Source organism: Microbacterium psychrotolerans, from assembly GCF_031085295.1.
GTDB classification, from domain to species: domain Bacteria; phylum Actinomycetota; class Actinomycetes; order Actinomycetales; family Microbacteriaceae; genus Microbacterium; species Microbacterium psychrotolerans.
Window position 1 is genome coordinate 225,739 of record NZ_JAVFWO010000005.1, and the last position, 110,754, is coordinate 336,492.

Below are 110,754 nucleotides of genomic sequence, written 5' to 3' on the forward strand. Positions count from 1 at the left end.
GGAACCGGAACACGCCCCGTCGTGCGCTCAGGCGGCTGATCGCCGGGCCAGACGCCAGCCGCCGACGAACGCGAGCGTGATGAGCCCGAGGCTCAACGCCGCGAACCCGAAGATCGTGACGCGGGAGACGAAGACGAAGTCCCCGCCCGGGGTGAAGGCGACATCGGCGAGCGGCTGGTATGCGAACCAGCCGAACGATGCCGGCGTCGAAGCCCCGATGACGATCGCGACCGCTCCCGCGAGGACGAGAAGTCCCGCGGTCATCCACCCCGCCAGTTCCTTGCCGCTCGGCTGCGCCATCTCCCGACCCTATCGACCGTCAGCCCGCCGGCGTCAGCAGGTCGAGAAGCTCCGGCGACGCGGTTCGAGGCCGGAAAGCCGGGTCCACCAGCCGCCGGCAGCCGTCGAGTTCGACGGTGAACGGCTGTGATCGCCCGCTCACGAGGCTCGGGTGCACGACGACCCACCTCGTAGCCGCGTCCGTGCACGAGGAGGTCTCGGGAGCCAGCCGAGCGTCCGCGAGCACGGCTTGCGCCTCGGCGGCGGCCAGTTCGCGCAAACCGGCGAACACATTCGGTTCGCCCGCAACCGCCGGCGAGCTCGTCGACCCCACTCCGGCGACGTAGTCGCACAGCCGCGCTCCGTCGACCGTGGCGACCTCTGGCCATGCCGGAGGCTCATAGGGGATGACCGCGTCCTCGCCGATCACCTGGTCGTCGGGCAGGCCGGTCTCGGCGAGAAGACCGCTCCCCTCATCGAGGCCGGCGATGACGAGCATGCTCGCCTGCGTGGCGCATCCCGCAGTCGTCGCCGCCGCGGACTCGACCAGCGAGTCGGGCGTGAAGGTCTCGTCCACCACCGTGAGGGCAGCGAGCGCTTCGTCCAAGCCGACGGGCTTCGGCGCCCCGCACCCGTCGGACGGGACTGCCACGCGTACGACGCGCCCCTGGGCGTCCTCCACCCACAGCTCTGGGGAGAGGAAGCCGATCGCGGTGCACGGCCCCAGGGAACGCGCGTCGCTGGGAGACGCCAGAGCCGCGAGCACGGGTTCCAGCTCTCCCTCGAGGCGTTCGAGAAGCGCCCCGGACCAGACGCCGTCGGCATCCTCCCGAGACGCGTACGGATCGCACCGCAGGACCGCGACCGCTGGGAAATCCGACGGCACCAGTCCCGCCTCGGCGTGCCCTTCCTCGAAGGTCTGCGGGCATGCCACCGTCGCAACGGGCGTCGCCTCGACGCGCGGGTCGGTGCCGAGTCCGGGAATCACCCCGCAGCCGGCGAGCATCAGGCTCACGGCGAGAGCCGCGACCGCCGTCAGACGTCGCATCGTGTGCACCTCCGCTACCGACGCTAAGAGGCGCCGGAGCGACGCTGCACAACGACCCTGTAACGATGCCCCGCACGCAAGAGGATGATGGACCCATGCCCGCTGCCCACCGTCCCGGCCTCCGGGTGGGCTCCGGGCTCACCATTCCCGAGTCCGAGCTGACCTGGCGGTTCTCCCGGTCATCCGGACCGGGCGGGCAGGGGGTGAACACCGCCGACTCGCGGGTGGAGCTGCTCTGGGATGCGTCACGCTCGGCCGTGCTGTCGCCGCATCAGCGCGAGAGGCTGCTCGCGAGGCTGAGCGGTCGCCTCGTCGACGGGGTGCTGACGATCGCGGCATCCGAGCATCGCGCGCAACTGCGCAACCGGGATGCCGCACGCGCACGGCTTGCCGCCGTCGTCGCCGACGCGCTGCGGCCGCCTTCGCCGTCGCGACGACCCACGCGTCCGACCCGGAGCGCCAAGGAGCGGCGCCTGAACGAGAAGAAGCGGCGCACCGACGTCAAGCGGCTGCGCCGCCCACCCGCCGACTGACGCGTCTGCGTGCGCGGCCTCGACGGCGGGGAATCTCGAGTGCTACGAGCGGCGCCGGGTGAGGTGGACGTCCACCGAGTCGCCGTCGGTCTTGCCGATCGCCTTTCTGACGTCGGCGTTGATCGGGAGCTTGTGCGTCCCGTCGCCCAGCGCCATGAAGGCGCCTTCGAAGGGGTGGCCATCCACGGTGCCCGCCACCTTGACGAGTCCGCGGGTGCCGAAGATCGCGGCGGAGTCAGGCAGCTTCACGCAGGTCCAGGTGTCTCCTGGCTGAGCCTTGCCCAGGGTGGCGGTGAAGCGGATGTCCAGGGTCCCCGTCTTGTCCGACATGATGGCTCCGATCTCGGCCGCCGCAGCTGTGAAGAGTATGGCCCGGGCGGTGGCCGCTCACTGGGATGACGATCGAACGTCGTCCCGATCGACAGCCTCTGCCGAGCTTCAATCGGGAACGATGACCACGCTCCGGATCAGGCCGTCGCGCAGGGTGAAGCGGAACGGGCTGGTGCCGTTGAACCCGTTGCCGGTCACCGCGAGGTGCACGAGGTACGTCTCGGGCGGCGCCTCCGCAGCGATGTCGACGAGCTCGAAGTGCGACTGCTTGCCGATGTTGTCGGTGCGATCCCACTCTCGGATGCCCGCGTGCCCATGCGCCACGCGGCCCCAGTCGTCGAGCGAGCCGTCCTCGGCGAAGGCGGCGACGAAGGCATCGGAGTCGCCGGCGTTCGTGGCGTCGATGAAGGCCGAGATGGGAGCGGGAATGAGTGCCATGCTCCGATCTTCCACCCGTATCGGCCGCGTGGCCCGCCCAGGATCAGCGGATCCAGAAGTCCTCGGCGCGCGCACCCGGGCGGAACCCGAAGTGCTCGAGCATCGCCGTCGCCTCCGGGAAGTGCGCGGCGAGCATGTCGGGTCCGTGGGCGTCGCTGCCGAACGTGACCGCGCGGCCCCCCTCCTCCGCCCACCACTGCGGGATCCACGGCCAGAGCCGCCGGGTGTTCATCTCGAGGGCGCGGTCCGCCTCCGCGATCGCGCGCATCGCGGCTCGGAACCCGCCTTCGAACCTGCGAGGGTCGAAGGGGCCGGCGGTCGCGACCGGCCACGAGCGCACGGCGTAGTCGATGTGCGTGAATACTGCGAAGGCGTCCGACCCGGCCACCATGCGCGGAATCTCCTCGAGATAGCTCCACATCACATCGTCCGCCGGCCGATGGCGGTACAACGTGGTCGGCTCGGCACGATCGACACCGTCGAGGGGGAGCATGTGCAGCGACCCGTTGACCCGATCGATCGCCCCGCCGGCGAGCAGATCGGCGGCGTGCTCGCCGCGCAGGTGCGGTTGTCCGAATTCGACGCCCGTGAGGATGCGCAGTTCGGGGAAGTCGTGACGACACCGTTCGATCGCTGTCAGATAGCCCTCGACGTCGAACGGGGGCAGCCGCACATGCCCGCTCTCGTCGACGTACTTCTGCGCGTGCTCCCCGATGTCGCCGTCGTCGACTCTCCAGTCGCGCTCGAAGTCGAGGTGCTCGGTGAACACGATCGCTGCGAGTCCGATCCGGACCGCACGTTCGCAGGTGCGGACCATCGAGCCGTGCGAGGCCGGATCCGAGCCGCAGTCCCACGACCATTCGCTGTGCACGTGGGCATCGGCGGGAAGAGTCGCCGTCATCTCGCCGAGAGTACTCCCGGTCGCCGGTGCCCCCATGACGCCGTGACACACGCGCGGCTGCGTGGACGTTCGGGCGTCGCGGGTGGTGGCTTCGCCGCCGCCGGCGTTGCGGCGTGTCGTGACCCCGGAGCATGGGTGTGGACGTTCGGGTGTCACGAGTTGTGGCTTCCACGCCGGGGTAGCGGCGTGTCGTGACGCCCGAGCGCTGGGGGATGCCGGCGCGGCGATGGGGCGGCGGGGTCGAGCGCCGGTGCTCGCCGCGGTTCCGCCGCGAAGTGCTCGATGCCGAAGCGCATCGGGCGCCGATACGGACTCGATTTCCGCACGTGCGGCGAAGAGCGCGTCGAAGACCCGCAACCGCGGTGATAGCGTGACGATATGGCGAGCTACAAGATCTCCGAGGCGGCGCGGCTGCTCGCGGTCAGCGACGACACCGTCCGCCGGTGGATCGATGCGGGCACGCTGCCGACGACCGGGGCGTCGCCCGTCGAGATCCCCGGCGACGCGCTCGCCGCACGCGCCGTCGAGCTGGCCGCTGCGCCCGGTGATCCGGCCGACGTGCTCTCGAGTGCGCGCAATCGGTTCGTCGGTCTCGTCACGCGCGTACAGCTCGACGGCGTGATGGCGCAGGTCGACATCCAGTCCGGTCCGCACCGCGTGGTGTCGCTCATGTCGTCCGAGGCGGTGCGCGAGCTGGGGCTCGAACCCGGCTCGCTCGCCGTCGCCGTGGTCAAGGCGACCACGGTGATCGTCGAGACCCCGAGGGCCTGACGTGCGCCACGGGGCAACCATTCGCGCCGCAGCAGTCCTCGCCGCCCTGGTGCTCGGACTCGCCGGCTGCGCCGCCGCCGTCGACCGGGATCCGGGCGCGACATCTCCCGAGGGGACGTCGGCAGAGCTCGAGCTGTCCGGAGAACTCACGGTCTACGCGGCCGCGTCGCTGCGGGCGGCGTTCGACGAGTTGGCGACGCAGTTCGAGCAGCGGCATCCGTCGCTCCACGTGCAGCCCCTCACGTACGACGGCTCGTCCACGCTGGCGACGCAGATCATCGAGGGCGCCCCGGCCGATGTCTTCGCCCCGGCGGACGAGCCGAACATGCAGAAGATCGTCGACGCGGGCCTCGCGAGCGATCCAGAGCTGTTCGCGACCAACACGCTGACGCTCGTCGTTCCCGCGGGCGACCCTGGCGGGATCGAAGGCCTCGATGACCTGTCGGATGCTGATCGGACCGTGGTGCTGTGCGCCGCCGAGGTGCCGTGCGGAGCGGCATCCGCGACGCTTCTCGCGAACGCGGGCGTCGAGGCGAGCGTCGACAGCTACGAGCAGAACGTCACCGCCGTCCTCACCAAGGTCGCAGCCGGAGAGGCCGACGCGGGGCTGGTCTACGTGACGGATTCCTCGGCCACGAGTGCTGTCGACGCGATCGAGGTTCCGGGGGCCGACGACGTCGTGAACCGGTATCCGATCGCCGCGCTGAACGATGGCGCGAACCCCGAAGCGGCTGACGCCTTCGTCGCATTCGTGCTCGGCGACGAGGGCCGACGGGTCCTCTCGGCGCTCGGGTTCGGAGCGCCGTGACCGTCACCGCGGCGCGCGACGTGCGCGCGCACGAGGAGCGCGCCGGCTTCGTGCCCCGCGTCCTCGCGGTGCCGGCGGTGATCGGGCTGGCTCTGCTGGTGCTGCCGCTCGCGGCACTCGTGCTGCGGGTGGAGTGGTCGACGTTGTGGTCCGACGTCACCTCGCCGCAGGCGCTGTCGGCGCTCGGGCTCTCGCTCGCCACCGGCGCCGTCGCCACGACGGTCTGCGTCGTCCTCGGCGTGCCGCTCGCGCTCCTCATCGCTCGGAGCACCGTGCGGACGGCTGCCGTGCTGCGGGCCTTCGTGACGGTGCCGCTCGTGCTGCCGCCGATGGTCGGCGGCGTCGCGATGCTGTTCCTGTTCGGCCGCACGAGCTGGCTGGGCGGGATCCTCGCCGAGTGGGGTATCCGCATACCGTTCACCACCACCGCCGTCGTCCTCGCGCAGACCTTCGTCGCTCTGCCGTTTCTCGTGCTCGCCCTCGAAGGGGCGCTGCGCTCCACCGGCACCGGCTTCGAGCAGGCGGCGGCCGGACTGGGCGCGGGGCGCTGGACGATCCTCGCCCGCGTGACCCTCCCGCTCGCGGCGCCCGGCCTCGTCGCGGGCATCGTGCTGTGCTTCGCGCGCGCGATCGGCGAGTTCGGTGCGACGGCCCTCTTCGCCGGGAACGCTCCGGGAGTGACGCAGACCATGCCGCTCGCGATCTACACGGCGTTCAACGGCGCCGGCGTCTCGCAGGGCACCGCGGTGGCGCTCTCGCTGCTGCTGCTCGTCACGGCCGTCGGCGTGCTGCTGCTCGTGCGGGCGTGGCGCGCGGAGGCCCCGCGATGAGCGGCGCGGTTCGCGGGGGCGCGCGATGAGCGGCGCGGCGGCCGAGGATGCCGCCACCGGCGCCGGCGAGGGACTCGAGGCCCGCGTCCGCGTGGATCGCGGCGGGTTCGCGCTCGACGTCACCCTCAGCGTGCGGGCGGGCGAGGTCGTGGCCCTCATGGGTCCGAGTGGCGCGGGGAAGTCGACGCTGCTCGGCGTCCTCGCCGGATTGACGGGGTTCGGCGAGGGGGAGGTCCGGCTGCACGGCCGTCTGCTCGACCGGCGCGCCGCCGACGGCTCGGCCCCTCGCCGCACGGCGCCGGCGGCGCGCGGGGTCGTGCTGCTCGGACAGGATCCGCGCCTGTTCCCGCATCTCAGCGCGCACGCCAACGTCGCGTTCGGGCTGCGGGTGCACGGCGCGGCGAAGGCCGCCGCGGCGGCCGGAGCCGACGGCTGGCTTCGACGCGTGGGACTGGCGGGTCTCGGCGAACGCCGTCCCGCGCAGCTGTCGGGCGGACAACAGCAGCGCGTCGCGCTGGCGCGGGCGCTCGCGACGTCGCCCGCCGCGATCCTGCTCGACGAGCCGCTCACGTCGCTCGACACCGAGACCGCCGGTGACGTGCGCGCCCTGCTGCACCAGCAGCTCGCCGCGACCCGCACGACGGCGGTCGTCGCGACCCACGATGCGGTCGACGCGGTCGCGCTCGCGAGCCGTCTCGTGGTGCTCGAAGGCGGCCGCGTCACGCAGACCGGCCCGGTGCGCGAGGTGCTCGCGTCTCCGGCGACACGGTTCGCCGCGGCAGTGGCGGGACTCAACCGCGTCATCGGAACGGCGGAGCCCGCGCGCGGGCCGGGCGATGAACGGCGCTCCGAAGCGCCCGCGTCCGCGACTTGGCGCGCGGGCGGCCTGGTGCTGCCCTGCCCGGCGCAACCGCCCGGCCAGACCGCCGCGGTCTTCCGGCCGGGCGACGTGCAGATCATCGACGGACCGCCGCGCGAGCCGGGGGAGTGGACCGCCCGCATCGTTCGACTGGAGCAGACGCCCGCCGGCGTTCGCGTGCGCACCGCCGATCCGGATGTCGCCGTCGATGTCGCGGCGGACCGGGCGGCAGGCCTGGCTGCGAACGATACGGTCGCGCTGCGACTGGATCCCGCCGACGTGCGCTTCGTCGCCGCGAGCGAGGACGTTTCTCATAGACTCGCCCGGTGACGCGAATCCGCCCCTTCCGCCCCGGTGACGAACCCGCTCTGGTCGACATCTGCCTGAGGACAGCGGATGCCGGAGCCGACGCGACCGGCATCCTCGACGACGACGATCTCTGGGCCGAGATCTTCGTCCTCCCCTACGCGGCGCATCACCCCGAGTTCGCGTTCGTGGTCGAGACGGACGACGGCCGCGTCGTCGGCTACATCGTCGGCGCCCCCGACTCCGCGGCGTTCGAGGAGTGGTTCGCGACGGAGTGGTGGCCGCGGCACGCCGAGCGCTGGCCGCGACCCCAGGGCGAGCCGACGGCCACCGACTCGCGCCAGGACGGCATCCTCCGCTACGCGTATGCCCGCGCCGGCGGTGCCCAGCCCTTCGGTGACGAGTACCCGGCACACCTGCACATCGACCTGCTGCCCGAGACGCAGGGTCAGGGCCTCGGCCGCCGGCTCATCGAGACGCTCGAAGCGGCTCTCCGCGAGGCGGGGGTGCCCGGTCTCCACCTGGTGGCTTCGGCTGACAACACCGGCGCCATCGCCTTCTATCCCCGGGTCGGCTTCGAGCCGCTCCCGTCGCCCGAGGGCACGCAGGTCTTCGCGACGCGCCTCTGACCTACGCGACGGCCGGCCCCGCGTCAACCCGCCCGGGTGCGGAGCATGCCCGCGTAGTCTGCCCCCGTGGACGATGTCTCTGCGCCGACCGGTCGTGAGCCGGCACTCCTGGCGCTGCCTCGCCCCGACGGCACCCCGCCCCGTGCGCTGGTGCTGGGGGCGACGGGGTATATCGGCGGGCGGCTGGTTCCGCGCCTGCTGAACGCCGGCTACCGGGTCCGCGTACTGGCGCGCGACCCCGCGAGAGCGGCGGCGTTTCCGTGGGGCGATCGCGTCGAGATCCTCCGTGGCGATGCCGCCGACGAGGACGCTGTCGGCGAGGCCGTGCGCGACGTCGACGTCGTCTTCTACCTCGTCCACTCGATGTCGGGCGGCAAGCGGTTCGCCGACACCGACCGGCGTGCCGCCGAGACGGTCGCGAACGCGGCGGCCGCGGCATCCGTCGGGCGCATCGTGTATCTCGGCGGGCTGCACCCGACCGGGGTGACGCTCTCGCCGCACCTGCAGTCGCGCGTCGAGGTGGGGCGGACCTTCCTCGAGAGCGGCGTGCCGACGATCGTGCTCCAGGCGGGCGTGGTGATCGGGTCGGGGTCGGCCTCGTTCGAGATGGTGCGCCATCTCACGGAGGTGCTGCCGTACATGCCCGCGCCGAGGTGGGTGCGCAACCGCATCCAGCCCATCGCCGTGCGCGACGTACTGCATTACCTGCTGGGCGCCGCACGACTGCCGGCCGACGTGAACCGCGCCGTCGACATCGGCGGCCCCGATGTGCTGCGCTACGGGCAGATGATGAACGGCTACGCCGTCGAGGCCGGGTTGCGCCAGCGTGCGATCGCCGCGCTCCCGGTGCTGACGCCACGACTGGCCTCGTACTGGGTCAATCTCGTGACCCCCATCCCGCGCGCGATCGCGCGGCCCCTGGTCGAGTCGCTCCAGAACGAGTGCATCGTGAAGGACCACGGGATCGACGAGCTCATCCCGCTGCCGGAGGGCGGTCTCACCTCGTACCGCACCGCGGTGCGGCTGGCGCTCGGCAAGCTCGAGACCGATGCGATCGAGACCAGCTGGCAGGACGCCGGGGTGCTCGACGCCCCGAGCGATCCGCTGCCGAACGATCCTGACTGGGCGGGTCGTGTGGTGTTCAGCGACGTGCGCACGGCCCATACGCCGGCGTCGCCCGACGCGCTGTGGCGCGTCATCGTGGGGATCGGCGGCGAGAACGGCTGGTATTCGTCACCGCTGCTGTGGGCCGTGCGCGGCTGGATGGATCGACTTGTCGGGGGCATCGGGCTCGCCCGAGGGCGGCGCAGCCGTGATCGGCTGGCCGTGGGGGATGCGCTCGACTTCTGGCGGGTCGAGGCACTGGAGCCGGGACGGATGCTGCGCCTGCGGGCCGAGATGAAGGTGCCGGGTCTCGCGTGGCTCGAGCTGCGCGCCTCGGCAGACGAGGCTCGCGGCGGCTCACGCTACGACCAGCGCGCCGTGTTCTTCCCGCGAGGACTGGCGGGACGACTGTACTGGCTCGCCGTCCTGCCGTTCCACGGGTTCATCTTCGCGGGGATGGCACGGCGCATCACGGCGACCGCCGCCGGCGGGGGTGCCGACAAGGGCTGATCCCCGCGGCGGCGCGGACAAGCTGACCCGCGCGGCGCCGCGGCGGCCCGGCGGCCCGGCGCCGCGGCGGCGCGTCCGGCCGCATCACGCCGTGGGGACGGCCGGGGCCGCCACATCGTGAGGACGGTGTCGCACGTCACGCCGTGAGGATCGGGTGGCGCGACACCAGTCGGTCCAGCACCGAGCCCGGCGGCACTGCGTCGTACTTGTAGCTGAGCTTCTGCACGATCGATGCGCCTGCGACGAACCGCATCGCGTCGGGTTCCCACGGCTGCATCATGCCCAGCTGCAGCAGGTGACTGGCGGCGCTCGACAGCGTGGGCGCGGCTTCCCACTGTCCGTGGAACTCGGGCACGAGATCGAGGAGGACCTCGAAGATGCGGTGGTAGAGGAAGTAATCCGGGATGCCGCCGCCCGACTCCCACCAGGCCTCGAGCGCGAGCCGCTGCAAGCGGATCAGCGGAGTCGCCGGCACGGCGGCGATGAACCAGTTGCCGATCTGGCGGCGGGTCCAGCGCGGATACAGGGCACCGGCGGTGAGCAGAGGTGCGACCGCCTGGGGGAGCGGGGCGGGTGCCCAGCAGGTGGCGTCGACCCAGATGCCGCCGAGGCGATCGAGCACGCTGATGCGGACGAAGTCCGAGAAGTGCGCGGGGTGATCCTTCTCGAGCGCGTCGGCGACGGCATCCGGGATCTCCACCAGTTCGCGCGCCGACGTGCCGTCGAGCACGGTCAGCGGCGTCGGGAGGTCGTCGTGCAGGCGGGACATCTCGCCGACGCAGGCCTGGACCAGCGGCGGCGCGACGTCGAGCGGCGAGTTCCAGAACGTGTAGAGGTTCAGCGCCGACGGATCGACGCGTCCGCCGTCGCGGCGCGCGAGGATCCTGCCGTCCCTGCGGGGGCCGGTCTGCTCCGGCAGGCCGGCGGCGATCCGAAGCTCGGGCAGGCGAGGGCGGAGGAATTCGGCGAACGTGCGGTAGGCGGCGATCGCGGCCACCGGGTCGACGCTGTCACGGAACCGGTCGGCACGTCGCAGCTGCGCCTCGAGACCCTCGAAGGGGTTCGGGATGCCGTCGCTCACGATCAGAGCCTAGGCCGTGGTCCGCTGGACCACCTGGATCAGGTGGCCGTCGGGATCCTGCACCCACGCGATGAGCAGCGTCTCGAGCCAAGGCTCGGGCGGCTTCACCGGCGTGGCTCCGAGCCCGATCAGGTGCGCGTACCCGGCGGGTGTGTCGTCGGTCCAGAGGACGACGGCAGCACGCTGACCCTCGACGACCGGGTCGAGGCCGTGATCTCCGCGCGTGGACTCCTCGGTCGCGAGGCCGATCCGATAGCCGTCGAGGGCGAGATCGACGTGGATCGGCGTGCCCGTCGCCGGCGTGCGGAACACCTCGTCGAACCCTGCCGTGGAGTAGAACGCCGTGGCACGTTCGATGTCGCGCGTGAACAGGACGATCTGCGGCGTGCGAAAAACCGTCATGCCCGCCAGCCTCGCACGGCGGCGGTCGCGGCGGCATCCGTCACACCGCGATGCGGCCGTCCTCGAGGCGCACCACGCGGTCGACGAGCCCGTCGGGGACGGCGACGTGCGAGATCAGCACCACCGCCTGGTCGTCGCGCACGGCGCTCAGCAGGTCGACGAGCAGTCGATCGGATGCCTCGGGGTCGACGCCGGCCGTCGGCTCGTCGAGCACCAGCACGGGGAATCCGCGGAGCAGCGCCCGGGCCAGCGAGATGCGCTGCGCCTGACCGCCCGACACGAGGGCGCCTCGTTCACCGACGCGGGCGTCGAGTCCGCCCCGCTCGCGCAGCCATGCGTCGAGCCCGACCCGGGCGAGCGCCGCCTCGAGCTCGGCATCCGTCGCCGTATCGCGCGCGAACAGCAGGTTCTGCCGGATGTCCTCGTCGAAGAGCATCGGATGCTGCTCGCACAGCCCGACGGTCAGCCGCACGTCGTCGGGGGAGAGGTCGTGGACGGAACGGCGTCCGATGTCGTAGCCGCCGTCGGTGTCGAGGAACCGCACCAGCGCGTGGGCGAGGGTGCTCTTTCCCGCACCGCTCGCCCCCATCACCAGCACGCGCTCGCCGGGACGGATCACGAAGTCGATGTCGTGCAGCGAGGCCTGGGCCGCGCCCGGCCAGCGCACCTCTGCGGCGCGCAGCCGGATGCCGTCGCCGAGCGGGGGAGCGTCGCCGGTGGGCGCGACCGTCTCGGGCGCGAGTTCCGCGGGCGGCCTCGCGGGCACCGCGTCCGCGACGCGCTCGGCCGAAGCCCGCACCTGCCGCCACGCCGAAGCGGCCATGGGAACGGCGGCGAACACCTCGAAGACCGCCATCGGCACCAGCACGACCACGGCGAGCGACGGGCCGGGAAGAGCGCCGGATGCCGCACCCGGCGCGGCCGCGAGCACCGCCGCGATCGAGGCGGTGCCGGCCAGGAGCGAGACGACGGCAGCCGTGCCGGCCTGTGCACCCGAGCGGCGGACCACCGCGCGGCGGAGGCGGGCGTCGGCGCGGGCGATGCGCTCCCGGCTCTGCGCCTCGGCACCGAAGGCGGCGAGCACCTCGAGGCTGCCGATGTGGTCGAGCACGGCGTCCGCGAGGGCCGCTCGCAACGGTGCGATGTCGCGCTCGGCGCGGGCGCCCGACATCCATCCCCACAGCGTCGCGACAGCCGCCGCGACGACGAGGCAGGCGAGCAGGGTCAGCGCCGCCGGCCACCACACGAACGCCACGAGCACGACCGCGCCGAGCGCCACGAGCGCTGACGACACGAGCGGCTGCACGACCCGCAGCGGGAGGTTCTGCAGCTCGTCGACGTCGTCCACGAGCGCCCCGAGCACCGAGCCGCGGCGGGTGCGCGTCAGCCCGTCGGGGGCCAGCGGCACCAGGCGCCGCACCAGGTCGGCGCGGGTCGATGCGAGCTGCCGCAGCGCGGCGTCGTGGCCGGTGAGGCGCTCGAGGTAGCGGAACGCGGCGCGTGCGATCGCGAAGAACCGCACTCCGACCACCGCCGCCGACAGGTAGAGCACAGGGGGCTGCTCGCTTGCGCGCACGATGAGCCACGCGCTCACCGCGAGCAGCGCCACCGCGGAGGCCTCGGAGGCGAAGCCGGCCGCCAGAGCCCACCAGAACCTCCGCGCCGGGGGCATCGCCCCGCGCAGCACCGCCCCCGGCGTCCCCGCCCCGCCGGGCGTGGTCATGCGAGGACCTCGATCGGCTGGAGGCGGACGACGGCATCCGCGATCTGGCGGGCGGACGTGCGGTGAGAGATCAGAAGCACGGTGGCGCCCCGGTCGGCGAGGTGACGAAGGCTGCGCCAGAGCCGCCCCTCCGTCTCGGGATCGAGCGCCGAGCTCGGCTCGTCGAGCGCGATCACCGGCGCCTTCCCGCGCAGGTGCCGGTACAGCGCGCGGGCGACGGCCACGCGCTGGGCCTGCCCGCCCGAGAGGCCGGCGCCCTGGACGCCGAGTTCGAGAGCGGGGTCGAGGGCTCCGGCGCACGCGAGGTCGAGTGCGCGCCGCACGATCTCGCCATCCGGCGCCGGGTCGCCGAGGGTGACGTTGTCGGCGATCGTGCCGGCGAGCAGACCGGGCCGCTGGCCCGCCCACGCGAGCCACCCCGCCGGAGCGAGGTCGCGGACGTCGAGGCCGTTCCACTCCGCTGAGCCGTCGAACGCGGCCGCGCCGCGCAGGGCGGCGAAGAGGCTGGACTTGCCGGCGCCGCTCGGCCCCTCGATGAGGGTGACGGTCGCCGGGGTCGCCGTCAGATCGACGGGCTGCAGAAGCCGTTCTCCGCGTCGCACGCGCACGCCGTCCAGGACGAGCACGCCGTCGCCGGAGGCGCCCGGCCGCTCCACGAACGCCTTTTCGCGCGCGACGCCGTCGCCGGAGGCGCCCGACCGGTCGTCGTCCGCCGCACCGCGGGCAGTCCCGCCTGCGCTTCGCGCACGCTCCCGCGCCGCGTCGAGCACGTCGAACACGTCGTCGGTGGCGGCGATGCCCTCGGCCGCCGCGTGGAACTGCACGCCGACCTGCCGGAGCGGCAGATACGCCTCGGGTGCCAGCAGCAGCACGAACAGGCCGACGGCCAGGGTGAGCGACCCGTCGATGAGTCGGAATCCGATCGACACGGCGACGATCGCGACGGAGATCGACGCCAGGAACTCCAGCGCGAAGCCCGACAGGAACGACACGCGCAGCACGCGCATCGTCTCGCGACGATAGTCGTCGGTGACGCGCTCGATGGACGCCGCCGCGCGATGCTGACGGCCGAAGACCTTGAGCGTCGACAGTCCCTGCACGGTGTCGGCGAACCGCGACGCGAGACGCTGCAGCGTCTGCCACTGCCGCTGCTGCACGGAGCGCGTCGCGAGACCGATGAGCACCATGAAGATCGGGATGAGGGGGAGGGTGAGCAGCACCGTCAGGCCGGAGATCCAGTCCTGCCACCACATCACCGCGACGATCAGCGGCGTCGCCACCACCGTCTGCACGAGCTGCGGCAGGTAGCGGCCGAAGTAGGCCTCGAGGGCGTCGAGGCCGCGCCCGGCGGTGATCGCCAGCGCGGCGGAGTTGCGGACCCCGAGCCACTCGGGCCCCAATGCCCCGATCGCCGCGACGAGCGCCGTGCGCAGCTGGGTCTGCACCCTCGCGGCGGCGCGCGCGGCGACGGCCTCGCGCGTCCACAGCAGCAAGGCGCGCATGGCGACCATGAGCGCGAGGGCGCCGAGCGTCGCCACGAGCTCGGCGGGCGGCATCCCGTCGATCGCTCCGGTGACGGCGCGGGTCAGCAACCAGGCGAACGCCACGATCACGGCCGTCTGCGCCAGCGCGATCGCCCCGATCGCCGCGAAGAACCACCGCGACGCGCTCGCGTACTTCAGCAGCCGCGGGTCGACGGGCTTGCCCGACATCGCGGCCGGGCCGTCGCCGTTGTTCTCGTCCATCGCTCCTTCGACCCTACCGATGCGCCCCGCACTCCCTCTGTTCAAGTGAACTGCCACTGCGGGCAACGGGTGCCGCGGACCGTGGCATACGCGCGGGTCAGTGGGCGGGCGCTGCCGCGGCCGCCTCGATCCGCGAGCGGGTGATGCGCTTGCGGAAGATCCAGTACGTCCAGCCCTGGTAGGCGAGCACGAGCGGAAGGAAGACGAGCGCCGCCCACGACATGATCGTCAGCGTGTAGTCGGTGCTCGAGGCGTTCTCGATCGTGAGCGAGCCGGCAGGGTCGCCGGTCGACGGCATGACGTACGGGAACAGCGCGAACCAGACGGCGAGCACGGCGCTGACGATCGTGAAGGCGCCGAAGCCGAAGGCCCAGCCCTCGCGACCGCGGGCGTTGGAGATCCACGACGCGATGAGCAGCACCGCGGCGACCGCCGAGAGGATCGCGGTCATCAGGGCGAGCTCTCGGCCCTCGCCGAACGCCATGCTCACCGTCCACACCAGGAAGAGGGCGGCGACGATGATCGTCAGGAGGCCGGCGCGGCCCGCCAGCCGGCGCGCATCGGCGGCGACCTGACCGTCGGTCTTCAGCGCGACGAAGTACACGCCGTGCGTGAAGAACAGCAGCAGCGTCGTGAGACCGCCGAGCAGGCCATAGGGGTTCAAGAGGGTCAGGAACGACCCGATGAACTCGTGGTCGGCGTCGAGCGGCACGCCCTGCACGATGTTGGCGACTGCGACGCCCCAGAGCAGCGCCGGGACCGCGGAGCCCACGACGATCATCGTGTCGAAGCCCTTCTTCCACCGCAGCGAGTCGCGCTGGTGGCGGTACTCGAACGAGACGCCGCGCAGGATGAGCGCCAGCAGGATCAGCAGCAGCGCCAGGTAGAACCCGCTGAACAGCGTCGCGTACCACTCGGGGAACGCGGCGAACAGGCAGGCGCCGGCGACGATGACCCACGTCTCGTTGAGATCCCACACGGGACCGATGGTGTTGATGACCTGACGCCGGCTGACATCGTTCTTGCCGAGGAATGGCAGCGACATGCCGACACCGAAGTCGAACCCGTCGAGCACGAAGTAGCCGACGAAGAGGAATCCGACGATCCAGAACCAGAGGTAGGCGAGATCCATGACGTGCTCCTGAAGCTCCTAGTAGACCGTCGTCGGGGTGTCTTCGACCGCCAGGGCGCGCTGATCCGGCGCGCCCGGCTCGGGGAGGGGCTCGGGGCCCTTCTTGGCCGTCTTCACGATGAGTCCGAACTCGACGACCGCGAGCGCCGCATAGATGAGGGTGAACGCGGTCAGCGAGATGAGGACCGTCCAGCCCGGCACCGAGGGCGAGACCCCGTCCTCGGTCAGCATGAGACTGAACACGATCCAGGGCTGACGGCCCATCTCCGTGAAGATCCAGCCCACCAGGATCGCGAGCAGGGATGCCGGCCACGCCCAGATCGCGAGCCGCCAGGCCCACGCCGGCACCTCGCGCGTCGCCTTCTTGCGAGTGAGCCAGAGGCCGACGACCGCGACGAGCGCGGCGACGCCGCCCAGGCCGATCATCCAGCGGAACGCCCAGTAGGTGACCCAGAGGATAGGGGCGAAGTTGCCGTCGACCTGGTCGGCGAACTGCGGGAACATCTCGGTCGTGTACTGCACGTTCAGGTCGTTGATGCCCTCGACGCAGCCGTCGAGCGAGTGGGTCGACAGCAGCGCGAGAAGGTAAGGGACGCGGATCGAGAACAGCTCGCTGCTGCCGTCCGGCGTGCCGAGGGTGAAGATCGAGAATGAGGCATCAGCGCCGCACGCGCTGTCGAACATCGCCTCTGCGGCGGCCATCTTCATGGGCTGGGTGGCGACCATCACGAGACTCAGCTGGTCGCCCGAGATCGCGACGCCCGCGAACGCGGCGATGAGACCCCACAAACCGAACTTCAGCGACGACCGCATCATGTCGACGTTCTGCTTGCGCAGCAGATGCCAGGCAGAGATCGACACGATGACGCCCGCGGTCATCATGAACGCCGCGAACAGGGTGTGCGGCAGGGCCGCCAGAGCGACGGGGTTCGTCAGCACGGCGAGGAAGTCGGTCATCTCGGCGCGCGAGCCGTCTTCGGCCATCTTGAAGCCGACGGGGTTCTGCATGAACGCGTTCGCCGCCAGGATGAAGTAGGCCGAGAACCATGCGCCGATCGTCGCGATCCAGATGCTCGCGAGGTGCAGCGCCTTGGGCAGCTTGTCCCAGCCGAAGATCCACAGGCCGATGAAGGTCGCCTCGAAGAAGAAGGCCATCAGGCCTTCGAAGGCGAGCGGCGCCCCGAACACATCGCCGACGAACCGCGAGTAGGACGACCAGTTCATGCCGAACTGGAACTCCTGGACGATGCCGGTGACGACGCCCATCGCGAAGTTGATGAGGAAGATCTTCCCGAAGAACCTCGTCAGGTGAAGCCACTTCACGTTGCCGGTGCGGAACCACGCGGTCTGGAAGATCGCGACCGTCAGCGCCATGCCGAGCGTGAGCGGCACGAACAGGAAGTGGTACAGCGTCGTGAGGCCGAACTGCCAGCGCGCCAGCAGCAGAGGGTCCAGCAGATCCATGTTGCGCTTCCGATCGTCGGACTGACTGTATGGTCTGACCACACAGTAGCATGTGGTCAGACCACACGGGAGCCGATCTTCGCGATCGTCTCGCGGTCCCACATTCCCAGCAATGGGCGCGTGGCGCGAGCGTGGCGGCCGTGAATAATCCGTCGCACCGGAGCCGTGTGCGCCACCGCGCGACTACCCTCGAAGCATGGCGATCCGGGCAGAGCGATCGGAACCGGGCGCGTGAGTGCGATCCCGGTCACGATCGGGCGTCGGATGCCGCTGGCAGCGGCATCCGAGCGACTCGACGCCTCGGCGCAGGGCGCCGGATCAGCCTCTGGCCGCCCGGTGATCGGGGATGCGCTGGTCGACACGCACGGGCGGGTGCACCGCGATCTGCGGATCTCGCTCACGGACCGCTGCTCGCTGCGGTGCACGTACTGCATGCCCGAGCAGGGCAACGAGTGGCTCGCCAAGACGAGCATCCTGACGCTCGACGAGATCGAGCGCATCGCGCGCGTCGCCGCGGCCGACGGCATCACCACCTTCCGGCTCACGGGAGGCGAGCCGCTGCTGCGCACCGACATCGTCGAGGTGGTGCGCCGCCTCGCCGCCATCACGGGGCCGACCGGCGCTCCGGTCGAGATCGCGATGACGACGAACGGCATCCGCCTTCCGGAACTGCTGCCCGGCCTCATCGAAGCCGGCCTGAACCGCCTGAACATCTCGATCGACACGCTGCGGCGCGACCGCTTCCACGAGCTCACCCGCCGGGACCGGCTCGACGACGTGCTCGAGGGGATCGCGGCGGCCGGGGCCTCGGATCTGCGCCCGCTGAAGCTCAACGCGGTGGCGATGCGCGATGTCAACGACGACGAGCTGGTCGAGCTCGTGGAGTTCGCGATCGCCCACGACGCGCAGATGCGGTTCATCGAGCAGATGCCGCTCGACGCCGGCCACACGTGGGACCGCTCGCGCATGGTCACGCAGGACGAGATCCTGCAGGCGCTCTCCCGGCGCTGGACCCTCGCCCCCGTGCCCGGCAGGGGCGGCGCTCCGGCCGCACGCTGGACGCTCGACGGCGGTCCGCACTCGGTGGGCGTGATCGCATCGGTCACCGCGCCGTTCTGTGGCGACTGCGATCGACTGCGCCTGACCGCCGACGGCCAGCTGCGCAACTGCCTGTTCTCGACGACCGAGTACGACGTCCTGCCGATCCTGCGCGACGGCCGCCCGGCCGACACGGTGGATGCCGGCGTCGACGGGATGCTGCGCTCCTGCGTCCACGGCAAGCTGCCCGGTCATGCGATCAACGATCCTGCGTTCCTGCAGCCCGCGCGCGGGATGAACGCGATCGGCGGCTGACATGGGCCGCCTCACGACGCGCACCCCGGTCACCCGGATCACGCTGAACGACGACGACTCCGCGGTTCGGCGCCGCGCCGACACCCTCGTGGTGGAGGAGCCCCTCGAGATCCGCATCGTCGGCGAGGCGCTGACCGTCACCATGCGCACGCCCGGGCACGACCTCGAGCTCGCCGCCGGTTTCCTGGTGTCGGAGGGCGTCATCGCTGCGAGCGGAGACCTCCGCTCGGCGATCCACTGCGGCGGCCCCGGCACCGGCCCAGCAGCGGCGACGCCGCTGCTGACGATCGGTCCGGCGGCGGTCGGCACACCGGCATCGACGGAGAACACATACAACGTCCTCGACATCGCGCTCGCGCCGGGCCTGGAGCCGCTGATCACCGACATCGCCCGCAACTTCTACACGACCAGCTCGTGCGGAGTGTGCGGCACGGCGTCGATCGAGGCCATCGAGAAGCAGTCCCGCTACGACGTGGCGACGGATGCCGCGGCCGTCGATGCGGCGGTGATCACCACCCTTCCCGACACGCTGCGGGCCGGGCAGGCGGTGTTCGAGAAGACCGGCGGCCTGCACGCCGCGGCACTGTTCGACGCCGCCTCGGGGGAGCTTCTCGTACTCCGCGAGGACGTCGGTCGCCACAACGCCGTCGACAAGGTCGTCGGGTGGGCGGTGCTCGAAGACCGGCTCCCGCTGACCGGGACGGTGCTGCAGGTGTCGGGTCGGGCGAGCTTCGAGCTCGTGCAGAAGGCCGTGATGGCCGGCATCCCGATCCTGTCCGCGGTCTCGGCGCCATCCTCGCTCGCGGTGGAGCTCGCCACAGCCTCGGGGCTCACCCTCGTCGGCTTCGTGCGCGGATCGTCGATGAACGTGTACTCGCGACCCGACCGGGTCCGGGTGCCGGCGCCCTCCCGGCTCTGAGCCGACTCAGCCGCGCACGGCCGCGAGCTGCACAACGCACTGCGTGGGATCGCACGACGGCGCGATGCCCTCGACGCGCAGGGGACCGCCGGCCTGCGCCAGCACGCTCTCCATGAGGCCCACGTGCACGTGACACAGGGTGCCGCGGTGCTCGGCCGCGGGCGCGTGCGGGCAGGGCGTCAGATCGACGGTGAGCGCGTGCTCATCGACGAGCGGATCGAAGCCGGCATCGCCCAGGTCCTCTACGAGCGCGTCGAGCTGATGGAGGGCATCCGCGCCGAGCTCGGCATCCGTGTCGGATCCGTACATGCGGCGCAGCAGGTCTCCGCGCCGCGCGGCAGCCTCGGCCCGGCGGATCGCCACCGGGCTCGACGCCTCGCCGTCGCCGGTCGCCGCCGAGTAGAGCACGCGCGGTCGGCCGCGCGTGGTGCGGCGCTCGGTCTCGGCGATCACGTAGCCGGCGTCCATGAGGCGCTGCACGTGCTCGCGCACCGTGTTGGCGTGCAGGCCCGTCGCCGTGACCAGCTCCGCGACCGTCCGGTGCGGGCGCCCCTGCAGCAGATGCATGATCTCGACGCGGGAGTAGCTCGAGATGGCGCTGTACCCGGCCGTCATGCACCCATTATCGCGGGATGCCGCGACGGATCGGGATCGCGCCGACGCATCCGCGTCGGATCAGAAGAGCTGGCCGAAGATGAGGATCGCGATGAAGAAGAGGGCGAGGATGGCGACGATGATCCCCAGTGTCCGGCCCGACAGCTTCGCGACACCCCACCCGATGAGCACCGGCACGGCGAACAGGAAGATCGCGACGATCCACCAGAACGTCGAGTAGCCCGCGTTGCTGGCCTCTTCGAGGCGGCCGCCGAAGAGCTCCTGCGTCGCGGGGTGGGTGGCGAAGCGCACGGCGATAGAGATGGGGACCGCCACGAACACGAACACGACGAGTCCGATGAGCCAGCCCCAGAGGACGGGGCTGCCGTTGCCCGCGAGGACCCCGCCGTGCAGTTCGGGTTCGGGCTGGTGCTGGTGCTGCTTGCCTGATGCCATGGGCATGACTCTAGTGGCGCGCCGCCTGCGTCGGTCGGAGGTTCCGCCCGGACGTGGCGCTGCCCGCCGGTCCTTTGGGGGAGGAGGCGGGCAGCGTCGGGGCGCCTAGGGTCACCGCCTGGGGGTGCGGTTCTCCGCGCTCACCATCCACGAGAGCTGCTCAACACGCTCGAGGATGGCGTGGAGGACGTCTGCACTCGTGGGGTCTTCTTCGTCGACGGCGTCGTGCACGTCGCGGCAGGTCGCGGCCACGTCGTCCAGTCGTTCCGTCATGAGATCGACGACCTCGTTCGTCGCGATCTCGCCCTGCGGGAACTCCGGCAGGGTGGTGGTCTGCGCGACCACGTCGCTGCGCCCGTCGGGCAGGGCGTGCAGCGACCGCATCCGCTCGGCGACCGTGTCGGCGAAATCGCGGGCTGCCTCGATGATCTCGTCGAGCTGGAGGTGCGTGTCGCGGAAGTTCCGGCCGACCACGTTCCAATGCGCCTGCTTGCCCTGCAGCGAGAGCTCGATGAGGTCGACGAGCACCTTCTGCAGGTTCTCGCTCAGCGTCTCGGACGCCGTGAATCCGCGCTCGGCGTTCTGCTCCGGGGTGAGCGCCGCGCCCACCCCGCCCCGCGCCGTACGGCGACGGCTCTTGGCCGTCGCGTTCGCGCCGCTCTGCGAGGTGCTCTTCTTCGCGGTCGTCGTCGCCACTGTCGCTCCGTTCATGGGGGTGCTCGCTCACGGAACGGCCATCATGGCTCGCCGTTGGGGCACCGGCGTGGGGTCAACCCGCTCTGCGGGTCGCCTCGACATTAACCGCACTCCGTGCAGAAAGCTCGGGGCTTGCTCTTCTCGTCGCTGAGTGCTACTCGTCTCCGGCCGTCTCGCGTGGTGGGATGGGAGCGCCATGACCTCGCCTCACCCCGCCCCCGCGTCCGCGGCCGAGATCGCCGCGGCCGTCCGTGCGGGCGACGTCTCGGCGATCGAGATCGTCCAGGCGCACCTCGAGCGCATCTCCCGCGTCGACCCTGGCCTGAACGCGCTCACCGTCGTCTTCGCCGACCGGTCGCGGGAGGCTGCCGCCGAGGTGGATGCGGCGCTCGCCGCCGGCCGTGACCCGGGGCCGCTCGCGGGCGTGCCGGTCTCGGTGAAGGAGAACATCGACCTCATCTGGTCGGCGACCACGAACGGCTGGCGCGGATTGGCCGGTGCGGTGCCCGCGCGCGACGCGTCGATCGTGAGACGCCTGCGCGAAGCCGGAGCGGTTCCCGTCGGGCGCGGCAACATGCCCGACTTCGGCATGCGGTGGGACACCGACAACGACCTGTTCGGCCGTACCGCGAACCCCTGGAACCGCGAGCGCAGTGCCGGCGGCTCGAGTGGCGGCGACGCCGTTGCCGTCGCGACGGGCATGAGCGCCCTCGGCGTCGGCAACGACTTCGGCGGATCCCTGCGCCTGCCGGCGTACGCCGCCGGCGTGGTGGGGCTTCGTCCCAGCCAGGGCCGGGTGCCGCGTGCGGCCGTGAACGGGCGGCCGGTAGCGCTCACGCTCCAGCAGTTCTCGGTGAACGGACCCCTCGCACGAACGGTCGGTGACGTGGCCCTCGCTCTCGGCGTGATGGAGGGATGGGATGCCGACGACCCGATGTCGTCGACCGCGCCGCCGCTTGCCGACCGCGCGCCGCAGCGCGTCGGAATGGTCCAGCACGCGGCGGGGACCGAGGTGGATCCCGAGGCGGCCGCCGGCGTCGACCGTGCCGCGGCGTCCCTCCGCCGCGCCGGCTGGGACGTCGTCGCCGTCGAGGCCCCGCACCTCGAGGAGGCGGCCGTGCTGTGGCGGCGGTTGTCGTGCACGGACATGCTGATCTCTCTCGACCCCGACGCGCTGGGGGAGCCGCTCGGCCGCTCGGCCACCGCGTTCCTGCGTGACAGCACCGCCGCAGCGCGCCCCTACGAGTCCGCACGCGAGTACGCCGAGGCCTGGGCGCGGCGCGCGGCGATCGCGGCCGATTGGCGCCGCCTGCAGGTCGAGGTTCCCCTCCTGCTCGGCCCCGTCTCGGCGTCGCGCATGCGCGCGCCGGATTACGACCTTGGCGGACGTGAACCGGCCGATCGCGCATGGCGCGACCTGTGGCTCACCGTGGCCGCGAACTTCCTCGGGCTGCCCGCGCTGGCAGTGCCGACGGGCCTCGGCGCCGACGGCATGCCGACCGGTGTGCAGCTCATCGGTCCGTCGTGGGGCGAGCACATCGTCCTCGAGGCGGGCCGTGCGGTCGAGGCGGGGGCCCCGCGGCTGCCGTCGCTCTTCTAGCGCGCCGCGGGTCGGCGCACCAGGATGGGCGAGGCGGGCGGGTCGGTGTGTGCGGCTGTATCAGCACCGCCGAGTCTTCCTCCTCGCAGACGGAGGCGAACGGAGAGCCCATGTCCCGCATGCGCGCGTCACAGGTCGCGCTGCCGGACCTGCGCGGCCGGACGGCACTCGTGACCGGCGCGAGCGACGGCGTCGGGGTCGAGATCGCCCGTGGTCTCGCTGCCGCGGGCGCCGATGTGGTGCTTCCGGTGCGCAATCGCGACAAGGGTGCGCGGGTGATCGACCTGATCCGCACCGACTCGCCAGGCGCCCGCGTGGGTCTTCGCGATCTCGACCTGGCGCGCCTGGCTTCCGTGGACGCGCTCGCCGCTGCGATCCGCACCGAGCGGGCACCGCTGGATATCGTCGTTCTCAACGCGGGCATCGTGCTGCTCGGCGATCCGCAACGCCACGTGAGCGTCGACGGGTTCGAGCTGCATTTCCAGACGAACTTCCTCGGGCACTTCGCACTGACGGCGGCGCTGCTGCCCCTGCTGCGCGAGCGGGGCACACGGATCGTCGTGCAGCTGAGCCTCGCGGCCGCCATCGCCCGGCCGGACTGGAACGACCTCCAGAGCGAGCGCCGCTACTCGCCGCTACGCGCTTACGGTGCGTCGAAGGCGGCGCTCGGGCTGTTCGCGTACGAGCTCGCCCGTCGCTCAGCCGCGGGGAGCTGGGGTATCTCGGTGCAGCTCAGCCACCCGGGCGTCGTGCCCGACACCGGGATCGCGCCGGCCCTGCGTGCACGTCAGCGCAGCGGTGGTGCGCGCCAACTCGCGCAGCGACTGGGCAACACCCCTGCGCGAGCGGCGCAGCCGGCGCTGCTGGCGGCGGTGACGGATGCCGTCGCGCCCGCCGCTGACGCGTCGCGCGGACCCTACGGCCGCCCTGGTCACGCGGCCTCCCCGGGGTTCTTCGGCCCGTCGGGACTGCTGCATCTCGGTGGACCGGCGGACGCGTTGCGCCCGTACCGGAGGCTCGCCGACCCGGTGGCCGGCGCGCGCATGTGGGCGGTCGCCGAGAAGCTGCTGCGCGATCGGACCGACGCCGTGAGCGCCTGAACGGCTGCCGCACCGGCACGCCGGGCGCTCCGGAGGGCAGACGACGACTGCGTCCGTGGCTTACGGAATCGGCGACTCCGGCGCCTCAGGGGTCTGCGGGAAGGGAGGCTCCTCGGGATGCGGAGCAAGGGGCTCCTCGGGCCAGGGCGCCGCGGGCTCACTCGGCGGCTCCGGCGAGGGGAAGTCCGGGCTCGGCGCGCCGGGGCCGCCGGGCGCCTCGCCCGGTGGCGTCTGGCCGGGCAGCGGCTCCGGGATCGTGGGGTCGGTCATGGCTCCTCCAGCGAGGTGTGAGGGCGGTCTGGTGCGTTCCGTCCAGAGTCCCTCGTCGAGGCGCACGCCGCGAGGCCCTTGACGCCGCACCGGCACGGGGGTAGCCGTGTGCAGCGCGGCGGGGGAGCATCCGTAGGCTGGAGGGGTGGCTTCCGTTCTGAACGTCTCGGCGTATCTGTTCACGCACATCGCTGACGCTCCCGAGCTGCGGCCGACGCTGCGCGAGCGCGCCGTCGCCGCGGAGCTGAAGGGCACCATCCTCCTGGCCGAGGAGGGTATCAACCTCTTCCTGGCGGGGGACGCCGTCGCCCTGCGAGGCTTCATCGCCGACCTTCGGGCGGACCCGCGTTTCACCGCACTGACGACGAAGGAGAGCTGGTCGGCGGCGCAGCCTTTCGGCAGGATGCTGGTCAAGGTCAAGCGCGAGATCATCCGCATGGATCACCCCACGATCCGCCCCGAGGCCGGGCGAGCGCCGGCGGTCGCCCCCGAGACGCTGCGCCGCTGGCTCGACCGCGGTCGCGACGATGAGGGACGCGAGGTGGTGCTGCTCGACACCCGCAACGCCTTCGAGGTCGATTACGGCGCGTTCGAGGGCGCCGTCGACTGGCGCCTCGAGCGGTTCACCCAGTTCCCGGATGCCGCAGCCGCCGCGGCGGCGGACCTCGACGGCAAGACCGTCGTGAGCTACTGCACCGGCGGCATCCGCTGCGAGAAGGCGGCGATCTATCTGCGTGAGGCCGGTGTGGAGGCGTATCAGCTGGACGGCGGGATCCTCGGCTACTTCGAGCAGGTCGGCGGCGATCACTGGACCGGGGAGTGCTTCGTGTTCGACGAGCGTGAAGCACTCACGCCGGCTCTGACGCCGCGACCGCCGGTGCCGGCATGACCGCCGCCGGGTCGACGGCACCCGCGGACGAGCGCCCTGCCGGCCGTACGGTGCTGATCGCCGCCGCGATGGACGTGGTGCTGGTCGTCGCCTTCACCGCGATCGGCCGCGCCAGCCACGACTCCGACGTCTGGACGGGCCTCTGGCAGACGGCGTGGCCGTTCCTCGCCGGCCTCGCGGCCGGTTGGCTCATCACCCTCGCCTGGCGGGCGCCGGCCGCGCCGGTGCGAACCGGTCTCGGCGTCTGGGCGGTCACCGTGGGAGGAGGGATGCTGCTGCGCGCGGCATCCGATCAGGGAACCGCGCTCCCGTTCATCATCGTGGCCACAGTGACCCTGTTCGTCGCCCTCGTCGGGTGGCGTGTCATCGCCTTCGCCGTACGCCGAGCGCGCCGGCGCTGAACCGGCCTCAGCCGGTCTTGCGGAGGCCCGTCTCGATGACGATGCGGTTGCCCTCGATCACGCCCGGCCCGTCGCCGGGCACGGGGGCGGGAGCGGGAGTGATCTGCTCGGCGTCCCACACCGCCCGGGCGTTCTCGGCGGTCGGGTAGAAGAACTCCTCGACCCCCAGCAGTCCTCCCGAGGAGTGCGACGGCGCTTCGCCGCGGCTCCGCCGCCGATGCGTGTCGACCGCGAACCAGAGGAAGTACACCGGCAGGGCGACCGCGGCGGTGACGAAGCCCCACACCATGATCTCGCCCGTCTCCATGACGACAGGGTACGTCGCTGTCACCGGTGCGCGAACGCCTCCAGGGTCGCGCCGGGCGGGACCTCGTCGAACCAGGCATCGAAGGGCACGGGGGTGCCGTCGCCCGGAACCGCGTCCAGATAGGTGCTGGTCGCCGCGGCGATGGTGCCGTCGGCAGCCCGAGCGAGCACTGCGACAGCAACGTACTGCTGGTCGTCGGCGAAGTGCGCGCTCACCGTTCCGGACACCTCGGCGGGTCCGTCGGGACTGATCGAGCCGGTGACCTCCCCGACGACGAAAGAGCCCGTCTCGGCGGCAGGCGAGAGCGTCGCCTCCGAGGCTTCGGGCAGGTTGACGCCGACACTGGCGATCTGTGCATCCTCCAGATCGAAGAAGTAGCCGACCATCGCCGTGCGCCCGGCGAGCAGCATCGTGTAGCCGGGCGCCGACGTGATCGTAGACCCGTCGGCATCGTACGCGACCACCTCGACATACGAGTCGAACACGTAATCCGCGTTCGGGTTGTCGATCACCACGGCGTACCACCACACGTCCTCGTAGTCGTGACCGAACGCCGTCTCGGCAACGGTCGCCTGCACAGGCGGCGCGAACTGTGCCCCGGGGTCGGGCTGCCCGTCCGTTCCCGGTGCGGTAATGCCGGGGACGACATACTCCTCGTAGTCGTCGTCCCCATAGGGTCCGTTGTCGACGCCGGAGGTGCCGGCGAACGATCCCAGGATCGCCGCGACCGCGAGCACCACGGTGAGGATGCCGCCCACGATCGAGGTCAGGAGTGCGGTGACGCCGAAGCCCGTGCCACCCTGCTTCCTGCTGATCAGGGCGATCAGCGAGAGGACGAAGGCGACGAACAGCAGCAGCGGCGACAGCGATCCCGCTCCCCATGAGCCGGCGACCGCAGCGACGAGGGCGAGGAGGATTCCGGCGCCCGCCATGACCAGCGCGATGATCGCGAGCGCCTTCGGGCGGGTGTCGATGCCGCCCGGCGCGCCGGCGCCGAGCGCGGCGGTGAAGGCCGGCGTTCCGGGGTAGGTCGGCGGCGGGGCCGCAGGGGTGCGGGCGTAGGGCGGGAGGGCGTAGGCCGCGGTGGTGGTGCCGGAGGCGGTACCCTGCTGCGCTCCAGCGGATGCCGACTGCGGGCTGACCCACGGGGGCGCGACGGCCGGCGGGGCGTGGGTGGCAGCGGGGTCGGCGTACGCCGGAGTGACGTACGCGTGGGCGAGCGGCGGAGCGGGCGGCTGCGCCGACGCCGCGTCGTCCGTCGACGGTGTCGACGGGGCGGGGATGGCGTAGGCGGGGATCGCGTACTGCGGGGCGTCGAGGGCGCGCGCCGTGTACGGTCGCGCCGGTGCGGACGCCGCCGTCGGATCGGCTGGCGTCGCGGTCTCCCGTTCCGGCGCCGGCTCGGAGTCCGACGGGCCGTCGTGCGGAAGCGTCGGATCCACACTGCGCCCGGGCGGGGGCGCAGCGGCGGAGTCTGTGATGTCGTCGTCGCCCACTGGCTGCGGCGGGTGGGGGTCGGACATGCGGCTCCTGTTCTCGCTCTCCTGCGTCTGCCCCAACCTAGCGAAAAGACCTCCGCGTCCTCAGATCCGCCGGCCGCAAGACGACGGCGCCTCCCGCCATGCCACAGCGGCAGGGCAGGAGGCGCCGTCTCTCGGTCGGTGCGAGGTCAGTCCAGGCCGTTCTCGGCGAGCCAGTCCGCAGCGATGTCCTCGGGCGAGCGCTCGTCCTCCGTGGACTCCACGTTGAGCGCGACGAGTCCCTCCGGCGTGAGGGCGGCGCTCACCGCGTTGATGACGTCGGCGATCTCGTCGGCGATGTCGGCGTTGACCACGGGGACGACATTCGAGGCGAGGAAGAGGCCCTTCGGGTCTTCCAGCGTCACGAGGTCCTGGGTCGAGATGCGCGGGTCGGCGCTGTAGACGTTGGCGACCTGGATGTTGCCGGCCACCAGCTCGTCGACGGTGGTGTCTGCGGTCGCCTGGAACGATACGGTCACGCCGTAGACCTCCTGGAGGCCGGTCGGCCCGTACGGACGCTCCTCCAGCTCGGGCGCGCCACCGAGCACCAGGCCGTCGATGCCGGCGAGATCGGCGATCGAGGTGAGTCCGTTCTCCTCCGCGAACGCGGCGGTGACGTTGTACGAGTCCTGGTCGGTCGCCGACGACTGGTCAAGCACCGTCAAGCCGTCGGGCAGAGCGTCCTGCAGAGCGGCGTAGACGTCCTCCGACGTGGTCGCCGTGGTGTCGGGCTCGAAGTACTGCAGCAGGTTGCCGGTGTACTCGGGGAACAGGTCGATCTCGCCGTCCTCGAGGGCCGGCATGTAGGCATCCCGCTGGCCGATGTTGAAGTTGCGCTCGACCGTGAAGCCGCCGGCTTCGAGAGCCTGCGCGTAGATCTCGGCGATGATCTCGTTGGAGTAGTAGGCCTGCGAGCCGATGACGATGGTCGACGAGTCGCCGTTGTCGCCGGTGTCGGTGCTGTCGCCGCTCAGCGGGTCGCTGGAGGCGCAGCCGGCGAGGGCGAGCGCCGCGATGGCGGTCCCGGCGAGCGCCGCGGTCAGGCGCGTGCGTGCTGTGGACATTCGTTACCTCCGGTGTGGTGGGTGGGGATATCAGCGGGAGAACTGCGGGGCGCGGGCGAGAGCGGGTGTGCTCGCCGCCGAACGGACGCGGGGACCGTCTGTCCGTGGGACGGCGAAGCGGGCGAGCAGGGCGAAGAGCCCGTCGAGGACGAGAGCGAGTGCGACCACCACGATGGAGGCGCCGAGGATCTCGGCGAAGTCGCGCAGGGCGATGCCTTGCAGGATGTAGTAGCCGAGACCGCCCACGCCGATGTAGGCGCCGATCGTCACCGTGGCGACCACCTGCAGCGTGGCCGAACGGAAACCGCCGATGAGGAGTGAGAGTCCGAGTGGCATCTCGATCCGGAACAGGATCTGCCACTCGGTCATTCCCATCGCGCGGCCGGCGTCGATCACGGTCCGATCGATCGCCTCGATCCCCGCGTATGCGCCGGCGAGGATCGAGGGGATGGCGAGGACGACGAACGCCGCCACCGCGGCCTCGGTCTTGAAGGCCACGCCGAAGACGAGCCAGAGCAGAACCACGAGCCCGAGCGCGGGAAGTGCGCGGGCTGCGCCCGAGAGGAACACGGCGAGCTCACGGCCCCGCCCCGTATGGCCGATCAGCCAGCCGACGGGGGTTGCGATCACCGCAGCGATCGCGACGGATCCGAACGTGAACGCCAGGTGCTGCGCGATGGCGGTCGGGAGCGGGAGCGAACCCGTCAGCCGTTGCGGGGAGAAGATCCAGGCGAAGGCCTCGGCAAGCAGGTTCATGCGGTCACCGCCCGGAGCCGCGCCTGTCGTGGTGGCGTGACTCGCCTCGTCCACGGCATGAGGGCGCGGCCGGCCAGGATCAGAAGCCCGTCGATGATCAGTGCGATGACCACCACTGCAACCACGCCCGCGAGGACCTCCGCGATGATTCGGCGCTGCGATCCGTTCGTGAAGAGGTAGCCGAGATTCTCGACCCCGATGAGGGCCCCGACCGTCGCGAGGGAGATCGTCGACATCGCCGTCACCCGCAGGCCTGCCAGCACGACCGGCCCGGAGAGAGGGAAGTCGACCGTCCAGAACCGTCGCCAGGCGCCGAAGCCGACAGCGACCGCGGCGGAGCGCGTCACAGGGTCGACGGATGCCAGCCCGTCGGTGACGGAGCGCGTCATGATCGCGACCGCGTAGATGGTCAACGCGATGACGAGGTTCATCTCGGACAGGTAGGGCACGCCGAACAGCGTCAGCAGAGCGAACAGGGCGAACGAGGGAATCGTGTACAGCAGCCCGACCACCGTGAGCACGGTGCCGCGGAGCCTGGTGTAGCGGAACGCCAGCCAGCCCAGAGGAACCGAGAGGACGAACCCGGCGACGATCGCGATGGCACTCTGACGCAGGTGGTCGACGGTCAGGGCGCCGATCAGGTCGAGGTTGTCGAGCACCCAGTTCACGGCTCGTCCTCCACGAGCACGCCCTGCGTGCGCCCCGCCGTGTCGACGAGAACCGTGCCGCGCGCGGTCCGCTTGGCGCGCAGCGCCCGAGCGCCGCGCTCGACGCCGATGAAGTCGGCGACGAAGTCGCTCGCCGGGTTCTCGATGATCTCGCTCGGGGTGCCGATCTGCGCGACGTGGGCGCCCTTCTCGAGGATCACCACCTGGTCGCCGAGGAGGAACGCCTCGTCGATGTCGTGGGTCACGAAGACGATCGTCTTGTCGAGCTCGCCCTGCAGTCGCAGCGTCTCGGTCTGCAGCTCTCGGCGGACGATCGGGTCGACCGCACCGAACGGCTCGTCCATCAGCAGGATGTTGGGGTCGACCGCGAGGGCCCGTGCGACGCCGACGCGTTGCTGCTGGCCGCCCGAGAGCTGGCTCGGGTAACGCTTCGCGAGCCCGCGCTCGAGCCCGACGACATCCATCAGCTCGAGCGCGTCGGCGCGCGCCTTGGCCCGCGAGACGCCGCTCAGCACGGGAACCGTCGCGATGTTGTCCACGACCGAGAAGTGCGGGAGGAGGCCCGCGTTCTGCAGCACGTATCCGATGCCGCGGCGGAGCGTCACCGGGTCGCGTTCCGAGATCGGCTCGTCGTCGATCGTGATGACGCCGCTCGTGGGCTCGACCAGCCGGTTGATCATGCGCAGCAGTGTGGTCTTGCCGCTCCCCGACGAACCGACCAGCACCGTCGTCTTGTGCGCGGGGATGAGCAGGCTGAAGTCGTCGACGGCGAAGGTGCCATCCGGGTAACGCTTCGAGACCCCGCGGAATTCGATCGCCATGCTGCCCTTTCGGCCGGGGTTCCCACATAACCACACGCCGCCGACATGATGACGAAGGCCCACAGACGCCGTGATCTCCGGTATCCTCGCCCGCCGCGACAGCGACGGCAACCGTGTCGCCCCTGTGGCCGAGCGCCGCTACGTTGGGGCGCATGACTTCTCGCGAATACGACCTCATCGTGATCGGAGCCGGCCCCGTCGGCGAGAACGTCGCCGACAGGGCGACGCAGGGCGGCCTGTCGGTCGTCGTCGTGGAGAGCGAGCTGGTCGGCGGCGAATGCTCCTACTGGGCGTGCATCCCGTCGAAGGCGATGCTGCGCGCGGGTGCGGCGCTGAACGCAGCGCGCCGGGTGAAGGGGGCCGCCGCCGCCGTGACGGGCACCGTCGACGTCGCCGCCACCCTGGTGCGCCGCGACGAGCTCGTGCACCACTGGGACGACACGTCGCAGGTCGACTGGCTCCGCGGCGCGGGCATCGATCTGGTCCGCGGGCACGGGCGGCTCACCGGTGAGCGCGAAGTCACGGTCACCGACGCCGATGGCGCGAAGACCGTCCTGACCGCCCGCGCCGCGGTCGCCGTCTCGACCGGATCCGCGGCGCTGCTCCCCGACATCCCGGGCCTCCGCGACGTCCAGCCGTGGACGAGCCGCGAAGCCACCGGCGTGCACGACGTTCCGTCATCGCTGGCCGTGCTCGGCGGAGGCGTCGTCGGCAGCGAGATGGCCACGCTCTTCACCTCGTTCGGCACCACGGTCACCGTCATCGCGCGGTCGGGCCTGCTGCGCGGCGTGGAGCCCTTCGCCGGCGAGGCGGTCGCGAAGGCGCTGACCGATGCCGGCGCGGCGGTGCGCACCGGCGTCGAGGTCGAGAAGGTCTCGCGCGACGGTGACGGGGATGTCGTGCTGTCGCTGTCGGACGGCTCCGAGGTGCGGGCGGCCGAGGTGCTCGTCGCCACGGGCCGGGTGCCCCGCACGTCGGACCTCGGACTCGAGACCGTCGGACTCGAGCCCGGCGCCTGGCTCGACGTCGACGACACGCTGCGCGTCCGCGGGGTCGACTGGCTGTACGCCGTCGGCGACGTCAATCACCGCGCCCTCCTCACCCACCAGGGCAAGTACCAGGCCCGCGCCGCCGGCGATGTCATCGCCGCGCGTGCGCGCGCGCGGGAAGTCGACGACGCGCCTTGGGGCTCGCACGTCGCGACCGCCGATCATGCCGCCGTCCCCCAGGTGATCTTCACCGATCCCGAGGTGGCGGCGATCGGCCACACCGAGGAGTCGGCACGCGCGGCGGGCCTCGGCGTCCGCGTCATCGACTACGACCTCTCGTGGCTCGCGGGCTCCAGTGAGCTGGCCGACGACTACCAGGGGCGCGCGCGGGCGATCGTCGACGAGAAGCGGCGCGTGCTCGTGGGGGCGACGTTCGTCGGGCAGGACGTGGGCGAGATGCTCCACGCGGCGACGATCGCCATCGTGGGCGAGGTGCCGCTCGAGCGCCTCTGGCACGCCGTGCCGTCCTACCCGACGATCAGCGAGGTGTGGCTGCGCTGGCTCGAGGAGTACGGGCGCTGAGCTCAGCGCCGCCGGATCGCGCCCGGTCTCGCCGTCACTGGGGAGGCGCCGGGTACGGACGCTCCTGCAGGAGCTTCGCGAGGTGCGCGGCGTTGCGGGCGAGGGTCGCCGTCGTCGACGTGACCTTCTCGGGGGTCTCGGGCAGGTCCTTGTAGTCCGTGGTCTGCATCGCTTCGCCGTTCCAATAGACCCCGCCCTGCGAGGGGATCGTGAACCCGACGTCGCCCAGCGCCTGATAGAGGTCGGCGGTGATGGCGTGGGCGCCGTCCTCGTTGCCGACCACGACCGTCACGGCGACCTTGCCCGCGAGGATCGCGCGCCCTTCGTCGTCGGTCTCCGACAGCTCGGCATCGAGACGTTCGAGCACGCGCTGCGCCACGCTGGACAGGTGTCCCATCCACGTCGGCGTGGCGAAGACGAGGATGTCACTCGCCAGCACCTTCTCTCGGATCCGCGGCCACTGGTCGCCGTCACCCATGTCGGTCTCCACGCCAGGCCGTACGTCGAAATCGACGACCCGGACCTGTTCGCCGGTGACGTCATGCTCAGCGAGCGCGTCGAGCACCTGCTGGGCGAGGAGCTCTCCGCTGGAGTCATCGGGGGAGGGCTTGAGGGTGCAGTTCAGTGCGAGTGCGCGCAGCATGTCGATTCCTTTCCCGTCGCCTGCACGCTACGGAACCCGCCGCGATCCCCGCGAGGGCTTGACAGAGCTCGAGACGCCGTGGGGGAGTGTCGCGCGAGGTACCCTGGGCGCTCATCGTCGCTCCCCAGGAGGTGGCACATGAGGCCGGACCCATCACCGGTCTCGCTCGGGTGGTGACCTCCGCGAGCAGTGCCGCATACGATCGGTGTCCACCCGCGGATCTGACAGCGAATGCCCAGCCTGCTCCCTTGCTGGGCGATATATCGCTAGGTATCGTCGGCATATCGGCACACACTCGTTCAGGAGGTCATCATGAGCGGTTCGTTCCAGGGATTCGGTTCGCGTCCGGGAGGTCAGGGCTCGGGTCTGCCCGGCAGCCTGTGGGATGCGATGGATCAGTTGAAGGATGCCTTCGAGCGCGGGTTCTCACCGCGCGTCGGGCGCGGTGATGTGCGGGCAGCGGTGCTCGCGATCCTCGCCGAGAAGCCCATGCACGGCTATCAGATCATCCAGGAGATCGAGACGCGCAGCGACGGCGCGTGGAAGCCCAGCCCCGGCTCGGTCTACCCGACGCTGCAGCTGCTCGCCGACGAGGGTCTCGTCGCGGCAGAGGAGTCGGGCGGCAAGAAGACGTACTCGCTGACCGAGGCAGGTCGCGCGGAGGCGGCGGCCGCCGACGGCCAGTCCGCACCGTGGGAGTCCTTCGGCTCCCGCGACACCGGGCGCACCAGCGCCCTGCCGAAGGCGGGCGCGAAGCTGGCGCAGGCGGCCGCGCAGGTCGGTCGCGGGGGCACGCCCGAGCAGGTGGCGCAGGCGGTCGAGGTGCTCGACGAGGCGCGGCGTAAGCTCTACTCGATCCTCGCTCAGGACTGACGGGCCGGCCGGCTGCCGGCGCGCGACGCCGACCGCGCGCACGGGGTCGGCGGGATCCTGCGATTCCGGACGACCGGGATCGCAGGACTCCCTGATCACCTGATGTGCACCGCCGAGGAGCTTGGATGGCCGACGTCGGGAACGCGCGCGCCCGGTATCGCCGGATCCTGCGGTTCGCTGGGCGGTACATGGTCCAGGCGTGGTGGTTCGAGCTCGTCCTGCCGCGGTTCGGGCTCGGCGCGCTCGCCGCGCGTGGGCGCACGCGCCGGCTGCGCACCATCGCGCGGCGGTTCCACGTCCTCGCCGTGCAGTACGGCGGCCTGATGATCAAGGTGGGCCAGTTCCTGTCGTCGCGCCTCGACGTGCTGCCGCCCGAGATCACCAAAGAGCTCGAGGGCCTGCAGGACGAGGTGCCCCCGGTCGCCTTCCCCGCGATCCGCGAACTCGCCGAGGCCGAGCTCGGCGTGCCGCTGAGCCGCGCGTTCGAGTGGGTCGATGAGACGCCGGTCGCTGCGGCATCCCTCGGTCAGGCCCACCGTGCCCGGCTGACTCCCGCCGACGCCGTCGAGACCGGGTTCGCCGACGTCGTCGTCAAGGTGCAGCGGCCGGGCATCGAGGAGATCGTCGACGTCGACCTCGCCGCGCTGCGGCGGGTGGCCGGCTGGCTCAGCCGGGTGAAGGTCGTGCGCGACCACGTCGACCTCCCGCAGCTCGTCGAGGAGTTCGCGCACACCAGCCGCGAGGAGATCGACTACCTCCACGAGGCGCAGAACGCGGAGCGGTTCGCCGCCGACGTGACGGGTGACGCCCGCGTCGCGGCCCCCGAGATCGCCTGGGAGCGCACCACGCGTCGCGTGCTGACGCTCCAAGACGTCACGGCCATCAAGATCAACGACGTCGAGGGCCTGCGGGCCGCGGGTATCGATCCGGCCGCGGTGGCCGTCGAGTTCGCCAACGTGATGTTCGACCAGCTCTTCCTGCGGGGCTTCTTCCACGCCGACCCGCATCCGGGCAACATCTTCGTGACGCCGGTCACGCGTTCCGCCGGCGACACCCGGCATCCTTGGACGCTCACATTCATCGACTTCGGCATGATGGGCGAGGTGCCCGACACGCTGCGGCACAGCCTGCAGCAGCTGGTGATCGCGGTCGCCTCGCGCAACAGCGGGCAGATGATCGACAGCATCCGCGCGGTCGGTGTGCTGCTCCCGTCCGCGGACACCATCGAGCTCGAGCGGGCCATGACCGCGCTGTTCGCCCGCTTCGGAGGCATGGGGTTCGCGGAGCTGCAGAAGGTCGACCCGCGCGAGTTCCGCGATTTCGCCAAGGAGTTCGGCGACGTCGTCCGGTCCCTGCCGTTCCAGCTGCCCGAGAACTTCCTGCTGATCATCCGCGCGGTCTCGCTCACGAGCGGGATGTGCAGCTCGCTGGACCCCTCGTTCAACGTCTGGGGTGCCGTCGAGCCGTACGCAGATCGCCTGCTGCGCGACGAGCGGGGCAACATGGGCAGAGCCGTCGTCCGGGAGGCGACGTCGATGGCCGGTGTCGTCGCACGGCTGCCGCGACGGCTCGACGACATGGTCACGCGCATCGAGGACGGACGGCTCGTCGCCGATGTGCCGAAACTCGACAGGTGGCTGAAGAGACTCGAGCGCATGGGCCGTCGGGTCGTCTCGGCCGTGCTGTTCGCCGGCCTGCTGATCAGCGGTTCGGTGCTGCGTGCAGAGGACCTCACCATCGGCACCGTGCTGATGATCGCCTCGCTGCTCCCGCTGCTGCACGCCCTGTTCGCGGGCTTCTCCGGCCGGCGCGGCCCGCACGAGTGAATCCGGCGCGCGTGCCACGCGTCGGATGCCGCGCCCCGCGTAACGAATCTCTCCCGCGCGCGCAACCCCGCGACGTGCGCAGCACGGTCTGCCTACCGTGACGGCATGGCTACCGACAAGCGCGACCAGTACACGTTCACCAATCCCGCTGAGATGTATGCCGGCTTCGATTCGAAGAAGCAGCATCAGCCGGAGCCCGGCCTCGATGCCGAGCTCGAGCCCAAGGCCGACGTCGGCGAGGAGACGTATCGAGGGTCAGGACGCCTGGCGGGGCGCAAGGCGCTCATCACCGGCGCCGCCTCCGGCATCGGCGCGGCGACCGCGATCGCGTTCGCGCGAGAGGGCGCCGATGTGGCGATGTCGTATCTGCCCGAAGAAGAGGAGGACGCGCAGCGCATCGCCGGTCTCGTTCAGGATGCCGGGGTCGCCGTCCTCACGCTGCCCGGCGATCTGCGGGATCCGGGGTACTGCCGCGATCTCGTCGCCCGGGCCGTCGACGGGCTCGGCGGGCTCGACATCGTCGTGAACAACGGCGGCAAGCAGATCTTCAACGAAGACCTGACCACGCTCGACGACGAGCAGTTCGACGACACCTTCAAGACGAACGTCTACGCGATGTTCTGGATCACCAAGGCCGCGCTGCCGCACCTGAAGCCCGGCTCCACAATCATCAACACGACCTCGATCCAGGCCTACCAGCCGTCCGAGATCCTCGTCGACTACGCCTCGACGAAGGCGACGATCAACGCCTTCACCAAGGCGCTCGCTCAGCAGCTCGCTCCGAAGGGGATCCGCGTGAACGCCGTCGCACCGGGACCCATCTGGACCCCGCTGCAGGTGACGGACGGACAGCCGCAGGAGAAGATCGAGAGCTTCGGCGAGCAGACGCCGCTCGGGCGTGCGGGGCAGCCGGCCGAGCTGGCTCCGGCCTACGTGTTCCTCGCATCCGCGGAATCCAGCTACGTCGCCGGCGAGACGCTCGCCGTGACGGGCGGTTCGCCGACGCCCTGACCGGCTCGACCGACGCCGCGGTGGCGGCGTCCCTCCTCTCGCGGGACCGCGGGGTGCGGCGGCCGATCCGTCGCAGCTGCTCTCTAGACTGCGAGGACGGGTGGTGGAGCGAGACCCGACAGACGAGCGGAGGAGCGAGATGCAGCTGGGAATGGTGGGCCTCGGCCGGATGGGCGGCAACATCGTCCGGCGGCTGATGCGGGACGGGCACGAGTGCGTCGTGTACGACGTGAGCGCGGATGCCGTCGCCGGCCTCGTGGCGGAGGGCGCCGTGGGCGCCGGCAGCCTCGGCGAACTCGTGTCGCAGCTCGACGCGCCACGCGCGATCTGGCTGATGATCCCCGCCGGGCTGACCGGAAGGGTCGTCGACGAGGTGGCCGCGCTGCTGGAGCCGGGCGACACCATCATCGACGGCGGCAACTCGAACTATCGCGACGACGTCCGCCGCGCCGCGGCCTTGAAGGACAGCGGCATCCACTACGTCGACGTGGGCACGAGCGGCGGCGTGTTCGGTCTGGAGCGCGGATACTGCCTGATGGTGGGCGGGCCGGACGAAGCCTTCCAGCGGATCGAGCCGATCCTTCAGACGATCGCGCCCGGAAGCGGGGAGGCCGGGCGCACGCCCGGACGCACCGGCGACTTCGCGCCCGAAGAGCTCGGCTATCTCCACTGCGGGCCCTCCGGCGCGGGCCACTTCGTGAAGATGGTCCACAACGGCATCGAGTACGGGGTCATGGCGGCGCTCGCCGAGGGCCTGAACATCCTCGAGCACGCGGATGCCGGGATCCAGCAGGCGGAGCACTCGGCCGAGGTCGCTCCGCTCGAGGAGCCGGAGTTCTACCAGTTCACGATCGACACGCCCAAGGTCGCGGAGCTGTGGCGGCGAGGATCCGTGATCTCGTCGTGGCTGCTGGATCTGACCGCCGCAGCGCTCCAGGGCAATCCGACGCTCGAGGGCCTCGCCGGGCGCGTGTCGGACTCCGGGGAAGGCCGCTGGACGGTCAAGGCCGCCGTCGATACGGGCGTTCCGGTTCCGGTGCTCGCGGCATCCCTGTTCGAGCGGTTCGCATCGCGGGACGAGGACCGCTTCGCCAATCAGGTGCTGTCGGCGATGCGGCTGCAGTTCGGCGGCCACCAGGAGCTGCCGGCAGGCGACGTGCTCGAGGCCGGCGGGCGCAAGTCCGAGTCCTCGAGCGGCGGGTCCGGGTCCGTCGACGGCGCGTCGTGAGCAAGGTCGACCTCAAGAAGTCGATCGCGGCCTACAAGGCTCCTCGCGGGTCGTTCGAGATCATCGACGTGCCGGCGATGCGGTACCTCATGGTCGACGGTCACGGCGACCCGAACACGTCGGAGGTGTACGGGGAGGCGGTCGCAGCGGTGTTCTCCGTCGCCTACACGCTGAAGTTCCTGAGCAAGACCGACCTCGGTCGGGACTACGTGGTGATGCCGCTCGAGGGACTGTGGTGGTCCGACGACATGGCGACGTTCACCACGGCTCGCGACAAGTCGCGCTGGAGCTGGACGATGATGAGTCTCGTCCCGGAATGGATCGACACCGCCCATTTCGAGCGGGCCCGCGACGCGGCGGCCGCGAAGGGCGGCTCACCCGCCATCGATCGGCTGCGGATGACGGAGCTGGCGGAGGGCACGTGCGTGCAGACGCTCCACCTGGGCTCGTACGACGACGAGGCGCCGGTGCTCGACGAGATGCACAGCCGGTTCATCCCGGATGCGGGCCTGCGCATGCGCGGGCTGCACCACGAGATCTACCTGACCGATCCGCGGCGCTCGGCACCCGAGCGACTGCGGACGATCCTGCGTCAGCCGGTCGAGCAGGCGAGGCCCGCCGATCCGGCTGGGTGAGGGCAGGACGATCGTCGGCAGTCAGCCGGGGCCGAAGTGATCGGCCCCGGCTGACGACAGATCAAAGCGGCCGGATGTTGGCGGCCTGCATGCCCTTCGGGCCACGCTCGGCGTCGAATTCGACCTTCTGGTCCTCGCGGAGCTCCTTGAAGCCCTCGCCGGTGATCGCGCTGAAGTGCGCGAAGAGGTCGGCCGAACCGTCGTCGGGGGCGATGAAGCCGTAGCCCTTCTCCGAGTTGAACCATTTCACGGTGCCAGTGGCCATCGTGTCTTTCCTTCTTTTTCGTGGGCCGTGTGAACGGCCGCGGGTGCCACTCGCGCGAGCGCGCAGTGGACGTGTGTGGCGCGCGTGTTGCGCGGGTGCGACGGTGTGCGAGGCGAACGACGCGGCGACGGCCGCGGACGCCTGGGGGTGCGTGGGGTGCACGCCGAGGGGGGATCCGAGGGCGCTCTGCGCCTCGAAGCCGTGGGAGCCGACGGCGACGAATCCCGCGTACTCGCCGGCGGCGGTCGCGACGAAGACGTCGGCGTCGGCCTGGTGCCAGTCGAGCACGAGATGTGCCGGTGCTGTGGAAGTGACGGAGGTCAAAGGAACTTTCAGGAGGTGCGCGTCCGCGAGGCGGATGGGGCACGGAAATCGATGGGAGTGAAACCGCACTCGGCGGTGGACGTCGGAAGCTCTGCATTCCTCGTTGATGGCAGAGGATGTCGACAAAACAGCCCGATCGGGCGCTCCAGGTTAGCACGCTCCCGTGTGCGAAAGCCCGTGTGTCGCGCCGCGACCCGCCGAAGCGGCGGATGTCGTGCCGGAATCCGGCTATTTCCCGCGCGAACCGGTCGTACCGGCGTCGGGGGCGGCGTCCGACCCGACGTCTTCAGGTCGACGTGAGATCAGGTTGGTCGCCCAGCGCTCGTTGAATCCCGCGAGGAAACCCACCGAGCCCCAGAAGAACCAGCTCTCGACCCGCCCCTCCGGGATCACGAACACCACGGAGAGGAGTCCGCTCTTGAGCAGGAAGACGACCGCGGCGGCGAAGAACCACCCGAGGACGATGCGGTACCTCGCCGCGCCGCCGTCGGCGACCTCGATCGGCAGGTTGCCCATCTTGTGCATCCGCAGCAGCACGCTGACGCACGCTCCGGCAGCACCCGCGCCCACCGCGACCAGGACGTCCCGCAGCGCGTCGGCCTGATCGGGCGGCATGGGACCTCCTCGCCAGAGCGTGATCACCGCCGCACCGACACCCCCGATCACGGCGAGGGCGACAGCGGTGAGGATGACACCGCCGAGGAGGCCCCGCGCATACTTCCGGCGCGCGATCTCACCCTCCCGCCGCTTGAGGAAGTCGTCCGCGTACCGCAGCCGGGCCTCGAGCGCCGCCACATCGGAGGAGCGCGGACCGGAGGCGGCGAAGCCCTCGGCAGCGATGCGCACGGCTTCCCGGACGAGTTCGTCGAGGGTCGAGATGTCGTCCCCGCGCAGCACGAACCGCCCGCGCAGGAGCACCTCGTCGAGGCGGCCGAACTGCCGGGGTGCGGACGTGGCGACTCTCATCGCCGCCGCATGGAAGCCGGGCTCGTCGCCGCTCAGCAGACCGGCGGGCTGCTCGTGGATCGACTCCCGCTCCCGTTCGGCCGCGCGCGAGCGGGCGGCGTTGGGAACCCGGGCGAGCTGGATCCTCAGCCAGGTGACCCAGGACGCGTCGCCGATCAGTCCCGTGCCGAGCCGGGACTGCGCTGCTTCGGTCATGATCGCTCCACTCCCTCCGCCGCGCACGCGCGGCGCATGCTCGGAAGAGAGCGTGAGACCGGGCGCAGATACACGGATGCCGCGACCCGGCCGGGTCGCGGCATCCGTTCTCGTCTCGTGGTGGGCTGCTCGCTCACCCCCGAGAGATGGTCGTCACGCAGTGGCGTCCGCGCGCTTGGGCAGCACCCATCCGGCACGCGGGAAGTGGCACGTGTAGCCGTTCGGGATGCGCAGCAGGTAGTCCTGATGCTCCGGCTCGGCCTCCCAGAACGGGCCCGCGGGCTCGATCGTGGTGACGGCCTTGCCCGGCCAGAGCCCCGACGCGTCGACGTCGGCGATGGTCTCGCGCGCGACCTGCTCCTGCTCGGGGGAGAGCGGGAAGATCGCCGAGCGGTAGCTGGAGCCGATGTCGTTGCCCTGGCGGTTCAGGGTCGACGGGTCGTGGATCTGGAAGAAGAACGCCAGGATGTCGCGGTACGTCGTCTTCGTGGGATCGAAGACGATCTCGACGGCCTCCGCGTGTCCGGGATGCTTGCGATAGGTGGCGTGCGCGTTCTCGCCGCCCGTGTAGCCGACACGGGTGCCGAGCACGCCGGGCTGGCGGCGGATCAGGTCCTCCATTCCCCAGAAACAGCCGCCGGCGAGGACTGCCGTCTCGCTGCCGGGGGTGCGGGTGATCTCGCCGGTGTCGAAGGGACCGCTGGTCATGATGCGTGCTCCTGGTTCTCGGTGGTGAAGAGGTGTCGGTAGGCGCCGTAGCCCTCGTCCTCGAGCGACGAGGCGGGCACGAAGCGCAGTGCGGCCGAGTTCATGCAGTATCTCAGGCCGCCGGCCTGCCGGGGGCCGTCGGGGAAGACGTGACCGAGATGGCTGTCGGCGCCCGACGAGCGCACCTCGGTGCGCGGCAGGAGCAGCTTCCAGTCCTTCTTGGTCGAGACGGCGTCGGGCGCGATCGGCTTGGTGAAGCTCGGCCATCCGGTTCCGCTGTCGTACTTGTCCGTCGACGAGAACAGCGGCTGGCCCGAGACGACGTCGACGTAGATGCCGGGCTCGTGGTTGTTCCAGTACTCGTTGCGGAAGGCCGGCTCGGTGCCGTCCTCCTGGGTAACCCGGTACTGGGCGTCGGTGAGGCGGCCGAGCGCCTCGGGGGTCTTGCGGTAGTCGTTGCTCACGATTCCTCCTGGGGTGGCGTCGCTGGCTGCGGCGTCATAGATGGAGAACGGATGCCGCATCCCTTTTGGTCCCGCGAACCTGGGAGCCAGCTTCGAATTCCGAGGGGCTGACGGCGGGCAGAATCGGGTGATGGCGACACGGTTGCTGCTGATCTCCGACACGCACATCCCCGGGCGCGCACGGCGGCTCCCGGATGCGGTGCTCCACGCCGCCGACGCGGCGGACCTCGTAATCCACGCAGGCGACTGGGTCGCGGCATCCGTGCTCGATGAACTGGTGCAGCACGCCGACGTGCTGGGCGTGTGGGGCAACAACGACGGTGCCGAGCTGCGCTCCCGCCTGCCCGAGATCGCGCACCTCACCCTCGAGGGAGTGCGATTCGCTGTCGTGCACGAGACGGGCGAGTCCAGACGGCGCGGGGAGCGGATGGACGCCGCGTTCCCCGACACCGATGTGCTGGTCTTCGGCCACAGCCACATCCCGTGGGACACCGTGACGCCCCGTGGGCTGCGGCTGCTGAATCCGGGATCGCCGACGGACCGCCGCCGTCAGCCGGCGCACACGATGATGACGGCCACCGTCGATGCCGGCGAGCTGCGTGACGTGCGGCTCGTCGATGTCAGTCCTGGTCGAGCAGCCTGACTCGGGCGACGACGATTCCGGCGACGAGGCCGCCGAGCCCACCCGCGGCCATGTCGCCGATCGTGTCCTGATAGCTCACGAAGATGCTGGGATCGACGAAGGTCTTGCCCATCCACTCCGCCATCTCCCACACCGCGCTCAGCCCGAGCCCCAAGCTCGTGACGAGCACGATCGGCGTCGCCCGCCGAGTGGCGGGGTCGAGGGGAAGCGGCACGATCGCCAGCCTCGCCAGCAGGAGGTAGGCCATTGCGGCGAGAGTGCCGGTGCAGGCGAAGTGCACGACCAGGTCCCACGGTGGCACCGTCTCGTAGAGGTGCAGCACGTTGCTCCAGGCGGCGACGAGCACCGTGATGCAGAAGACGACGTCGAACGCGGGCCGCGCCCCGGCGAACCGGGGGAGGACGAGCGCCGGCAGCGACAGCGCGAGGATGCCCGCGTCCGGCGGGTCCCACCAGACGAATGCCGCCGCGACGCTGAGCGGGCCGAGCAGTCGCACGGCGTCGGCCACCCACTCCGCGACGCTGTGCGGCGGCCTGAGGAATCGCGCCTTCACGCCTGTCCCCGCCCGACAGGGATCGTCATGACCGCCTGGACGGGCAGGTGGTCGGACGGCCATACGCCCGCGTGGCGGAAGGTGTTGATCCCGGCGCTCGCGACCTTCACCTCCGGTGTGACGACGATCCAGTCGATGCGGGCGCGCGAGGGACGCGGCCGCCGATACCCGGCGAATGTGCCGACGGGTGCCGTCAGCCGGCGTGCCGCGGCGGTCCAGGCATCCTGCAGCCCACCGTCATCGAGGAGCGCCCGTAGGGTCCGCGACCCCTCGCCCGCGTTCAGGTCGCCGGTGAGGATGCCGGGACCCCGACCCACCAGCGTCCGGAGCGCATCGACCGAGCGCACGCGCGAGCGCGGCGAGAACGGGTCCAGGTGCGTGTTGAGCACGGTGAACGCCGACCCGGTGCGGCGGTCGCGGAAGCGGGCCGTGACCGCGATGCGGGGGATGAGGTTGCCCCACGAGCGGGAGCCGGCTTCGCGCGGGTGATCCGACAGCGCCGTCTGATCCCAGTCCAGGAGTTCCAGCCGTTCGGCATCGAAGAAGATCGGGCAGCCCTCACCGCTGCCCCGGCGGCCATGCCCCCGGCCGACGAACCGGTATGCGGAGCCCAGCGCGGCGAGCACCGCGTCGGCTTGATCCGGCATCGCCTCCTGCACCCCGACGAATGTCGGCCGCTCCCGCTGCAGCAGCGCTCGGACGGCGGTGGCACGATGCCGCCACCGATCCGCCCGCCGCCAGGTGACCCCGTTCATGCGGCGCCGGATGTTGAACGTCATGATGTGCAGGGCGGGCGGCTCGACCGGGCCGACGAGCGGCCGACCCGACAGCTCCTCGAGCATCCCGTCTCGCCGCAGCATCCCTCACCGTACGCAGACGATGGTGCGCGCGGGCAAGGGCTTGCGCCGCGGCGGATTCTGCGTGAAGCAGGCACTCAGGGCGACCCGAGACCGCCGCTGAGCCGGCCGTGGAACGACGCCGAGGCGTCGCTCATGCCCTCGAGCTCGACGGTGGTGCCGCGCTGCTCGTACTTGGTGACGATGGCGTCGAGGGCGGCGACCGTCGAAGCGTCCCAGACACGTGTGCGGGACAGGTCGATCACGACGTGGGCGGGATCGGCGGCGTATTCGAACTGCGTGGTCAGATCGTTGCTCGAGGCGAAGAAGAGCTCGCCGTCCACGCGGTACCGCGCGGTGTCGCCGTCGACCGTGCGGCTCACGGTGGTGAAATGGGCGACCCGCCGGGCGAACAGCACCATGGCGGCGAGCACCCCGAGCACGACGCCGATCGCGAGGTTGTGGGTCCAGACCGTCGCCACGACGGTCACGAGCATCACGAGCGTCTCGCTCAGCGGCATCCGTCTCAGCGTCGACGGGCGGATGCTGTGCCAGTCGAAGGTCGAGACCGACACCAGGATCATCACTGCGACGAGCGCCGCCATCGGGATCAGCCCGACGATGTCGCCGAGCGCCACGACCAGGATCAGCACCCACACGCCGGCCAGGAACGTCGAGATGCGCGTACGGCCGCCCGAGGTCTTGACGTTGATCATCGTCTGGCCGATCATCGCGCAGCCGCCGGTGCCTCCGAAGAAGGCCGAGGCGAGGTTGGCGACGCCGAGGCCCCAGGCCTCCCGTGTCTTGCGCGAGCGCGTGTCGGTGATGTCGTCGACGAGTTTCGCCGTCATGAGCGACTCGAGAAGGCCGACCAGGGCGGCGGCGAAGGCGTAGGGCGCGACGATCTGCAGGGTCTCCCCTGTCAGCGGGACGTTCGGGATGAGCAGCCCGGGAAGGCTGCGCGGCAGCTCTCCCTGGTCCGCGACGTTCGGCACCGCCGAGAGTCCGAACACGACGACCGCGGCGGTCAGCAGCACGATCGCGATGAGCGGCGCCGGGACGGCGCGTGTGATCCGCGGCCACACGAAGAGGATGCCGAGTCCCGCAGCCACCAGCACGTACACCGCCCAGGGGACGTCGACGAGCTGAGGCACCTGCGAAAGGAAGATCAGGATCGCCAGGGCGTTCACGAACCCGACCATGACGCTGCGCGGGATGAACCGCATGAGCCGGGCGACACCGAGCGCGGCGAGCACGACCTGGATGACGCCCGCGAGGGCGATGGTGACGATGAGGTAGTCGGCCCCGTACTCGCGCGAGACGGGGGCGATGACGAGCGCGACCGCGCCCGCGGCTGCCGTGATCATCGCGGGGCCGCCGCCCGTGAACGCGATGACCACCGAGAGCACGAACGACGAGAAGAGGCCCACGCGAGGATCGACGCCGGCGACGACCGAGAACGCGATCGCCTCGGGGATGAGCGCGAGAGCCACGACCAGTCCAGCGAGGACCTCGCGCGTGAGCAGCCGGGGACGGCGCAGCGCCTGCAGCACGGTCGGCTCGATGCGGTAGCGATCAGCGGATTCGGCGACGGTGGACACGGGTGACGACTCTATCCGTGCGCGATTCCCGCGCACCTGTATCCAACACGGCAGCGGATCTCAAGGGCCTGCCCGAGACGCGGATCGCCCGGCAGAATCGCGGGATGGTGTACGAAGGCTTGTCCCCGTCCCGCGCGCAGCTCCTTCCGACCGATCGGCCCACTCTTCGGCGGGAGGCCCGATGAAGATCACCGATACCAGCGACCTCTGGTGGAAGAGCGCGATCATCTACTGCCTCGACGTCGAGACCTACCTGGATTCCGACGGCGACGGCGTCGGCGACATGCAGGGGCTCGCGCAGCGCATCGACTACCTCGCCCAGCTCGGCGTTACGTGCCTGTGGCTCATGCCGTTCTATCCGACGCCCGATCGCGACGACGGGTACGACATCACCGACTTCTACGGTGTGGATCCGCGGCTCGGCAATCACGGAGAGCTCGTGGAGATGATCCGCACGGCCCACGACCGGGGTATGCGGGTCATCGTCGACCTGGTCGTCAACCACACCTCGGATCGGCATCCGTGGTTCCAGAAGGCGAAGCGCAGCGTCAACTCCCCGTACCGGGAGTACTACATCTGGCGCGACGAGGCTCCGCCGAAGGGCCAGAAGAATCCGGTCTTCCCGGGCGAGGCGGACGGCGTCTGGTCGAAGGACGAGGCGTCGGGTCAGTGGTACCAGCACAGCTTCTACGAGCATCAGCCCGACCTGAACATCGCCAATCCGGCCGTGCGAGACGAACTCGCCCGCGTGATCGGGTTCTGGCTGCAGCTGGGCGTGTCGGGGTTCCGGGTGGACGCAGTGCCCTTCCTCCTGGAGATGCCGCCGGGCGCGGAGATCCCGGATCCGCACGAGCTCCTGCGCGACTTCCGGCGCTTCCTCCAGCGCCGCTCGAGCGAGGCCATCCTGCTCGGGGAGGTGAACCTGCCGTACGACCAGCAGGTCGCCTACTTCGGCGGCGGCGACGTGAGCGAGCTGTCGATGCAGTTCGACTTCGTCGGCATGCAGTCGTTCTACCTGTCGCTCGCACGGCAGGAACCCGCTCCGCTCATCGCGGCGCTGACCTCTCGACCGGTCCTTCCCGACGACGTGCAGTGGGCGAACTTCCTGCGCAATCACGACGAGCTGACCCTCGACAAGCTGACAGACGCGGAGCGGGAGGAGGTCTTCGAGGCGTTCGCCCCCGACGAGCGGCAGCGTGTCTTCGGCCGCGGCATCACGCGCCGGCTGCCCCCGATGCTCGGGGATCCGCGGCGCATCCGCATGGCCTACAGCCTCCTGTTCACGCTTCCGGGCACGCCGGTGCTGTTCTACGGCGAGGAGATCGGGATGGGGGAGAACATCGACATCCCCGGACGCAGCGCCGTCCGCACGCCGATGCAGTGGACGGCGGAGAAGAACGGCGGGTTCTCACAGGCCCCGCCGTCCCGGCTCATCGCGCAGCCGCCGGGCGACGGCTACGCGCCGCAGCACGTCAACGCGGCGGACCAGATCGAGGACCGCGAGTCGCTGCTGCACTTCTTCCGCGATCTCATCTCGCGGTACCGCATCTCGCCGGAGCTCGGGTGGGGCACGTTTGAGGTCCTCGAACAGCCCGTGGACCACCTCCTGGTGCACTCACTCCGGGCGGATGTCGGCCGCATGGTCGCGATCCACAACTTCGCCGACGTGCCGGCCACGACGAGCTTCTCGTTGAAGGACGAGCCCGACGGCACCCGCCTCGTCGATCTGCTGGACGCCGAGCGCATCCCTCTCGATGAGCGGGGAGGGGTGGAGCTGGAGGTCCCCGCGTACGGCTACCGCTGGCTGCGGGTCTCGCGCCCCGGCGACGGCCGCGTGTCGTAGCCGCCTTCCCGCGGCCTCAGCCGCGGCGGCAGCGTCATGATGTGCCCGGGCTGCGGGCGCGCGTGCCGCCGCGGCGGACGCGACGCACCGAGCCGGCGCAGTGCGTGCCGCGTCCAGCGCACCGGCGGGAAGTCGCGGGGAAAGTGCACGAGCACCGTGCGCAGGCCGCGGGCTGCGCGGCGCCCGAACGCGCGGCCGGGCGCGAACGGCCGCATCGACATCCCCATGCGGGCGGCCCGGAGGTGGCGGATGCGCCCGCGTTCGCCGAGGTGGAAGGAGAGGTCCATGTCGTCGTGCAGGGCGGCATCGAGATGCACGCGCGAGCGGATGCCGAGCCACGCCTGGCGACGCATACCCAGATTGGAGCCGAACAGCGGGAGGTGCCCGAGCGTGGGGATCATCACGGCGGCGTAGGCGCCGAGGTAGAGCGTCGCGAGCGGCACGCGCAACGCGCGCGGACCGTCGATGAAGCGGGCGCCCCCGGTGAACGCCGAGACATCGGGCCGGGAGGCGAACGCGTCCGCCATGGCCCGGATCCACGACGCATCCGGGACGCAGTCCGCGTCGAGCCGCAGGATGATGTCGCCGGTCGAGGCGTCGTACCCTGCCGCGCTCGCCGCGGGGATGCCGGGGGTCTCGCACCGGACCAGGCGGGCACCGAATGCGCGCGCGACGTCGGCGGAGGCATCCGTCGACCCGTTGTCGACGACGATGACCTCGTCGGCCGGCCGTGACTGCTGTGCGAGGGCGCGCAGGCACCGCGCGAGCTCGGTGTCGTCGTCCTTCACGGGGATGACCACCGAGATCCGTGGCGTGTCCGGCATGCTCCGATTCCACCTGCTCCGGCAGCGGGGCAGAAGGGACTTGACTCCGGCCGCCTGAATCGGGCGCGGGGGCGCCGCGTGGACGGGAGGCGGACCGGCGCCGTCGGTTAACAGGTCGGTGGCCGCCGTGTCAATGGGCACACCCCGATCGCTGCGCATGCCTAGGCTTGCAGAGCAATACAAAGCAGTGCCGTGCGAATCGGTCGAGTATCGGCGTTCGGGTCGCCGTGCAGACTCCCGTGAACGTGCTGACGGTCCCGGTGGGAGGGCTACCCACCGGGACCGTCGCTGCGTCGAGGGGTCGTCGACGCCGGTGCCGCAGCATCCCATCCCGATTACCCTGGCGACATGCACCGGATCTTCACGACGAGCTTCGCCTCGGTCTACCCGCTCTACGTGACGAAGGTCGAGCGCAAGGGCCGCACGAACGAGGAGCTCGACGAGGTCATCGAGTGGCTGACCGGCTTCGACGACGCTCAGCTGAAGCAGCACATCGATGAGCACACGACCTTCGAGGAGTTCTTCGCCGAGGCCGACCTCAACCCGAACGCCTCGCTCATCACCGGTGTGGTCTGCGGGATGCGGGTCGAGCAGATCGAGGATCCGCTGATGCAGAAGATCCGCTACCTCGACAAGCTCGTCGACGAACTGGCGCGCGGGAAGGCCATGGCGAAGATCCTCCGCAGCGCCTGATCGCGACGGACGCCTGTTCGCTGCCTGCTACGTTCGGAGCGGGTCGACCGAGGAGAGCAGCATGGAGCGCAGCAGCTGGGTGCTGGTGGACGGCGAGAACATCGACGCCACCCTCGGCGGATCGATCCTCGGCAGGCGCCCCCTGCCCGAGGAGCGCCCGCGGTGGGACCGCCTGCTGGCGTTCGTCTCCGACCGGTGGGGGCGGCCCGCGAAGGGGCTCTTCTTCCTGAACGCGAGCAGTCACCTGCCGATGCCGTTCGTGCAGGCGCTTCTCGCGCTCGGCTACCAGCCGGTTCCGCTCTCAGGACCCGCTGACGAGAAGATCGTCGACATCGCGATCCAGCGCACCCTGCGCGCGCTCGTCGACCGTGACGATGACGTCGCGCTCGTCAGCCACGACCGCGACTTCGCCGAGGACCTTGCACGCCTCGCCACCGACGGGCGCCGAGTGGGCGTCATCGCGTTTCACGAGTTCCGCAGCACGGAGTTCACCGGCATCCCCGGCGTCGAGTTCTTCGACATCGAGTACGACGCGGAGGCGTTCGACGCGCCGCTGCCGCGCGTGCGTGTCATCCCGATCGAGCAGTTCGACCCGTCCGACTTCCTGCGGTGAGTCAGTACCAGCCGGTCGACTGGGAGTGGCTCCAGGCGCCGCACGGGCTGCCGTAGCGACCTGAGATGTAGCCCAGGCCCCACGCGATCTGCGTCGCGGGGTTCGTCTGCCAGTCGGCGCCCGCGCTGCCCATCTTGCTGCCCGGGAGAGCCTGCGGGATTCCGTAGGCGCCGCTGCTGCGGTTGTACGCCTGGTAGTTCCAGCCCGACTCCTTCTGCCACAGCGACACGAGGCAGCCGAACTGGTCGTCGCCCCAGCCGTAGCCGCCGAGCATCGAGCGGGCCGTGGCCTGCGCGTCGGCCGGGCTGGTGCCGCCCACGGCACCGCCGGTCGCGTACACGGGGCGCGGTGCCGACGGCGTCGAGGACGCCTTCTTGGCGGCGGCCGCTTCGGCTTCGGCGGCGGCCTGGGCGGCGGCTGCCGCCTCCGCCTCCTTGCGCGCCTTCTCCTCGGCCTCCTGCTTCGCCTTGAGGGCGACGGCGGCGTCGAGCCGGCCGCGCAGTCCCTGCGCCTGCTCGCTGACCGATGCGGCCAGCGTGGTCACCGCCTCCGTGAAGTCGGTCGAGTACATCGCCGGCAGTGCCTGTGCGCGCTGCAGCTGCTCGACAGCGGTCTCCAGACCCGAAGTGTCGACCGTCGTGACGGGGGTGCCGACGTCGAGTCCCGACGCGGCGATGTCGGAGGCGACCGCGGTCGCCGCGGTCACGGCGGCGTTCGCGGCGGCGACGGCCTCGTCGGCGGCGGATGCCGACGGCACCTCCTCGGCGGCGACGGAGGGTGACGTCGAGTACGACGCCAGTGCGAAACCGGTGAGTGCTCCGGATGCCTCGGCCTGCGACGCGGGGGTCGCCGTGGTGAATCCCGCGGTGGCCAGCACGCCGATCGCGAGCGTCGCGGACAGCAGTACCGGGCGGCGGCGAAGGCGGCGTTCGGCGCGGCGGACAGTGCGGCGGGCGGGCAGGAGAGACGTGTGGTTGCGCATGAAAGACCGGGTTCCGTATCAGCGAAATGCGCCATCGGGCGGCGCCTCGTGCTCGTTCGGGCGGGCACAAGTCCCCGAGTCTCCCCGGCGTTTCTGGATGGTTCCAGTGCGTTACCTGAACGTTACATGTGAGCGGATTGCTCGAAAAGGCCAGATCAAGAGGCTGCATCCTGCGCCGCCGGCCGCCCGGGCGAGCCCCGCGAACTACGATCGGAGGACCCCTGCACCGCAATCGAGGAGGCTCGCCCGTGCCCTCAACCCCCGCCCCTGCCGCCACGGCGTCGCTGGCTCACGCCGGCGATCTCGCCGCCTTCGTCGCCGCGTCGCCGTCGAGCTTCCACGCCGCTGCGGAGGTCGCCAACCGCCTGGAGGGCGCGGGGTTCGTGCGGCTCGACGAGTCGGCCGGCTGGCCGTCTCCCGCGGGCGGAAAGTTCGTCGTGGTGCGTGACGGCGCGGCGATCGCGTGGGTCGTGCCGCCGTCCGCGACCGCCGCCACCGGGGTGCGCATCTTCGGCGCCCACAGCGATTCGCCGGGATTCAAGCTCAAGCCGAAGCCGACGACCGGAAAGCTCGGCTGGCTGCAGGCCGGCGTCGAGATCTACGGCGGACCGCTGCTGAACTCGTGGCTCGATCGAGAGCTCCGTCTTGCCGGGCGCCTCGTGCTCGACGACGGCACGAGCGCGCTGGCGTCGACCGGCGCGCTCCTGCGTCTGCCGCAGCTCGCGATCCACCTCGACCGCGAGGTCAACGACCACCTCGCCCTCGACAAGCAGTCGCAGACGCAGCCGGTCTGGGGGCTCGGCCCCGCCGACTCCGCCGACATCCTCGGCGAGCTTGCACGCGAGGCGGGCGTCGACGCCGCGCGCATCCGCGGGTACGACATCGTCACGGCCGACTCCGCCGCGGGCGCCGCGTTCGGACGCGACGACGTCTTCTTCGCCTCCGGGCGCCTCGACGACCTCGCGTCGGTGCACGCGGGGGTCGTCGCCCTGGAGCGGGCGGCCGAGGGCCACGATGCCGATCACATCGCGATGCTCGCGGTCTTCGACCACGAGGAGGTCGGATCCGGCACGCGTTCGGGTGCCGCCGGCCCCTTCCTCGCCGATGTGCTCGAGCGGCTGTGGCTGTCTCTCGGCGCGGACCGCGAGCAGCAGCTGCGCGCGCTGGCGGCATCGTGGTGCGTGTCGAGCGACGTCGGACACTCGGTGCACCCGAACTACGTGGACAAGCACGATCCCGTCGTGCAGCCCGTGCTCGGATCGGGCCCGATCCTCAAGATCAACGCCAACCAGCGCTATGCCACGGATGCCGCGGGCGCGGCGGCGTGGAACGGATGGTGTGCGGCGGCAGGTGTCACCAGCCAGGAGTTCGTCTCGAACAACACCGTCCCGTGCGGCTCGACGATCGGGCCGATCACCGCGACACGCCTCGGCATCCGCACCGTCGACGTCGGCATCCCGATCCTGTCGATGCACTCGGCGCGCGAGCTCGCCGGAGTCAGCGACCTGTGGGACCTCGCCCGCGTCGCCGAGACGTACTTCCGCGGCTGAGGCGGTGACCGGCGCACCGCACCTCTGACACTTCAGAGCGCCGAGCGCAACCCCCTGCGCTGATCGCCGCCCGCGCCGAGAGGGTGTCGTGAGAGACCCCAGGAGGAGCGCATGAAGGCGATGACGTACCGCGGACCGTACAAGCTGCGCGTCGAGAACAAGCCCGAGCCGAAGATCGAACACCCCAATGATGCGATCGTGCGCGTCGAGCTGGCCGCGATCTGCGGATCGGATCTGCATCTGTACCACGGCATGATGCCCGACACCCGCATCGGCCACACGTTCGGCCACGAGTTCATCGGGACCGTGGTGGAGGTCGGCGGATCGGTCGAGCGGCTCCGGGTCGGCGACCGGGTGATGGTGCCCTTCAACATCTACTGCGGCTCCTGCTACTTCTGTGCGCGGGGGCTGTTCTCGAACTGCCACAACGTCAACCCCAACGCGACGGCGATCGGCGGCATCTACGGCTACTCGCATTCGACCGGCGGCTACGACGGCGGGCAGGCCGAGATGGTGCGCGTGCCGTTCGCGGATGTCGGACCCTCGGTGATCCCCGACGACATCGCCGACGAAGATGCACTGCTGCTCACCGACGCGTTCTCGACCGGCTACTTCGGCGCCCAGTTGGCCGACATCGCCGAGGGCGACACCGCGGTCGTGTTCGGGGCGGGCCCCGTCGGGCTCGCCGCGGCGCGCTCGTGCTGGCTCATGGGCGCAGGACGCGTGATCGTCGTCGATCATCTGGACTACCGCCTGCAGAAGGCGCGTGACTTCGCGTACGCCGAGACGGTGGCGTTCGCCCAGGTCGGCGACATCGTGCGCGAGCTGAAGCGCATGACGGACGGACTGGGAGCGGATGTCGCGATCGACGCCGTCGGCGCGGAGGCCGACGGTCATGTCATCCAGCACGTGACCTCGGCGAAGCTGAAGATGCAGGGCGGTTCGCCGGTGGCCCTGAACTGGGCGATCGACACCGTCCGCAAGGGCGGCACCGTGTCGGTCATGGGCGCCTACGGACCGATGTTCAGCGCCGTGCGGTTCGGCGACGCGATGAACAAGGGTCTGACGCTGCGGATGAATCAGGCGCCCGTCAAGCGCCAGTGGCCCAGGCTCTTCGAGCACATCCGGGCCGGCTACCTCCGGCCCAGCGACCTCATCACGCACCGCATCCCGCTCGATCACATCGCCGAGGGGTACCACCTCTTCTCGGCGAAGCTCGACGACATCATCAAGCCGGTCATCGTCCCGGCGTCCTGACACTCGAATCGGAGCACGACATGCCGTACACCGCGAACAAGCCCGGTCCCGCGCCCGACCCCGATGAGCTGCGCGCCCGCATCCCCGGTTGGGGAGCCGACGCCGACCCCGCCGTCCGCCCGGCAGTGCCGCGTGAGCAGCCCGGCATCCAGACGGGTGCGCACTGGGAGGTGCCAGAGGATCAAGGCGGGCGCGGCGGGCGCGAGAAGTCCGTCGAGCACTCGCGGCTCACACCGGTGTTCGGAACGGCGCAGCCGTTGCACGGGCTCGCCGGCCGGGTGCGCCGCTACGCGTACGAGAGGTACAGCGAGGGCCAGACCGCCCACTGGCTGATTCTCATACTCGGCGACCGCATCGACTCGACGACCGCCCACCTGAAGTCGCTCTTCACGCGACGGCCCGATGATCCGATCACGCAGAGCGGCATCCTCGGTGAGCGAGGGCACCGGCCGATCTCGTCGCGCTTCGGCCGCGGCCGCGCCGACCTGAAGCACGCGTGGCTCGATCCCCTCCTCGTGCTCGGGCCGTGGGTGATCGCGGGCACGCTCGTCGTCATGCTCGGCCGCGCGATCGTGCGCCCGGCCGCCGGCCGGCGCAGCGCCGGGGATGATGACGGCCGGCGCCGCGCCTAGCGACCCAGCGCCAGATACTGGTGGGTGAAGGCGATGGCCATGCCGCCCTCGCCGACGCCGGCGACCACCCGCTTCACAGAGCCGGAGCGCACGTCGCCGACCGCGAAGACGCCCGGAGCGGTCGTTTCGAGGGCGAACGGACGCCGCGTCTCGGCCCATCTGCCCGACTCGAGGGCATCCGCGCCCGTGAGCACGAAGCCGCGCCCGTCCAGCGCGACATCCGGCGGCAGCCAGGCGGTCTCGGCATCCGCTCCGATCATCACGAAGAGCACGTCGACGTCGCGGCGGCGTACATCGCCGGTGCGCCGGTCGGCGATGTCGGCGGCCTGCAGGCTGTCGGCGCCGTGGAGCGCGACCACCTCGCTGCGGGTCTCCACCCGGATCGCCGGGATGGCCGAGATCTGATCGATGAGGTACCTCGACATTCCGGCCTCGAGCGACTCGCCTCGCACGAGCAGCGTGACCGAGCGTGCGTGGCGGCTGAAGAACAGCGCGGCCTGACCGGCGGAGTTGCCGGCGCCGATGATGCAGACGTCGGCGCCCTGCGCGACGGCGGAGTCGCTGCGGGCGGCGCCGTAATAGACGCCGCTGCCGAGGAATCTGCCGACGTCGCCGAGGGGGAGCGTGCGCCACACGACCCCGGTGGCGAGGATCACCACCTCGGCGCGCACGACATCGCCTCCGTCGAGGGTCAGCTCGTGCGTCGCCGGGTCCAGTGCCTCGACGGTGCGAGTGACCACCAGCTCCGCGCCCAGGCGCTTGGCCTGCTTGAACGCCCGGCTCGCCAGATCGTCCCCGGAGATGCCGAACGGGAAACCGGTGTAGTTCTCGATCCGCGTCGACGTGCCGGCCTGCCCGCCCGGCGCGAACGTCTCGACGACGAGCGTGCGGAGCCCTTCCGCCGCGGCGTTCACGGCGGCCGTGAGACCGGCGGGGCCTGCGCCGAGGATCACGACGTCGTAGTCGCGCGCCCCCGGCACCACGTCGAGTCCCACGGCTTCGGCGACCTCTCGCATGGTGGGGTTCTCGAGTCGTCGGCCGTCGGCCAGCTCGAGCACGGTGTCGGCCGCGTCAGCGGCGGCATCCGCTGTCACGCTCTCGAAGTCGACCTCGTTGCGGGTGAGGAAGCCGCTCACGCGATGGGCCCGTGCGCTGCGACCGTGGTGGATCAGTCGCACGCCGGGCTCGCGCTGCTCCGCGGCCATCGTCTGGAGGGAGTCGAGGTAGCGGCGTGCGAGGCCGGCCACCCGGTCGGGTACCGACGGCGCGAGCGCGGCGAGCGTGTAGTAGACGGCCGGCTCGAGCTTGATCACGCGTGTCGGTCCGGCGGCGCGGCCGCTGGCCGGGAACGGCGTGCTGAGCGTCATCGGCACCTCGCCGAAGAACCGGCCGGGCGCGCGCGTGCCGATGATGCGCTCGTCGCCGTTCACGACCTTGGTGATCTCGGCGAGTCCCTCGACCACGATGAAGAGCGACCGCTCGTCGCCCTCGTGCGCGAAGTACTCGCCGGGTACGAGCCGGATGTCCTCGACGGCGCCGGCGAGGTAGACGAGGCCCTCCTCGGGTACGCCGTCGAACACACGCATCGCGCGCAGACCGTCGACGGTGATCATGCGGCTCCCCAGCAGCCGGACGAGAGCGCAGTGCGCACCCGGTGACGCGAAGCGCCACGGGGCCGAAGTTACCGGGATCGCCGAGCATCGGTCAACCGGCGCTCGGCTCCCGGTCCGCGACGTCGGCGGATCGGCGTAGCCTGAACGGATGCCGCAGCCGACGACTCCGCAGGACGGCGAGGTGCTGCCCGACACGACGCTCGGCGCACGCGCGCAGCTTGCTGCGCTGGCCGCCGATCCGGGCGCCGCCCCGCTGATCGACCTGCCTGCGCAGGCGGATCCGCGTGCGGCGGCGGTGCTGATGCTGTTCGGCGTACTCGACACCCTGCCGAGCGACCATGATGCTCAGGCGCGAGCCGTCTCGCGTGACCTCGACGTCCTTCTCCTCGCCCGCGCGACCACGCTGCGCGCACATCCCGGGCAGGTCGCCTTCCCCGGCGGACGCCTGGACCCCGGTGACGATGGGCCGGTCGGCGCGGCACTGCGCGAAGCCCGCGAAGAGACCGGGCTCGACACCGAAGGCGTCGAGGTGCTCGGCGTGCTCGGCGACATCTCCCTCGCGTTCTCGCAGCACCTCGTGACGCCGGTGCTGGGCTGGTGGCGGCATCCGTCCCCGGTCCGCGTCGTCGACGAAGCCGAATCGGCAGCGGTGTTCCGGGCGCCCGTCGCCGACCTGCTGAACCCCGCCAACCGTGGCGTGACGGTGATCCGCCGCGACGGGCAGGAGTGGCGCGGTCCTGGATTCCTCGTGCGGCATACGACAGGGGAGCACCTCGTGTGGGGCTTCACCGGGATGGTGCTCGACGGGTTGTTCGATCGCCTCGGCTGGAGCGAGCCGTGGGACGACACCCGCGAGCTGCCGCTGGTGCTGCCCGACTGACGGCGGGACTCAGCGGTACCGGTAGTGCTGCGCGCTGGTGTTGACCCAGCCGACGAAGCGGCGTGCATCGGGGTCCTGGGCGGCGGCATAGGGCGCGACCCACACCTGGGCACCTGCGATCACCAGGTGCGGCGCCATCCGGCCGATCGCGCGGTTGATGCTGCGCGGGGTGATCGGCCCGGTGGGGCCGAACATGCGTCGCTCGACGGCCGCCCGCGTGAAGGCCGGGTGCCGCAGCAGCGCGTCTCCGGAGTCGACGGACGCCTCGACCTCGGCGACCGGCTGGCTGAGGTCGCCGAAGTGGATCCATCGCCCGTCGATGACGATGCCCGCGAAGTCCTGTTCCTGGCCGCTGTAGCGCACGTCGGCGGTCCACCGTCGCCCGTCCCACCACCGCGTGCGTCCGCGCTGGTCGTCGTACCAGCCGGGCAGTGCGGGGCCGGCGGCGGCGGGTCCGGCATCCGTCCGCAGTTCGATGTCGGGCGCGCGCAGGTCGATGTACTGCTCGGTCCAGTGAGTGCCGTCCCACCAGCGCTGCTTGCCCGAGCCGTCGTCGTACCACCCGGGTGCGGGTTGCGTCGCCATGCACCGAGGGTAGTTCGTGACACCGGAGGTCGGCGAGCGGCCTCTCCCGTCTGCCGGCCACGGCAGACTGGACGAATGCCTTCCGTCGACGACATCCTCCCCGCTGACCGACGCCATCTCCTCGAACTCCCGGTGTACGCGCACCTGGGAACGATCCGCCCCGACGACACCGTCCAGGTGAACCCGATGTGGTTCGAGTTCGACGGCGAGCGCGTGCGCTTCACCCACACGAACTACCGGCAGAAGTACCGCAACCTGCAGCACAACCCGTCGATGTCGCTGTCGATCCTCGACCCGGATCACCCGTTCCACTACCTGGAGGTCGCCGGCCGGCTCGTCGAGGTCGTCCCCGACCCCGAAGGCGCCTTCTACGTGCGGTTGCAGAACCGTTACGGCAACCCGAGCACCACGCCGCCCCGCGACAAGGCCGACCGGGTGATCCTCGTCATGTCGATCGAGCGCGCGACGAAGCAGTAGCCGCCCGGGGCTGGCAGCCGACCACCGCGCGGCGCATGCTGGAGCGATGAGCGACCCGCCCCGCAGGCCCGGCCCGCCACGACTCGCGGTACGGGTGACCGAGCCGGTCGCCCGCGCGCTGGCGGGCAAGCGATGGTTCCCGCTGTGGGCCGTGGTGCACCACCGCGGACGCCGCAGCGGCACCGCCTATGCGACCCCCGTCGCCGTGGTGCCGACCGCCGACCCCGACGCGATCCTCATCGGCCTGCCGTGGGGGGCCGACACGAACTGGGCGCGCAACGTCGTCGCGGCGGGCGGTGCGACCCTGCGGTGGCGAGGCGACGACGTGGCCGCCACCGCGCCGCGCATCGTGCCCGCCGCCGAGGCAGCCCGCTTGGCGAAGACTCCCTTCCGTGCCGTCGTGAGACGGATGCCGGCGGCCATCGTGCTGCGCCGGGCGCGGCCCGCGTGACCCTGTGCCGGGCGCGGCCCGCGTGACCCTGTGCCGAGCGCGGCCCGCGTGATTGTGCGAGCCGCGCCCTGTCCGGGGATCGGGTCAAGCGAACGCGCGCAGCCGCTCGAGCAGCGGCTCGGCGGCTTCGGCGAGGAACCGTTCCTGCTGCTCGTCGCCGATCTGCACGAGCGCGACGTCGGTGAAGCCGGCGTCGAGGTAGGGACGCACGCTCTCGGCGAGCTCGTCGAGATCCGGTCCGCACGGGATGGACGACGCGATGTCGTCCAGCCGCACGAAGCTGCTCGCGGCCTCGAAGCCGGCGGGCGTCGGCAGCTCCGCGTTGACCGGCCAGCCGCCGCCGAACCACCGGAACTGCTCGTGTGCGCGTTGGACGGCGGTGTCCTTGTCAGGATCCCACGAGATCGGGATCTGGCCGATCTTGCGGGACCCGCCGTCGGTGCCGGGTCCGGCATCCGTGCGGCGCGCATCGTCCCAGAGCTGCACCAGCTCGGGCTTCGGCTCCACGGCGATCATGTGGTCGGCCATCGGAGCGAACGATCCGATCGACTCCTCGCCCGACACGGCGACGCCGATCTCGACCCTCGTGTCGGGCACGTCCCAGATGCGCGCGGAGTCGACGCGGAAGTGCTCGCCCTGGTACGTCAGCAGCTCGCCCGAGTGCAGTTCTCGGATGATCTCGATGGCCTCGATCAGCCGATCCTGGCGGACGTCGACGTTCGGCCAGCCCTGCCCGACGACGTGCTCGTTCAGGTTCTCGCCGGATCCGAGCCCGAGGATGAACCGGCCCTCGCTGAGGATCTGCAGCGTGGCAGCCTTCTGCGCCACCACGGCGGGGTGATAGCGCATGGTCGGGCAGGTGACGTACGTCATCAGCTCGACGCGCGAGGTCGCCTGGGCCACGGCTCCCAGCACCGTCCAGGCGTACGGAGAGTGGCCCTGGCTCACGAGCCAGGGCGAGTAGTGGTCGCTGGACACCTCGAAGTCGAAGCCGGCGTCCTCCGCCGTCTGCGCGTAGCGCACCAGTTCTCGCGGGCCGCTCTGCTCGCCCATCAGCGTGTATCCGAATCGCACCATCGTCGCTCCTCCGCATCTGCGCCACGGGGCCACCGCGGATGGCGGCCGCCTTCGGCACGATACGAACGAACGGGCGAGGTCGCCCGGGGATTGCGACCCCGCGTTGCGGGTGCTAACGACGAGGTGGTCTCTCGTGCGCACCGCCGTCGCCGCGGGGGTTTCGGGCTGTCGGCGTCCGCGGCTAGCGTGGGGCCGCACGTGCCGCACACCCTGGAGGTCCGCATGTCAGCCGTCGTCGCCACGATGTCGATCACGCTCGACGGGTTCGGGTCCGGCATCCACCAGACCGAGGAACGGCCGTTCGGCGAGGTGCCCGAGAGCGCACTGCACCGGTGGATGGTCGAGACGCCCGACGAGAACCGCGCCGAGATCGACGCGATCGTCGATGCCGGCGCCTTCATCATGGGGCGCAACATGTACGGCCCTGTACGCGGGGAATGGGACCGCGACTGGCGGGGATGGTGGGGCCCGAACCCGCCGTACCACGCCCCGGTCTTCGTGCTCACGCACTATCCGCACGACCCGATCGAGATGGCCGGGGGAACGACCTTCCACTTCGTCACCGACGGCATCCACGCGGCGCTGGAGCGCGCACGAGACGCCGCCGGCGATCGAGACGTCCACGTCGCCGGCGGTCCGTCGACCACGAACGCCTACCTCGCGGCAGGGCTCATCGACGAACTGGCGCTGCAGATCTCGCCGAGCATCGTCGGGGGAGGGCTCCGGCTGTTCGAGGGGGTCGGGCCCCTGCGCCTCGAGCAGATCTCGGGGCGGCGGGCGTCGCTCGTCACGCACGTGCGATATCGCGTGCTCCCCGCGGAGACCGCGTGACGGCGCATCAGCTCACGCGGGACCAGGCTCGTCGCATCGTCGTGCGCGCGCAGCTGCTCGACGCGGACCGTCCCGGTGACGTCGTAGAGGTCGCCGAACAGCTCGGCTACATCAAGATCGATCCCACGGCGACGATCGCGCCCTGCGAGCACACGGTGCTGTGGTCGCGCATCGGCTGGTCGTACGAGCCGGGTCAGCTGCGCAAGGCGGTCGAGGACGACCGCCTGCTGTTCGAGTTCGACGGCGCCTTCCGGCCGATGAGCCTGCTGCCGCTGATGCTGCCTGGAATGCGCCGCTGGCCGCAACGCGAGAGCAGCAAGCAGTGGCTGGCGGCGAATGCGGGTTTCCGGGCCGACGTGCTCGCGCGACTGGGCGCGGAAGGTCCTCTGCTCGCGAGCGACATCCCCGACACCGCGCAGGTCAGCCGCGCGCCCGACGGCTGGTCGGGCACGAATCAGGTGCCCCACATGCTCGACTTCCTGTTGCGCCAGGGCGAGGTGGCCGTCACCGGGCGCGAGGGGCGTCATCGCCGCTGGGATCTCGCCGAGCGCGTCTACCCGCAGGACCTGCCGGAGTACGACGACGAGGAGGCCGCTACGCTGCTGGCCGCGCGGCGCCTGCAATCCGCGGGCATCGCGAAGCCGCACTGGTTCTGGACCGGTGTCGCGAAGGACAGCGGTGAGCCGGCGGTGGTCGAGGGCAGCTCCGTCACGTACCGCGTCGATCCCGAGGCGCTCGCCGCGCTCGAGGACGAGGACTCCGGCGGCCGCGTCGCATTCCTCAACCCGTACGACAGCATCCTGTTCGACCGCAGACGTCTCGAGGACCTGTTCGAGTTCACCTACGTGCTCGAGCAGTTCAAGCCGAAGGCGCAGCGCCGCTACGGCTTCTTCGCTCATCCGATCCTGATGGGCGACCGTTTCGTCGGGATGCTCGACGCCGAAGTCGACCGCGAACGCGAGGTGCTGAAGGTGACCGCCGTCCACGAGTTCCTCCCGTTCGAGCCTGAGGAGGCCGACATCGTGCGCGCCGAGATCGCCGACCTCGCCGAGTGGCTCGGCGTATCGGTGACCGGGCTTCCCTGAACGGGCGGATGCCGCGTACGCGGGTAAGCGCGTCGCACTCGCACAGCAGGACGAGGCGTGGAGATCATCGCGGTCTCGGTACGCTCGATCACGTGACTCCTCGTACGCTCGCCGGTGGCGCGATCCTTCGTGAGGCCCGGCGGGGTGACGAGGCCGGCATCCTCGCGTGCATCCAAGGGCTCGCGGTGTACGAACGCGAGCCCGATGCGGTCGAGAATACTGTCGACGCCCTCGAGGCGGCGCTGTTCGGCGACGAGCCGCGCGTCTTCGCCCACGTCGTCGAGCGGGACGGCGAGATCGTCGGCATCGCGATCTGGTTCGTCACGTACTCGACCTGGACCGGGCGGCACGGCGTCTGGCTCGAGGACCTCTTCGTCGATCACCGGCAGCGTGCGTTCGGCTACGGCAAGGCGCTGCTCGCGTCGCTGGCGGGCGTGTGCGTGGACCGCGGGTACTCGCGCTTCGAATGGACGGTTCTCGACTGGAACGAACCCGCGATCGGGTTCTACCGCTCGATCGGCGCCGAACCGATGGGCGAGTGGACGACGCAGCGCCTCACCGGCGAGGCCCTCGCCGCCCTCGCGGCAACGCTCGACGACTGACGGCGCCGGGCTGGCGCTCGACGCCTGACCCGCTCACGGGCACGCCCGACGGCGCGTCGGCTCGCGGAGGCCGCCGCTAGGGCACGCGGTTCGACACGGTCAGCAGCACGACCGAGTCCTCGAGCGCGGCGAGACTATGACGCTGCGGGGGAACGGTGAGGTGATCGCCGGACTCGCCTTCCCACGCATCGTCCGCCGCGATCAGGCGCACGCGGCCGCGGAGCACCTGGAGCGTCGCCTCGTGCGGGCTGTCGTGCTCGGAGAGCTCATGGCCGGCGAGCAGTGCGATGACGGTCTCCCGCAGGGCGTTCTCATGGCCGCCGCGGATGGTGCGTGCCGCGCGGCCGCTGGATGCCTCGCGCGCCTTCGCCATGAGGTCGTCGATCACGTCGGCCAGGTCCCTGCTGTCCATAGCATCGCCTCCATCGCCTCGGCTGGCGGGAGTCTACCGGTGCGGCTCGTGCCACTGACAGGGGTCCGCGGTGCGGCTCAGCCGAGCACCTCGGATCCGCCGTCGTCCGGCGGCTCCGGGACGACCTGCAGACCCACCGGCGAGTTGGCGGTGCGCATCAGCGCCTCGAGCCAGGTCCGGTTGATCTTCGCCGGGCGGCCGCCGTAGTAGGTGAACACCAGGCTCGCCGCGGCGTGCACCCAGACGGTCGTCCGTCCGCCGCCGGTGCTGACGTCGCCGTGCCACGTGAAGTAGAAGGGCTCGTTCCGGCGCAGCTTCGTGCCGATCGCGACCTGCAGGTGCGAGAGCGCGCGATCGTCGAACTCCGCGCGGATGCCGCCCTCGTAGATGAACTTGCCCACGTGCCTCCCTCGGCGAGCCGCATGCCCGCACGAAGAGACTCTGCGACAGCTCGCACGACCCCGGCACACCGTGGATCGTCCTGCGAAAGCGCGGCCCGCAAACGAAACGCCGGCGTCACCCGCCGCGCAGCGTCTGCCGCGGCGGCCTCCCGTATGCGTCGCGGTAATGCTTGGCGAACCGCGAGGCGCTTGCGAAGCCCCACCGTCGCGCGACCTCCGACACGCTCACGGGCGTCGCCTGCTGCAGTTCGGCGTGCGCCCCGGCCAGTCGTTCGCGTCGGAGATATTCCGTGGGCGTCTGGTCGAGGGCGCGACGGAAGGCGTACTGAAGCCCCCGCGGGGAGATGCCGGACGCCACGGCGACATCGTCGATGGTGATCGCCTCGTGCGCGTGCTGCTCCATGAAGGCGATCGCACGCCGGACGCTTCGCGGGGCGGCGCGTCGCTGGGACGAGCGTTCGAGGGCGTCGCCGAAAGCGGGGCGCGCACATCGGCGCGGGTGTGCCAGCGCGCGCTCGTCAGCCCGTCCAGCGCGAGCCACGGCGACCCCGCATTCAGGGGCACGTGCCGCAGTGTCCGGTCCGGACACTCTCACCCGCGGGCAGGGGAGGGTCAGAATGCCCGCGGCCGCTCGGCAGCGGTCGGCGGCGCCGCTCGCGACATCCGGGAATCCCGCCGCCCGCGGTGCGGTTGGATGATGATTGCACCGAAGGGAGCCCCGCATGAACGGACTCGAGGTCACTGTCCTGCTCGGAATCACCGTGCTCACCGGTGCGATCCTCGCGCCGAAGCTGCGAGTGGCCGTACCGCTGCTGCTCGTCGTCGCCGGCCTCGCTCTGGGTTTCATCCCCGAGGTGCGCGAGATCGCGCTGCCGCCCGAGACCGTGCTGCTGCTCTTCCTGCCTGTGCTGCTGTTCTGGGAGAGCATGACGACCTCGCTGCGGTCCATCCGCCGGGACTTCCGCGGCATCTTCCTCATGAGCACGGCGCTCGTCGTCGCCAGCGCTTTCGCCGTCGCCGGCGTCGCCTACGCCCTCGGGCTGCCCTGGAACGCCGCGCTCATCCTCGGCGCCGCGGTCGCCCCGACCGACGCGACCGCAGTGGCCGCGCTCGGGCGCATGCTGCCGCGACGCAACTTCATGAACCTCAAGGCCGAGAGCCTCACCAACGACGGGACCGCGCTCGTGATCTACGGCGTCGCCGTCGGTGTCGCCGCCGGCGGCCAGTACACCCCGCTCGACGTCACGGGCCTGGTGGTGCTGTCGTACGTGGGCGGGGCCGCGGCGGGTGTCGTCGTCGCGGGTCTCGCGTACCTCGTCATGCGGCGGGTCCGGAACACGCTCAACCTCAACATCGCCCTGCTGCTCGTGCCGTTCACCGCGTTCCTGCTCGCCGAGCTCGTCCACGCCTCCGGTGTGCTCGCGGTGGTCGTGGCGGGACTCATCGTCGCGTACATCACGCCCCGGATCAGCACGGCCGCGTCGCGGCGCCAGGCGGCGTGGACGTGGCCGCTCGGCTCCTTCCTCCTCAACGGCTCGCTGTTCGTGCTCATCGGCTTCGAGGTGCAGGCCGTCGCGCACGAGATCCCCGGGCGCGAGATCGGCTGGCTGGTCGTCGTCACGCTGGCGTCGTGGCTGGTGCTGCTCGTCGCGCGGTTCGTCTTCCAGACGACGTCGGTCATGATCATCCGCATTCTGGACCGCCGGCCGTCTCAGCGACTGCGACGCACCACGTATCGTGCACGGATCGTCAGCGCGGTGGCCGGCTTCCGCGGCGCGGTCTCGCTCGCGATCGCGCTGTCGGTGCCGCTCACGACGACCGCGGGCGACCCGATGCCGGGACGCGACGAGATCATCTTCGTCACGGCGGGCATCATCCTGCTGACCCTCCTCGTGCAGGGACCGATCCTGCCGGCTGTCGTGCGGTGGGCGCGCCTGCCCGACGACACGGCGATGCAGCGGGAGCTCGAACTCGCCGAGCGCGCGATCACCGGCGCGGCCCTCACCGCGATGAAGGATCTCGCCCACGACCACGGTGTCAGCGAGGAGACCCGCGACCGCCTCACGCGCGACTACTACGACTACCTCGAGCGCAACAACGAGCGCGTGCAAGCCCGCGAGCAGGCCGAGGTCGACCGTCGGATCGCCGATCTCGACAAGATGATCGGGACGACGGATGCCGAGGCCGAGGGCGAGGCCGAGACAGCCGCCACCGCCACTGCGGTGCTCGATCCGCCCGCCCCGCTGCCGTCGCCGCGCGAACGAGACGAGGAGTACTCGCGCCTGCGGATCGCTCTGCTGGACCGCAAGCGCGAGGTGCTGTACCGGCTGCGCCGCGAGGGTGCCGTGGACGATGCCGTGGTGACGCAGATCCAGACCAGGCTGGACGTGGAGGAGCTGCGCATCACCGGCATCGAGGTGCTCGACTGATTGCCGCCGTCGGCGAGTCTTCGGCGGCGTGAGGGGCGGCAGCTCAGGCCGCAGGCTCGCGCAGGCCGGCTGAGATGAGATCGGCGAGTGCGGGCAGGTCAGCCGCATCGGCAGGACCGGCGAGCTCGTCGCCCGCCGCTGCCGGCGCGAGCTCGTCTGCGGAGTGGGCGGGGAGCGTCGGGGTCGTGATGATCGCCACCCAGGCTTCCGCCGCGATCCGCACGCGCCGTGCGGCGATCGGATGCAGGATGCTCGCGCCGAGCACGCGCTCGACGATCGCCTGCAGCTGGCTGCGGTAGTCGCGGAGCCTCGCGCGCACCTCGGGGTGCGTCCGGTGCTCGCGCCACACGATGACGCGGCGCACCGCCGACTCGCTCTGCAGTTCGCGGAGCCTCCCCGTGACGTTGAGCAGCGACTGCGCGGGATCGCCCTCGGCGATCAGCCCTGAAGTGTCGATGGGATCGAGGTCGAGCCGTTCGCCCATCAGCGCACGCAGCAGATCGGTCTTGCTGGGGAAGTAGTAGAAGAGCAGTCCCTTGGGCACGCCGGCCAGGTCGGCGATCGCGCCCGTCGGGGTGGCGTCGAAGCCGCGCTCGGCGAAGAGGCGTTCGGCCGCGTCCAGGATGAGGATCCGGCTCTCCCGGGTTCGGGTCATCTCGGGTCCTCCGGAAAGGCGCGGGGGCAGCCGGCGGTCACCGGCGCCCCCGTCTCGACGGCGCACGTCAGTGGGAAGGGCACCTCAGTGCGGGAGGGAACGGTCGTGCATGTGCATGGCCGGTCGGATGGCGAGTGCCGCGACGATCACCGCGACCGCCCCGCCGATCCAGCAGATCCAGGCGGCCGTGGAGTCCATGCGGGCGAAACCGCCCAGCCACGGAGCGACGAACAGCACCGCACCGAGCGCGAGCTGCACGTACTCCATCGCGACCATGCCGGGCATCGCGAGGTTGATGACACCGGCGACGATCAGCAGGACGCCGACGATCAGCATCCACGGCATGGAGGCGCCCATCGGCGGTATGAACAGCGCCGCCACTGCGGCGACGAGGCCCACGACCACGGCGACCCAGTCCTCCCAACGAGTCCACTTGTTCATCGGAATCTCCTCCTTCGGAGACGGTGATGGCTCCCGATCGGGGGTCGATTCCACGGTATTCCTGACTGACCGACCGGTCAAGATCCCTGACGCAGCGGCATCCGGGCCCCGCGAGGTCTCAGACGCGGGCCGGCTGCCAGCCGAGCTCGGGGGCGACGTGCTTCGCGAACGACTCGATCATGCGCAGGTTGAACTCCACACCCAGCTGGCTCGGGATGGTGAGCATGAGGGTGTCGGCCGCGGCGATGGCAGCGTCCTCCTTGAGCTGCTCCACGAGCTCGTCCGGCTCGCCGGCATAGGTCTTGCCGAACGTGGAGCGGATGCCGTCGATGACGCCGATCTGGTCGCCGTCCTGGCGTCCGCCGAAGTACATGCGCTCCTCCGCGGTGGTGATCGGGAAGATCGAGCGACTCACCGACACCCGCGGTTCGCCCTGATGGCCCGCGTCCCGCCACGCGGCGCGGAAGCCGTCGATCTGCTCCGCCTGGAGGATGTCGAACGGCCGTCCGTCCGCGGAGGTGAGCAGCGTCGACGACATCAGGTTCACGCCCGTGCGGCCCGCCCACTCGGCGGAGTCGCGGTTGCCGGCGCCCCACCACACGCGCGAGCGCAGCCCGGGGGAGTGCGGCTCGATCCGCTGCAGCCCGGTGCCCCCGCCGAACGGCGACGAGGCGTCGCGCTCCGCGAGGCCTTCACCCTCGATCGCGCGCAGGAAGAGATCGAAGTGCTCCCGCGCGATGTCGGCGCCGCGGGGATCGTCCGATCCGGTGTACCCGAAGGCCTCGTAGCCGCGCACGACGGTCTCGGGTGAGCCGCGGCTGACGCCGAGCGCGAGCCGGCCGTCCGAGATCAGGTCGACGGCGGCGGCTTCCTCGGCGAGGTAGAGCGGATTCTCGTACCGCATGTCGATCACGCCGGTGCCGACCTCGATGCTCCGGGTGCGCGCCGCAATGGCCGCGAGCAGGGGCATCGGCGACGCCTGTTGCCGTGCGAAGTGGTGGACGCGGAAGTACGCGCCGTTCACACCCAGATCGTCCATGCCCTGGGCGAGGTCGATCGCCTGCAGCATCGAGTCGGCGGCGGTGAGCTGCCGCCCGCCGCCCAGCGGGCCGTAGTGTCCGAACGAGAGGGTGCCGAATCGTTGCATGTCGACTGCAACGGTACGCGCGCAGCATCCATTCCGGTGAATGCAGTTCCTCATGCCTCGCCATGTCACGAGGCGTCACGTCGGAAGAGTTGTCGGCGCCTCGTGGTTGCCTGAACCCCAGAACCGGAAAGACGGAAGGACGAAGCATGGCACATCTCCTGGTGTTCGAGTTCCCCTCGGCAGGGCCGTTCGGCGCTGAGGCGGTCGCGGCGTTCGGCGAGCTCGCCCGCGACATCGCGGGTGAGAAGGGCCTGGTGTTCAAGGTGTGGACCGAGGATGCCGAGACGGGCATCGCCGGCGGCGCGTACCTCTTCGAGACGAAGGAGGACGCCGATCGCTACCTCGCGTTCCACAGCGAGCGGCTGAGCGGTGTCGGCGTGACCGATATCGACGCGAGAAGCTACGGCGTCAACGAAGGTCTCTCGGCGATCACCGGCATTCCGCCACGCTGAGCGGCGCGCCCATGGACGCGTCGGGTCACTCCCGATGCACCTCAGCGAGCGCCTGCGTCAGCTCGGCGCGTGAGCCGATCCCGAGCTTCGTGTATGCCTTGCGCAAGTGGTATTCGACGGTCTTCGGGCTGAGGAACAGCGCGGCCGCGGCCTCACGGGTCGTGCGGCCCTCCGCGAGCAGCAGGCTGACCTGGAGTTCCTGCGGCGTGAGGTCCTCGACCGCGTTCCCCGCGGTGGGACGGACGTGTTCGCCGGTCGCGGTGAGCTCGGCCGCCGCGCGGGTGCGCCACACAGATGCGCCGAGCTCGGCGAAGTCCTCGCATGCCGCGCGCAACTGCACCCGCGCGTCGATCCGTCGTCCCGTCCTGCGGAGGCGCTCGCCGTAAGCAAGACGGGTGCGGGCCACCTCGAACCGGTCGAGCGTCTGCTCATGCCAGCCGAGCGCCGACTCGAACCAGGCGTCGGAGTCGGCGTCCGCATCGGCGATCCCCATCGCGCGCTCGCCGCGGGCACAAGCCCACGGCTGCCCCTTCACCGACGCTCGGGCGCGGTACTCGGCGGCGATCGCCGACGCCGCTCTTCGGCGTCCCACGCGCACCAGCGCGTCGCAGTACTCGGGCCCGGGGGAGAGGTCGACATCGTCCAGCCCGAGGCGTCCGAGCAGGGCGATCAGCTCCGCGAAGAGGTCCGCCGCCAGGTCGGGTCGACCCAGCGAGAGCTCGAGATCGCCGAGGGCGTGGCCCACCCAGGCCTCGCCCACATGGATGTCGCGGGCGGCGCATTGCGCGCGCGCCTCCTCGCCGTGCGTGCGACACGCGTCGGCCTTCCCGGCGCGGGAATCGAGTCGTGTCAAGCCCGCGAGCGACATCGCCCGCTCGGTGGTCTGCCCCGTGTCGGTCGCGAGACGGATGGCCTCGGTGAAGTTCGCCTCTGCGCGGGCCCACGACGCCGCCGTCGTGGCCTGATCGACCGCGACATGGAAGAGCAGGGCGGGCAGCGCGCCGATCCCGGCGGCGCCCCGCACCTCGTCCACGAGCGCGCGCAGTCGCACTCCGCTGCTGGCGTCGCGCAGATACAGCGGCGCGAGCATCAGCCACGAGAGGCGGCGGGGGTCCCGTCCCAGTTCTGGATCGCTCTCGAGAAGCGGAACGGCAGCGCGGATCTCGTCTGCGCCGCCCCGCCCGGCGAGTGTCTTCGCCATTCCCGACGCCATGAGCCCGAGCGCCCGCGCCCGCGTCGTGCGCACATCGGGCCGCAGGTCGGCGATCCGGTCGGCGAGAGTCGAGGCGGTCCGTGCGTCGCCGAGGTAGTACGTGGCGTGCACGGCGTCCGCCAATGCGACGGTCGCGGCGTCCGCCGACGTCGCGTGGTCGGCGGCACGCAGCAGGATGTCGAGGGCCTGCCGCAGCGAGCCGGTGCGGGCGGCGACCGACGCGCGCAGCTCGGTCTCGCGGATGCCGTCGATGGGGGCGCTTCCGGCCGCGTTCGGAGGGGCATCGCGTGCGCGCCCGTCGAGCAGTGCGACCGCGCGCTCGCCGTCGCCCGCCTCCCATGCGGCATCAGCGGCCTTCAGCAGGCGCGCCGACCGCGCGTCCGCGTCGGGTGTCAGCCGCGCCGCGCGCTCGAACGCACCCGACGCCACCGAGTAGGCGGCGCGCGAGACGGCGTGGTCGCCGGCCACCGACAGCAGGTCGGCGATCGCCGCGTCGGGGCGCGAAGTCGCCTCCGAGAGGTGCCATGCCCTGCGGTCGACGTCTCCCGACGGTGCCGCGTCGGCGGCGGCGCGGTGCGCGGCCCGGCGCGCGTGCGCGGACGCCCCCGAGTACACGGCGGCGCGCAGGAGCGGATGGCGGAATGCGATGCGCCCATCGCGCACGGCGATCAGACCGAGGTCGTCCGCCGCGTCGAGCTCCGCCACATCCACGCCGTACGCCTCGCACGCGTCGGCGACGAAACGGAGGTCGGCGCCGCACACCGCGGCCACGAGCAGTGCGGCACGGCAGCCGGCATCCAATCTGGCGAGCCGTCTGCCGAACGCGTCGATCACCGCCCGAGGCACCCGCAGGGGCATTCCGGTCTCGATGCTCTCGACCACATCGAGGTCGGCGGCGCGCAGCTCCAGCATCGCGAGTGGATTGCCGTCGGTGGCGCGGTGGAGCAGGCGCACCTGCTCGTCGGACACGTCGCCGGGAGCGTGGTGGAGGATCGTGCGGGCGGCCTCGAGATCCACCCCGTTCAACGCGAGCGACGGCAGGTCGGCGACGAGATCGTCCCCGTCCGGACTCCGCACCCCGAACAGAATCACCACCGGGTCGGCGGCGAGTCGCCGCGCGGCGAAGACGAGCGCATTCGCGGACGGCTCGTCGGCGAGGTGCAGATCGTCGACCACGACAGCGACCGGTCCGTCCTCGGCGTACCGGCAGACCAGGCTCAGCACGGCCGCGCCGATCGTGAACCGGTCACGCCCATCGGCCGGGCCCGAGGCGCCGGGGAGGGCGAGCGCCGCGGCCATGGCGTCGGCCTGCATCGGCGGGATGCCGTCGAGCGCGCCCAGCGCCGGCCGCAGCAGCTGCAGCAGCGTGGCGAACGGGATCTCGCGCTCCGACTCCAGACCGGTGCCCCGCAGCACGCGCGTCCCGTCGAGGCGCGAGACGGCGTCCTCGAGGAGCGCGGTCTTGCCGACGCCGGCTTCTCCGCGCACGGCGAGCACGCCGCTCGTCCCCAGGCGCGCTGCAGCCCCGAGCCGATCGATCGCCTGCTGCTCGGCCTGTCGACCCACCAGCATGGCCCGAGTCTACGACCGCGTCCGCGACTAGGGGGGTCCCCGGATGCGGTGCCGAGGGGCGGCTGCCTACCTTCGAGGCATCCGCGGATCTCCGCCGCGGAGCACCGACCGAAGGAGCCGCTGATGTCTCTCACCGTCCCACCCACGCAGATCGACACCGACAAGCTGATGAACTTCGTCTTCCGCGCCGTCGACGAAGTCGGCGCGACCCTCAACGCCGCACTCGTCGTGATGGGCGACAAGCTCGGCTACTACCGGGACCTCGCCGACCACGGTCCGAGCACGCCGGCGCAGCTCGCCGAGCGCACGCAGACGGCCGAGCCATACGCACGTGAGTGGCTGAACGCCCAGGCCGCCGGCGGCTACGTCACGTACGACCCGGCGAGCAAGCGCTACACGCTGCCCGCCGAACACGCGGTCGCGATGACCGACCCCGACAGCGCGGCCTTCCTTCCCGGGTTCTTCCAGATCGCACTCGGAACCGTCCACGACACGCAGCACATCGTCGAGGCCGCGCGCAGCGGCGCCGGCTACGGCTGGCACCAGCACGGTGCAGACGTCCACGTGGGCTGCGAGCGGTTCTTCCGTCCGAGCTATCACGCCAACCTCGTGGACTCGTGGATCCCCGCGCTCGACGGAGTGAAGGACAAGCTCGAGAGCGGCGCGCTCGTCGCCGACGTCGGTTGCGGGCACGGGGCGTCCACGATCCTCCTCGCGCAGGCGTTCCCGAACTCGACGTTCGTCGGCTCGGACTACCACGCCGAGTCGATCGAGGTCGCCCGCGCCCGGGCTGCGGAGGCGGGTGTGGAGAACGTGCGCTTCGAAGTCGCCTCGGCACAGGAACTCGGCGGCCGGGGGTATGACCTCGTCACGATGTTCGACTGCCTGCACGACATGGGCGATCCGGTCGGGGCCGCGCGCCGGGTGCGCGACGCGATCGCCGACGATGGCACGTGGATGATCGTCGAGCCCATGGCCGGCGACCACGTCGAAGACAACCTGAACCCGGTCGGCCGCGCCTACTACGGCTTCTCGACGCTGCTGTGCACGCCGTCCTCGCTCTCGCAGGACGTGGGACTGGCGCTCGGCACGCAGGCCGGACCCGCGCGGATCCGCGACGTCACCTCGGCGGCCGGGTTCACGGGGTTCCGCACCGTCGCCGAGACGCCGTTCAACCGGGTCATCGAAGCGCGACCCTGACGGCGCGCGGCGAGAGGAGCAGACTGGGGGGATGGCCGCCATGGGCAACCGCCATACCTGGGTCCGGGCGCAGCGCCGCCCGCGGAGGGCGCTGTTCCTCTCGTCGCCGATCGGCCTGGGCCATGCGCGGCGCGACGTCGCGATCGCACAGGAGCTGCGCCGGCTGCATCCCGACCTGCAGATCGACTGGCTGGCGCAGCATCCGGTGACCCGCGTGCTCGCGGATGCCGGGGAACCTGTGCACCCGGCATCCGCCTTCCTGGCCAACGAATCGGCGCACATCGAGGACGAGTCCGCCGACCACGATCTGCACGCCTTCCAGGCGATCCGGCGGATGGACGAGATCCTGGTGAACAACTTCATGGTCTTCAACGACGTGGTCGACGAGACGTACTACGACCTCGTGATCGGCGACGAGGCGTGGGACGTCGACTACTTCCTCCACGAGAATCCCGAGCTCAAGCGGTTCGCTTTCGCCTGGATGACCGACTTCGTGGGGTGGCTGCCGATGCCGAGCGGTGGGGATGCCGAGGCCGCGCTCACCGCGGACTACAACGCCGAGATGCTCGAGCAGCGGACGCGATACCGCCGTCTGCGCGACAGGTCGATCTTCGTGGGCGTCCCCGACGACGTGGTGGACGCGTCCTTCGGGCCGGGATTGCCGGGCATCCGCGAGTGGACCGAGGCCCATTACGACTTCGCGGGCTACGTCACCGGGTTCACGCCGCCGAGCGACGAGGAGCGAGCCCGGGTGCGGACGCGACTCGGGTACGCGCCCGACGACGTGCTCTGCATCGTGACCGTCGGCGGCTCCGGCGTCGGCGACGCCCTCCTGCATCGGGTGATGGATGCCGTGCCCCTCGCGCGTCGGATGCTGCCGGCGCTGCGGTTCCTCGTGGTGACCGGCCCGCGGATCGATCCGTCGTCGTTGCCGCGGAGACAGGGCGCGAAGGTGCGCGGCTTCGTGCCGGACCTGTACCTCACGCTCGCCGCCTGCGACGTCGCCGTCGTGCAGGGCGGCCTCACGACGTGCATGGAACTCACCGCGGCCGGCCGCCCGTTTCTGTACGTGCCGCTCGAGAACCACTTCGAGCAGAACTTCCACGTGCGTCACCGGCTGGCCCGCTACGGTGCCGGACGCTGTGTGCCGTACGTCCAGGCGTGCGACCCCGAGACGCTCGCGGAGGCCCTCGTGGCGGAGGTGGCGCGCGAAGTGCGTTACCGGCCGGTGGAGACCGACGGTGCCGCGAGGGCCGCGGCGATGCTGGCGGAGCTGATCTGATGCGCGCGCTGCAGCCGACGACGACCGGCGTCGTGGACCGCGAGGGTATCGCGGTGCACTACGAGGTGTATGGCGTCGGTTCCCCGACGGTGTACCTGCTCATGCCCGACGTCATTGTCCACAGTCGGGCATGGAAGGCGCAGATCCCCTTCCTGGCGCGGTATTTCCGTGTGGTGGTCAGCGACCCGCCGGGGAACGGGCTGAGCGGCACGCCGGTGTCGGCCGATCAGATGGACGATCCGGTGCTGATCGCTGGGCAGTGGGGGGTGCTGGATGCCATCGGGGCCGAGCAGGCGGTGCTCGTCGGGGTGTGCACCGGCGCCGGGCACTCCTTGATCATGGCCGGGCAGCGACCCGACCGGGTGCTCGGCGCGTGTGCGATCAACCCTGGCCTGCGGCTGACCGAGCCACTGCCGCATCGGGTGGCCTTCCCCTACGACGAGCCGCGCGACGGGTATGAGGGCTGGCAGAAGCAGAACCGCCACTACTGGAAGCAGGACTGGGCCGACTGGTCGGAGTTCTTCTTCGGGCAGATGTTCCCCGAGCCGCATTCGACGAAGCAGGTGGAGGACTGCGTCGACTGGTCGATGGGGTCGGGGGCCGACATGCTGATCCTGGAGTACTCGTCGACCTACCTCGCCGCCGACATCGCGTCATCCCGGGCGATCTGCGAGGCGGTCCGCTGCCCCGTGCTGGTGATCACGGGTTCGCGCGACATGTGCCAGAACCCGCTGCGCGGTCCGATCGCCGCCGATCTGACCGGGGGCGACCTCGTCGTCATCGACGGCGGCGGGCACTTGCCTCAGGCGCGCGATCCGGTCAAGGTCAACCTGCTGCTGCGAGACTTCATCCGGCGCGTCGCGCCTCGGGCCGCGTAAGCCGCTGACGGCTACGGCGCGGAGGAGGTGGCGGGCGTCAGTGCGGCGAGAACTTCCACCACGGGGGCGAGTTCGGGCTGCTGGGCCGCTTCTGCGAGCACTCGTGCGAGCGTCTCGTCGTGGATGGGGTGCGCACGCTCGTAGAGCTCGCGCCCTGCCGGGGTGAGCTCGGTGTAGATTCCGCGCCGGTCATCGGCGCACAGGACGCGGGCGATGAGTGCCCGGTCCTCGAGGCGGTTCACCAGGCGCGTCGTCGCACTGGCGCTGAGGGCGGTGGCGCGTGCGAGCTGCTGCATCCGCATATGCCAGCCGTCCTGGCGGCTCAGCGCGTCGAGCACGGTGTACTCGACCACCGAGAGGTCGACGGATGCTGCGAGCGCGCGCTCGAGCTCGGCGTCGATGAGCCCGTGCAGGGCGGCGAGCGTGCGCCAGCCCTGGGCGCGCACCTCGACCGCGTCGTCGGCGATGCCCATGAGTCCTCCTCGTCGATCGATGCAGTTGCATGGTTGTTTGCCCACATAGTGCGCGTGTGCAACTATTTATCCCGCACCTGCAATATCCCGCGTGTGCAACTATCGCCCAGTGTAACAGGAGAACCCTCATGCCTCTCGGCCTCATCGCGCTCGCCATGGGCGCCTTCGGCATCGGACTCACCGAGTTCGTCATCATGGGGCTGCTGCCCCAAGTCGCGCGCGACTTCGCCGTCACCGAGCCGGCCGCCGGGTGGCTCATCTCCGGTTACGCCCTCGGCGTGGTCGTAGGAGCCCTGGGGCTCACCGCGGCCACCATCAGGCTGCCGCGCAAGCCCGTCCTGCTCGGCCTGGTGGTGTTGTTCATCGCCGGCAATGTCCTGACCGCACTCGCGCCCGACTACGGCATCGCGATGACCGGCCGCGTTCTGGCCGCTCTCGCACACGGCGCCTTCTTCGGCATCGGGTCGGTCGTCGCAGCGAGTCTCGTCGCACCGGAGAAGCGCGCCGGAGCGATCGCGATCATGTTCACCGGTCTGACCGCCGCCAACGTGCTCGGCGTCCCGTTCGGCACATTCCTCGGGCAGCAGTTCGGGTGGCGCTCGACCTTCTGGGTCATCGCCGGCATCGGCGTCCTCGCGCTCGTGGGCATCGCCGCACTCGTGCCCGCCGCGAAGGACGCGCCCGAGGCCATCAGCCTCCGCCGCGAACTGCGCGCGTTCCGCTCGATCCAGGTGTGGCTCTCGCTCGCGGTGACGGTGCTGTCGTTCGGCGGCATGTTCGGCGCGTTCACCTACATCACGTACACGCTCACCGAGGTGAGCGGATTCGCCGCGGGCGCCGTGCCGTGGCTGCTCGTGCTGTTCGGCGCCGGCCTCGTCGCCGGCAACTGGCTGGGGGGACGGCTGGCCGACCGCCGCCTCGACCTTTCGCTGATCGCGTTCATCGCCGCCCTGGTCGTGGTGCTGATGACCTTCGCGCTCCTCGCCGGGTCGCAGGTCGCCACGATCGTCGCGCTCGTGCTGATGGGGGCGCTCGGCTTCGGCACGGTTCCAGGTCTCCAGAGTCGCGTCATGCACTACGCCGATGGCGCCCCCACTCTTGCATCGGGCGCGAACATCGGCGCGTTCAACATCGGCAACGCGCTCGGCGCGTGGGCGGGCGGGGTCGGGATCAGCGCGGGGCTCGGCTACACGGCGCCGGTCTGGATCGGCGCGGCCATCTCGGGTGCAGGCCTGGTCGTGATGGGTCTGGCGGCCGTGGCGGCCCACCGGGCCGGCACCGCCGTACGTGCGCCGCGGGGGGCGGCGCCCGCGACGACGAGCACCGTCCCGGTACCCGTCGTGTGAGGCAACCCGCGTGCTCCGGCGTGCGCACCCCCCTGTCCCGGGTGCGCACGCCGTGCCTACGATGGCCGGAAGGAAGATGAGGCAGTGGGATGCCGCGGCGAGAGGAGGCGCGTCATGGTTCAGGTTCGTGTGGCGGGCGTCGCCCTCGACGCCTCGGGGCAGCACGTGCTGCTGCTCAAGCCGGTGGATCAGATCCCCGGCGACGGACTCGTCCTGCCGATCTGGATCGGGCAGCTCGAGGCGACCTCGATCCTGGTCGCGGTCGAGAACGCCGAGGTGCCCCGCCCGCTCGCGCACGATCTGATGGGCCTGATGCTCGCCGCGCTCGATGCGTCGGCGACGCGGGTGGAGGTCACCCGCATCGAGGACGGCACCTTCTTCGCCGAGATCACGATCTCCACCCCGCTCGGTGATCGCATCGTCGATGCCCGGCCGTCGGATGCCATCGCGCTCGCCTCGCGTGTGGCGGCGCCGATGTGGGTCGCGGACGACGTCTTGGCCGAGGCCGGTGTTCCCGACGTGCTCACCGAGACCGACGCGTCGGAGCGTCTCGACGAGTTCAAGCGCTTCCTCGACGAGGTCGAGCCCGAGGACTTCGACGGCTGAGGACTTCCGCGGTCCCATGTATCTGGGAGCCCGGGGTCTGCTCATTGGTGGGGTGGCCCGCGGCGGACGCGGGCGCGCTGACGGAGTCGTGCTGACGCTCCGTGGCGCACGCTCCATCGAAAGGCATCCTCTCCATGTCCCTCAACGACCTGGCCATCGACGTCCCCCGTGCCGCGATCCGCGCCGCCGCCGGCGAACTGCGCACCGCGCTCGGCGCTCGCGTGCTGTTCCCGGGTGACGCCGGCTTCGACGCCGCGCGGACTCCGTGGAATGTCGCCGTGGCGCAGCATCCGTTCGCCGTCGCCCTTCCCGAATCGGCCGACGACGTCGTCGACGTCGTGCGTGCCGCGACCCTGTCCGGGCTCCGTGTGGCGCCGCAGTCGACCGGTCATGCGGCCGGGGCGCTGGCCGATACGGATCTCTCGCACACCGTGCTCGTCTCACTGAAGGGCGTCCGCGGCGTCGCGATCGACCCCGAGGCCCGCACGGCGCGCGTGCTCGGCGGCTCGCTCTGGAACGATGTGCTCGAGGCGGCCGCGCCTCACGAGCTCACCGCGCTGCACGGCAGCGCCGGCGACGTGTCGGTCGTCGGATACATGCTCAGCGGTGGACTGTCGTTCTACGCCCGCGCGCACGGCCTTGCCGTCAATGCGGTGCGCGCCATCGAGGTCGTGACGGCCGACGGCACGCTGGTCCGGGCGAACGAGGACGAGCACCCCGACCTGTTCTGGGCGCTGCGCGGCGGCTCCGGATCGTTCGGCGTCGTCGTCGCCATCGAGATCGACCTGCTGCCCGTCGCCGATGTCTTCGCCGGCATGCTGCTGTGGGACGCCGCGCGCGCCGCTGAGGTCTCGCACACGTGGGCGCAGTGGACGCGCTCCGCACCGGAGACCGCCACCACGGCACTGCGGATCATGAACTTCCCGCCGCTGCCGCAGCTTCCGCCCTTCCTGTCGGGACGGTCGGTGGTCGTGATCGACGGGGCGATCGACGAGACGGATGCCGCGGCATCCGCTCTGCTCGCGCCGCTGCGCGCGCTGCGGCCCGAGATCGACACGTTCGCCCGCATCCCCGCGCCCGCGCTCGTCGGCGTCCACATGGACCCGCCGGAGCCGACCCCGTCGCTGACGTGGCACGCGATCCTCGACTCGTTCCCGGCGGAGGCCGTGGACGCGTTCGTCGGCGCGGGCGGGACTCCGGGGATCTTCGTGCAGGAGATGCGGCATCTCGGCGGTGCCGTGAACCGGCGCCCGGCCGGGGGCGGCGCGATCGCGTCGCTCGACGGCCACTACCTGGTGCACTCGATCGCGATGGTGCCCGAGCCCGACGCGGGCCCCGCCGCCACGGCGGCCGTTCGCGCCGGGGTCGCCGCTCTCGCGCCGTGGCACGCCGACGCACTCGCGCTGACCTTCATCGACGCGCCGGGTGCCGACCGTGCCCTCGCCTTCGGGCCGGCGTGGGCCCGCCTGCGTCAGCTCAAGCTCGCGTACGACCCGGCCAACCTGTTCGCGGCGGCGCGCCCGATCTGATCCGATCGGGTCGTCACGGAGCGGGGCGGCTCAGGCCGCTCCGCGCCGGACGGCGGCGGCGACGTCCGCCGGGGAACCCTGCCAGGGCGCGCCGTGCCCGGGAAGAACCCACGATGCCGAGATGCTCGCAAGGCGATCGAGCGAGGCCGAGGCCTCATCAGGGTCATCCGTGAAGGGCGCCGGCTGCATGCCCTCGTGACCGGTGAGCACGTGGCGCGTCGTGAGTGCGTCGCCCACGAACACCGCATCTACGAAGGGCACGTGCACCGCGACGCTGCCGGGAGAGTGGCCGGGCATTCCGACGATGACCGGCGAGCCCGGCAGGTCGAGCACGTCGCCGTCATGCACCTCGACCACCTCCGACACATACGTCGTCGGAAGGGCGCGCTTGCGCAGCGCGTAGGCGAAGAAGCCCACCGTCGGGCCGAGCTTCATCGGCCCGGCAGCGACCTTCGGCTTCTCGCCGGTGCGGGCGCGCTCGGCATCCGCCTCGTGCACGTAGACGGGTACGCCGTGGTCGCGGCGCAGGCGCTCGGCGAACCCGATGTGGTCGCTGTCGCCATGGGTGAGGATGATGCCCTTCACGTCGGCGAGTGTCAGGCCCAGCGTGTCGAGCTCGCGCGCGAGATCCTTCCAGTGGCCGGGGAGGCCCGCATCGATGACGGTGACGCCATCGTCGGTGATCACGAGGTAGGCGGCGACGATGTCGTTGCCGATGCGGTGCAGGTGGGGAGCGAGCTTCATGGCGCATCCTTCGGGGGAGGGACGTGGGGTTGGCATAGCTACGATACGTAGCTATGATGGCTAATGTCAATAGCCATCGGGAGGATGCCGCATGCCGACGCCGGAGCGCACGTCGTACGCCGAGATCATCGCCGCCGGGCGCGATCTCCTCGAGGAGTCTGGGCTTGCCGGTCTCACGATGCAGCGGGTCGCGGAGCGCGTGGGCGTGCGTGCGCCGTCGCTCTACAAGCGGGTCCGCGATCGCGACGCGCTCATCGAGGCGGTGGCCGCGGCGACGGTGGACGACCTGACGGCCCGGCTGGAGGCATCCGATCGCTCCCTCGAAGGGCTTGCCCGCGCGTACCGCGCCCTGGCACAGAGCCGGCCCGAGGGCTTCCGCCTGATGTTCGCCACAGCGGCGCCGCCGGAGCTGCTCGCCCGTGCAGGCCTCACCATCGTCGACAGCGCCGCCGTGATCGCCGGCGAGGAGCATGCGCTGGACGCGGCCCGCATGGTGACCGCATGGGCGACGGGGTTCATCCACATGGAGCTGGCGGGAGCCTTCCGGCTCGGCGGCGACGTGGACGCCGCCTTCGAGTACGGGCTCGTCGCGCTGCGGCGAGGACTCGGCGGCTGACGGTCGCCGAGTTCTGGCTGCGCCCCCGCGACGGTGGTCGCGCCGCTGATCCGAGGCTCGGATCGCCGCGCAGACGGCGGGGGCATCGGCGAGATCGTCTCGTCGACGGGGACCACATCGCGAGCGCCGGCCGAGGGTGAGGGCGGTGCGGCCATCGCAGCCCGTCACCTCGGAAACTCGGAAAAGGCTTGCCGAGGATTGCCGGACGTGGCAAAGTCTGCATGGCAAACGCTATCCACTTCGCGACTGAGGTGGACTTCCGCAAGCGAAGACGCAAGCGAAGGACCTCGAGGAAAGGGCACGACGCGATGCTGCGTACACCGAAGCACACCACCACGAACCGCGGAAGGAGAGGGATCGGCGTTCTCGTCGCCACGGCGATCGGCCTTTCCGCGCTCACCGCCGCACCGACGAGCGCCGTTGCCGCCGAAGCGCCGGCGGCACCTGAGATCGTCGAATCAGTCAGCCCGGAGGGCTTCCAGCATCCGGGGATCGGCGTCACGGCCGATCAGCTGCGGAACGTCCAGGAGCAGCTCGCGGCGGGTGCCGAGCCCTGGACGAGCTACTACGCGGCGATGGCCCAGACCAAATACGCCTCCCGCGCCTACGTCGCGCAGAACCAAGGCGCGACGGACGAGCAGCCGAAGGACAACTCCTACAACGAGGTCGCCATGCGCTCCCGCGCGCACGACGACAGCCTCGGTGCGCTCACCCAGGCGGTGATGTATGCGGCGACGGGCGAGGAGGTGTACCGGGCCAACGCCCTGCACGTGCTGCGCACCTGGAGCAGCCTCGACCCTGCCGCCTATGCCTACTTCGCCGATGCCCACATCCACACCGGCGTTCCGCTGTACTACTTCGTGACCGCGGCGGAGATCGTCCGTGCCACCGAGCCCGCCAACGACACGCTCGACGGCTACGACCTGCGCTGGACCGAGCGCGATCAGCAGCGAGCAGAGGACAACCTCGTCCGCCCCACGCTCGAGACGTTCCTGTTCTCGCAGAATCGCCTGTGGAACCAGCACACTTACGGGGTGCTCGGCATGATCGCCGCGGCGATCTTCCTGGACGACGCGCAGCTCTACGCCGAGCGCGTCGAGTGGTTCTCGGTGAACTCGACCTATGAGAGCGAGCACATCATCAACGGGGGAGATGTCAACGGGGGCCTCGCCTCGCTCATCCGGTCGATCGACGCCGACGATCCGATGAACCCCTACGGAAAGGATTTCGTCGAGCTCCTCGAGATGGCACGGGATCAGGCGCATGCCGAGGGCGACATCACGACGCTGAGCGCGGCCGCGCGCATCGTCAACAATCAGGGCACGCGCCTCGACCCCGTCGCGGGCACGGTCTCCACGGCTGAGGATGCGGTCTCGCCGTACGGCTTCCTCGACGATCGGCTCCTCAAGGGCGCCGATGTCTTCGCGGAGTTCATGATGGGGGGCGAGCCGCCCTTCGTCGACACGTCGGGGGGCGCGAGCACGCTGTCGCAGGCTTATCGAGGGCGCCTGCGCGACCTCATGAGCGACCTGTACTACCAGTACACGTACATTGAGGGCGTCGACGTCGAAGCGGAGGCACCTCACCTGGCGCTGCTGCACGAGCAGTCCGACGGTCCTCTGTACTACTACGGGTCCGCGATCGAGAACTTCTGGAACCCTCGCGGCTCCGACTTCACGGACTCCGAGTCGTGGCTCGCGTTCCCCTCGGAGCTGGCGGAACAGGACGTGAAGGTTCCGCTGCCGGCCTCGTCGGCTGAGGTCTCGCCTGTGAAGTACGGGTTCGCCGTGGGGCGCGGCGCCAAACTCCTGACCGACGACGACGGCGCGGACATCGCACGCCTCAACCCGAACCGCGGCGACGCCGTCGTCGCCATCCGCCGCATGGTGTGGAGCACGGGCGCGACATCGCTCGTCGGCATCCGTGTGCGCACCCAGGGACGGGCGACACTGCAGGCCTCCGCAACCGAGACCTCCGAGCCGTTCTCGGCCATCGCCCTGCCCGACACGAAGGGAGAGTGGACCACGGTGTGGGCGGATGTCGGGCAGGCGGTCGCGGCGGGCAAGCCCGTCGGGCAGCACATCCTCTTGCTGCGCGCGCTGGATTCGAAGTCGCCGGTCGATGTCGGGGGCGTCGTCGCCGACGCCGCCCGCACCATTACGCCGCCGGTCTTCGCGGACGGACCAGACCTCGCGTTCGTCGCGGTCGCGGGTGAGTCGATCGCGCGGCCGATCACCGTGACGGATGCCGACTCCGACCGTGCGCTATCACTGCAGGGCGCGCCGCGCGGAGCGAGCATCAGCGCCGATGGCGTGTTCACCTGGACTCCGGCGTCTGCGGGCGAGGAGCAGTTGCTCGTGGTCGCCGCCGACGGAGAGGCGACGACGACCCTGTCGGTCACCGTGACGGTGGCGGCGGACCGCGAGGGGGCGATCGCGGGGACGCTGGAGGGCCTGGAGGACTCCGCGCAGTACACGAGCGTGAGCTGGGCGGCTGTCGGGGCCGCCGTATCGGCCGCGCGGGCGGGTGTCGCGGCCGACGCTGCCACGTTCGCGGCGCTCCTCGAGGACCTCCGGCTCGCGGTGGCGCAACTGGACTTGCTCAATCCCCGACTCGACGATGGAACGCTGGACTACTCGCTCACGGTGACGTCGCCCGAGCTCTCGCAGACGACGCTGCGCGCGCTCGTGGACGGTTCCAACCAGACCACCTGGGGGGACCGCCGTGACAACTCCGTCGAGCTCGATTTCGGGGCGGGTTACCGCGTGCAGGCGGATCGTTTCGGTCTGCTCGCGCGTGACACCTTCGCCAATCGGTCGGAGGGTACCAACGTCTACGGCTCGAACGACGCCGTCTCGTGGACTCTCCTCACGGAGCATCCGAACGAGGGCAGCGACGCCGGTGTCGAGTACATCGACGTGCGGGACGAGGTGCGGGCCCTGCGTTACCGCTACATCCGGCTGCAGATCGACGAGCCCGGAGCGCCGACCGACCCCGCGTACCCCGGGATCTGGACACAGGCGGACTTCCGCATCGACGGCGTGCGCACGGAGGTGACGCTCGAGGACCAGCTCGCCGAGGCGCGAGCCGCCGATCTGTCGGGGTCCTCACGCGCCTCTGTCGTGCTCTTCGCGAGGGAGCTCGACGCCGTGACCACGGCGGCGGGGGATCCGGACGCCGACACCGTCGCGCTCGTCGCGCGCCTGCACGCGGCGTGGGACCTGCTCGGCGATCCGCCTTTCGACACGCTCGACGTCGCGTCGAGCTGGGTGACGGCGAGCACGCGCTCGTGGGACGGCAAGCGAGACGCCGCCGCCAACGGCTGGGCGATGTTCGACGGCGATCTCGCCACCTTCACCGACACGACCTCCGCGTCGGGTTGGGTGAGCGTCGTGCCCACCGACGGGCGTCAGCTCACCGTCGAGGGCGTGCGCTTCGCACCTCGCGCCACATTCGCATCTCGGGCTCAGGGGATCCAGTTCCAGGGGTCATCAGACGGCGGCGTGACGTGGACGACGTTCGCGAGCGTCACCCGTGCGACCGACGGCTGGAACCGGATCGACCTCAGTGTGCCCGTGGCGACCATCGCCGTCCGCGTGTTGGCGACGTCGGGGAACACGAATCTGGCAGAGGTCGAACTGATCTCCAGCACGGCGGATCGCAGCGCGCTCATCCTCTACCTCGACGAGACGAAAGGTCTGACGCAAGCCGAATGGACGCCCGACTCCTGGGCTGGGTACACCGAAGCACGAGCAGACGCGCAGACCTTGGTGGATGCCGCTGAAACCGACCAGGCGGCGATCGATGCGCTCGCCGCGGCGCTCGCCGCCGCGATCGACGGGCTCGAGCGAGCCGACTGATACGCACGTCGACGTCCGGCCCGCGTGCGGAATGCCCTGCGGGCCGGACGCGCGTGCTCGTGGGGCGGGGAGTCATGCGCGGCGGGATGCGCTCGCCTGACGGCTCTCCGATCGTCGGTCGAGGCCGGTGTCCAGAAATCTGGATAGCGTTACCTCATCAACCGGATCGGGGAGAAGCATGTCGAAATCCGATAAACCTGCCACGCTCGCCGACGTCGCTCGGCTGGCGGGCGTGTCGGTCCCGGCAGCCTCGCGCGCGCTCAACGGTGGCGTGCGGGGCCGCCAGAGCGGCTCGGCGGAGCTTCGGAGCCGTGTGGAGGAAGCGGCACGCACGCTGGGCTACTCCGTCAGTCCCGCCGCCCAGACCATGAAGGGCGGCCGTTCGCGGACGGTGGCCTTCATCGTCGGCGACATCGACGACTTCGGATCGGCCACGATGATCTCCGGCATGATGCACGCTGCCGAGGAGCGAGGCATCTCCGTCGCCGTGCGCACCACCCGCGATGAGCCCGCACGCGAACTCGAGATCCTCACGCAGCTCCGCGGCGAGCGTCATCTCGCCGTGGTGATGGCGACCAGCCGGACGACCGACTCCGCGCGGGAGGCCTCGGTGCAGGAGCATCTGATGGTGCTGCGCGACCATGGCGCGAGGATCGTCGTCATCGGCGACAACGACCTGGGCTTTCCCACCGTCACCGTGGACAACCGTCGCGCGGCGAGCCTGCTCGCCGAGGGACTCGCCCGAGCCGGTCAGCGTCGTTTCGCGATCGTGTCGGGGCCGGAGGGCGAGATCACCGCCCTCGAGCGGGTCGGCGGTTTCGTCGAGGGCCTCGCGGCGCAGGGCATCCTGATCGACGGGCGGGACATCGTTCACACCGAGTTCTCACGCGACGGCGGCTACCGCGCCGCCGATCTGCTGGGCGACCGCATCGGCGACCTGGACGTCATCGCCGCAATGAGCGATGCGATGGCCGTCGGGGTCATCGCCCGGCTCCGCGAGCTGGCGCCGGATGTCCTCGCCGACATCGAAGTGACCGGCTTCGACCATGTGCCCATGCTGGGCGACGTCCTCCCTGAGTTCAGCACGGTCGAGGTGCCGCTGGAAGAGTTCGGCGGCGCAGCACTCGGTCTCGTGCTGGACGAGCATCCGGCCGAGGTTGATGAGATCGCCCTCACGGCGACGCCTATCCTGCACGGAGCACCGCTCATCACGGCCTGACCGCACCCCGCGATCCGGCCCTCAGGCGTTCGCCCGCGCCCGCGATGGAAAGCGCTTTCGATGCGGGGTGGCAAACGTTGTCCACTTTGAGGTACTCTCTCCGAGACGGAAACGTTCGAGCACGAATCAAGGGAGATCACATGCACAACGCAACGACGCGGGCGGGAGTGTGCGCCCGCACGGGCCGCCGTTCGCCGTGGATGGCCGGCGCAGCCGGCCTTGCCGTGGCCGCACTTGCACTCGCGGGCTGCGGCAGCTCGGGCGACAAGGAGGGCGAGGGCGGCTCATCCACCGAGAAGACGACCATCCGCTTTCTCTATGCCACCGGCGACGAGACCTGGAACGCGGTGGTCGACGCCGTCGTCGAGGCCTTCAATGAGCAGAGCGACACGACGACCGTGCAGCTCGACCCGCTTCCGGCCGGCAGCGACTACGCCACGGCGCTCAAGACGATGGATGCCACCGGCAACTGGCCAGCGGTGGTCGACATGCGTGACACCCTCACTTACGTGGATGCCGGCAAGCTGGCTCCTATTCCCGATTCGGTGACCGAACTCATCGAGCCCGAGGCGGTCGGGACCGCGTCCGACGGGAACGTCTACACCGTGCCGTACAGCGCCCTGAACGGCGAGATCGGCCTCAACATCGTCTACAACAAGGACTACTTCGAGGAGAACGACCTCGAAGTGCCGGAGACGTACGACGACTTCCTGGATCTGATGGCCGACATCGCCGCGAACGGAGACGCTCCGCTGGCCACCGCGGCGGCCGAGGTGTGGCCGAGCGACCAGTTGTGGAAACAGCTCGCCGCGCCGTACTTCGCGCAGTGGGGCGACCAGGGCGGCTTCTGGACCGCGGCAGAGAACGGCGACGCGACGATCGAAGACCTTCGCGAGCCGCTCCAGGAGCTCCTCGACATCACGAACGAGTACGTGCTCGACGGATGGCAGTCGACCGCCGACGCGCAGACGACCACGCTGCTCGTGAACGACATGGCGGTGATGGCGACGTCGTCCGCCGGCATCGGCCGTCTCAACGACATCAACAAGGTCGATGCCGACTTCAACGCCGGGCTGTTCATCATCCCGTCCGAGGACGGCTCCATCAACGTGCTCAAGAACGCCGTGAACGGCGACACCGCCGGCGGTCTCGCGATCTCGGCGCAGGCGGCCGAGGACGACGACGAGTACGCGTCGGCGACGGAGTTCCTCGAGTTCTTCTACCAGGTCGACACCGCGAACCTCATGGAGGAGAACGGCTGGCTCGCGCCCAACATCGTGGCCGCCGACGAGGTCGAGCGGAACACGTCGATCCCGGGTGCGGCCGACTACTTCGCCCTGCTCGAGAACCCGAACCTCGTCTGGTACGAGAACGTCTCGGCGCTGTCGACGTTCAGCGCGTTCAACACGTTCTTCCGTCAGGCGCGCATCGAGATGCAGGACGGCCAGTCCTCGATCGACGACACCATCGCGAAGGTCCAGGCCGAGTTCGACAAGACGGTCGCCGCGGGCTGACCCACACGTGACGCGGTGCCCGGGCGACGCCCGGGCACCACGATCCGGGAGCCGAGGAGGCCTCCATGACCGATCAGAGTGCACTGCAAGGGCAGACCCAGGTGGTCGGCACCGCCGTCCGCCTCACCGGAGAAGGTCCGCTCGACGGTGCGCCCGTGGGCGTCGCCGACGACGTCCCCTTCGTTCCACGCGGTCCCGACACCGAGAAGCGGCGCACGCGGCGCTTCCGCTCGGTGCGCTGGGCCATGCTCGGCTTCATCGCCCCCGCGCTCATCATCTACCTGCTGATGGTGATCCTCCCGTCGCTGCAGTCGCTCCAGCTCAGCTTCACCGACTGGGACGGCATCAGCCCCGACTACGCCTACGTCGGAACGCGCAACTACGAAGAGATCCTGGCGAGCGGCCGGTTCTGGAACGCGGTCAAGAACACCCTCATCCTGGGGCTCGGCTCGGCGGTGATCATCAATGCGATCTCGCTCGGCGTCGCACTCATGCTCGACAAGGTCGGGCGGTGGCAGGGCCTGTTCCGCACGGCCGTCTACCTTCCCTCGCTCGTGAGCGCCTTCATCCTCGCGACGATCTGGAAGTACCTGCTCAATTACAACTTCGGCGCGGTCAACATGTTCCTCCGCGATATCGGCCTGCCGGACTGGGCGCGCGACTGGCTGGGCGACAGCACGATCGTGGTGGGGGTCATCCTCTTCATCACGTGCTTCACCCTCGGCGGCAACACGACGCTCATATACCTCGCCAACCTGCAGTCGGTGCCGCAGGACCTCATCGAGGCCGCCCGCATCGACGGCGCCAACAGCCGCCAGGTGTTCCGCCACGTGACGTGGCCGATGCTGGCGGGTGCGGTGACGGTCAATATGACGCTGGCCATGATCGCCGGGTGGACCATCTTCGATCAGGTCATGGTGCTCACCTCCGGCGGCCCGGGGTTCGTGAGCGAGACCATGGCGTTCTTCATCTACAAGGTCGGCTTCGGCGAGTACCGAGCGGGATTCGGCAGCGCCGCCGCGATCGTGCTGTTCCTGGTGGTCATCATCAGCACCGTTGCCGCCAACGCCTACATGCGCAAGAGGGAGATCCAGGCATGAGCACCGAGACCGAGCTGCTCGTCACCCCGGAGCAGAGCCCCGCGCGTCGCCGGCCGAAGCGCAAGAAGCTGACCGTCGGCCAGATCGTAGTGATGGTCGTCCTCGCGATGCTGGTGCTGATCGTCGCGAGTCCGGTGATCTACGCCCTGCTGAACTCGTTCCGTTCGTATGCCGAGATCACGATGGACCCGATGGGGCTCCCCACGCAGTTCACGCTGGACAACTACATCCAGCTGTTCCAGCAGACCGATTACGGCGAAGCGCTGGTCAACACCCTCATCATCACCGTTGCGACCGTCGTGCTGCTCATCGCGATCGTGCCGATGGCCGCGTACGGCATCGAACGTGTCGGGGGCCGCACCTCACGCCTCATGTACATCCTGTTCATCGCCGGCCTCATGATCCCGTTCCAGGTGCGGATGATCCCGCTCGTCAAGGGATTCGACGACGTCGGGCTCTACAGCACCCTGACCAGCGTCGTCCTGGTGCATCTCGGAGGAGCGGCGAGCTTCGGCATCCTGCTGTACTGCAGCTTCATCAAGGGCATCCCGATCGAGGTGGAGGAAGCGGCGAACATGGACGGCGCCGGGCGTCTGCGGACATTCTGGTCGATCGTGTTCCCGATGCTGCTGCCGGTGACCTCGGCGTTCATCATCATCCAGGCGCTCGGTCTCTGGAACGACTTCTTCATCCCGCTGGTCTTCCTCGACTCATCGTCGGCCGGCACGATCAACGTCGCGATCAACCGCATGGTGGGGCTGCTCACGTCCCAGTGGCAGCTCATCTACACGGGAGCGATCCTCGCGATCATCCCGTCGGTGGCGATCTTCGCGGCCTTCCAGCGCTACTTCATCAAGGGCATGTCCGTCGGGGCGGTGAAGGGATGACCGCCCAGGCGCCGTCGAAGCCGGTCAGCGCTCTCGGCCGCCTTCGCGGGCTCGCCGCGCTCGAGGGTCCGCTGGCCACGACGGTGCTGACGGTCTTCCAGTACTTCCTGGTGTCCGTCTCGTTCTGGGGATGCCTCGTCCCGGCATTCGCCTTCCTGGCGCTGGTCGGCTGGCAGCCGACGCACGTGGCGCTGTGGCTCGGTGCCCTTTCGCTGCTCCCGGTCGTTCCGGCGGTGTACGCGCTGCTGCGGAGCTCGCGGCGGCTGCTCGCCGAGCGAGGGACAGCGCGAGCCGGGCGTGTCTTCTGGACATCGTTTGCCCAGGCGTGCCGCACGCTGGCGTGGGCCGCGCTCTCCGTCGGCGTCCTGGCGCTGCTGCTCGCATACGACCTCGCTCTGTTCGGAGCCTCCGACGCCATGCTGCTGTTCGCAGTCGGTGTCGCCGTCGTCGTCCTGGTCCTGGTGATCGGTATCTGCGCGGCCACCGCAAGGCGGTCCGAACACCGGCCGATCGATGTCACCACGGCCGCCGTGAAGGCGATCGCCCGTCGGCCCCACGTGGCGCTGAGCTGGCTGCTTCTGGTCGCGCTCGGCATCGGGGCCATGACGCTCCCGGTCATCGGCTCGGCTCTGGCGATGTTCCTCCCCGCCCTGCTGGCAGTCGGCATCCACATCTGCAACGACGCCCTGCGTCTTCCGCTGAACGACGAGACGAGAAAGACTCCGTGACCGACACCGCCCCGCAGCCCATCGACCTCGATGCCCTTCCGGAGGAAGACGACCACGACGAAGCTCTCACCACGTTCCGCGCCCGGGTCGGTGCGTTCGAACTCCACTGGTCGGTCGACGCCCCGCTGTCGGTGGTGATGACCTCGTCTAGCCACGTGGGTCGCGCTGGGGTCGGACTGATCGAGGTGCTCACGTCCGCAGAGCAGCGGGGCCGCACGAGCCAGGCCTACTGGCGATCGGCGGTGGGTGAGCGGTTGCGGGTGCAGGGCTCGCATATCACCTCCGACGGGGGTGCCGAGCGAGCCGTCATCGTGCAGACCGATGCGGTGAGCGGGCTCGAAGTGCGCTCGACCGTCACTGCTCCGCGAGGAACGACGGCACTGCGGATCGAGAGCGTGGTGCGCAACGCGGGACGCGAACCCGTCGTGCTGACGGCGGTCTCCTCGGCCACGATCGGCATCGGCCGATCCAGCTCCGACCTCGATCGGGTCACCTGGGGGAGCGCGGCGAGCGAATGGCTCGCAGAAGACCGATGGCGCGAGACCCCCGTGCGGGAGCTGCTTCCCGACATCTCGCTGCCGTTCCATGGCCAGGACGGGCGCGGTCACGCCGGCGTCACGAGCCACGGGGCATGGTCGAGCGGCGAGCACCTGCCGTGCGGGTATCTCGTGCGCGGCGACGGCGAGGCGCTGGCCTGGCAGATCGAGACCAGCGCAGGCTGGCACGCCGATCTGTCGCAGACCCGCAACGGCGGCGTGCTGTCGCTCCTGGGTCCGACCGACCTGGAGCACCAGTTCGCCCACGAACTGCTTCCAGGGGAAAGCTTCACCGCCGTGCCCGTCGCCATCGCCGCCTCCGCCGAGGCCCGCGACGGTGTGATCGCCGGACTGACGCGCTACCGCCGTTGGCTTCGGCGTGATGTCGCCGGTGAGGCGCTGCCGGTCGTGTACAACGACTTCATGAACACGCTCATGGGGCAGCCGACGACCGAGCAGCTGCTGCCGCTGATCCGTGGGGCCGCCGCGGCGGGCGCCGAGGTGTTCTGCATCGATGCGGGATGGTTCGCCGATCCCGCGATCGGCGATTGGTGGTCCACTGTCGGGGAGTGGCGTGAAGCGACCGCCCGCTTCGGCGAAGGAGGCCTGCGCCGTGTCATCGACGAAATCCACCGACAGGGGATGTCGTCCGGACTCTGGCTCGAGCCCGAGGTCGTCGGCGTCGACAGTCCGGCGGCCGCGCGGCTTCCCGACGAGGCCTTCTTCCAGCGGTTCGGCCGGCGGGTGCAGGAGGACCGCCGCTACCACCTGGACTTCCGGCATCCTGCCGTCCGGGGCCACCTCGACGCGACGGTCGACCACTTGGTCGAGGAATACGGCATCCGCTATCTGAAACTCGACTACAACATCAACCCGGGCGCCGGCACCGAGCGCAACGCGACCACGGCGGGCGATGGGCTGCTCGCTCACACCCGGGCCTTCCAGGACTGGCTCGTGCGCGTGCAGCAGCGGCATCCGTCGCTGCGTATCGAGAACTGCAGCTCGGGCGCCATGCGCGCCGACTACGCACTGCTCTCAGTCACGCACCTGCAGTCCACGAGCGATCAGCAGGACTTCCTCCTGTACCCGCCGATCGCGGCGTCGGCGCCGGCATCCATCCTTCCCGAGCAATGCGGCAACTGGGCGTACCCGTCGTCCGAGATGAGCGACGACGAGACGGCGTTCACGCTCGTGACAGGTCTGAGCGGCCGGCTTTATCTGTCGGGGTTCCTCGAAGAACTGCGTCCCGCACAACGCGATCGGGTTGCCGAGGCCGTGGCGCTGCACAAGGCGCTTCGCGGAGAACTGGCCGACGCGACTCCGTTCTGGCCGCTGGGGCTTCCCGCCTGGGACGCGCCGACCGTATGTCTTGGGCTGCGCACCGGCTCGGGCGACCTGCTGTTCGTCTGGGATCGGGATGCCGCGCCGGCGGCGTTCACCCTCCCCGATGTCTCGGGCGAGGTCGAGGTGCTGTTCCCCGCTGCGCCTACCGACGGCTCCGGGTGGCGGCTCGCGACCACGGTGGCAGGATTGTCCGTGGCCACATCGGCAGGGCTGGGAGCGCGCGTGCTCAAGGTGCGCCGTGGCTGAGCCCGGGTCGATCCTCCCCGGCCGGGTGTTCATCGACGACCGCGGCAGGACGGCGCAGCTGCACGGCATCGGGCTGCAGCGGATCGGCGACCGCTGGTACGCGTGGGGTGAGGACAAGGCAGCGCACGATCGGTTCACCGCCGTCGCCTGCTACTCGTCGATCGACCTGGCCAGCTGGCGTTTCGAGGGTGACGCACTGACCTCCGCCGCCGGCGACATCGCACCGGACCGGATCGTCGAGCGCCCGAAGGTCCTACAGCGACCCGACGGCAGGTGGGTTATGTTCTTGCACGTCGACAGCCAGGACTACTCCTTCGCGCGAGTCGGCTACGCGGTGGCCGATCGACCCGAAGGCCCCTATGAGTACGTGCGCAGTGAGCGCCCGCTCGGCAACCTCAGCCGCGACATCGGAGTGTTCCAGGAGGACGGTGTCGCATACCTGCTGTCGGAGGACCGCGACAACGGTCTCCACATCTATCGCCTGCGTGAGGACTACCTCGGAGTCGACTCGATTGTGACGACCCTGCGGCAGCAGGCGAAGCCCGAGATCGGCTACGAATCGCCCGCGGTCGTCCGCCATCGAGGGCGGTACCACCTGTTCGGCTCGGATCTGACCGGCTGGAGCATGAACGACAACATGTGCACCAGTGCGGACTCGCTCGCGGGTCCATGGGCGGACTGGCAGCCGATCGCCGCGCTCGGCGCGCGCACATTCGAATCGCAGGTGAGCGTCGTAGCCGCCGTCGGCGACGGCGTCGTGTACATCGGAGACCGCTGGACCCCCGACGACCTGGCCGAATCGCCCGCCGTCTGGCTGCCCCTGCGGTTCGACGACGGCCATCCCCGCCTGCAGTGGCGTGAGGCCTGGAGCATCGAGGAGCTGTACGCATGAGAGCCGCACTGCTGATGAATCCCGCGCTCGTCCCCTTCGTGTTCGGCGACGTGGAGAGGTCACGGCTCGAGAAGATCCTCGAGATCGACACGACTCAGGCGGTGACCTCGATCGCCGATGTCCCGGCGCGATCGGATGTCGAACTGCTCATCACGGGCTGGGGCGTGACCTCCATCGCCCGCGAGGGCCTCGACGGATTCCCGTCGCTGCGCGCGATCGTCCACTGGGGCGGCGGCGTCGGCTTCCTCGACGCGGAGGCAACCGCGCGCGGCATCCGGGTGTCGTCGGCGCGAGCCGCGAACGCGATCCCGGTCGCCGAGTTCACCGTCGCGATGATCACGCTCGCTGCGAAGGACGCCTTCTGGGCGTCGCGCAGGTACTGTGCCGAGCAGCGGTTCATCGATCGCGAGGCCGAGTTCCCCCGCACCGGGCTCTACCGATCGACCATCGGCATCGTCGGCGCCTCGACGATCGGCTCGCTGGTCATGGAGAGGCTCGCAGAGGCGGATGTCGACATTCTGCTCTTCGATCCCTACGCGACCGTCGAGACCGCCGATCGTGTCGGCGCCGAGCTCGTCGCCGATCTGTGCGAGCTCGCGGCTCGGAGCGACGTCCTGTCGATCCATGCTCCCGAGACGCCGGCGACGATCCGGATGATCTCGGCCGAGGTACTCGCGGCGCTTCCGGACGGGGCGACGGTCGTCAACACTGCACGCGGCGCTCTCATCGATCAGCCGGCTCTCGTCGGGCACCTGCAGCGCGGTCGGCTGCGTGCGATCCTCGATGTCACCGATCCCGATGTCCTCGAGCCGGGGCATCCGCTGTACACCCTGCCCAACGTCTTCCTCACGCCTCACCTGGCCGGGTCGATGGGGAGCGAGTTGCGCCGCCTGGGTGAGGCGGCTCTGGCCGAGATCGAGCGGTTCGTGGCCGGCCGGCCCTTCGCCCACCCGATGCAGCCGTGAGCGCGGCCGGCGCGCCGGCGGCCTCTGTGCCCGCTCTCCGAAATCCCATCCTCCGCGGCTTCAACCCCGACCCGTCGATTCTGCGCGTCGGGTCGGACTACTACATCGCCACGAGCACGTTCGAGTACCACCCGGCCGTGCGCCTGCATCACTCGACCGACCTCGCGCACTGGTCGGCCATCGGCCACGCGCTCGAGGTCGGTTTCGACCTGCGCGGCATCCCGGACTCGGGAGGAGTGTGGGCGCCTAGCCTGTCGTATGCGGACGGCCTGTTCTGGCTGGCGTTCTCCGTCGTGCGCACCATGGACGGCGACGACAAGGACATCGACAACTACCTCGTCACCGCGAGCTCGATGACGGGGCCGTGGAGCGAGCCGGTGCACCTGGGCTCCCGTGGCTTCGATTTCTCGTTCTTCCACGACGCCGATGGAACGCATTGGATCGTCGGAGTGCAGTGGGACCACAGGCCCGAGCATCCGTCGTTCTCTGGTCTCGTGCTCGAGCAGTACCTGCCCGATGAGCAGCGCACGGCCGGCGAGACGACCCTTCTCTACCGCGAGGAGGGACTGGTCGAAGGACCCAACCTGTACAGGATCGGCGACTGGTACTACCTGCTGATCGCCGCCGGCGGCACCGGTTGGAACCATGGCGTCACGATCGCGCGATCGCGCGCCCTGCACGGACCGTATGAACGTGACCCGCGGGAGGCGGTGCTCACCACCCGCGACGCCCCCGGGCATCCGCTGCAGAAGGCCGGGCACGGCGAGCTCGTCCAGACCCGGGCGGGCGACTGGCTCCTGGTGCATCTCGCGAGCCGCCCCACCCTGCATCTCGGCGAGCGGTACAGCACGCTGGGACGGGAGACCTGCCTGCAGCGCGTCGAGATCGACGACGCGGGCTGGCTCCGACTGGTCGGCGGCGGGCATCACGCCAAGGTGGTGGTCGGGTGGGAGGACGCCGAGGTCGAGGACGACCCCGACCCTGCGCCCCGGGAATGGGTGGACGATTTCGACGCACCCGTTCTCGACTCCGTCCGCTGGTCCACGCTGCGCGGGCCGCTGCCGCCGGCGACCGCCGATCTCCTCGCGCGGCCCGGGTGGCTGGCATTGCGCGGCGGGCATTCGCCGGCCTCCGTCTTCGACCAGTCGATGATCCTCACACGGGTGGAGGAGCACGAGGCCGAGTTGGAGATCCTGATCGACTCCGACCCGCGGAGTCCTCGCGAGGCGGCGGGTGTCATCGCCTGGTACGACCGAGCCGGCTGGATCTGGCTGCAGGTCACGTACGACGCCGAGAACGGACGCCACCTCCGCGTGGTGCAGCGCGACGGCGTGAGCGCTCGTTCGGCTCCGATCGTCGTCCCTGACGGGCCGCTCCGCCTGCGCGCCTCCCTCGCCGGTCCAAGGCTCACCTTCGCGTGGGCCGAGCAGACGGGGGAGTGGCGTGAGGTTCCAGGGGTCTTCCCGGCCTGGACGCTGTCGGACGATCACGGCCCGCGACTGCGCTTCACGGGGCTCTTTCTCGGCGTGCGCGCCGACGACCTTGACGGCCGCGGGTGGCGGGCCGACATCGACTACGCCCGCATGCGCTTCGTCGAGGCAGACCACCGCTGATCCGCGGTGCTACCGGCGAATCACGAGCGCTCCGCCCACGGCGCAGACAGCCGCCATCACGAACGCCATGGTCGCGTACGACCCCAGCGCCGTCGCCAGCAGGGCGGCCGCTCCCGGTGCCAGCGCGGTGAGCGCCGTCACGGGTGCGGCCAGGACGCCGTTGATCCTGCCGTACGACTCCGCGCCCCAGCGATCGGCCACCGCGGACGCCTGGACGAGGGTGAGTGCGCCGCGGATCGCTCCCGCGACGAGGGCGGTCGCGAAGATCGCGACCGGGCTGTCCACCACGCCATAGGCCACCAGCGCTCCCGCGCCGAGCACGCCGACGCTGGTCGCGGCCATCCACGCCGGGGCGGTGTGGGGGATGGCGAGATAGAGCAGGCGGCCGAGCACTTGCCCCGCGCCGATGAGTGCGAGCACCCAGGCGGCGGTCTGCAGATCCATCCCTTTCTGGATGGTCGCGGGAACGGCGGACAGGGTGACCGCGTACAGCGAGAACGACATGAGAGCGAACGAGCTCGCGACCATCCAGAAGCGCATCGACCGCAGGACGCGTCGAGCCGCGCCGTTCCCGGCCGGTCCATCCTCGACATGCTCCCAGCGGCTCTCCACGGTGAGGGCGTACGTGGGGAGCGCGACGGCCGCGAGAATCAAGGCCAGCACGAGGAACGACATCCTCCAGCCCACCTGAAGGACGAGCCAGCCGGTGAGCGGCGCGAAGATCGTCGACGCGAGGCCGCCGGCGAGCGTGACCAGCGTGAGCGGGCCGCGACGCGCCGCTCGGTAGCGATGCGTGATGACGGTGAACGCAGCCTGATACAGCACAGCGGACTGCGCCGCCCCGCAGACGAGCCAAGCGGCGGTGAAGGTCCAGATCGTCGGCGATGCGGCCGCGACGAGCAGGGCGACGGTTCCGACGACCGTGGCGGTCACCATGACGCGTCGCGGATGCCGATCCAGCCGACGCCCGACCGGGATGGCGCACGCGGCCGAGGTCAGCAGGCCGGCGGTGATGGCGACGAACACCGCATCATCGCCCCACCCGGTGTCATCGGCGATCGCCGGCGCGGCGACCAGGACGGCGTAGTAGAGCACTCCCCACGCGACGATCTGGGTGAAGGCGAGCGCCGCCAGTCCTGTGGGGGATCGCGGGTGCGCGGGCATCAGCCGTGCGCGACGACCGGCTCGGGAACCGTCACCGGGAAGAGCGCGCGGACGAGGCCCCATCCCACGGCCGCCCCGACGAGCTGTGCGGCGATGAACGGCAGCGCCGACATCGGTGCGATGCCTGCGAATGTGTCGGTGAACATACGGCCGATCGTGATCGCGGGGTTCGCGAAGCTCGTGGATGACGTGAAGAAGTAGGCCGCACCGATGTACGCGCCGACGGCGGGTGCCGCGAGCTGGCTGCGGCCGGTGCGGACGAGCGCGAAGATCACGAGGATCAGCCCCGCCGTCGCGACCGCTTCGGCGAGCAGGAGGTGCCATCCCGAGCGGTCAGTGGTGCTCCAGCTGACGGCGGGCTCCGCGAACATCAGGTTCGCGAGGATGGCGCCGGCGACGCATCCGAGCACCTGGCTGGGCAGGTAGATCGCCGCCGTCGACCAGCGGCGGCGATGGAGGAGGACGTCGACCACCGTCACGACGGGATTGAAGTGGGCGCCCGAGACGGACGCGAACACCAGGATCAGCACCGCGAGCCCGAGGGCGGTCGCGAAGGCGTTCTCGAAGAGCTGCAGTCCGACGTCGCCGGGCGACAGCCGCTGCGCGGCGATGCCCGACCCGACGACGACGGCGGCGAGCCCCGCGCTGCCGAGGAACTCGCCGGCAGTCGCGCGCGCGATGCGGCTCACGACGCGACGAGGAGCTGCGAGATACGGTCGAGGGCGCCGGGCACGAGCTTGAAGTATGCCCAGGTGCCGCGCTTGCTGCGTGTCAGGAAGCCGGCGGTGGTGAGGATCTTGAGGTGGTGCGAGACCGTTGGCTGGCTGAGGCCGACCGGCTCGATCAGGTCGCAGACGCAGGCTTCCGAGTCTTCGGATGCGGCCACGATCGACAGCAGGCGCAGTCGGGCGGGGTCGGCGAGTGCTTTCATCGTCGTCGCCAGTTGCTCCGCTTCCGCCGCGGTCAGTGGTTCGCGCACCAGGGGCGCGCAGCAGGCTGCCGCGCTGACATCGGTCACCTCGAGCATCGTGGTCATATATCGAGGTTAGTCGATATTGACAGATGTCGATAGATGGGCTCACAATCAGTATCGACGCTCATCGATATCCGTTGGAGGATGCTGTGACTCTGCTTGACCTGACACCTCGCGCGGCCGACGCTGATCGGCTTTCGACGCTCCCCGTCGCCATCATCGGCGCCGGCCCGATCGGGCTCGCCGCCGCGGCGAATCTCGTCGAACGCGGGATCGACTTCATCGTCTTCGAAGCGGGAGCGGAGGTCGCGGCCAGCGTGCGTTCCTGGGGCCACACGCGTCTCTTCTCGCCGTGGAAACACCTCGTCGACCCGGCATCGCGTCGCCTGCTGGAGGAGCAAGGGTGGGAACTCCCCGATCCCGAGCGCGCCCCGAGCGGCACGGAGCTGGTGGAGAAGTACGTGGCGCCCCTCGCTGAGGTCGATGAGATCGCGTCGCGGGTGCGGCTCGGCGTCGAGGTGATCGGTGTCACGCGTGAGGGTATGGACCGCACGCGCACGCGGTCGCGCGCCGCCACGCCCTTCGCCGTGCGCATCCGCACCGCGGACGGACAGGTCGAAGACGTTCCCGCCCGCGCCGTCATCGACGCGTCCGGCACCTACCTCTCGCCGAACTCACTGTCGTCGAGCGGGCTGGAGCTGCTCGGCATGGCCGAGATCGCGGATGCCGTGACGACCGCGCTGCCCGACGTCCTCGGTCGCGACCGCGCAACGTTCGCCGGTCGCCACACGACGGTCGTCGGGGCGGGCCACTCCGCCGCGAACACCCTCCTCGCGCTCGCCGAACTCGCCCGACAGGAACCGGGCACGACCGTCACGTGGCTGATCCGCAACGCCAAAGCGGTCCGGGTGTCCTCCTCTGCCGATGACGAGCTCGCCGACCGCGCCCGACTCGGCAGCAGGGTCGACAAGGCTGTCGCCGACGGCCGGATCGCGGTGCTCGACGGCTTCGAGATCATCCGCGGCCGCCGCACCCCGGCCGGCGTCGAACTGGTGGGCCATCGCCATGGCGAGGTCGTCGCCCACGCCACCGAGGTGGTCGTCAACGCGACGGGATTCCGTCCGAACCTCGACATCCTGCGAGAGATCCGCCTCGACCTCGACGAGATCGTGGAGGCGCCCCGGCGACTGGCGCCGCTCATCGATCCGAACGTGCACTCGTGCGGCACCGTCGAGCCGCACGGCTTTCGCGAGCTGGCGCATCCCGAGCAGGGATTCTTCGTGGTGGGCATGAAGTCCTACGGCCGCGCGCCGACCTTCCTGCTGGCGACCGGGTACGAGCAGGTTCGCTCGGTGACCGCCTGGCTCGCGGGCGACACGGCATCCGCCTCGAACGTGGAGCTGGTCCTCCCGGCGACGGGCGTCTGCTCCACCGACGCCGGCAACGGGGGTGGATGCTGTTGACGATCCGTGTGCGCGAGATGATGCCGGCGGATTGGCCGGCGGTCGAGGCGATCTACGCGCAAGGGATCGAGGACGGCGAGGCGACGTTCGAAACGGCCACGCCGGCGTGGGAGGCGTTCGACGCGGGCCGGCTTCCCGGCTTGCGGTTCGTGGGCGTCGACGCGGACGGCGTCGTCCTCGGCTGGGTCGCGGGTTCGGCGGTGTCGTCGCGTCCGGCGTACCGCGGCGTCGTGGAGCACTCGGTCTACATCGACCGCGGAGCGCGCGGCCGGGGCGTCGGCCGCATCCTGCTGGAAGCGTTCATCTCGGCTGCTGAGGCGGCGGGGATGTGGACCGTCCAGTCGAGCATCTTCCCCGAGAACGGTGCCAGCCTGCGACTTCACGAGGTCACCGGTTTCCGGGTCGTCGGGCGACGTGAGCGGATCGCGCGATCGGGGGCGGGCCCGCACGCCGGCGCGTGGCGCGACACGCTGCTGATCGAGCGTCGGAGCGCTGTGGTCGAAAGCGACTGAAGCGTCTGCCACGGGTGGCGGATAGACTGCTGTCTATGGATCCGCTGGGGAGCCTCACATCGCTTGCCGATCCGACGCGCGCCCGCATCCTCCGTCTGATCCGCGATTCCGCGGACGGCAAGGCCCTGGTGAGTCGTCTCGCGGAGGCGCTGGAACTGCGGCAGCCGACCATCAGCCACCACATGAAGTCGCTGCACGACGAAGGCATCGTCGTGCGTGAACCCGATGGGCGTCGCGTATGGTACTCGATCGCTCCGGATTACGCGGGCCGCGTCGACGCCCTCCTCGGCGAGACGGCGCGACCGGCGCCGGACCCCGACCTGGAGCGCATCGCGACGGATCTCACCCTCAGATATCGCGGCGTCTTCGGCCCCGAGACCGTTCGAGCGAAGGTCGTCGAGAGCTACGAGCTGCTGGCCAGCCGGTCGCAGTCGCCGATGCTGACGAGTCGGTCGGCGGCGTTCGCCGCCGCGCGACTCGATGCACTGAAGCGCTCTCAGGGGACGCCCGGTGTCGTTCCCTCCGTTCTGTTCGTCTGCGTTCAGAACGCGGGCCGGTCGCAGATCGCGGCCGGGATCCTGCGCCAGCTCGCCGGTGATCGCGTCCTGGTCAGGACCGCGGGATCCGAGCCGGCAGGGGATCTACGCAACGCCATCGTGAGCACCCTCGACGAGATCGGCGTCCCGCTCGGGGACGAGTTCCCCAAGCCGCTCACCGACGAAGCGGTGCGCGGCGCCGATGTCATCGTCACGATGGGGTGCGGAGACGCCTGCCCGATCTACCCCGGCCGGCGCTACGTCGACTGGCAGCTGGAGGACCCCGTCGGAAAGTCGCCCGACCAGATCCGCATGATCAGGGATGACATCGATCGCCACGTACGGGCGCTCCTCGAGGAACTCTTCGCCGAGAGTTCGTCCGCGGAGCTGGTCGGATAGATAGATCTAGGTCTATGCTTCTCGTGAGAGAAAGCGAGGCCAACGTGACCGAGAAGCCCACTGTCCTGTTCGTCTGCGTGCACAACGCCGGTCGCTCCCAGATGGCGGCGGGCTACCTCCGCGCCCTCGGTGGCGACGATGTCGAGGTGCTGTCCGCGGGATCCGCACCCAAGGATGTCATCAACCCTGTCGCCGTCGAGGCGATGGCGGAGGAGGGCATCGACATCGCCCGCAACACCCCCAAGGTGCTCACGGTCGACACCGTGAAGGAGTCCGATGTCGTGATCACGATGGGCTGTGGAGACGCCTGCCCGATCTTCCCCGGCAAGCGCTATGAGGACTGGGAACTGGACGACCCGGCGGGTCAGGGCATCGAGGCCGTGCGTCCGATCCGCGACGAGATCCGCGGTCGGGTGGAGGCGCTGCTCGCCGAGATCCTGCCTGCGCGAGGTGCCGCATGACCGGCGCATCCGGTCAGGGCGCGCTGCTGTCGCCCGATGCCGTCCTCCTCCGCGCGGCAGAGCGTCTGACGCAGCAGTTCAGGGGCATGGTCGGCGAAGAGACCGTCGAGCGCGTCGTCTTCGAGTCGTACACGGCTCTGGCGCGCACCGCGGCCGTGAGGACCCACCTGCCGAGCCTCGCAGAGAAGTTCGCACGCGACCGCTTGACCGCGCTCGCCCAGTCCAAGGGGCTCATCGCGAAGCCGGTCCCCGAAGTCCTGTTCGTCTGTGTGCAGAATTCGGGCAGGTCGCAGATGGCCGCCGCGCTGACCCGTCATCTCGCAGGGGACCGGGTCCACGTCAGATCGGCGGGGTCCCAGCCGGGCGCGCACATCCTGCCCGAGGTGGCACTGGCGCTCGCCGAACTGGATCTCGATGTCACGGACGAGTTCCCGAAGCCGCTGACGGACGACGTGGTGCGAGCGGCTGACGCGGTGATCACCATGGGGTGCGGCGACGCCTGTCCGCTATACCCGGGCAAGCGGTACCTGGACTGGCAGCTGGAGGACCCCGCCGACCTCGATCTACAGGGGGTGCGGCGCGTTCGCGACGAGATCCGAGATCGCGTCGAACGCCTGCTCACCGAGCTCCTTCCGGACTGATCCGCCTCAGTCAGCATGCGTAGCGCCACCTCGTGATCGAGGTGTCACCGGCTTCGTCGTCGACGATGCCGCCGCGGCCGTCGACCGGACCGCAAGCGGGGCGACGTTCGATGGGGGTGTTATCCGTGCCGGGGCCCGGGCACGGTTCGACGTCGAGCCCATGGCGGATGGCTCCTTCGCGGCATCCGACCTGGTCGTCGCCTCGCCGGGAGGTCGCACATGAGGGTGGTGTAGGGTGCGAACCAAAGCGCGGCCATTTGCACCGGTCGCGTAAACCGGACCGCGGCAACGCTGGCGTAGTTCCACGAGGGATGCCGTCGGCAGACGTCTCGAGTCCCCGGGGTCGATAGACACCGGGCCGACAGAGATGGTCATCATGACCCGCTTCGGATTTCTCTCCACCTATCCGCCCACGCGCTGCGGTCTCGCCACGTTCACGGAGGCGCTCGCCGGTGCCCTCGCTGCCGGCGAGCCGCACACGCCCACGATCGTTCGGGTGCTCGACGTGATGGACAGCCGTCGCGGTGCCGAAGACATCGCCCGGATCCCGAGCACCGTGGAGCTGGTTGCGCGCAACCGGGTGACCATGCGCGCAGCCGTGCGTGCGCTCGATCAGTGCGATGTCGCGATCGTCCAGCACGAGTACGGGATCTACGGAGGCCCGGACGGCGACGAGATCATTCCGTTGCTCCGATCGCTGAACACGCCGGCGATTGTGGTGCTGCACACGGTGCTCTCCGCGCCGACCGACCACCAGCGGGTCGTCCTCGACACGGTGTGCAAGCTCGCCGCGAACGTCGTGGTGATGACAGACAACGCCAGCGAGATCCTGATGCGCACTTACAGCGTCAAGCGATCGAAGGTCCGGGTCATCCCGCACGGCGTGCCCGTGTCACGTGAAGCTCGCCCGACGAAGCACAGCGGCCCGAAACGCGTCCTCACGTGGGGACTCCTCTCTCCCGGCAAGGGGATCGAGTGGGGCATCCGCGCCGTGGCGCGGTTGCAGGATGCCGGCGCTCCGGTGGAGTACGTCATCGCCGGCCAGACCCATCCCAAGGTGCTCGCCCGTGAGGGCGAGCACTACCGCGAATCGCTGCAACGGCTGATCGACGACCTCGGCCTGGCCGACGTCGTCACATTCGAGGACCATTACCTCGACGACTCGCAGCTGGCTGAGCAGATGGCTCGAGCCGACGTCGTGCTGCTGCCGTACGACTCCCGCGACCAGGCGACGTCCGGTGTGCTGATCGAGGCCGTGGCGGCAGGAATCCCCGTCGTGGCGACAGGCTTCCCGCACGCCGTCGAGCTCCTGGGCGGGGGAGCGGGCACGATCGCTCGGCATCAGGACCCGCAGTCGATGGCACAGGCCATTCGCACGATCCTCAGGGCGGAAGCCACCGCCCAGCAGATGCACAACGCCGCGCTGCGCGACACGCAGGACGCCTCCTGGCCCGCCGTGGCCGAGAGGTACCGAGCGCTGGCTGACCGCATGGTGGCGATCGCGGCATGACCGGTCAGGACAGCGATCCGGACGCGTCCGGTTCATCGACATTCGCCCACCTGCTCGCGATGTCGGACGGGCGCGGGCTCTTCGAGCACGCGCTGCTGGATATGCCCCGCCGCGATCACGGCTACTGCGTAGACGATGTCGCTCGCGCACTCGTGGTGCTGGTGCGTGAATCCGAGCGCGCCCCGGCGCTCGATCGACTGGTGGCCACATATCTCAGGTTCCTCGAGGCCGCTGTCGATGTCGACGGCCAGGTCCACAACCGCATGGACGCCGGAGGCGAGTGGACAGACGACGCGGGGCTCGGCGATTGGTGGGGTCGCGCGCTGAGGGCACTCGGCGCGGCAGCCGTCGACCTTCCGACCGCATCGGATCGCAAGCGCGCGCTGATCGCGTTCCATCGCGCCGCGTCGGCGAGATCACCGCATGGGAGAGCAATGGCGTTCGCGACGCTGGGAGCGGCGGACGTGCTCAGCGCCGACCCCGGGGATCTCTCAGCCCGCGCCCTGCTGATGGACGGGGTCGCCTCGATCGGCACTCCGTCCGACGACCACTGGGCGTGGCCGGAGCCACGACTGCGCTACGCCAACGCGGCGCTCCCTGAAGCACTCCTCGCCGGGGGTGCGGCGATGGACGACCCTCGTGTCGTGGCTCGCGGGCTCGCGATGCTGCGGTTCCTGCTGGATGTCGAAACACGTGGCGGGCACCTGTCCGTGACGGGCGTCGGCGGCCGCGGTCCCGCGCAGAGGTCGGTGCAATTCGATCAGCAGCCCATCGAGGTGGCCGCCATCGCGGACGCGTGCGCGCGTGCCTTCGACATCACCGCGGACCCCTCGTGGCGAGACGGCGTCGCGGCGGCATGGGCGTGGTTCACGGGTGACAACGACGCCGCCACACCCATGATCGATCGGGAGTCGGGAGCGGGCTTCGACGGATTGGAAGCGGGCGGGCGCAACGAGAACCGAGGGGCGGAATCCACGCTCGCGGCCCTCGGCGCGTACCAGCAGGCTGCCCGCCTCGGGGTGCTGGAGCGGGTGCGGCGGTGATGGTCCGCGAGCATCCTTCGGGCGTCGACCACGTTCCTGCCTGCGAGGGACTGCGCTCGTCGCACGCGCGGGGTACACGGATCGTCGGCCCAATGCTCGCGGGGCGCAGGCCGCTCACCTATGAACGCGCGGAAGCCGGGAGTAGCGTGAGGGTATGTTGACCGTGATCGTGATCCTCCTTGTGGTGTGGGCGATCCTGGCGGTCGTGGGGTTCGCCCTCGAGGGACTGCTCTGGCTAGGGATCATCGGCGTGATCCTCTTCGTCGGCACCGTGATCTTCGGCTTCGTGCGGCGCGCTGCGGGCCGGCGGAACAGCCGCCCCTGACCGCGCCGAGAGAGTGGCGAGAAGTTCTTGTCCCCCAAACGGGGGACAGGTAGGGTGAGACCGGCGCAGACGCGAGCAATGGGACTTGGGGTCCGCTCGGGTCAGAGCCACTGGGGACTGGGGGAACGGCCGGCATCGCACGGGCGCTTCAGAGGCGGCCCCCCTCGAGCCCGTGCTGGCCAGCTCCGAAGCCCGAGGGGGACCGGACCTACCGCGACGGTGTGCGCCCGCTTGGGAACGAGACGCACGGCCCATGTGGCCCTGGGGAGACCGGGCAGTGTCGGCAGAAGGCCGATATCACCATTCCACATAGAGGTCGCCCCGGTCTATTCCCCGGAGGTAATGACCTTGTTACGGACACCGCACGGGGATACGTCCGGGTCCGCGACAGCGCTCCGTCCTTGCCAGAGAGTTCGTGATGACTCGTCGCGTCGTGGACAGGGTGAACGCGTACTGGCATCCTGGTGCCGACGCGGCCTGATTCCTCGCACTGGTCGCCAGAGCGGGCGGGTGCCGCCCCATGACCGAAGCGCCGTAAGAGTGACGGGACGCCCGGGCATGCAGGAGGTTTGCGCATGGTGAACGAGCATCAGCAACCGACACGCCCACCGGCCGCCGAAGCCCCTGCGGGGCATCCGGCGCCGTCGGCGGCCGGCGATGTCCCTGTCGCCGAGACCGGAGACTTCTGGCTCCTGCTGGGCGCCGCTGCGCTGCTCGGCGTCTTCGGCGGCCTGTTCGGTCTCGTCTTCATGTGGCTGCTGCGTCTCGGGCAGGGCTGGTACGCCTACTCCAGCCCCGGCTGGATGGGGGGCCACTGGTGGTGGGTTGCGGTCACGGCTGCCGCCGGTCTGGTCATCGGCCTTCTCCGCTGGGCCACCCGCCTGCCGTTCAAGACGCCGGGACTGATCGCCGACCTGCAAGACCAGTATGTGAACCCACGCCTGGTGCCCGGGATCCTGCTCGTCTCGACCGCCTCCCTCATCGGCGGGGCGAGCCTCGGTCCCGAGAAGGCGCTGGGTTCGGTCGGTGGCGGTCTTGGCCAGTGGATGGCCGCTCGGCGTCGCCTCGATGACGAAGGTCGAGGCGCCACCACGTTGAGCGGGATGGCGGGATCGTATGGTGGGCTCTTCTCGAGCCCGATCATCGTGGTGATGATGATCGTCGAAGTGGCTCGGCCCGGGGGAGCGAAGCTCACCAGGGTCCTCGTCACCTCGATCCTGTCGGCGAGCATCAGCTTCGGCATCTACTTCGCCGTAGCGGGGACGGTCTTCCTCGACCTCTACGCGGTTCCGTCGTTCTCCTACCAGAACTGGTACCTCCTGGCGGGCGTCGGGATCGGACTTCTCGCGGCGGTCGTGAGCACTCTGCTCGGCGTTACTGTCACCGCTTCGGGCAAGCTGTTCGACAGGCTGCGACTGCCCGACCTGGTCAAGTCGATCATCGGTGGCGTGCTGTTCGGCGTCGTCGGCGTGATCCTGCCGCTCACGATGATGACCGGCACCGATCAGCTCGGGGTGGTGCTGAAGGAAGGGGCGACGCTGGGGCTCGGCCTCGTCGCCGTCCTGGTGATCGCGAAGATGATCACGATGGGAGTGAGCCTGGGCAGCGGCTTCATCGGCGGCCCGATCTTCCCCTCCCTCTTCATCGGCGGCACCGCCGGGGTCGCGTTGCACCTCGCAGTCCCGAGCCTGCCGCTCGGCCTGACGTTCACGTGCATGTTGGCGGCTGTCGTCGGCGGCTTCGTCTCCGCGCCGTTCGCGATGGTGCTCTTCGCGGCGTTCACGACCCAGATCGGCGCGCTGAACGCCACGCCGGTCCTGCTCGCGGTGATCACCTCGTTCGTCACCGTCGAGGCGGTCAGGTTCCTGCTCGCCAGGCGCGGTCGACCGAGAGCTGACGCCGGGGCTCCATGATAGGTCGACGGGACTGGCGCTGGTCACCCGCGGGAGGGCTTCATTCCAGCGTCGGCAGCAGAGCGACTGGCATGCACTCCGATGCCGCCGAGGTTCCTGCTCCGATGAGCTTGGCGGGTCGGCCGGCCGTGTCGGTCGCAATCTCTCCTGGGTGTGTCAGGTCACGTGGGCCAGGATGGCTGCGGCGACGGCCCTCGGCGCGGATTGCTGGGCGACATGGTGATGAGCCGGGATGAGGAGAAGGCGTGCTCGAGCTGCAGAGTCGTGCAGGCGGCGGCACCACTCCAGTCCGGCGATGGGATCTCGCGAGCCCCGAATGACGATCAGAGGCATGGACAGCGCCGTCACGCGGTCCTCGATGCGGTAGGTCAACATGTGGCGGACCTGCGCGAGGTACCAGGGCACTCCACACCTCAGGTAGTCGGTGAGGACGATCGCATTGATCGCGAGCGTCTCACCAAGCGTGTCCCTCGCGAGGGCGATCAGCTGCGAAGCGAGCGAGCGGTGCTCCGCGTCCGCCACGGGGCCGATCGCCACCACGTCCGTGACATGCTCCGGTCGCTGTGCACCGACCTCGACCACCCACTGCGCACCCATCGAGTGTCCGACCAGCACGACGGGTCCCGCGTTCAGCGATTCGATGACAGCGCCTAACGCAGACGCCATTGCAGCGACACCGACGTCGACGCCCGGCTTCGGCAGACCGCCGAAGCCCGGCAGGTCGATCGAGTACACCGCTCGATCCTGCGCGAGCACATCGTGCAGCCGGGAGAGATACCGGTGCGACATCCCGATCCCGTGGATGAGAACGATGGCTGGACGGGGAGCCGCGACCGCCGGTGATGAGAGAAGCACACGGAACGCCAGTCCGTCCTCGTCGACCCTCCACTCATCGCGGCGGACTTTCCTCGCAGCGGTGCTTCCCGCAGGTTGGCCGTTCATCTCCCCACGGTAGTCCTCGGCTCGTCGCTCCCCGAAGGAAGGAGTGATCGATTACGTGGGCCGAAGGTTCCCTGCCCGGCGATCTTCTCGGTCCCGATTCAGGTCGAGTAGATGACGTGGACGCTGTCGATGTCCCCGGTGTAGGGGAACGGTGCCCTGTCGAAGTAGTCGAGAGAGACGGGGCCGCCCAGGCATCTGCCGATGTCGAGACAGTCGTTTGCGGTGAACAGCAGGGGCGCACTGATCGGCACCGTGCCCTGTGCCCACTCTTCGCCGTCGACCGAGATCACGATGCGGAGTGGACCTCCCGGCCGCGCCTCGAGATAGGACGTCTCGATCACGATGGTGTGCGATCCCGGCTCCAGCGAGCGTTCCGATCGGATCTGGGTCCGCTGGACGATGAACAGGTTGTACTCGTAGACGATTCGACCGTCATCGACGAAGCAGGTGAGCCCTCCGCCTGCGCCGCCCAGCGCGTAGAGGACTCCCTCGGGCTTCTCAGCTGCCGTTGTCTTGATGGTCACTTTGTTGGCGCGATTGCCGAGCGCCGGGGCGATGAACTCCGGCATCCGGATGATGTCCCCGGTGAAGTTCCACTCGCGATACGGCGTCGAGATGCGCAGCTCCGGGTGATAGACGGGCACCCAGAGTCCACCGCCGATCGGGTAGACGCTGTTGCGAGCCGCCTCCATCGCGAACAGCTCTTTCATCTGCGCGAGCTTTTCGGGCTCCTGGCCGGCGAGGTCCTTCGCCTGCGTCCAGTCCTCGTCGAGGTGGTACAGCTCCCACGTGTCGTGATCGGGCGTCCAATCCGCGATCCCCGGCGGAAGCCCGGGCACCCAGGGTGCCCGTGGACCGAACGCGGATGCCATCCAACCGTCGTGGTAGATCGCACGGCTTCCCATGATCTCGAAGTACTGCGTCAGATGCTGCGACTCCGCAGCCGGGTCCGCGAGTATCGCGGCGAAGCTCGTGCCGTCGATCGGGTCCTGCGGGATGCCGTTGACCACGCGCGGGTGCGAGATGCCGAGCAGATCGTACAGTGTCGGGACGATGTCGGTGCAGTGGACGAACTGCGAGCGGGGTGTGGCATCCGGCGTCACCTTCGCCGGCCACCGGATCGCCATGGGGTTACGCGTGCCCCCGAGGTGGGAGGCGACGAGCTTCATCCCCTTGTACGGGGTGCTGCCTGCCCACGCCCAGCCGGCGTGGTACTGGTTGTCGGCCTTCGGCGTGCCGAGCACGTCGAGGCCGCCCATGTCGTTCATCGCCTTGATGTGCTGCGGAATCGTCGACGGGATGCCGTTCTGTGCGAGCAGCTCGCTGATCGTGCCGTTCTGCCCTTCGCCGGAAGACCCGTTGTCGCCCCAGATGTAGAACACGAGCGTGTTCTCGCCGTACCCGAGGCTTTCGAGCTCGTCCACGAGACGGCCGGCCTGCACGTCGGCGTGCTCGGCGAAGCCGGCGGCGACCTCCATCAGGCGACGCTGGAACGGCTTCTCGTCCTCGGGGATGTCGTCCCACGCGGCCAGCCGTTCATCGCGCTCCGTGAGCACAGCGTCCTCCGGGATCCACCCGGAAGCCTTGGCCCGCGCGAACACGCGCTCGCGATAGGCATCCCACCCGTCGTCGAACTTGCCGGCGTACTTGTCGGCCCACTCCTTCATGATGTGGTGCGGGCCGTGGAGGCATCCGGTCGCCCAATACATCATGAAAGGCTTGTCCGGCTCGAGCGCCTTGTGGTTTCGCAACCAGTGGATGGCGTCGTCGGCGAGATCCTCACTGAGGTGGTAGCCCTCCTCGGCGGTCTTCGGCGGGAGGACGCTCGTGGTGTTGCGTACGAGATTCGGCTCGTACTGGGATGCCTCGCCCGCGAGGAAGCCGTAGAAGTACTCGAACCCGCTCTCTGACGGCCAGTTGTGGAACGGGCCGGTGACTCCGGTCTCGATGGCAGGGGTGTTGTGCCACTTGCCGAACGCGGCGGTCGAGTATCCGTAGTCCTTGAGGACCTCCGCGCCCAGCGCGCTGCTCTTGGGGATCTCGCCTGCGTAGCCGTCCCAGTCGTTGGCGAGCTCCGCGATCTGGCCGTTTCCGATCCGGTGGTGGTTGCGGCCCGACAGAAGCGATGCCCGGGTAGGCGAGCACATCGCTGTCGTGTGGAACCGATTGAACCCGATCCCGCCCTCGAGCACGCGGCTCAGCGTGTCGGTGCGGACCTCCCCGCCGAAGGTGTCGGGAAGACCTGGCCCCGCGTCATCGATCAGGATGATCAAGATGTTCGGAGCGTCCTCGGGCAGTCTGCTCGGAGTCGCTCGCTGAGCGTAGACCGACTCCTGCATCGTTCTGCCGGCGATGCTGGCCGAAGGGGTCGGAGGGAACGGAAGAACATCCTGCGGGCTCATCGTCAACTCTTTCCGACGGCGGCGAGGTCCCGGCACTTCCCGGGATGCCGTCTGACACGGACGATATCGACCCGTCAACGCTCGTGGCAACACTCGTTCTGGGTGATGTCGCTCCCGGGGCCATGCGGCGCCGCTCGGAGGGGTGGTGATCGCACACGGCGCTCGTGCTGCCGACGACGAGCCGCGGAAGTCAAGGATGACGTGCACGAACCGTGCAACGAGAGATTCACTGGCGTCTCGATCCCCCGGAGTCAGACGAGGCTGGGTGTTCTTCGGGACGTCGAGATGCTGCGGCGGAAGGCGAGGACCGCGTCGGTTGCTGCGTATACGGCGAGTGCGGCGAAGATGAGTCTGGCTGTGGTGTCCGTCACTGGTGAGAGGAACACCGGCCCCGCGAGCGACCACCACAACAGGAGGCCGGCCATTGCCAGGGACAGCACTGCTCGGGCGCGCAGAGTGGGCACGGTCCATCGTCCTGTGATGAGCACCACCACGTACAGGACGAGGTCCGCCGCCCACAAGGGAAGTATCCAGGGCGCTCGCCACTGCAGGAATCCGGGGTCGAGGGCGAGGGCTTCGATCGCGGGTTCTGGGAGCCCGGGCGCCCACGAGGCGAGCCAGGGCAGGGCGATGACGATGGTGGCGCCCAGCACCCCGGCCGCGATTGCGACGACCGTGCCGGGGCGACTGACCCGGTCGCGGTCGATCGTGCGGGGCGGGGCAGGCGTCCAGGCCTTCGACCCGGATTCGCGTCGGTGATCGACCAGCGCTCCGATGAGTGTGTAGGTGATCATCGCGCCGGGCCACCAGAGGGCGCCGATGCCCGCGCCGAGCCACCAGACGGTGAGGCGACCCCACCAGGTGTCAGCGCCGTAGTCCCAGCCGGTGACCGGGATGACGCCCAGCAGGGTGGCTGGCAGAGTGACCGCCCAGATCAGGGCGATGCCGCCGAGCGCGATCCAGGTGAATCGGGGGGCGTTGGACGGGCGGATGATCGTGAAGCCGGCGGGTCGGTAACGGTCGGCTACGTCCTGCGGTGTGCCGAAGGTCGTGAGCAGTTCCATGGCGAGCGTGGGGTCGGCGGGGCGACCGGTGTCCGCTGCCCGACCGGCGAGTTCGTCGTCGAGCAGCGAGCGCAGTTCGAGGGCGACGTCGGCGCGCTGGCGTCTCGGCAGGTGCCGCACGACGTCGGCTACGTAGCTGTCGATGATGGCGGTGGGATCCACGTCAGTCCTCCTCGGTCAGGAGCCGGTTCATCACCGACGCCAGCGACCCCCATGCGGAGGTCAAGTCTTGGTACACGCCGGTGCCGAGGGCGCTCAGCTCGTAGTAGCGGCGGGGAGGGCCGTCCTCCGCCTGCCACTGCGAAGCGAGCAGTCCCTGGCTCTCCAGCCGGCGCAGCAGCGGGTAGAGCGTTCCCTCCTCGATGGGCATCCCGCGCTGAGCGAGGGCCTGCCGCAGGGAGTACCCGTACTGCGGGGTGCGCAGCTGGGAGAGCACGGCCAGCACGAGGGCGCCCTTACGGAGGTCCTGCTCGAGTCGACCGAGCTGTGCCGCACTATGTACCATGTGGCGTACACTACATAGCGCGACACAGTAGCCGCAAGCACCACGTCATTTCCTCAACGAGCCGCACCGTTGTTAGTGAGCTGCGGCGGCTCGGCCGCGAAACCGGCCAGGTTGTATAGCGGCCAAATCGCAGCCCCTAACAGCGCTACTCCGCCAGTTCACTCATGACCCAGCTCATCGACCGTTGGCTGAAAGCCGCACTCGCGGCGGGTTGATCATCGATCGGCGTGCGCTACCTTCGGTCGCCCCCGGTCTGCGCGCCAGCCGTTTCTCCGGGGCGTTGTGCGGGAGTGTCACCGGTTCCGCCGGTTGTCGCCGAGACAGCGCCGGCCCCCAGCAGGGTTCCCAGGATGCCGACGCCCGCGGCCGCGTCGAGGATCTGGGTGGCCATGAGGGCCGAGATCACCCCTACCCCGAAGAGCACGATGACTAACCGGCCCCAGTTCTTCACGACGAAGGGGATCACGAGCGCCGGCGCCGATGCCGTCGCGATGGCGGGCGGCTGGATTGTCACTTGTTTGGGCTCGAGTTCGGTTGCCGTCCCGCCCGCATCCGTCACCGTGGCGCGGATCTTGTACGTCCCGTCCTCGGCGAACGTGGCGAGAATCGTCCGGCCGCCGTCGATCTCCTCGACCGTCGCCCCTTGCACGTCCCATGAGACAGTGGCGCCGTCGGCGAGGTCCTCGACCGTGAACATCACCGCTGTGTCCTTCTGGGCCACGCTGCTGCCGATGATGGCGGGCCCGACGTGGATGCCTCTCTCCACGGCACCGCCCGAGTCAATCGCCACTGGCGGGGCGCCCGGGGTGGTGGCGAGCTTCTCGATGGTTCGCAGAGCGTCGCGATGGTAGAGCCAGGCGAAGACCAGCGCGAGGACGATCACGACGATGGCGCCGAGCAGCAGGCCGATAGCGAGGTAGTAGTTCGACAGTGCCACGTCCACCGCACTCGTGGCGGGGTCGGCCGGCGTGGAACTCGGTGACGGGTCGCCTTCGGTGGCGAGGACGCGGATCAACATACGAGACCCCATTTCCCAGTTGCGCTGAGCATGCACCAGTGAGCAAGCGCCGTCAATCGCATGCCGCGGAAGGTGCCGTGGCCGTGTCGACAACGGCAGGACGTGGCGGGGCGCCTCCTGGATTAATTCCGCCCCTTGTGCGCACGCGGATGCTGGCGTCTGCCCGCCGGCGATCTCGAGTTGATGAAGCACCCCACGGGCGCGCGTTCACAGCCGGCCAAGCGCACGAGCGCGATGAGGGACTCCCTGGTGCACGCAACGTCGTGCGCCGGACCCACACTTGCCCACTTCGGCAACGAATGCGACACGAGTGCGGCGCTGGTTGTGAAACGCCCTCAGACCGGCAGGGAGCGACATCCTTCACTCGAACCCCGCCGCGGACTAGCGTGGATTCGTGTCCGCTCCTGCGACTGACGCCCGCACTGCTCACGCCGTCGGCGTGCGGCGGCTACTCGAGAGCTATCGGGCGCTGCCGACGGGTGCCCAGGTCCGGCTCGCCAAGCGCACCTCGAACCTGTTCCGCACACGTTCGAGAACGGCTGCCCGAGGCCTCGACACGTCAGGGCTGACCGGCGTCATCCATGTCGATCCCGCGGGGCGGACGGCAGACGTGGCGGGCATGTGCACCTACGAGGATCTTGTGGCCACGACGCTGCGTCACGGGCTGGCGCCCCTTGTGGTGCCGCAACTGAAGACGATCACGCTCGGTGGTGCGGTGACCGGCCTCGGCATCGAGTCGACGTCGTTCAGAAACGGGCTGCCGCACGAATCGGTGCTCGAAATGGACATCCTCACGGGCGCAGGGGAGGTGGTCACCGCATCGCCCGGCGAGCACGCCGACCTGTATCGTGCTTTCCCCAATTCATACGGCACTCTCGGCTACGCGGTGCGCCTGCGGATCGAGCTCGAGACCGTCGAACCGTTCGTGGCGCTCACGCA

At 70.3% G+C, this 110,754-nt stretch carries 112 protein-coding genes (1 of these 112 only partly in view); 61 read left to right on the top strand and 51 right to left on the bottom strand.

Annotation, left to right across the window (positions count from 1 at the left end; translation table 11 throughout):
- Positions 1-27 precede the first annotated feature (27 nt).
- Positions 28-300 carry a hypothetical protein gene (locus Q9R08_RS16915; RefSeq protein WP_308869313.1) on the bottom strand — a complete coding sequence of 91 codons (273 nt, stop codon included), beginning with the start codon at positions 298-300 and terminating at the stop codon, positions 28-30.
- A 19-nt stretch (positions 301-319) separates the two neighbouring features.
- Positions 320-1,327, bottom strand: a complete 1,008-nt coding sequence (locus Q9R08_RS16920) for a hypothetical protein (RefSeq protein ID WP_308869314.1) — start codon at positions 1,325-1,327, stop codon at positions 320-322.
- Positions 1,328-1,422: 95 nt separating this feature from the next.
- Between Q9R08_RS16920 and arfB the strand changes: the two genes are divergently transcribed.
- Positions 1,423-1,860, top strand: a complete 438-nt coding sequence (gene arfB / locus Q9R08_RS16925; protein ID WP_308869315.1) for an alternative ribosome rescue aminoacyl-tRNA hydrolase ArfB — start codon at positions 1,423-1,425, stop codon at positions 1,858-1,860.
- A 42-nt stretch (positions 1,861-1,902) separates the two neighbouring features.
- On the opposite strand, the gene Q9R08_RS16930 is transcribed toward arfB, so the two are convergent.
- From Q9R08_RS16930 to Q9R08_RS16940, 3 genes are all read right to left on the bottom strand, one after another.
- Complete coding sequence (locus tag Q9R08_RS16930) at positions 1,903-2,190, bottom strand: DUF1905 domain-containing protein (protein ID WP_308869316.1); 288 nt, start codon at positions 2,188-2,190, stop codon at positions 1,903-1,905.
- 108 nt (positions 2,191-2,298) lie between these two features.
- Positions 2,299-2,628: a nuclear transport factor 2 family protein gene (locus Q9R08_RS16935; protein ID WP_308869317.1), complete on the bottom strand. Its 330-nt coding sequence runs from the start codon at positions 2,626-2,628 to the stop codon at positions 2,299-2,301.
- 43 nt (positions 2,629-2,671) lie between these two features.
- Positions 2,672-3,529: a PHP domain-containing protein gene (locus Q9R08_RS16940; RefSeq protein ID WP_308869318.1), complete on the bottom strand. Its 858-nt coding sequence runs from the start codon at positions 3,527-3,529 to the stop codon at positions 2,672-2,674.
- Positions 3,530-3,907: 378 nt separating this feature from the next.
- Here Q9R08_RS16940 and Q9R08_RS16945 point away from each other — a divergent pair, with 378 nt between their 5' ends.
- The 6 genes from Q9R08_RS16945 to Q9R08_RS16970 all read left to right on the top strand — a co-directional run bounded on the left by Q9R08_RS16945 (position 3,908) and on the right by Q9R08_RS16970 (position 9,346).
- The gene (locus Q9R08_RS16945; protein WP_308869319.1) at positions 3,908-4,300 is read left to right on the top strand and encodes a TOBE domain-containing protein; all 393 of its coding nucleotides are present in this window, start codon (positions 3,908-3,910) and stop codon (positions 4,298-4,300) included.
- A 1-nt stretch (position 4,301) separates the two neighbouring features.
- Positions 4,302-5,108: a molybdate ABC transporter substrate-binding protein gene (modA, locus tag Q9R08_RS16950; protein ID WP_308869320.1), complete on the top strand. Its 807-nt coding sequence runs from the start codon at positions 4,302-4,304 to the stop codon at positions 5,106-5,108.
- Positions 5,105-5,938, top strand: coding sequence for an ABC transporter permease (locus Q9R08_RS16955; RefSeq protein WP_308869321.1), 834 nt, complete (start codon positions 5,105-5,107; stop codon positions 5,936-5,938). Before modA ends, Q9R08_RS16955 begins: the two co-directional genes overlap by 4 nt.
- Before the next feature lie 25 nt (positions 5,939-5,963).
- Entirely contained in the window at positions 5,964-7,127 is a 1,164-nt protein-coding gene (locus Q9R08_RS16960) for a sulfate/molybdate ABC transporter ATP-binding protein (protein WP_308869322.1), read from the top strand.
- Complete coding sequence (locus Q9R08_RS16965; protein WP_308869323.1) at positions 7,124-7,732, top strand: GNAT family N-acetyltransferase; 609 nt, start codon at positions 7,124-7,126, stop codon at positions 7,730-7,732. Before Q9R08_RS16960 ends, Q9R08_RS16965 begins: the two co-directional genes overlap by 4 nt.
- A 66-nt stretch (positions 7,733-7,798) precedes the next feature.
- On the top strand, positions 7,799-9,346 hold the full coding sequence (locus Q9R08_RS16970; protein WP_308869324.1) for an SDR family oxidoreductase: 1,548 nt from the start codon (positions 7,799-7,801) through the stop codon (positions 9,344-9,346).
- A 136-nt stretch (positions 9,347-9,482) separates the two neighbouring features.
- Here Q9R08_RS16970 and Q9R08_RS16975 read toward each other — a convergent pair whose 3' ends face one another.
- From Q9R08_RS16975 to Q9R08_RS17000, 6 genes are all read right to left on the bottom strand, one after another.
- Positions 9,483-10,427, bottom strand: a complete 945-nt coding sequence (locus tag Q9R08_RS16975; protein ID WP_308869325.1) for a capsular polysaccharide synthesis protein — start codon at positions 10,425-10,427, stop codon at positions 9,483-9,485.
- 9 nt (positions 10,428-10,436) lie between these two features.
- Positions 10,437-10,829 (bottom strand): VOC family protein, encoded by a 393-nt coding sequence (locus tag Q9R08_RS16980; protein WP_308869326.1) that lies wholly within the window; start codon positions 10,827-10,829, stop codon positions 10,437-10,439.
- Between the two features lie 40 nt (positions 10,830-10,869).
- Entirely contained in the window at positions 10,870-12,552 is a 1,683-nt protein-coding gene (gene cydC, locus Q9R08_RS16985; RefSeq protein WP_308869327.1) for a thiol reductant ABC exporter subunit CydC, read from the bottom strand.
- Positions 12,549-14,297 (bottom strand): thiol reductant ABC exporter subunit CydD, encoded by a 1,749-nt coding sequence (gene cydD, locus Q9R08_RS16990; RefSeq protein WP_308869328.1) that lies wholly within the window; start codon positions 14,295-14,297, stop codon positions 12,549-12,551. Before cydD ends, cydC begins: the two co-directional genes overlap by 4 nt.
- Before the next feature lie 97 nt (positions 14,298-14,394).
- Complete coding sequence (gene cydB / locus Q9R08_RS16995; RefSeq protein WP_308869329.1) at positions 14,395-15,429, bottom strand: cytochrome d ubiquinol oxidase subunit II; 1,035 nt, start codon at positions 15,427-15,429, stop codon at positions 14,395-14,397.
- An 18-nt stretch (positions 15,430-15,447) separates the two neighbouring features.
- Complete coding sequence (locus Q9R08_RS17000; RefSeq protein ID WP_308869330.1) at positions 15,448-16,893, bottom strand: cytochrome ubiquinol oxidase subunit I; 1,446 nt, start codon at positions 16,891-16,893, stop codon at positions 15,448-15,450.
- Positions 16,894-17,124: 231 nt separating this feature from the next.
- Here Q9R08_RS17000 and moaA point away from each other — a divergent pair, with 231 nt between their 5' ends.
- Both moaA and fdhD read left to right on the top strand, forming a co-directional pair.
- Complete coding sequence (gene moaA / locus Q9R08_RS17005) at positions 17,125-18,246, top strand: GTP 3',8-cyclase MoaA (RefSeq protein WP_308869331.1); 1,122 nt, start codon at positions 17,125-17,127, stop codon at positions 18,244-18,246.
- 1 nt (position 18,247) lies between these two features.
- On the top strand, positions 18,248-19,165 hold the full coding sequence (gene fdhD, locus Q9R08_RS17010) for a formate dehydrogenase accessory sulfurtransferase FdhD (protein ID WP_308869332.1): 918 nt from the start codon (positions 18,248-18,250) through the stop codon (positions 19,163-19,165).
- A 6-nt stretch (positions 19,166-19,171) separates the two neighbouring features.
- Here fdhD and Q9R08_RS17015 read toward each other — a convergent pair whose 3' ends face one another.
- From Q9R08_RS17015 to Q9R08_RS17025, 3 genes are all read right to left on the bottom strand, one after another.
- On the bottom strand, positions 19,172-19,780 hold the full coding sequence (locus tag Q9R08_RS17015) for an ArsR family transcriptional regulator (protein ID WP_308869333.1): 609 nt from the start codon (positions 19,778-19,780) through the stop codon (positions 19,172-19,174).
- A gap of 60 nt (positions 19,781-19,840) precedes the next feature.
- Positions 19,841-20,215, bottom strand: coding sequence for a hypothetical protein (locus Q9R08_RS17020; RefSeq protein WP_308869334.1), 375 nt, complete (start codon positions 20,213-20,215; stop codon positions 19,841-19,843).
- 111 nt (positions 20,216-20,326) lie between these two features.
- Positions 20,327-20,911, bottom strand: coding sequence for a Dps family protein (locus Q9R08_RS17025; RefSeq protein WP_308869335.1), 585 nt, complete (start codon positions 20,909-20,911; stop codon positions 20,327-20,329).
- 196 nt (positions 20,912-21,107) lie between these two features.
- Between Q9R08_RS17025 and Q9R08_RS17030 the strand changes: the two genes are divergently transcribed.
- Both Q9R08_RS17030 and Q9R08_RS17035 read left to right on the top strand, forming a co-directional pair.
- The gene (locus tag Q9R08_RS17030; RefSeq protein WP_308869336.1) at positions 21,108-22,511 is read left to right on the top strand and encodes an amidase; all 1,404 of its coding nucleotides are present in this window, start codon (positions 21,108-21,110) and stop codon (positions 22,509-22,511) included.
- 110 nt (positions 22,512-22,621) lie between these two features.
- Complete coding sequence (locus Q9R08_RS17035; protein ID WP_308869337.1) at positions 22,622-23,611, top strand: SDR family oxidoreductase; 990 nt, start codon at positions 22,622-22,624, stop codon at positions 23,609-23,611.
- Between the two features lie 60 nt (positions 23,612-23,671).
- Here Q9R08_RS17035 and Q9R08_RS17040 read toward each other — a convergent pair whose 3' ends face one another.
- Positions 23,672-23,881: a hypothetical protein gene (locus tag Q9R08_RS17040; protein WP_308869338.1), complete on the bottom strand. Its 210-nt coding sequence runs from the start codon at positions 23,879-23,881 to the stop codon at positions 23,672-23,674.
- 145 nt (positions 23,882-24,026) lie between these two features.
- Here Q9R08_RS17040 and Q9R08_RS17045 point away from each other — a divergent pair, with 145 nt between their 5' ends.
- Positions 24,027-24,770, top strand: coding sequence for a sulfurtransferase (locus Q9R08_RS17045; RefSeq protein ID WP_308869339.1), 744 nt, complete (start codon positions 24,027-24,029; stop codon positions 24,768-24,770).
- On the top strand, positions 24,767-25,171 hold the full coding sequence (locus tag Q9R08_RS17050) for a DUF3054 domain-containing protein (protein WP_308869340.1): 405 nt from the start codon (positions 24,767-24,769) through the stop codon (positions 25,169-25,171). The genes Q9R08_RS17045 and Q9R08_RS17050 overlap by 4 nt, the downstream gene beginning before the upstream one ends.
- Before the next feature lie 7 nt (positions 25,172-25,178).
- Here Q9R08_RS17050 and Q9R08_RS17055 read toward each other — a convergent pair whose 3' ends face one another.
- The 6 genes from Q9R08_RS17055 to Q9R08_RS17080 all read right to left on the bottom strand — a co-directional run bounded on the left by Q9R08_RS17055 (position 25,179) and on the right by Q9R08_RS17080 (position 30,307).
- Entirely contained in the window at positions 25,179-25,478 is a 300-nt protein-coding gene (locus Q9R08_RS17055; RefSeq protein ID WP_308869341.1) for a hypothetical protein, read from the bottom strand.
- A 20-nt stretch (positions 25,479-25,498) separates the two neighbouring features.
- The gene (locus Q9R08_RS17060; protein ID WP_308869342.1) at positions 25,499-27,001 is read right to left on the bottom strand and encodes an ABC-2 family transporter permease; all 1,503 of its coding nucleotides are present in this window, start codon (positions 26,999-27,001) and stop codon (positions 25,499-25,501) included.
- Between the two features lie 146 nt (positions 27,002-27,147).
- Positions 27,148-28,062, bottom strand: coding sequence for an ABC transporter substrate-binding protein (locus tag Q9R08_RS17065; protein ID WP_308869343.1), 915 nt, complete (start codon positions 28,060-28,062; stop codon positions 27,148-27,150).
- Between the two features lie 30 nt (positions 28,063-28,092).
- The gene (locus Q9R08_RS17070; RefSeq protein WP_308869344.1) at positions 28,093-28,818 is read right to left on the bottom strand and encodes an ABC transporter permease; all 726 of its coding nucleotides are present in this window, start codon (positions 28,816-28,818) and stop codon (positions 28,093-28,095) included.
- Complete coding sequence (locus Q9R08_RS17075) at positions 28,815-29,486, bottom strand: ABC transporter permease (RefSeq protein WP_308869345.1); 672 nt, start codon at positions 29,484-29,486, stop codon at positions 28,815-28,817. The genes Q9R08_RS17070 and Q9R08_RS17075 overlap by 4 nt, the downstream gene beginning before the upstream one ends.
- A complete protein-coding gene (locus Q9R08_RS17080; protein ID WP_308869346.1) occupies positions 29,483-30,307 on the bottom strand; it encodes an ABC transporter ATP-binding protein in 825 nt (274 codons plus the stop codon). Before Q9R08_RS17080 ends, Q9R08_RS17075 begins: the two co-directional genes overlap by 4 nt.
- A 152-nt stretch (positions 30,308-30,459) precedes the next feature.
- Here Q9R08_RS17080 and Q9R08_RS17085 point away from each other — a divergent pair, with 152 nt between their 5' ends.
- On the top strand, positions 30,460-31,878 hold the full coding sequence (locus tag Q9R08_RS17085) for a dihydrolipoyl dehydrogenase family protein (RefSeq protein WP_308869347.1): 1,419 nt from the start codon (positions 30,460-30,462) through the stop codon (positions 31,876-31,878).
- A gap of 34 nt (positions 31,879-31,912) precedes the next feature.
- Here Q9R08_RS17085 and Q9R08_RS17090 read toward each other — a convergent pair whose 3' ends face one another.
- Positions 31,913-32,521 carry a flavodoxin family protein gene (locus Q9R08_RS17090; RefSeq protein WP_308869348.1) on the bottom strand — a complete coding sequence of 203 codons (609 nt, stop codon included), beginning with the start codon at positions 32,519-32,521 and terminating at the stop codon, positions 31,913-31,915.
- Between the two features lie 312 nt (positions 32,522-32,833).
- On the opposite strand from Q9R08_RS17090, the gene Q9R08_RS17095 reads away from it, so the two are divergent.
- From Q9R08_RS17095 to Q9R08_RS17115, 5 genes are all read left to right on the top strand, one after another.
- Positions 32,834-33,394, top strand: a complete 561-nt coding sequence (locus tag Q9R08_RS17095; protein ID WP_308869349.1) for a PadR family transcriptional regulator — start codon at positions 32,834-32,836, stop codon at positions 33,392-33,394.
- Between the two features lie 125 nt (positions 33,395-33,519).
- Positions 33,520-35,220, top strand: a complete 1,701-nt coding sequence (locus Q9R08_RS17100) for an ABC1 kinase family protein (protein ID WP_308869350.1) — start codon at positions 33,520-33,522, stop codon at positions 35,218-35,220.
- A gap of 105 nt (positions 35,221-35,325) precedes the next feature.
- Positions 35,326-36,231, top strand: a complete 906-nt coding sequence (locus Q9R08_RS17105; protein ID WP_418001367.1) for an SDR family oxidoreductase — start codon at positions 35,326-35,328, stop codon at positions 36,229-36,231.
- Positions 36,232-36,370: 139 nt separating this feature from the next.
- Positions 36,371-37,459 (top strand): phosphogluconate dehydrogenase (NAD(+)-dependent, decarboxylating), encoded by a 1,089-nt coding sequence (gene gnd / locus Q9R08_RS17110; protein ID WP_308869351.1) that lies wholly within the window; start codon positions 36,371-36,373, stop codon positions 37,457-37,459.
- Positions 37,456-38,094, top strand: a complete 639-nt coding sequence (locus Q9R08_RS17115; RefSeq protein WP_308869352.1) for a GyrI-like domain-containing protein — start codon at positions 37,456-37,458, stop codon at positions 38,092-38,094. The genes gnd and Q9R08_RS17115 overlap by 4 nt, the downstream gene beginning before the upstream one ends.
- Before the next feature lie 61 nt (positions 38,095-38,155).
- Here Q9R08_RS17115 and Q9R08_RS17120 read toward each other — a convergent pair whose 3' ends face one another.
- The 4 genes from Q9R08_RS17120 to msrB all read right to left on the bottom strand — a co-directional run bounded on the left by Q9R08_RS17120 (position 38,156) and on the right by msrB (position 41,016).
- Positions 38,156-38,359, bottom strand: coding sequence for a cold-shock protein (locus Q9R08_RS17120; protein WP_026059428.1), 204 nt, complete (start codon positions 38,357-38,359; stop codon positions 38,156-38,158).
- Between the two features lie 552 nt (positions 38,360-38,911).
- The gene (locus Q9R08_RS17125; protein ID WP_308869353.1) at positions 38,912-39,844 is read right to left on the bottom strand and encodes a hypothetical protein; all 933 of its coding nucleotides are present in this window, start codon (positions 39,842-39,844) and stop codon (positions 38,912-38,914) included.
- A 153-nt stretch (positions 39,845-39,997) separates the two neighbouring features.
- Complete coding sequence (gene msrA, locus Q9R08_RS17130; RefSeq protein ID WP_308869354.1) at positions 39,998-40,552, bottom strand: peptide-methionine (S)-S-oxide reductase MsrA; 555 nt, start codon at positions 40,550-40,552, stop codon at positions 39,998-40,000.
- Positions 40,549-41,016 carry a peptide-methionine (R)-S-oxide reductase MsrB gene (gene msrB / locus Q9R08_RS17135; RefSeq protein WP_308869355.1) on the bottom strand — a complete coding sequence of 156 codons (468 nt, stop codon included), beginning with the start codon at positions 41,014-41,016 and terminating at the stop codon, positions 40,549-40,551. Before msrB ends, msrA begins: the two co-directional genes overlap by 4 nt.
- Before the next feature lie 130 nt (positions 41,017-41,146).
- On the opposite strand from msrB, the gene Q9R08_RS17140 reads away from it, so the two are divergent.
- Positions 41,147-41,659, top strand: coding sequence for a metallophosphoesterase family protein (locus Q9R08_RS17140; protein WP_308869356.1), 513 nt, complete (start codon positions 41,147-41,149; stop codon positions 41,657-41,659).
- Here Q9R08_RS17140 and Q9R08_RS17145 read toward each other — a convergent pair.
- The 3 genes from Q9R08_RS17145 to Q9R08_RS17155 form a co-directional block, all read right to left on the bottom strand.
- Positions 41,637-42,212 (bottom strand): DUF2238 domain-containing protein, encoded by a 576-nt coding sequence (locus Q9R08_RS17145; protein WP_308869357.1) that lies wholly within the window; start codon positions 42,210-42,212, stop codon positions 41,637-41,639. The genes Q9R08_RS17140 and Q9R08_RS17145 overlap by 23 nt on opposite strands.
- Positions 42,209-43,072, bottom strand: coding sequence for an endonuclease/exonuclease/phosphatase family protein (locus Q9R08_RS17150; RefSeq protein ID WP_308869358.1), 864 nt, complete (start codon positions 43,070-43,072; stop codon positions 42,209-42,211). The genes Q9R08_RS17145 and Q9R08_RS17150 overlap by 4 nt, the downstream gene beginning before the upstream one ends.
- 74 nt (positions 43,073-43,146) lie before the next feature.
- Positions 43,147-44,649, bottom strand: a complete 1,503-nt coding sequence (locus Q9R08_RS17155) for a SulP family inorganic anion transporter (RefSeq protein ID WP_308869359.1) — start codon at positions 44,647-44,649, stop codon at positions 43,147-43,149.
- Positions 44,650-44,830: 181 nt separating this feature from the next.
- Between Q9R08_RS17155 and Q9R08_RS17160 the strand changes: the two genes are divergently transcribed.
- Positions 44,831-46,492 (top strand): alpha-amylase family protein, encoded by a 1,662-nt coding sequence (locus Q9R08_RS17160; protein WP_308869360.1) that lies wholly within the window; start codon positions 44,831-44,833, stop codon positions 46,490-46,492.
- Here the strand turns inward: Q9R08_RS17160 and Q9R08_RS17165 are convergent.
- Entirely contained in the window at positions 46,444-47,316 is an 873-nt protein-coding gene (locus Q9R08_RS17165) for a glycosyltransferase family A protein (protein WP_308869361.1), read from the bottom strand. The genes Q9R08_RS17160 and Q9R08_RS17165 overlap by 49 nt on opposite strands.
- A gap of 348 nt (positions 47,317-47,664) precedes the next feature.
- Here Q9R08_RS17165 and Q9R08_RS17170 point away from each other — a divergent pair, with 348 nt between their 5' ends.
- Together Q9R08_RS17170 and Q9R08_RS17175 are read left to right on the top strand one after the other, a co-directional pair.
- Complete coding sequence (locus Q9R08_RS17170) at positions 47,665-48,009, top strand: DUF2200 domain-containing protein (protein WP_308869362.1); 345 nt, start codon at positions 47,665-47,667, stop codon at positions 48,007-48,009.
- Positions 48,010-48,070: 61 nt separating this feature from the next.
- Positions 48,071-48,622 carry an NYN domain-containing protein gene (locus Q9R08_RS17175; RefSeq protein WP_308869363.1) on the top strand — a complete coding sequence of 184 codons (552 nt, stop codon included), beginning with the start codon at positions 48,071-48,073 and terminating at the stop codon, positions 48,620-48,622.
- Between the two features lies 1 nt (position 48,623).
- Here the strand turns inward: Q9R08_RS17175 and Q9R08_RS17180 are convergent, their stop codons facing one another.
- Entirely contained in the window at positions 48,624-49,604 is a 981-nt protein-coding gene (locus Q9R08_RS17180; RefSeq protein WP_308869364.1) for an aggregation-promoting factor C-terminal-like domain-containing protein, read from the bottom strand.
- 248 nt (positions 49,605-49,852) lie between these two features.
- On the opposite strand from Q9R08_RS17180, the gene Q9R08_RS17185 reads away from it, so the two are divergent.
- From Q9R08_RS17185 to Q9R08_RS17195, 3 genes are all read left to right on the top strand, one after another.
- On the top strand, positions 49,853-51,154 hold the full coding sequence (locus Q9R08_RS17185) for a M18 family aminopeptidase (protein ID WP_308869365.1): 1,302 nt from the start codon (positions 49,853-49,855) through the stop codon (positions 51,152-51,154).
- A gap of 111 nt (positions 51,155-51,265) precedes the next feature.
- Positions 51,266-52,411 (top strand): zinc-dependent alcohol dehydrogenase, encoded by a 1,146-nt coding sequence (locus Q9R08_RS17190; RefSeq protein WP_308869366.1) that lies wholly within the window; start codon positions 51,266-51,268, stop codon positions 52,409-52,411.
- Between the two features lie 20 nt (positions 52,412-52,431).
- Positions 52,432-53,043 carry a hypothetical protein gene (locus Q9R08_RS17195; protein ID WP_308869367.1) on the top strand — a complete coding sequence of 204 codons (612 nt, stop codon included), beginning with the start codon at positions 52,432-52,434 and terminating at the stop codon, positions 53,041-53,043.
- Here the strand turns inward: Q9R08_RS17195 and Q9R08_RS17200 are convergent.
- Entirely contained in the window at positions 53,040-54,656 is a 1,617-nt protein-coding gene (locus Q9R08_RS17200) for an FAD-dependent oxidoreductase (protein ID WP_308869368.1), read from the bottom strand. The genes Q9R08_RS17195 and Q9R08_RS17200 overlap by 4 nt on opposite strands.
- Before the next feature lie 148 nt (positions 54,657-54,804).
- On the opposite strand from Q9R08_RS17200, the gene Q9R08_RS17205 reads away from it, so the two are divergent.
- Entirely contained in the window at positions 54,805-55,536 is a 732-nt protein-coding gene (locus Q9R08_RS17205) for an NUDIX hydrolase (protein ID WP_308869369.1), read from the top strand.
- 9 nt (positions 55,537-55,545) lie between these two features.
- Here Q9R08_RS17205 and Q9R08_RS17210 read toward each other — a convergent pair whose 3' ends face one another.
- On the bottom strand, positions 55,546-56,121 hold the full coding sequence (locus Q9R08_RS17210; protein ID WP_308869370.1) for a DUF2510 domain-containing protein: 576 nt from the start codon (positions 56,119-56,121) through the stop codon (positions 55,546-55,548).
- Positions 56,122-56,196: 75 nt separating this feature from the next.
- On the opposite strand from Q9R08_RS17210, the gene Q9R08_RS17215 reads away from it, so the two are divergent.
- Both Q9R08_RS17215 and Q9R08_RS17220 read left to right on the top strand, forming a co-directional pair.
- Complete coding sequence (locus tag Q9R08_RS17215) at positions 56,197-56,598, top strand: PPOX class F420-dependent oxidoreductase (protein ID WP_308869371.1); 402 nt, start codon at positions 56,197-56,199, stop codon at positions 56,596-56,598.
- 46 nt (positions 56,599-56,644) lie between these two features.
- Complete coding sequence (locus Q9R08_RS17220; RefSeq protein WP_308869372.1) at positions 56,645-57,049, top strand: nitroreductase family deazaflavin-dependent oxidoreductase; 405 nt, start codon at positions 56,645-56,647, stop codon at positions 57,047-57,049.
- Between the two features lie 84 nt (positions 57,050-57,133).
- Here Q9R08_RS17220 and Q9R08_RS17225 read toward each other — a convergent pair whose 3' ends face one another.
- Positions 57,134-58,126, bottom strand: a complete 993-nt coding sequence (locus Q9R08_RS17225; RefSeq protein WP_308869373.1) for an LLM class F420-dependent oxidoreductase — start codon at positions 58,124-58,126, stop codon at positions 57,134-57,136.
- Positions 58,127-58,348: 222 nt separating this feature from the next.
- Here Q9R08_RS17225 and Q9R08_RS17230 point away from each other — a divergent pair, with 222 nt between their 5' ends.
- The 3 genes from Q9R08_RS17230 (at position 58,349) to Q9R08_RS17240 (ending at position 60,644) form a co-directional block, all read left to right on the top strand.
- Complete coding sequence (locus Q9R08_RS17230; RefSeq protein ID WP_418001371.1) at positions 58,349-58,957, top strand: dihydrofolate reductase family protein; 609 nt, start codon at positions 58,349-58,351, stop codon at positions 58,955-58,957.
- The gene (locus tag Q9R08_RS17235; protein WP_308869375.1) at positions 58,954-60,042 is read left to right on the top strand and encodes a DNA glycosylase AlkZ-like family protein; all 1,089 of its coding nucleotides are present in this window, start codon (positions 58,954-58,956) and stop codon (positions 60,040-60,042) included. The genes Q9R08_RS17230 and Q9R08_RS17235 overlap by 4 nt, the downstream gene beginning before the upstream one ends.
- A 92-nt stretch (positions 60,043-60,134) precedes the next feature.
- The gene (locus tag Q9R08_RS17240) at positions 60,135-60,644 is read left to right on the top strand and encodes a GNAT family N-acetyltransferase (RefSeq protein ID WP_418001368.1); all 510 of its coding nucleotides are present in this window, start codon (positions 60,135-60,137) and stop codon (positions 60,642-60,644) included.
- Positions 60,645-60,720: 76 nt separating this feature from the next.
- Here Q9R08_RS17240 and Q9R08_RS17245 read toward each other — a convergent pair whose 3' ends face one another.
- From Q9R08_RS17245 to Q9R08_RS17255, 3 genes are all read right to left on the bottom strand, one after another.
- Positions 60,721-61,056 (bottom strand): cupin domain-containing protein, encoded by a 336-nt coding sequence (locus Q9R08_RS17245; RefSeq protein ID WP_308869376.1) that lies wholly within the window; start codon positions 61,054-61,056, stop codon positions 60,721-60,723.
- 77 nt (positions 61,057-61,133) lie between these two features.
- A complete protein-coding gene (locus tag Q9R08_RS17250; protein WP_308869377.1) occupies positions 61,134-61,457 on the bottom strand; it encodes a DUF7882 family protein in 324 nt (107 codons plus the stop codon).
- Positions 61,458-61,572: 115 nt separating this feature from the next.
- Complete coding sequence (locus Q9R08_RS17255) at positions 61,573-61,860, bottom strand: helix-turn-helix transcriptional regulator (protein WP_308869378.1); 288 nt, start codon at positions 61,858-61,860, stop codon at positions 61,573-61,575.
- A gap of 319 nt (positions 61,861-62,179) precedes the next feature.
- On the opposite strand from Q9R08_RS17255, the gene Q9R08_RS17260 reads away from it, so the two are divergent.
- Positions 62,180-63,886 carry a Na+/H+ antiporter gene (locus Q9R08_RS17260; RefSeq protein ID WP_308869380.1) on the top strand — a complete coding sequence of 569 codons (1,707 nt, stop codon included), beginning with the start codon at positions 62,180-62,182 and terminating at the stop codon, positions 63,884-63,886.
- A 43-nt stretch (positions 63,887-63,929) separates the two neighbouring features.
- Here the strand turns inward: Q9R08_RS17260 and Q9R08_RS17265 are convergent, their stop codons facing one another.
- From Q9R08_RS17265 to Q9R08_RS17275, 3 genes are all read right to left on the bottom strand, one after another.
- Positions 63,930-64,541, bottom strand: coding sequence for a TetR/AcrR family transcriptional regulator (locus Q9R08_RS17265; RefSeq protein WP_308869381.1), 612 nt, complete (start codon positions 64,539-64,541; stop codon positions 63,930-63,932).
- 84 nt (positions 64,542-64,625) lie between these two features.
- Positions 64,626-64,982 (bottom strand): SPW repeat domain-containing protein, encoded by a 357-nt coding sequence (locus tag Q9R08_RS17270; RefSeq protein ID WP_308869382.1) that lies wholly within the window; start codon positions 64,980-64,982, stop codon positions 64,626-64,628.
- Between the two features lie 118 nt (positions 64,983-65,100).
- The gene (locus tag Q9R08_RS17275) at positions 65,101-66,129 is read right to left on the bottom strand and encodes an LLM class flavin-dependent oxidoreductase (RefSeq protein ID WP_308869383.1); all 1,029 of its coding nucleotides are present in this window, start codon (positions 66,127-66,129) and stop codon (positions 65,101-65,103) included.
- Between the two features lie 146 nt (positions 66,130-66,275).
- Between Q9R08_RS17275 and Q9R08_RS17280 the strand changes: the two genes are divergently transcribed.
- Positions 66,276-66,581, top strand: coding sequence for a monooxygenase (locus tag Q9R08_RS17280; RefSeq protein WP_308869384.1), 306 nt, complete (start codon positions 66,276-66,278; stop codon positions 66,579-66,581).
- Between the two features lie 25 nt (positions 66,582-66,606).
- Here Q9R08_RS17280 and Q9R08_RS17285 read toward each other — a convergent pair whose 3' ends face one another.
- Entirely contained in the window at positions 66,607-69,366 is a 2,760-nt protein-coding gene (locus Q9R08_RS17285) for a helix-turn-helix transcriptional regulator (RefSeq protein ID WP_308869385.1), read from the bottom strand.
- A gap of 123 nt (positions 69,367-69,489) precedes the next feature.
- Between Q9R08_RS17285 and Q9R08_RS17290 the strand changes: the two genes are divergently transcribed.
- From Q9R08_RS17290 to Q9R08_RS17300, 3 genes are read left to right on the top strand one after another with little or no spacing between them, the layout of a single operon-like run.
- Positions 69,490-70,566, top strand: coding sequence for a class I SAM-dependent methyltransferase (locus Q9R08_RS17290; protein ID WP_308869386.1), 1,077 nt, complete (start codon positions 69,490-69,492; stop codon positions 70,564-70,566).
- A 31-nt stretch (positions 70,567-70,597) separates the two neighbouring features.
- Positions 70,598-71,848, top strand: coding sequence for a glycosyltransferase (locus Q9R08_RS17295; protein WP_308869387.1), 1,251 nt, complete (start codon positions 70,598-70,600; stop codon positions 71,846-71,848).
- Positions 71,848-72,726, top strand: a complete 879-nt coding sequence (locus Q9R08_RS17300) for an alpha/beta fold hydrolase (RefSeq protein ID WP_308869388.1) — start codon at positions 71,848-71,850, stop codon at positions 72,724-72,726. The genes Q9R08_RS17295 and Q9R08_RS17300 overlap by 1 nt, the downstream gene beginning before the upstream one ends.
- Positions 72,727-72,737: 11 nt before the next feature.
- Here the strand turns inward: Q9R08_RS17300 and Q9R08_RS17305 are convergent, their stop codons facing one another.
- Entirely contained in the window at positions 72,738-73,199 is a 462-nt protein-coding gene (locus Q9R08_RS17305) for a MarR family winged helix-turn-helix transcriptional regulator (protein ID WP_308869390.1), read from the bottom strand.
- A 128-nt stretch (positions 73,200-73,327) separates the two neighbouring features.
- Between Q9R08_RS17305 and Q9R08_RS17310 the strand changes: the two genes are divergently transcribed.
- From Q9R08_RS17310 to Q9R08_RS17320, 3 genes are all read left to right on the top strand, one after another.
- Positions 73,328-74,545: an MFS transporter gene (locus Q9R08_RS17310; RefSeq protein ID WP_308869391.1), complete on the top strand. Its 1,218-nt coding sequence runs from the start codon at positions 73,328-73,330 to the stop codon at positions 74,543-74,545.
- A 114-nt stretch (positions 74,546-74,659) separates the two neighbouring features.
- Positions 74,660-75,151, top strand: a complete 492-nt coding sequence (locus Q9R08_RS17315) for a bifunctional nuclease family protein (RefSeq protein WP_308869393.1) — start codon at positions 74,660-74,662, stop codon at positions 75,149-75,151.
- A gap of 134 nt (positions 75,152-75,285) precedes the next feature.
- Complete coding sequence (locus tag Q9R08_RS17320; protein WP_308869395.1) at positions 75,286-76,680, top strand: FAD-binding oxidoreductase; 1,395 nt, start codon at positions 75,286-75,288, stop codon at positions 76,678-76,680.
- 30 nt (positions 76,681-76,710) lie between these two features.
- Here the strand turns inward: Q9R08_RS17320 and Q9R08_RS17325 are convergent, their stop codons facing one another.
- Positions 76,711-77,424 carry an MBL fold metallo-hydrolase gene (locus Q9R08_RS17325; RefSeq protein WP_308869396.1) on the bottom strand — a complete coding sequence of 238 codons (714 nt, stop codon included), beginning with the start codon at positions 77,422-77,424 and terminating at the stop codon, positions 76,711-76,713.
- Positions 77,425-77,515: 91 nt separating this feature from the next.
- On the opposite strand from Q9R08_RS17325, the gene Q9R08_RS17330 reads away from it, so the two are divergent.
- The 11 genes from Q9R08_RS17330 (at position 77,516) to Q9R08_RS17380 (ending at position 92,944) form a co-directional block, all read left to right on the top strand.
- Positions 77,516-78,040, top strand: a complete 525-nt coding sequence (locus tag Q9R08_RS17330; RefSeq protein WP_308869397.1) for a TetR/AcrR family transcriptional regulator — start codon at positions 77,516-77,518, stop codon at positions 78,038-78,040.
- Positions 78,041-78,348: 308 nt separating this feature from the next.
- The gene (locus Q9R08_RS17335) at positions 78,349-81,900 is read left to right on the top strand and encodes an Ig-like domain-containing protein (RefSeq protein WP_308869398.1); all 3,552 of its coding nucleotides are present in this window, start codon (positions 78,349-78,351) and stop codon (positions 81,898-81,900) included.
- A gap of 178 nt (positions 81,901-82,078) precedes the next feature.
- Entirely contained in the window at positions 82,079-83,119 is a 1,041-nt protein-coding gene (locus Q9R08_RS17340) for a LacI family DNA-binding transcriptional regulator (protein ID WP_308869400.1), read from the top strand.
- A 140-nt stretch (positions 83,120-83,259) separates the two neighbouring features.
- Positions 83,260-84,633: an ABC transporter substrate-binding protein gene (locus tag Q9R08_RS17345; RefSeq protein WP_308869401.1), complete on the top strand. Its 1,374-nt coding sequence runs from the start codon at positions 83,260-83,262 to the stop codon at positions 84,631-84,633.
- A gap of 65 nt (positions 84,634-84,698) precedes the next feature.
- On the top strand, positions 84,699-85,733 hold the full coding sequence (locus Q9R08_RS17350) for a carbohydrate ABC transporter permease (RefSeq protein ID WP_308869402.1): 1,035 nt from the start codon (positions 84,699-84,701) through the stop codon (positions 85,731-85,733).
- The gene (locus Q9R08_RS17355) at positions 85,730-86,620 is read left to right on the top strand and encodes a carbohydrate ABC transporter permease (protein WP_308869403.1); all 891 of its coding nucleotides are present in this window, start codon (positions 85,730-85,732) and stop codon (positions 86,618-86,620) included. The genes Q9R08_RS17350 and Q9R08_RS17355 overlap by 4 nt, the downstream gene beginning before the upstream one ends.
- Entirely contained in the window at positions 86,617-87,348 is a 732-nt protein-coding gene (locus tag Q9R08_RS17360; RefSeq protein ID WP_308869404.1) for a hypothetical protein, read from the top strand. Before Q9R08_RS17355 ends, Q9R08_RS17360 begins: the two co-directional genes overlap by 4 nt.
- The gene (locus Q9R08_RS17365; protein WP_308869405.1) at positions 87,345-89,474 is read left to right on the top strand and encodes an alpha-galactosidase; all 2,130 of its coding nucleotides are present in this window, start codon (positions 87,345-87,347) and stop codon (positions 89,472-89,474) included. The genes Q9R08_RS17360 and Q9R08_RS17365 overlap by 4 nt, the downstream gene beginning before the upstream one ends.
- Positions 89,467-90,366: a family 43 glycosylhydrolase gene (locus Q9R08_RS17370; protein ID WP_308869406.1), complete on the top strand. Its 900-nt coding sequence runs from the start codon at positions 89,467-89,469 to the stop codon at positions 90,364-90,366. The genes Q9R08_RS17365 and Q9R08_RS17370 overlap by 8 nt, the downstream gene beginning before the upstream one ends.
- Complete coding sequence (locus Q9R08_RS17375; RefSeq protein WP_308869407.1) at positions 90,363-91,331, top strand: hydroxyacid dehydrogenase; 969 nt, start codon at positions 90,363-90,365, stop codon at positions 91,329-91,331. Before Q9R08_RS17370 ends, Q9R08_RS17375 begins: the two co-directional genes overlap by 4 nt.
- 26 nt (positions 91,332-91,357) lie before the next feature.
- Positions 91,358-92,944 carry a glycoside hydrolase family 43 protein gene (locus Q9R08_RS17380; RefSeq protein WP_308869408.1) on the top strand — a complete coding sequence of 529 codons (1,587 nt, stop codon included), beginning with the start codon at positions 91,358-91,360 and terminating at the stop codon, positions 92,942-92,944.
- 9 nt (positions 92,945-92,953) lie between these two features.
- Here Q9R08_RS17380 and Q9R08_RS17385 read toward each other — a convergent pair whose 3' ends face one another.
- The 3 genes from Q9R08_RS17385 to Q9R08_RS17395 are packed head-to-tail and all read right to left on the bottom strand — an operon-like array spanning position 92,954 to position 95,144.
- Positions 92,954-94,108: an MFS transporter gene (locus Q9R08_RS17385; protein ID WP_308869409.1), complete on the bottom strand. Its 1,155-nt coding sequence runs from the start codon at positions 94,106-94,108 to the stop codon at positions 92,954-92,956.
- Entirely contained in the window at positions 94,108-94,797 is a 690-nt protein-coding gene (locus Q9R08_RS17390) for an aquaporin (protein WP_308869411.1), read from the bottom strand. Before Q9R08_RS17390 ends, Q9R08_RS17385 begins: the two co-directional genes overlap by 1 nt.
- Positions 94,794-95,144 carry a metalloregulator ArsR/SmtB family transcription factor gene (locus tag Q9R08_RS17395; protein ID WP_308869412.1) on the bottom strand — a complete coding sequence of 117 codons (351 nt, stop codon included), beginning with the start codon at positions 95,142-95,144 and terminating at the stop codon, positions 94,794-94,796. The genes Q9R08_RS17390 and Q9R08_RS17395 overlap by 4 nt, the downstream gene beginning before the upstream one ends.
- 86 nt (positions 95,145-95,230) lie before the next feature.
- Between Q9R08_RS17395 and Q9R08_RS17400 the strand changes: the two genes are divergently transcribed.
- The 9 genes from Q9R08_RS17400 (at position 95,231) to Q9R08_RS17440 (ending at position 103,884) form a co-directional block, all read left to right on the top strand.
- Entirely contained in the window at positions 95,231-96,544 is a 1,314-nt protein-coding gene (locus Q9R08_RS17400; protein WP_308869413.1) for an NAD(P)-binding domain-containing protein, read from the top strand.
- Entirely contained in the window at positions 96,535-97,056 is a 522-nt protein-coding gene (locus tag Q9R08_RS17405; RefSeq protein WP_308869414.1) for a GNAT family N-acetyltransferase, read from the top strand. The genes Q9R08_RS17400 and Q9R08_RS17405 overlap by 10 nt, the downstream gene beginning before the upstream one ends.
- Positions 97,057-97,091: 35 nt before the next feature.
- Positions 97,092-97,991 (top strand): metalloregulator ArsR/SmtB family transcription factor, encoded by a 900-nt coding sequence (locus tag Q9R08_RS17410; RefSeq protein ID WP_308869415.1) that lies wholly within the window; start codon positions 97,092-97,094, stop codon positions 97,989-97,991.
- Positions 97,992-98,005: 14 nt separating this feature from the next.
- Entirely contained in the window at positions 98,006-98,452 is a 447-nt protein-coding gene (locus Q9R08_RS17415; RefSeq protein ID WP_308869416.1) for an arsenate reductase ArsC, read from the top strand.
- The gene (locus Q9R08_RS17420; RefSeq protein ID WP_308869417.1) at positions 98,449-99,093 is read left to right on the top strand and encodes an arsenate reductase ArsC; all 645 of its coding nucleotides are present in this window, start codon (positions 98,449-98,451) and stop codon (positions 99,091-99,093) included. Before Q9R08_RS17415 ends, Q9R08_RS17420 begins: the two co-directional genes overlap by 4 nt.
- 376 nt (positions 99,094-99,469) lie before the next feature.
- A complete protein-coding gene (locus Q9R08_RS17425) occupies positions 99,470-100,603 on the top strand; it encodes a glycosyltransferase (RefSeq protein WP_308869418.1) in 1,134 nt (377 codons plus the stop codon).
- Positions 100,600-101,646 (top strand): glycosyltransferase, encoded by a 1,047-nt coding sequence (locus Q9R08_RS17430; protein ID WP_308869419.1) that lies wholly within the window; start codon positions 100,600-100,602, stop codon positions 101,644-101,646. The genes Q9R08_RS17425 and Q9R08_RS17430 overlap by 4 nt, the downstream gene beginning before the upstream one ends.
- A gap of 154 nt (positions 101,647-101,800) precedes the next feature.
- Positions 101,801-101,971, top strand: coding sequence for a hypothetical protein (locus Q9R08_RS17435; RefSeq protein ID WP_308869420.1), 171 nt, complete (start codon positions 101,801-101,803; stop codon positions 101,969-101,971).
- Positions 101,972-102,546: 575 nt separating this feature from the next.
- On the top strand, positions 102,547-103,884 hold the full coding sequence (locus Q9R08_RS17440; RefSeq protein WP_308869421.1) for a chloride channel protein: 1,338 nt from the start codon (positions 102,547-102,549) through the stop codon (positions 103,882-103,884).
- Positions 103,885-104,040: 156 nt separating this feature from the next.
- On the opposite strand, the gene Q9R08_RS17445 is transcribed toward Q9R08_RS17440, so the two are convergent.
- The 5 genes from Q9R08_RS17445 to Q9R08_RS17465 form a co-directional block, all read right to left on the bottom strand.
- Complete coding sequence (locus tag Q9R08_RS17445) at positions 104,041-104,826, bottom strand: alpha/beta fold hydrolase (protein WP_308869423.1); 786 nt, start codon at positions 104,824-104,826, stop codon at positions 104,041-104,043.
- A gap of 98 nt (positions 104,827-104,924) precedes the next feature.
- Entirely contained in the window at positions 104,925-107,099 is a 2,175-nt protein-coding gene (locus Q9R08_RS17450; RefSeq protein WP_308869424.1) for an arylsulfatase, read from the bottom strand.
- 380 nt (positions 107,100-107,479) lie between these two features.
- Positions 107,480-108,454: an HAAS signaling domain-containing protein gene (locus Q9R08_RS17455; protein WP_308869426.1), complete on the bottom strand. Its 975-nt coding sequence runs from the start codon at positions 108,452-108,454 to the stop codon at positions 107,480-107,482.
- Position 108,455: 1 nt separating this feature from the next.
- Positions 108,456-108,797, bottom strand: coding sequence for a PadR family transcriptional regulator (locus Q9R08_RS17460; protein ID WP_308869427.1), 342 nt, complete (start codon positions 108,795-108,797; stop codon positions 108,456-108,458).
- Between the two features lie 232 nt (positions 108,798-109,029).
- Positions 109,030-109,851, bottom strand: a complete 822-nt coding sequence (locus tag Q9R08_RS17465; RefSeq protein WP_308869428.1) for a PKD domain-containing protein — start codon at positions 109,849-109,851, stop codon at positions 109,030-109,032.
- Positions 109,852-110,254: 403 nt separating this feature from the next.
- Between Q9R08_RS17465 and Q9R08_RS17470 the strand changes: the two genes are divergently transcribed.
- A protein-coding gene (locus Q9R08_RS17470) for an FAD-binding oxidoreductase (RefSeq protein WP_308869465.1) crosses the window boundary here: on the top strand, positions 110,255-110,754 show its 5' end (the start). It continues 835 nt past the right edge of the window; 500 of the gene's 1,335 nt are visible here — the first part of the coding sequence; it begins with the start codon at positions 110,255-110,257; the stop codon falls past the right edge of the window.

What these genes read in the sequence shown, in the direction of transcription:
- Q9R08_RS16915 (WP_308869313.1), bottom strand. Translation starts at nt 300, where the DNA reads ATGGCGCAGCCGAGCGGCAAGGAACTGGCGGGGTGGATGACCGCGGGA.
- Q9R08_RS16920 (WP_308869314.1), bottom strand. Translation starts at nt 1,327, where the DNA reads ATGCGACGTCTGACGGCGGTCGCGGCTCTCGCCGTGAGCCTGATGCTC.
- arfB (WP_308869315.1), top strand. Translation starts at nt 1,423, where the DNA reads ATGCCCGCTGCCCACCGTCCCGGCCTCCGGGTGGGCTCCGGGCTCACC.
- Q9R08_RS16930 (WP_308869316.1), bottom strand. Translation starts at nt 2,190, where the DNA reads ATGTCGGACAAGACGGGGACCCTGGACATCCGCTTCACCGCCACCCTG.
- Q9R08_RS16935 (WP_308869317.1), bottom strand. Translation starts at nt 2,628, where the DNA reads ATGGCACTCATTCCCGCTCCCATCTCGGCCTTCATCGACGCCACGAAC.
- Q9R08_RS16940 (WP_308869318.1), bottom strand. Translation starts at nt 3,529, where the DNA reads ATGACGGCGACTCTTCCCGCCGATGCCCACGTGCACAGCGAATGGTCG.
- Q9R08_RS16945 (WP_308869319.1), top strand. Translation starts at nt 3,908, where the DNA reads ATGGCGAGCTACAAGATCTCCGAGGCGGCGCGGCTGCTCGCGGTCAGC.
- Q9R08_RS16960 (WP_308869322.1), top strand. Translation starts at nt 5,964, where the DNA reads ATGAGCGGCGCGGCGGCCGAGGATGCCGCCACCGGCGCCGGCGAGGGA.
- Q9R08_RS16980 (WP_308869326.1), bottom strand. Translation starts at nt 10,829, where the DNA reads ATGACGGTTTTTCGCACGCCGCAGATCGTCCTGTTCACGCGCGACATC.
- cydC (WP_308869327.1), bottom strand. Translation starts at nt 12,552, where the DNA reads ATGACCACGCCCGGCGGGGCGGGGACGCCGGGGGCGGTGCTGCGCGGG.
- cydD (WP_308869328.1), bottom strand. Translation starts at nt 14,297, where the DNA reads ATGGACGAGAACAACGGCGACGGCCCGGCCGCGATGTCGGGCAAGCCC.
- cydB (WP_308869329.1), bottom strand. Translation starts at nt 15,429, where the DNA reads ATGGATCTCGCCTACCTCTGGTTCTGGATCGTCGGATTCCTCTTCGTC.
- Q9R08_RS17000 (WP_308869330.1), bottom strand. Translation starts at nt 16,893, where the DNA reads ATGGATCTGCTGGACCCTCTGCTGCTGGCGCGCTGGCAGTTCGGCCTC.
- fdhD (WP_308869332.1), top strand. Translation starts at nt 18,248, where the DNA reads ATGGGCCGCCTCACGACGCGCACCCCGGTCACCCGGATCACGCTGAAC.
- Q9R08_RS17015 (WP_308869333.1), bottom strand. Translation starts at nt 19,780, where the DNA reads ATGACGGCCGGGTACAGCGCCATCTCGAGCTACTCCCGCGTCGAGATC.
- Q9R08_RS17020 (WP_308869334.1), bottom strand. Translation starts at nt 20,215, where the DNA reads ATGGCATCAGGCAAGCAGCACCAGCACCAGCCCGAACCCGAACTGCAC.
- Q9R08_RS17030 (WP_308869336.1), top strand. Translation starts at nt 21,108, where the DNA reads ATGACCTCGCCTCACCCCGCCCCCGCGTCCGCGGCCGAGATCGCCGCG.
- Q9R08_RS17035 (WP_308869337.1), top strand. Translation starts at nt 22,622, where the DNA reads ATGTCCCGCATGCGCGCGTCACAGGTCGCGCTGCCGGACCTGCGCGGC.
- Q9R08_RS17040 (WP_308869338.1), bottom strand. Translation starts at nt 23,881, where the DNA reads ATGACCGACCCCACGATCCCGGAGCCGCTGCCCGGCCAGACGCCACCG.
- Q9R08_RS17050 (WP_308869340.1), top strand. Translation starts at nt 24,767, where the DNA reads ATGACCGCCGCCGGGTCGACGGCACCCGCGGACGAGCGCCCTGCCGGC.
- Q9R08_RS17055 (WP_308869341.1), bottom strand. Translation starts at nt 25,478, where the DNA reads ATGGAGACGGGCGAGATCATGGTGTGGGGCTTCGTCACCGCCGCGGTC.
- Q9R08_RS17060 (WP_308869342.1), bottom strand. Translation starts at nt 27,001, where the DNA reads ATGTCCGACCCCCACCCGCCGCAGCCAGTGGGCGACGACGACATCACA.
- Q9R08_RS17065 (WP_308869343.1), bottom strand. Translation starts at nt 28,062, where the DNA reads ATGTCCACAGCACGCACGCGCCTGACCGCGGCGCTCGCCGGGACCGCC.
- Q9R08_RS17070 (WP_308869344.1), bottom strand. Translation starts at nt 28,818, where the DNA reads ATGAACCTGCTTGCCGAGGCCTTCGCCTGGATCTTCTCCCCGCAACGG.
- Q9R08_RS17080 (WP_308869346.1), bottom strand. Translation starts at nt 30,307, where the DNA reads ATGGCGATCGAATTCCGCGGGGTCTCGAAGCGTTACCCGGATGGCACC.
- Q9R08_RS17085 (WP_308869347.1), top strand. Translation starts at nt 30,460, where the DNA reads ATGACTTCTCGCGAATACGACCTCATCGTGATCGGAGCCGGCCCCGTC.
- Q9R08_RS17090 (WP_308869348.1), bottom strand. Translation starts at nt 32,521, where the DNA reads ATGCTGCGCGCACTCGCACTGAACTGCACCCTCAAGCCCTCCCCCGAT.
- Q9R08_RS17095 (WP_308869349.1), top strand. Translation starts at nt 32,834, where the DNA reads ATGAGCGGTTCGTTCCAGGGATTCGGTTCGCGTCCGGGAGGTCAGGGC.
- Q9R08_RS17100 (WP_308869350.1), top strand. Translation starts at nt 33,520, where the DNA reads ATGGCCGACGTCGGGAACGCGCGCGCCCGGTATCGCCGGATCCTGCGG.
- Q9R08_RS17105 (WP_418001367.1), top strand. Translation starts at nt 35,326, where the DNA reads ATGGCTACCGACAAGCGCGACCAGTACACGTTCACCAATCCCGCTGAG.
- gnd (WP_308869351.1), top strand. Translation starts at nt 36,371, where the DNA reads ATGCAGCTGGGAATGGTGGGCCTCGGCCGGATGGGCGGCAACATCGTC.
- Q9R08_RS17120 (WP_026059428.1), bottom strand. Translation starts at nt 38,359, where the DNA reads ATGGCCACTGGCACCGTGAAATGGTTCAACTCGGAGAAGGGCTACGGC.
- Q9R08_RS17125 (WP_308869353.1), bottom strand. Translation starts at nt 39,844, where the DNA reads ATGACCGAAGCAGCGCAGTCCCGGCTCGGCACGGGACTGATCGGCGAC.
- msrA (WP_308869354.1), bottom strand. Translation starts at nt 40,552, where the DNA reads ATGACCAGCGGTCCCTTCGACACCGGCGAGATCACCCGCACCCCCGGC.
- Q9R08_RS17140 (WP_308869356.1), top strand. Translation starts at nt 41,147, where the DNA reads ATGGCGACACGGTTGCTGCTGATCTCCGACACGCACATCCCCGGGCGC.
- Q9R08_RS17150 (WP_308869358.1), bottom strand. Translation starts at nt 43,072, where the DNA reads ATGCTGCGGCGAGACGGGATGCTCGAGGAGCTGTCGGGTCGGCCGCTC.
- Q9R08_RS17160 (WP_308869360.1), top strand. Translation starts at nt 44,831, where the DNA reads ATGAAGATCACCGATACCAGCGACCTCTGGTGGAAGAGCGCGATCATC.
- Q9R08_RS17165 (WP_308869361.1), bottom strand. Translation starts at nt 47,316, where the DNA reads ATGCCGGACACGCCACGGATCTCGGTGGTCATCCCCGTGAAGGACGAC.
- Q9R08_RS17170 (WP_308869362.1), top strand. Translation starts at nt 47,665, where the DNA reads ATGCACCGGATCTTCACGACGAGCTTCGCCTCGGTCTACCCGCTCTAC.
- Q9R08_RS17175 (WP_308869363.1), top strand. Translation starts at nt 48,071, where the DNA reads ATGGAGCGCAGCAGCTGGGTGCTGGTGGACGGCGAGAACATCGACGCC.
- Q9R08_RS17180 (WP_308869364.1), bottom strand. Translation starts at nt 49,604, where the DNA reads ATGCGCAACCACACGTCTCTCCTGCCCGCCCGCCGCACTGTCCGCCGC.
- Q9R08_RS17190 (WP_308869366.1), top strand. Translation starts at nt 51,266, where the DNA reads ATGAAGGCGATGACGTACCGCGGACCGTACAAGCTGCGCGTCGAGAAC.
- Q9R08_RS17195 (WP_308869367.1), top strand. Translation starts at nt 52,432, where the DNA reads ATGCCGTACACCGCGAACAAGCCCGGTCCCGCGCCCGACCCCGATGAG.
- Q9R08_RS17200 (WP_308869368.1), bottom strand. Translation starts at nt 54,656, where the DNA reads ATGATCACCGTCGACGGTCTGCGCGCGATGCGTGTGTTCGACGGCGTA.
- Q9R08_RS17205 (WP_308869369.1), top strand. Translation starts at nt 54,805, where the DNA reads ATGCCGCAGCCGACGACTCCGCAGGACGGCGAGGTGCTGCCCGACACG.
- Q9R08_RS17210 (WP_308869370.1), bottom strand. Translation starts at nt 56,121, where the DNA reads ATGGCGACGCAACCCGCACCCGGGTGGTACGACGACGGCTCGGGCAAG.
- Q9R08_RS17215 (WP_308869371.1), top strand. Translation starts at nt 56,197, where the DNA reads ATGCCTTCCGTCGACGACATCCTCCCCGCTGACCGACGCCATCTCCTC.
- Q9R08_RS17220 (WP_308869372.1), top strand. Translation starts at nt 56,645, where the DNA reads ATGAGCGACCCGCCCCGCAGGCCCGGCCCGCCACGACTCGCGGTACGG.
- Q9R08_RS17225 (WP_308869373.1), bottom strand. Translation starts at nt 58,126, where the DNA reads ATGGTGCGATTCGGATACACGCTGATGGGCGAGCAGAGCGGCCCGCGA.
- Q9R08_RS17230 (WP_418001371.1), top strand. Translation starts at nt 58,349, where the DNA reads ATGTCAGCCGTCGTCGCCACGATGTCGATCACGCTCGACGGGTTCGGG.
- Q9R08_RS17245 (WP_308869376.1), bottom strand. Translation starts at nt 61,056, where the DNA reads ATGGACAGCAGGGACCTGGCCGACGTGATCGACGACCTCATGGCGAAG.
- Q9R08_RS17255 (WP_308869378.1), bottom strand. Translation starts at nt 61,860, where the DNA reads ATGGAGCAGCACGCGCACGAGGCGATCACCATCGACGATGTCGCCGTG.
- Q9R08_RS17260 (WP_308869380.1), top strand. Translation starts at nt 62,180, where the DNA reads ATGAACGGACTCGAGGTCACTGTCCTGCTCGGAATCACCGTGCTCACC.
- Q9R08_RS17265 (WP_308869381.1), bottom strand. Translation starts at nt 64,541, where the DNA reads ATGACCCGAACCCGGGAGAGCCGGATCCTCATCCTGGACGCGGCCGAA.
- Q9R08_RS17270 (WP_308869382.1), bottom strand. Translation starts at nt 64,982, where the DNA reads ATGAACAAGTGGACTCGTTGGGAGGACTGGGTCGCCGTGGTCGTGGGC.
- Q9R08_RS17275 (WP_308869383.1), bottom strand. Translation starts at nt 66,129, where the DNA reads ATGCAACGATTCGGCACCCTCTCGTTCGGACACTACGGCCCGCTGGGC.
- Q9R08_RS17280 (WP_308869384.1), top strand. Translation starts at nt 66,276, where the DNA reads ATGGCACATCTCCTGGTGTTCGAGTTCCCCTCGGCAGGGCCGTTCGGC.
- Q9R08_RS17285 (WP_308869385.1), bottom strand. Translation starts at nt 69,366, where the DNA reads ATGCTGGTGGGTCGACAGGCCGAGCAGCAGGCGATCGATCGGCTCGGG.
- Q9R08_RS17290 (WP_308869386.1), top strand. Translation starts at nt 69,490, where the DNA reads ATGTCTCTCACCGTCCCACCCACGCAGATCGACACCGACAAGCTGATG.
- Q9R08_RS17295 (WP_308869387.1), top strand. Translation starts at nt 70,598, where the DNA reads ATGGCCGCCATGGGCAACCGCCATACCTGGGTCCGGGCGCAGCGCCGC.
- Q9R08_RS17300 (WP_308869388.1), top strand. Translation starts at nt 71,848, where the DNA reads ATGCGCGCGCTGCAGCCGACGACGACCGGCGTCGTGGACCGCGAGGGT.
- Q9R08_RS17305 (WP_308869390.1), bottom strand. Translation starts at nt 73,199, where the DNA reads ATGGGCATCGCCGACGACGCGGTCGAGGTGCGCGCCCAGGGCTGGCGC.
- Q9R08_RS17310 (WP_308869391.1), top strand. Translation starts at nt 73,328, where the DNA reads ATGCCTCTCGGCCTCATCGCGCTCGCCATGGGCGCCTTCGGCATCGGA.
- Q9R08_RS17315 (WP_308869393.1), top strand. Translation starts at nt 74,660, where the DNA reads ATGGTTCAGGTTCGTGTGGCGGGCGTCGCCCTCGACGCCTCGGGGCAG.
- Q9R08_RS17320 (WP_308869395.1), top strand. Translation starts at nt 75,286, where the DNA reads ATGTCCCTCAACGACCTGGCCATCGACGTCCCCCGTGCCGCGATCCGC.
- Q9R08_RS17325 (WP_308869396.1), bottom strand. Translation starts at nt 77,424, where the DNA reads ATGAAGCTCGCTCCCCACCTGCACCGCATCGGCAACGACATCGTCGCC.
- Q9R08_RS17330 (WP_308869397.1), top strand. Translation starts at nt 77,516, where the DNA reads ATGCCGACGCCGGAGCGCACGTCGTACGCCGAGATCATCGCCGCCGGG.
- Q9R08_RS17335 (WP_308869398.1), top strand. Translation starts at nt 78,349, where the DNA reads ATGCTGCGTACACCGAAGCACACCACCACGAACCGCGGAAGGAGAGGG.
- Q9R08_RS17340 (WP_308869400.1), top strand. Translation starts at nt 82,079, where the DNA reads ATGTCGAAATCCGATAAACCTGCCACGCTCGCCGACGTCGCTCGGCTG.
- Q9R08_RS17345 (WP_308869401.1), top strand. Translation starts at nt 83,260, where the DNA reads ATGCACAACGCAACGACGCGGGCGGGAGTGTGCGCCCGCACGGGCCGC.
- Q9R08_RS17350 (WP_308869402.1), top strand. Translation starts at nt 84,699, where the DNA reads ATGACCGATCAGAGTGCACTGCAAGGGCAGACCCAGGTGGTCGGCACC.
- Q9R08_RS17355 (WP_308869403.1), top strand. Translation starts at nt 85,730, where the DNA reads ATGAGCACCGAGACCGAGCTGCTCGTCACCCCGGAGCAGAGCCCCGCG.
- Q9R08_RS17360 (WP_308869404.1), top strand. Translation starts at nt 86,617, where the DNA reads ATGACCGCCCAGGCGCCGTCGAAGCCGGTCAGCGCTCTCGGCCGCCTT.
- Q9R08_RS17375 (WP_308869407.1), top strand. Translation starts at nt 90,363, where the DNA reads ATGAGAGCCGCACTGCTGATGAATCCCGCGCTCGTCCCCTTCGTGTTC.
- Q9R08_RS17385 (WP_308869409.1), bottom strand. Translation starts at nt 94,108, where the DNA reads ATGCCCGCGCACCCGCGATCCCCCACAGGACTGGCGGCGCTCGCCTTC.
- Q9R08_RS17395 (WP_308869412.1), bottom strand. Translation starts at nt 95,144, where the DNA reads ATGACCACGATGCTCGAGGTGACCGATGTCAGCGCGGCAGCCTGCTGC.
- Q9R08_RS17405 (WP_308869414.1), top strand. Translation starts at nt 96,535, where the DNA reads ATGCTGTTGACGATCCGTGTGCGCGAGATGATGCCGGCGGATTGGCCG.
- Q9R08_RS17410 (WP_308869415.1), top strand. Translation starts at nt 97,092, where the DNA reads ATGGATCCGCTGGGGAGCCTCACATCGCTTGCCGATCCGACGCGCGCC.
- Q9R08_RS17415 (WP_308869416.1), top strand. Translation starts at nt 98,006, where the DNA reads ATGCTTCTCGTGAGAGAAAGCGAGGCCAACGTGACCGAGAAGCCCACT.
- Q9R08_RS17420 (WP_308869417.1), top strand. Translation starts at nt 98,449, where the DNA reads ATGACCGGCGCATCCGGTCAGGGCGCGCTGCTGTCGCCCGATGCCGTC.
- Q9R08_RS17425 (WP_308869418.1), top strand. Translation starts at nt 99,470, where the DNA reads ATGACCCGCTTCGGATTTCTCTCCACCTATCCGCCCACGCGCTGCGGT.
- Q9R08_RS17430 (WP_308869419.1), top strand. Translation starts at nt 100,600, where the DNA reads ATGACCGGTCAGGACAGCGATCCGGACGCGTCCGGTTCATCGACATTC.
- Q9R08_RS17435 (WP_308869420.1), top strand. Translation starts at nt 101,801, where the DNA reads ATGTTGACCGTGATCGTGATCCTCCTTGTGGTGTGGGCGATCCTGGCG.
- Q9R08_RS17440 (WP_308869421.1), top strand. Translation starts at nt 102,547, where the DNA reads ATGGTGAACGAGCATCAGCAACCGACACGCCCACCGGCCGCCGAAGCC.
- Q9R08_RS17445 (WP_308869423.1), bottom strand. Translation starts at nt 104,826, where the DNA reads ATGAACGGCCAACCTGCGGGAAGCACCGCTGCGAGGAAAGTCCGCCGC.
- Q9R08_RS17460 (WP_308869427.1), bottom strand. Translation starts at nt 108,797, where the DNA reads ATGGTACATAGTGCGGCACAGCTCGGTCGACTCGAGCAGGACCTCCGT.